The sequence below is a fragment of the Caulobacter sp. GW821-FHT09H08 genome, assembly GCF_059415885.1.
Map to the genome: position 1 here is coordinate 761629 of NZ_JBWKOC010000003.1, position 110118 is coordinate 871746.

The 110118-nt window shown below is 68.3% G+C and carries 113 protein-coding genes and 1 other RNA gene (2 of these 114 cut by a window edge); 55 read left to right on the forward strand and 59 right to left on the reverse strand.

Annotation, left to right across the window (positions count from 1 at the left end; translation table 11 throughout):
• The 3 genes from AC07NN_RS13130 to AC07NN_RS13140 form a co-directional block, all read right to left on the reverse strand.
• Positions 1-835, reverse strand: partial view of an ATP-binding protein gene (locus AC07NN_RS13130; protein WP_494641366.1) — the start only. It extends 1130 nt beyond the left edge of the window; only the first 835 of its 1965 coding nucleotides appear in the window; its start codon is at positions 833-835; its stop codon lies off the left edge, out of view.
• Complete coding sequence (locus tag AC07NN_RS13135) at positions 832-1719, reverse strand: hypothetical protein (protein ID WP_494641368.1); 888 nt, start codon at positions 1717-1719, stop codon at positions 832-834. The genes AC07NN_RS13130 and AC07NN_RS13135 overlap by 4 nt, the downstream gene beginning before the upstream one ends.
• Positions 1720-1845: 126 nt before the next feature.
• A complete protein-coding gene (locus tag AC07NN_RS13140; protein WP_494641941.1) occupies positions 1846-2505 on the reverse strand; it encodes a tRNA1(Val) (adenine(37)-N6)-methyltransferase in 660 nt (219 codons plus the stop codon).
• Between the two features lie 216 nt (positions 2506-2721).
• On the opposite strand from AC07NN_RS13140, the gene AC07NN_RS13145 reads away from it, so the two are divergent.
• The 3 genes from AC07NN_RS13145 to AC07NN_RS13155 all read left to right on the forward strand — a co-directional run bounded on the left by AC07NN_RS13145 (position 2722) and on the right by AC07NN_RS13155 (position 4727).
• Positions 2722-3732, forward strand: a complete 1011-nt coding sequence (locus AC07NN_RS13145; protein ID WP_494641370.1) for a polyprenyl synthetase family protein — start codon at positions 2722-2724, stop codon at positions 3730-3732.
• Complete coding sequence (locus tag AC07NN_RS13150; RefSeq protein ID WP_494641372.1) at positions 3732-4238, forward strand: hypothetical protein; 507 nt, start codon at positions 3732-3734, stop codon at positions 4236-4238. Before AC07NN_RS13145 ends, AC07NN_RS13150 begins: the two co-directional genes overlap by 1 nt.
• Positions 4239-4328: 90 nt before the next feature.
• On the forward strand, positions 4329-4727 hold the full coding sequence (locus AC07NN_RS13155; protein ID WP_494641374.1) for a YccF domain-containing protein: 399 nt from the start codon (positions 4329-4331) through the stop codon (positions 4725-4727).
• Between the two features lie 11 nt (positions 4728-4738).
• Here AC07NN_RS13155 and AC07NN_RS13160 read toward each other — a convergent pair whose 3' ends face one another.
• From AC07NN_RS13160 to fumC, 5 genes are all read right to left on the reverse strand, one after another.
• Complete coding sequence (locus AC07NN_RS13160; protein ID WP_494641376.1) at positions 4739-5047, reverse strand: CcdB family protein; 309 nt, start codon at positions 5045-5047, stop codon at positions 4739-4741.
• Entirely contained in the window at positions 5048-5296 is a 249-nt protein-coding gene (locus AC07NN_RS13165; RefSeq protein WP_494641378.1) for a type II toxin-antitoxin system CcdA family antitoxin, read from the reverse strand.
• Positions 5297-5390: 94 nt separating this feature from the next.
• On the reverse strand, positions 5391-6068 hold the full coding sequence (locus tag AC07NN_RS13170; protein ID WP_494641380.1) for a phytanoyl-CoA dioxygenase family protein: 678 nt from the start codon (positions 6066-6068) through the stop codon (positions 5391-5393).
• Between the two features lie 2 nt (positions 6069-6070).
• Positions 6071-6508 carry a GNAT family N-acetyltransferase gene (locus AC07NN_RS13175; protein ID WP_494641382.1) on the reverse strand — a complete coding sequence of 146 codons (438 nt, stop codon included), beginning with the start codon at positions 6506-6508 and terminating at the stop codon, positions 6071-6073.
• A gap of 7 nt (positions 6509-6515) precedes the next feature.
• Complete coding sequence (gene fumC / locus AC07NN_RS13180) at positions 6516-7907, reverse strand: class II fumarate hydratase (protein WP_494641384.1); 1392 nt, start codon at positions 7905-7907, stop codon at positions 6516-6518.
• Between the two features lie 115 nt (positions 7908-8022).
• Between fumC and AC07NN_RS13185 the strand changes: the two genes are divergently transcribed.
• Genes AC07NN_RS13185 through AC07NN_RS13200 form a run of 4 tightly spaced genes read left to right on the forward strand, consistent with a single transcriptional unit; the run spans position 8023 to position 10464 of the window.
• The gene (locus AC07NN_RS13185; RefSeq protein WP_494641386.1) at positions 8023-8343 is read left to right on the forward strand and encodes a YbjQ family protein; all 321 of its coding nucleotides are present in this window, start codon (positions 8023-8025) and stop codon (positions 8341-8343) included.
• The gene (locus tag AC07NN_RS13190) at positions 8344-8883 is read left to right on the forward strand and encodes a DUF1697 domain-containing protein (protein WP_494641388.1); all 540 of its coding nucleotides are present in this window, start codon (positions 8344-8346) and stop codon (positions 8881-8883) included. It abuts the gene before it with no gap.
• A 23-nt stretch (positions 8884-8906) separates the two neighbouring features.
• The gene (locus AC07NN_RS13195; protein WP_494641390.1) at positions 8907-10070 is read left to right on the forward strand and encodes an acyltransferase family protein; all 1164 of its coding nucleotides are present in this window, start codon (positions 8907-8909) and stop codon (positions 10068-10070) included.
• A 4-nt stretch (positions 10071-10074) separates the two neighbouring features.
• Positions 10075-10464 carry a RusA family crossover junction endodeoxyribonuclease gene (locus tag AC07NN_RS13200; RefSeq protein ID WP_494641392.1) on the forward strand — a complete coding sequence of 130 codons (390 nt, stop codon included), beginning with the start codon at positions 10075-10077 and terminating at the stop codon, positions 10462-10464.
• Here AC07NN_RS13200 and AC07NN_RS13205 read toward each other — a convergent pair.
• From AC07NN_RS13205 to AC07NN_RS13240, 8 genes are all read right to left on the reverse strand, one after another.
• Positions 10432-10818, reverse strand: coding sequence for a hypothetical protein (locus AC07NN_RS13205; protein WP_494641394.1), 387 nt, complete (start codon positions 10816-10818; stop codon positions 10432-10434). The genes AC07NN_RS13200 and AC07NN_RS13205 overlap by 33 nt on opposite strands.
• A gap of 77 nt (positions 10819-10895) precedes the next feature.
• Entirely contained in the window at positions 10896-13088 is a 2193-nt protein-coding gene (locus tag AC07NN_RS13210; RefSeq protein ID WP_494641397.1) for a serine hydrolase domain-containing protein, read from the reverse strand.
• A 77-nt stretch (positions 13089-13165) separates the two neighbouring features.
• A complete protein-coding gene (locus AC07NN_RS13215; RefSeq protein WP_494641398.1) occupies positions 13166-13939 on the reverse strand; it encodes a C13 family peptidase in 774 nt (257 codons plus the stop codon).
• Positions 13940-13951: 12 nt separating this feature from the next.
• Positions 13952-14425, reverse strand: a complete 474-nt coding sequence (locus AC07NN_RS13220; protein WP_494641399.1) for a PaaI family thioesterase — start codon at positions 14423-14425, stop codon at positions 13952-13954.
• Positions 14426-14438: 13 nt separating this feature from the next.
• Positions 14439-14924, reverse strand: coding sequence for an SspB family protein (locus AC07NN_RS13225; RefSeq protein WP_494641401.1), 486 nt, complete (start codon positions 14922-14924; stop codon positions 14439-14441).
• Between the two features lie 384 nt (positions 14925-15308).
• Positions 15309-15673, reverse strand: a transfer-messenger RNA (tmRNA) gene (ssrA, locus tag AC07NN_RS13230).
• Positions 15674-15678: 5 nt separating this feature from the next.
• Positions 15679-15918 (reverse strand): Atu4866 domain-containing protein, encoded by a 240-nt coding sequence (locus tag AC07NN_RS13235; RefSeq protein WP_494641403.1) that lies wholly within the window; start codon positions 15916-15918, stop codon positions 15679-15681.
• Positions 15915-16067, reverse strand: coding sequence for a hypothetical protein (locus tag AC07NN_RS13240; RefSeq protein ID WP_494641405.1), 153 nt, complete (start codon positions 16065-16067; stop codon positions 15915-15917). Before AC07NN_RS13240 ends, AC07NN_RS13235 begins: the two co-directional genes overlap by 4 nt.
• A gap of 186 nt (positions 16068-16253) precedes the next feature.
• On the opposite strand from AC07NN_RS13240, the gene AC07NN_RS13245 reads away from it, so the two are divergent.
• Complete coding sequence (locus AC07NN_RS13245) at positions 16254-17162, forward strand: AraC family transcriptional regulator (RefSeq protein WP_494641947.1); 909 nt, start codon at positions 16254-16256, stop codon at positions 17160-17162.
• Positions 17163-17168: 6 nt separating this feature from the next.
• On the opposite strand, the gene AC07NN_RS13250 is transcribed toward AC07NN_RS13245, so the two are convergent.
• Positions 17169-18110, reverse strand: a complete 942-nt coding sequence (locus AC07NN_RS13250; protein ID WP_494641407.1) for a hypothetical protein — start codon at positions 18108-18110, stop codon at positions 17169-17171.
• Positions 18111-18318: 208 nt separating this feature from the next.
• Here AC07NN_RS13250 and AC07NN_RS13255 point away from each other — a divergent pair, with 208 nt between their 5' ends.
• Complete coding sequence (locus tag AC07NN_RS13255) at positions 18319-18978, forward strand: aquaporin (RefSeq protein ID WP_494641409.1); 660 nt, start codon at positions 18319-18321, stop codon at positions 18976-18978.
• Here the strand turns inward: AC07NN_RS13255 and AC07NN_RS13260 are convergent.
• From AC07NN_RS13260 to AC07NN_RS13280, 5 genes are all read right to left on the reverse strand, one after another.
• Complete coding sequence (locus AC07NN_RS13260) at positions 18956-19813, reverse strand: hypothetical protein (protein ID WP_494641411.1); 858 nt, start codon at positions 19811-19813, stop codon at positions 18956-18958. The two genes, AC07NN_RS13255 and AC07NN_RS13260, sit on opposite strands and share 23 nt — an antisense overlap.
• Positions 19814-19816: 3 nt before the next feature.
• Positions 19817-20374, reverse strand: coding sequence for an acetolactate synthase small subunit (gene ilvN, locus AC07NN_RS13265; RefSeq protein WP_494641413.1), 558 nt, complete (start codon positions 20372-20374; stop codon positions 19817-19819).
• 49 nt (positions 20375-20423) lie between these two features.
• Positions 20424-22229, reverse strand: a complete 1806-nt coding sequence (locus AC07NN_RS13270; protein WP_494641415.1) for an acetolactate synthase 3 large subunit — start codon at positions 22227-22229, stop codon at positions 20424-20426.
• 103 nt (positions 22230-22332) lie between these two features.
• A complete protein-coding gene (locus AC07NN_RS13275) occupies positions 22333-22380 on the reverse strand; it encodes a hypothetical protein (protein ID WP_024265762.1) in 48 nt (15 codons plus the stop codon).
• A 243-nt stretch (positions 22381-22623) separates the two neighbouring features.
• A complete protein-coding gene (locus AC07NN_RS13280) occupies positions 22624-23109 on the reverse strand; it encodes a CinA family protein (protein WP_494641417.1) in 486 nt (161 codons plus the stop codon).
• 129 nt (positions 23110-23238) lie between these two features.
• On the opposite strand from AC07NN_RS13280, the gene AC07NN_RS13285 reads away from it, so the two are divergent.
• A complete protein-coding gene (locus AC07NN_RS13285) occupies positions 23239-23772 on the forward strand; it encodes a hypothetical protein (RefSeq protein ID WP_494641419.1) in 534 nt (177 codons plus the stop codon).
• Here AC07NN_RS13285 and miaA read toward each other — a convergent pair.
• Positions 23759-24652, reverse strand: coding sequence for a tRNA (adenosine(37)-N6)-dimethylallyltransferase MiaA (miaA, locus tag AC07NN_RS13290; protein WP_494641421.1), 894 nt, complete (start codon positions 24650-24652; stop codon positions 23759-23761). The genes AC07NN_RS13285 and miaA overlap by 14 nt on opposite strands.
• On the opposite strand from miaA, the gene serB reads away from it, so the two are divergent.
• Together serB and AC07NN_RS13300 are read left to right on the forward strand one after the other, a co-directional pair.
• Positions 24633-25511: a phosphoserine phosphatase SerB gene (gene serB, locus AC07NN_RS13295; RefSeq protein ID WP_494641423.1), complete on the forward strand. Its 879-nt coding sequence runs from the start codon at positions 24633-24635 to the stop codon at positions 25509-25511. The genes miaA and serB overlap by 20 nt on opposite strands.
• On the forward strand, positions 25508-26173 hold the full coding sequence (locus AC07NN_RS13300) for an HAD family hydrolase (RefSeq protein WP_494641425.1): 666 nt from the start codon (positions 25508-25510) through the stop codon (positions 26171-26173). Before serB ends, AC07NN_RS13300 begins: the two co-directional genes overlap by 4 nt.
• A 121-nt stretch (positions 26174-26294) precedes the next feature.
• Here AC07NN_RS13300 and AC07NN_RS13305 read toward each other — a convergent pair whose 3' ends face one another.
• Together AC07NN_RS13305 and AC07NN_RS13310 are read right to left on the reverse strand one after the other, a co-directional pair.
• Positions 26295-28631: a putative bifunctional diguanylate cyclase/phosphodiesterase gene (locus AC07NN_RS13305; protein ID WP_494641427.1), complete on the reverse strand. Its 2337-nt coding sequence runs from the start codon at positions 28629-28631 to the stop codon at positions 26295-26297.
• A 7-nt stretch (positions 28632-28638) separates the two neighbouring features.
• Positions 28639-29256, reverse strand: a complete 618-nt coding sequence (locus AC07NN_RS13310; protein WP_494641429.1) for a cupredoxin domain-containing protein — start codon at positions 29254-29256, stop codon at positions 28639-28641.
• A 192-nt stretch (positions 29257-29448) separates the two neighbouring features.
• Between AC07NN_RS13310 and AC07NN_RS13315 the strand changes: the two genes are divergently transcribed.
• The 3 genes from AC07NN_RS13315 (at position 29449) to AC07NN_RS13325 (ending at position 32012) form a co-directional block, all read left to right on the forward strand.
• Positions 29449-30327, forward strand: a complete 879-nt coding sequence (locus AC07NN_RS13315; protein WP_494641430.1) for a DUF3034 family protein — start codon at positions 29449-29451, stop codon at positions 30325-30327.
• A gap of 12 nt (positions 30328-30339) precedes the next feature.
• Complete coding sequence (locus tag AC07NN_RS13320) at positions 30340-30840, forward strand: group I truncated hemoglobin (protein WP_494641432.1); 501 nt, start codon at positions 30340-30342, stop codon at positions 30838-30840.
• 71 nt (positions 30841-30911) lie between these two features.
• The gene (locus AC07NN_RS13325; protein ID WP_494641434.1) at positions 30912-32012 is read left to right on the forward strand and encodes an Mrp/NBP35 family ATP-binding protein; all 1101 of its coding nucleotides are present in this window, start codon (positions 30912-30914) and stop codon (positions 32010-32012) included.
• 60 nt (positions 32013-32072) lie between these two features.
• Here the strand turns inward: AC07NN_RS13325 and AC07NN_RS13330 are convergent, their stop codons facing one another.
• From AC07NN_RS13330 to AC07NN_RS13350, 5 genes are all read right to left on the reverse strand, one after another.
• Positions 32073-33371, reverse strand: coding sequence for an outer membrane protein transport protein (locus tag AC07NN_RS13330; RefSeq protein ID WP_494641437.1), 1299 nt, complete (start codon positions 33369-33371; stop codon positions 32073-32075).
• 243 nt (positions 33372-33614) lie between these two features.
• The gene (locus tag AC07NN_RS13335) at positions 33615-34520 is read right to left on the reverse strand and encodes an SDR family NAD(P)-dependent oxidoreductase (protein WP_494641439.1); all 906 of its coding nucleotides are present in this window, start codon (positions 34518-34520) and stop codon (positions 33615-33617) included.
• A gap of 715 nt (positions 34521-35235) precedes the next feature.
• A complete protein-coding gene (locus tag AC07NN_RS13340; protein WP_494641441.1) occupies positions 35236-36243 on the reverse strand; it encodes an HlyD family secretion protein in 1008 nt (335 codons plus the stop codon).
• Positions 36244-36265: 22 nt separating this feature from the next.
• Positions 36266-37015, reverse strand: coding sequence for an ABC transporter ATP-binding protein (locus tag AC07NN_RS13345; RefSeq protein ID WP_494641443.1), 750 nt, complete (start codon positions 37013-37015; stop codon positions 36266-36268).
• Positions 37012-38217 carry an ABC transporter permease gene (locus AC07NN_RS13350; protein WP_494641445.1) on the reverse strand — a complete coding sequence of 402 codons (1206 nt, stop codon included), beginning with the start codon at positions 38215-38217 and terminating at the stop codon, positions 37012-37014. The genes AC07NN_RS13345 and AC07NN_RS13350 overlap by 4 nt, the downstream gene beginning before the upstream one ends.
• Positions 38218-38399: 182 nt before the next feature.
• On the opposite strand from AC07NN_RS13350, the gene AC07NN_RS13355 reads away from it, so the two are divergent.
• The 4 genes from AC07NN_RS13355 to AC07NN_RS13370 all read left to right on the forward strand — a co-directional run bounded on the left by AC07NN_RS13355 (position 38400) and on the right by AC07NN_RS13370 (position 43709).
• Entirely contained in the window at positions 38400-40463 is a 2064-nt protein-coding gene (locus AC07NN_RS13355; protein WP_494641447.1) for a S46 family peptidase, read from the forward strand.
• A 144-nt stretch (positions 40464-40607) separates the two neighbouring features.
• Complete coding sequence (locus AC07NN_RS13360) at positions 40608-41543, forward strand: EF-hand domain-containing protein (protein ID WP_494641449.1); 936 nt, start codon at positions 40608-40610, stop codon at positions 41541-41543.
• Positions 41544-41742: 199 nt separating this feature from the next.
• The gene (locus tag AC07NN_RS13365; RefSeq protein ID WP_494641451.1) at positions 41743-43023 is read left to right on the forward strand and encodes a NupC/NupG family nucleoside CNT transporter; all 1281 of its coding nucleotides are present in this window, start codon (positions 41743-41745) and stop codon (positions 43021-43023) included.
• A gap of 62 nt (positions 43024-43085) precedes the next feature.
• Entirely contained in the window at positions 43086-43709 is a 624-nt protein-coding gene (locus AC07NN_RS13370; RefSeq protein ID WP_494641453.1) for a glutathione S-transferase family protein, read from the forward strand.
• 111 nt (positions 43710-43820) lie between these two features.
• Here the strand turns inward: AC07NN_RS13370 and AC07NN_RS13375 are convergent, their stop codons facing one another.
• On the reverse strand, positions 43821-44273 hold the full coding sequence (locus AC07NN_RS13375) for a PaaI family thioesterase (protein ID WP_494641455.1): 453 nt from the start codon (positions 44271-44273) through the stop codon (positions 43821-43823).
• 107 nt (positions 44274-44380) lie between these two features.
• Here AC07NN_RS13375 and AC07NN_RS13380 point away from each other — a divergent pair, with 107 nt between their 5' ends.
• The 7 genes from AC07NN_RS13380 to AC07NN_RS13410 all read left to right on the forward strand — a co-directional run bounded on the left by AC07NN_RS13380 (position 44381) and on the right by AC07NN_RS13410 (position 49924).
• Positions 44381-44686 (forward strand): DUF3253 domain-containing protein, encoded by a 306-nt coding sequence (locus tag AC07NN_RS13380; protein WP_494641457.1) that lies wholly within the window; start codon positions 44381-44383, stop codon positions 44684-44686.
• Between the two features lie 64 nt (positions 44687-44750).
• Entirely contained in the window at positions 44751-45677 is a 927-nt protein-coding gene (locus AC07NN_RS13385) for a S1/P1 nuclease (RefSeq protein ID WP_494641459.1), read from the forward strand.
• 54 nt (positions 45678-45731) lie between these two features.
• Positions 45732-46316: a uracil-DNA glycosylase family protein gene (locus tag AC07NN_RS13390; protein WP_494641461.1), complete on the forward strand. Its 585-nt coding sequence runs from the start codon at positions 45732-45734 to the stop codon at positions 46314-46316.
• Positions 46313-47341: an alpha/beta hydrolase gene (locus tag AC07NN_RS13395; protein ID WP_494641462.1), complete on the forward strand. Its 1029-nt coding sequence runs from the start codon at positions 46313-46315 to the stop codon at positions 47339-47341. Before AC07NN_RS13390 ends, AC07NN_RS13395 begins: the two co-directional genes overlap by 4 nt.
• A gap of 92 nt (positions 47342-47433) precedes the next feature.
• A complete protein-coding gene (locus AC07NN_RS13400; RefSeq protein ID WP_494641464.1) occupies positions 47434-48495 on the forward strand; it encodes a Leu/Phe/Val dehydrogenase in 1062 nt (353 codons plus the stop codon).
• A gap of 49 nt (positions 48496-48544) precedes the next feature.
• On the forward strand, positions 48545-48724 hold the full coding sequence (locus AC07NN_RS13405) for a UvrB/UvrC motif-containing protein (RefSeq protein ID WP_494641466.1): 180 nt from the start codon (positions 48545-48547) through the stop codon (positions 48722-48724).
• A gap of 51 nt (positions 48725-48775) precedes the next feature.
• On the forward strand, positions 48776-49924 hold the full coding sequence (locus AC07NN_RS13410; protein ID WP_494641468.1) for a hypothetical protein: 1149 nt from the start codon (positions 48776-48778) through the stop codon (positions 49922-49924).
• 95 nt (positions 49925-50019) lie between these two features.
• Here the strand turns inward: AC07NN_RS13410 and AC07NN_RS13415 are convergent, their stop codons facing one another.
• From AC07NN_RS13415 to AC07NN_RS13430, 4 genes are all read right to left on the reverse strand, one after another.
• Complete coding sequence (locus AC07NN_RS13415; RefSeq protein WP_494641469.1) at positions 50020-50892, reverse strand: hypothetical protein; 873 nt, start codon at positions 50890-50892, stop codon at positions 50020-50022.
• A 128-nt stretch (positions 50893-51020) separates the two neighbouring features.
• Positions 51021-51167, reverse strand: coding sequence for a hypothetical protein (locus AC07NN_RS13420; RefSeq protein ID WP_494641471.1), 147 nt, complete (start codon positions 51165-51167; stop codon positions 51021-51023).
• A gap of 31 nt (positions 51168-51198) precedes the next feature.
• Positions 51199-52074, reverse strand: a complete 876-nt coding sequence (locus AC07NN_RS13425; RefSeq protein WP_494641473.1) for a transglutaminase family protein — start codon at positions 52072-52074, stop codon at positions 51199-51201.
• Positions 52075-52119: 45 nt separating this feature from the next.
• Positions 52120-52788: a TetR/AcrR family transcriptional regulator gene (locus AC07NN_RS13430; protein ID WP_494641475.1), complete on the reverse strand. Its 669-nt coding sequence runs from the start codon at positions 52786-52788 to the stop codon at positions 52120-52122.
• Between the two features lie 131 nt (positions 52789-52919).
• On the opposite strand from AC07NN_RS13430, the gene AC07NN_RS13435 reads away from it, so the two are divergent.
• Complete coding sequence (locus tag AC07NN_RS13435; protein ID WP_494641477.1) at positions 52920-53447, forward strand: surface-adhesin E family protein; 528 nt, start codon at positions 52920-52922, stop codon at positions 53445-53447.
• Here the strand turns inward: AC07NN_RS13435 and AC07NN_RS13440 are convergent.
• From AC07NN_RS13440 to AC07NN_RS13455, 4 genes are all read right to left on the reverse strand, one after another.
• Positions 53444-53962, reverse strand: coding sequence for a hypothetical protein (locus tag AC07NN_RS13440; protein WP_494641479.1), 519 nt, complete (start codon positions 53960-53962; stop codon positions 53444-53446). The genes AC07NN_RS13435 and AC07NN_RS13440 overlap by 4 nt on opposite strands.
• A 61-nt stretch (positions 53963-54023) precedes the next feature.
• Entirely contained in the window at positions 54024-54524 is a 501-nt protein-coding gene (locus AC07NN_RS13445) for a hypothetical protein (RefSeq protein WP_494641481.1), read from the reverse strand.
• A 59-nt stretch (positions 54525-54583) separates the two neighbouring features.
• Entirely contained in the window at positions 54584-55078 is a 495-nt protein-coding gene (locus AC07NN_RS13450; protein WP_494641482.1) for a hypothetical protein, read from the reverse strand.
• 138 nt (positions 55079-55216) lie between these two features.
• Positions 55217-56188 carry a glycosyltransferase family 2 protein gene (locus tag AC07NN_RS13455; protein ID WP_494641484.1) on the reverse strand — a complete coding sequence of 324 codons (972 nt, stop codon included), beginning with the start codon at positions 56186-56188 and terminating at the stop codon, positions 55217-55219.
• Between the two features lie 156 nt (positions 56189-56344).
• On the opposite strand from AC07NN_RS13455, the gene AC07NN_RS13460 reads away from it, so the two are divergent.
• Together AC07NN_RS13460 and AC07NN_RS13465 are read left to right on the forward strand one after the other, a co-directional pair.
• Positions 56345-56695, forward strand: coding sequence for a helix-turn-helix domain-containing protein (locus AC07NN_RS13460; RefSeq protein WP_494641486.1), 351 nt, complete (start codon positions 56345-56347; stop codon positions 56693-56695).
• Positions 56696-56706: 11 nt separating this feature from the next.
• Entirely contained in the window at positions 56707-58098 is a 1392-nt protein-coding gene (locus tag AC07NN_RS13465) for a calcium-binding protein (RefSeq protein ID WP_494641488.1), read from the forward strand.
• 4 nt (positions 58099-58102) lie between these two features.
• Here AC07NN_RS13465 and AC07NN_RS13470 read toward each other — a convergent pair whose 3' ends face one another.
• Positions 58103-59281, reverse strand: a complete 1179-nt coding sequence (locus AC07NN_RS13470) for a vWA domain-containing protein (RefSeq protein WP_494641490.1) — start codon at positions 59279-59281, stop codon at positions 58103-58105.
• A 199-nt stretch (positions 59282-59480) separates the two neighbouring features.
• A complete protein-coding gene (locus tag AC07NN_RS13475) occupies positions 59481-60017 on the reverse strand; it encodes a GNAT family N-acetyltransferase (protein WP_494641492.1) in 537 nt (178 codons plus the stop codon).
• 16 nt (positions 60018-60033) lie between these two features.
• Here AC07NN_RS13475 and AC07NN_RS13480 point away from each other — a divergent pair, with 16 nt between their 5' ends.
• The 5 genes from AC07NN_RS13480 (at position 60034) to dxs (ending at position 64913) form a co-directional block, all read left to right on the forward strand.
• Positions 60034-60954: a histone deacetylase family protein gene (locus AC07NN_RS13480; protein WP_494641494.1), complete on the forward strand. Its 921-nt coding sequence runs from the start codon at positions 60034-60036 to the stop codon at positions 60952-60954.
• Between the two features lie 42 nt (positions 60955-60996).
• Positions 60997-61611, forward strand: a complete 615-nt coding sequence (locus tag AC07NN_RS13485; protein ID WP_494641496.1) for a histidine phosphatase family protein — start codon at positions 60997-60999, stop codon at positions 61609-61611.
• A 205-nt stretch (positions 61612-61816) separates the two neighbouring features.
• Positions 61817-62071 carry an exodeoxyribonuclease VII small subunit gene (locus AC07NN_RS13490; protein WP_494641498.1) on the forward strand — a complete coding sequence of 85 codons (255 nt, stop codon included), beginning with the start codon at positions 61817-61819 and terminating at the stop codon, positions 62069-62071.
• A complete protein-coding gene (locus tag AC07NN_RS13495) occupies positions 62071-62973 on the forward strand; it encodes a polyprenyl synthetase family protein (protein WP_494641500.1) in 903 nt (300 codons plus the stop codon). Before AC07NN_RS13490 ends, AC07NN_RS13495 begins: the two co-directional genes overlap by 1 nt.
• A gap of 17 nt (positions 62974-62990) precedes the next feature.
• The gene (gene dxs, locus AC07NN_RS13500; protein ID WP_494641502.1) at positions 62991-64913 is read left to right on the forward strand and encodes a 1-deoxy-D-xylulose-5-phosphate synthase; all 1923 of its coding nucleotides are present in this window, start codon (positions 62991-62993) and stop codon (positions 64911-64913) included.
• Positions 64914-65040: 127 nt separating this feature from the next.
• Here the strand turns inward: dxs and AC07NN_RS13505 are convergent, their stop codons facing one another.
• The 5 genes from AC07NN_RS13505 to flgF form a co-directional block, all read right to left on the reverse strand.
• Positions 65041-65514, reverse strand: a complete 474-nt coding sequence (locus AC07NN_RS13505; RefSeq protein WP_494641504.1) for a hypothetical protein — start codon at positions 65512-65514, stop codon at positions 65041-65043.
• Between the two features lie 117 nt (positions 65515-65631).
• Positions 65632-66366 (reverse strand): flagellar basal body L-ring protein FlgH, encoded by a 735-nt coding sequence (flgH, locus tag AC07NN_RS13510; RefSeq protein ID WP_494641506.1) that lies wholly within the window; start codon positions 66364-66366, stop codon positions 65632-65634.
• A 12-nt stretch (positions 66367-66378) separates the two neighbouring features.
• A complete protein-coding gene (flgA, locus tag AC07NN_RS13515; RefSeq protein WP_494641508.1) occupies positions 66379-67155 on the reverse strand; it encodes a flagellar basal body P-ring formation chaperone FlgA in 777 nt (258 codons plus the stop codon).
• 4 nt (positions 67156-67159) lie between these two features.
• On the reverse strand, positions 67160-67948 hold the full coding sequence (gene flgG, locus AC07NN_RS13520) for a flagellar basal-body rod protein FlgG (protein WP_494641510.1): 789 nt from the start codon (positions 67946-67948) through the stop codon (positions 67160-67162).
• A 10-nt stretch (positions 67949-67958) separates the two neighbouring features.
• Positions 67959-68696, reverse strand: coding sequence for a flagellar basal-body rod protein FlgF (gene flgF, locus AC07NN_RS13525; RefSeq protein ID WP_494641512.1), 738 nt, complete (start codon positions 68694-68696; stop codon positions 67959-67961).
• 226 nt (positions 68697-68922) lie between these two features.
• On the opposite strand from flgF, the gene fliL reads away from it, so the two are divergent.
• From fliL to pyk, 12 genes are all read left to right on the forward strand, one after another.
• Complete coding sequence (fliL, locus tag AC07NN_RS13530; RefSeq protein WP_494641513.1) at positions 68923-69546, forward strand: flagellar basal body-associated protein FliL; 624 nt, start codon at positions 68923-68925, stop codon at positions 69544-69546.
• 27 nt (positions 69547-69573) lie between these two features.
• Positions 69574-70716 carry a flagellar motor switch protein FliM gene (gene fliM / locus AC07NN_RS13535; RefSeq protein ID WP_494641515.1) on the forward strand — a complete coding sequence of 381 codons (1143 nt, stop codon included), beginning with the start codon at positions 69574-69576 and terminating at the stop codon, positions 70714-70716.
• The gene (locus AC07NN_RS13540) at positions 70713-71318 is read left to right on the forward strand and encodes a DUF6468 domain-containing protein (protein ID WP_494641517.1); all 606 of its coding nucleotides are present in this window, start codon (positions 70713-70715) and stop codon (positions 71316-71318) included. The genes fliM and AC07NN_RS13540 overlap by 4 nt, the downstream gene beginning before the upstream one ends.
• Positions 71315-72133, forward strand: a complete 819-nt coding sequence (locus AC07NN_RS13545; RefSeq protein ID WP_494641519.1) for a MotE family protein — start codon at positions 71315-71317, stop codon at positions 72131-72133. The genes AC07NN_RS13540 and AC07NN_RS13545 overlap by 4 nt, the downstream gene beginning before the upstream one ends.
• 9 nt (positions 72134-72142) lie before the next feature.
• A complete protein-coding gene (locus tag AC07NN_RS13550) occupies positions 72143-75016 on the forward strand; it encodes a tetratricopeptide repeat protein (protein WP_494641521.1) in 2874 nt (957 codons plus the stop codon).
• A gap of 233 nt (positions 75017-75249) precedes the next feature.
• Positions 75250-76713 carry a glucose-6-phosphate dehydrogenase gene (gene zwf, locus AC07NN_RS13555; protein WP_494641523.1) on the forward strand — a complete coding sequence of 488 codons (1464 nt, stop codon included), beginning with the start codon at positions 75250-75252 and terminating at the stop codon, positions 76711-76713.
• 3 nt (positions 76714-76716) lie between these two features.
• The gene (pgl, locus tag AC07NN_RS13560) at positions 76717-77403 is read left to right on the forward strand and encodes a 6-phosphogluconolactonase (protein WP_494641525.1); all 687 of its coding nucleotides are present in this window, start codon (positions 76717-76719) and stop codon (positions 77401-77403) included.
• A gap of 5 nt (positions 77404-77408) precedes the next feature.
• Complete coding sequence (gene edd, locus AC07NN_RS13565) at positions 77409-79217, forward strand: phosphogluconate dehydratase (RefSeq protein WP_494641527.1); 1809 nt, start codon at positions 77409-77411, stop codon at positions 79215-79217.
• A gap of 13 nt (positions 79218-79230) precedes the next feature.
• Complete coding sequence (glk, locus tag AC07NN_RS13570; RefSeq protein WP_494641528.1) at positions 79231-80226, forward strand: glucokinase; 996 nt, start codon at positions 79231-79233, stop codon at positions 80224-80226.
• Positions 80227-80311: 85 nt separating this feature from the next.
• Positions 80312-81331: a LacI family DNA-binding transcriptional regulator gene (locus AC07NN_RS13575; RefSeq protein ID WP_494641530.1), complete on the forward strand. Its 1020-nt coding sequence runs from the start codon at positions 80312-80314 to the stop codon at positions 81329-81331.
• Between the two features lie 305 nt (positions 81332-81636).
• On the forward strand, positions 81637-84108 hold the full coding sequence (locus tag AC07NN_RS13580; protein WP_494641532.1) for a glycoside hydrolase family 3 protein: 2472 nt from the start codon (positions 81637-81639) through the stop codon (positions 84106-84108).
• Between the two features lie 19 nt (positions 84109-84127).
• Positions 84128-85558, forward strand: coding sequence for a pyruvate kinase (pyk, locus tag AC07NN_RS13585; RefSeq protein WP_494641533.1), 1431 nt, complete (start codon positions 84128-84130; stop codon positions 85556-85558).
• Between the two features lie 33 nt (positions 85559-85591).
• Here the strand turns inward: pyk and AC07NN_RS13590 are convergent, their stop codons facing one another.
• The 5 genes from AC07NN_RS13590 to AC07NN_RS13610 all read right to left on the reverse strand — a co-directional run bounded on the left by AC07NN_RS13590 (position 85592) and on the right by AC07NN_RS13610 (position 90596).
• The gene (locus AC07NN_RS13590) at positions 85592-86308 is read right to left on the reverse strand and encodes a Crp/Fnr family transcriptional regulator (RefSeq protein ID WP_494641535.1); all 717 of its coding nucleotides are present in this window, start codon (positions 86306-86308) and stop codon (positions 85592-85594) included.
• A gap of 486 nt (positions 86309-86794) precedes the next feature.
• Positions 86795-87466, reverse strand: a complete 672-nt coding sequence (locus tag AC07NN_RS13595; RefSeq protein WP_494641537.1) for an SH3 domain-containing protein — start codon at positions 87464-87466, stop codon at positions 86795-86797.
• 178 nt (positions 87467-87644) lie between these two features.
• Positions 87645-88772 carry an acyl-CoA dehydrogenase family protein gene (locus AC07NN_RS13600; protein ID WP_494641539.1) on the reverse strand — a complete coding sequence of 376 codons (1128 nt, stop codon included), beginning with the start codon at positions 88770-88772 and terminating at the stop codon, positions 87645-87647.
• Positions 88772-89383 carry a 2-hydroxychromene-2-carboxylate isomerase gene (locus tag AC07NN_RS13605; protein WP_494641541.1) on the reverse strand — a complete coding sequence of 204 codons (612 nt, stop codon included), beginning with the start codon at positions 89381-89383 and terminating at the stop codon, positions 88772-88774. Before AC07NN_RS13605 ends, AC07NN_RS13600 begins: the two co-directional genes overlap by 1 nt.
• A 4-nt stretch (positions 89384-89387) precedes the next feature.
• Positions 89388-90596, reverse strand: a complete 1209-nt coding sequence (locus AC07NN_RS13610) for an acyl-CoA dehydrogenase family protein (RefSeq protein ID WP_494641543.1) — start codon at positions 90594-90596, stop codon at positions 89388-89390.
• Between the two features lie 187 nt (positions 90597-90783).
• On the opposite strand from AC07NN_RS13610, the gene AC07NN_RS13615 reads away from it, so the two are divergent.
• On the forward strand, positions 90784-92448 hold the full coding sequence (locus AC07NN_RS13615) for a phosphatidylglycerol lysyltransferase domain-containing protein (protein ID WP_494641545.1): 1665 nt from the start codon (positions 90784-90786) through the stop codon (positions 92446-92448).
• On the opposite strand, the gene AC07NN_RS13620 is transcribed toward AC07NN_RS13615, so the two are convergent.
• Positions 92445-92660: a hypothetical protein gene (locus tag AC07NN_RS13620; protein ID WP_494641547.1), complete on the reverse strand. Its 216-nt coding sequence runs from the start codon at positions 92658-92660 to the stop codon at positions 92445-92447. The two genes, AC07NN_RS13615 and AC07NN_RS13620, sit on opposite strands and share 4 nt — an antisense overlap.
• A gap of 208 nt (positions 92661-92868) precedes the next feature.
• Between AC07NN_RS13620 and AC07NN_RS13625 the strand changes: the two genes are divergently transcribed.
• From AC07NN_RS13625 to AC07NN_RS13640, 4 genes are all read left to right on the forward strand, one after another.
• Positions 92869-95814 carry a peptidoglycan-binding protein gene (locus AC07NN_RS13625; protein ID WP_494641549.1) on the forward strand — a complete coding sequence of 982 codons (2946 nt, stop codon included), beginning with the start codon at positions 92869-92871 and terminating at the stop codon, positions 95812-95814.
• A gap of 196 nt (positions 95815-96010) precedes the next feature.
• Positions 96011-96934 (forward strand): sulfite exporter TauE/SafE family protein, encoded by a 924-nt coding sequence (locus tag AC07NN_RS13630; RefSeq protein ID WP_494641551.1) that lies wholly within the window; start codon positions 96011-96013, stop codon positions 96932-96934.
• The gene (locus AC07NN_RS13635; protein WP_494641553.1) at positions 96931-97707 is read left to right on the forward strand and encodes a TIGR02186 family protein; all 777 of its coding nucleotides are present in this window, start codon (positions 96931-96933) and stop codon (positions 97705-97707) included. The genes AC07NN_RS13630 and AC07NN_RS13635 overlap by 4 nt, the downstream gene beginning before the upstream one ends.
• A 3-nt stretch (positions 97708-97710) precedes the next feature.
• Positions 97711-98172 (forward strand): DUF3429 domain-containing protein, encoded by a 462-nt coding sequence (locus tag AC07NN_RS13640; protein WP_494641555.1) that lies wholly within the window; start codon positions 97711-97713, stop codon positions 98170-98172.
• Positions 98173-98342: 170 nt separating this feature from the next.
• Here AC07NN_RS13640 and pdeM read toward each other — a convergent pair whose 3' ends face one another.
• Complete coding sequence (pdeM, locus tag AC07NN_RS13645) at positions 98343-99050, reverse strand: ligase-associated DNA damage response endonuclease PdeM (RefSeq protein WP_494641557.1); 708 nt, start codon at positions 99048-99050, stop codon at positions 98343-98345.
• Complete coding sequence (locus AC07NN_RS13650; RefSeq protein ID WP_494641559.1) at positions 99047-101611, reverse strand: ligase-associated DNA damage response DEXH box helicase; 2565 nt, start codon at positions 101609-101611, stop codon at positions 99047-99049. Before AC07NN_RS13650 ends, pdeM begins: the two co-directional genes overlap by 4 nt.
• Before the next feature lie 58 nt (positions 101612-101669).
• Here AC07NN_RS13650 and AC07NN_RS13655 point away from each other — a divergent pair, with 58 nt between their 5' ends.
• The 3 genes from AC07NN_RS13655 to AC07NN_RS13665 all read left to right on the forward strand — a co-directional run bounded on the left by AC07NN_RS13655 (position 101670) and on the right by AC07NN_RS13665 (position 105319).
• Complete coding sequence (locus AC07NN_RS13655) at positions 101670-104495, forward strand: ATP-dependent DNA helicase (RefSeq protein WP_494641561.1); 2826 nt, start codon at positions 101670-101672, stop codon at positions 104493-104495.
• Positions 104496-104522: 27 nt separating this feature from the next.
• Positions 104523-104975 (forward strand): hypothetical protein, encoded by a 453-nt coding sequence (locus AC07NN_RS13660; protein ID WP_494641562.1) that lies wholly within the window; start codon positions 104523-104525, stop codon positions 104973-104975.
• 80 nt (positions 104976-105055) lie between these two features.
• Positions 105056-105319, forward strand: a complete 264-nt coding sequence (locus AC07NN_RS13665; protein WP_494641564.1) for a helix-turn-helix domain-containing protein — start codon at positions 105056-105058, stop codon at positions 105317-105319.
• 56 nt (positions 105320-105375) lie between these two features.
• On the opposite strand, the gene AC07NN_RS13670 is transcribed toward AC07NN_RS13665, so the two are convergent.
• Entirely contained in the window at positions 105376-107004 is a 1629-nt protein-coding gene (locus tag AC07NN_RS13670) for a pectate lyase (protein WP_494641566.1), read from the reverse strand.
• Positions 107005-107557: 553 nt separating this feature from the next.
• Between AC07NN_RS13670 and AC07NN_RS13675 the strand changes: the two genes are divergently transcribed.
• Positions 107558-107743 carry a hypothetical protein gene (locus AC07NN_RS13675; protein ID WP_494641568.1) on the forward strand — a complete coding sequence of 62 codons (186 nt, stop codon included), beginning with the start codon at positions 107558-107560 and terminating at the stop codon, positions 107741-107743.
• On the opposite strand, the gene cuyB is transcribed toward AC07NN_RS13675, so the two are convergent.
• The 4 genes from cuyB to AC07NN_RS13695 form a co-directional block, all read right to left on the reverse strand.
• Positions 107740-108408, reverse strand: coding sequence for a cysteate racemase (gene cuyB, locus AC07NN_RS13680; protein WP_494641570.1), 669 nt, complete (start codon positions 108406-108408; stop codon positions 107740-107742). The genes AC07NN_RS13675 and cuyB overlap by 4 nt on opposite strands.
• Positions 108408-109406: a D-cysteate sulfo-lyase gene (gene cuyA / locus AC07NN_RS13685; RefSeq protein WP_494641572.1), complete on the reverse strand. Its 999-nt coding sequence runs from the start codon at positions 109404-109406 to the stop codon at positions 108408-108410. Before cuyA ends, cuyB begins: the two co-directional genes overlap by 1 nt.
• Before the next feature lie 65 nt (positions 109407-109471).
• Positions 109472-109972, reverse strand: coding sequence for a hypothetical protein (locus tag AC07NN_RS13690; protein ID WP_494641574.1), 501 nt, complete (start codon positions 109970-109972; stop codon positions 109472-109474).
• 14 nt (positions 109973-109986) lie between these two features.
• On the reverse strand, positions 109987-110118 hold the 3' end of the coding sequence (locus AC07NN_RS13695) for a hypothetical protein (protein WP_494641576.1). The gene runs 387 nt beyond the window's last position; 132 of the gene's 519 nt are visible here — the last part of the coding sequence; the start codon falls outside the window, past its right edge; its stop codon occupies positions 109987-109989.

The window sequence follows — 110118 nt, forward strand, 5'->3', positions numbered from 1 at the left end:
TATGGGCCAGGAACTCGCCCTTGGCGTGGTTGGCGGCGTCGGCGCGGGCTCGCTCTTCCTCCAGTCGGACGCTCTCGCTCTCGGCCTGGCGCAGGCGCAAGGCGTTGTCCTTGAAGACCTGGACGGCGCGGGCCATGTCGCCGACCTCGTCGGCGCGGTCGAGGTCCGCCAGGGGCGTCTCCAACCGGCCCACGGCCAGGGCGCCCATGGCCTCAGACAGATTGTCCAGCGGCCTGGCGATGCGCCGCATCAGGACCGCCAGCAAGGCCACGATCAGGACGGTGGCGATGATCGCCACGCCGGCCACGCCCAGCGCCGCCGACCAGGCGGCGGCCTCGACCGAGGCGGTGTCGTAGACGATCACCATGTGCCCCAGGGCCTGGGTCTGATCGACCTCGGTATGGAAGAGCGGAACCACGGACACCAGGTAGCGGTCCTGGCGCAGGCGTTCGACGGTGGTGTCATTCCCGGCCTTCGCCAGGGCTTTCATGGCGATGGGCTTGAGGGCCTGGTCGCCGGATTGCAGCAGCGGCTGCTTGCGCGGGTCGAGGATCAGCACCAGGCGGGCGTCCTGGTCGTCCAGGATCGGGGCCAGGGCGGTTCGGACCGCCGTGTCGTCCAGCATCCAGACGCCGGCGGTGACATTCTCGCGCGACAGGTTGGCCGACAGGTCGACCTTGCGCAGGAACATCTCCGATGCGCCGGACGCCCGCGACCAGGCGGTGACGCCGGCCATGACCAGGAAGCTCAGCACCACCAGGATCAGGCTCGGCGCCAGCACCTGGAAGAGGATGGAGCGCCCGCGCGCGCGTCGGATCGGCGTCGTTTCACTCATGGCCGCCACCAATAGCGCTCGGGGATCGCGCGGGTTTCCGGCGACAGGAACGGATTGTCCATCTCGATGATGCGGCGATGACGCAGGTCGGTCTGGTTGAGCGCGCGCTGGACATGGGCGTCGGTGTTGAACAGCCGATCGTAGGACCCGTCCGCGAAGGCGCGCTCCAGCCCGCGATAGAGGTCGCCGTGCAGCACCTTGTTGCCCTTGGCGACGTAGAAGAAGCTGGTGAAGCGATAGTGCAGCGCCAGGCCCTTCTCGATGGTCAGGGTCGGCAGCTCGGCGCGATGCAGGTCCAGCTCGCCATAGGCCTCGATCACGCCGCGCGGATACATGTCGCCGCGCCCGGCGGCGGTCATCGAGAACAGGCGCGGATAGGCGCCGGTCCAGACGGTGACGCCGGCGTTGCGCAGGATGCGGGTGTCCGGCCAGCCCTTCCCCTGGAGCGCGGAGTAGCGGGTCAGGTCGGCACGCGTGCGGATCTTGTCGAAGTCGGGCTGGCGGGCGCGATCGATCATGAAGATGCGATAGCCGAGCAGGCCCCGATCGATCGGCAGGCGGACCGGCGCCAGCAGGGAGTCGGCGTGGTCGCTGGCGCCCAGCATGGCCAGGTCCATCCTGTCGCCGGAACGGATAGCCTCGATGGCGCGTGGTTCGGTGACACGGCCCACGGGCGAGGGGCGCAGATCGTAACGAACGCCGCTCTTGGCGAGCGCCAGCTGCAGGACCTTGAAGCCCAGGGTGCGCTCGGTGGCGAGGCCGTTACCCTGGTTGTAGTAGATGATCCGGGGAGCCGGCGTCGACGCGCGGGCGGGCGCCGCCGGCGCGAACGCCAGCAGGGCGGACGTCACCGCCAAGGCGCGCCAAACGGAACGCCGCCGCATCCAGATTACCTCCCCCCAATATTCTGACCGTACAGGGACGGCTCAGGGGCTTAATCCTGAATGAAGACGCGATCGGCCACCCTGCGGCGTGTTGGCGCATCGGCGCTCATCGAGCGCCGATATCGATCACCAGGGAAGATCGGCCTCGCCGCGGAGAATCGCTTCGGCCTCGGCGGTGTGCTTGCCGCCGTCGCGGTCGTGGAGGACCAGGGGCGGCAGCAGGACCAGCGGCGCCTTGCCGGTCTTGATCGCCCGCACGATCACCCGCTTGGCTGGCGCATCGGCGAAGGGTGCGATGGGGCGGATCCTGAACGAGCCGGCCTTGGGGGCCAGGTCGGCGAGGATGTCGGCCAGACGATCGGCGCGATGGATGATCGTGATCGTCCCGCCCTCGCGCACGGCCTTCAGGCAGAAACCGGTCCAGGCGGGCAGCCCGCCGTCGGCCATCCAGGCGCCGCTCTTGGCCGGGGCGGGCGCGCGAAGAGCGTTGGGGTCGTCGAAGAACGGCGGATTGGTCATCACCGCGTCGAAGACGGGCAGGGATAGCGCGCGGAAGCCGGCCTCGACATCGCCTTGCGCCACCGAGACGCGGTCGGAGAGACCGTTCAGCGCCGCGTTCTCGGCGGCGAGGGCGGCGGCGACGGAATCACGCTCCACGCCCTGGAAGACGGCGCCTGGCCGGCGAGTCGCGGCGGCCAGCAGGGCCCCGCCCACGCCGCAGCCGGCCTCGATGACGCGCTGGCCCGGGAGAGCGTCGCAGGCAGCCGCCAGCAGGGCCGCGTCCATGCCCGCCCGATAGCCGTCAGGGCGTTGGCGCAACCGTACGCGGCCGTCCAAAACCCGATCCTCCGTCACCCGTTGTTCGTCCAATGCTTTCTAGGCCTTGTGCTCGCCTTGACCCTGACCTATCCCGCCACCATTGTCCCTCGCAACGGTTCATCCCCAGTCGGCTTCTGTCGACCGGACCGAAGATCGAGGGGAGGCCGCAAGGAGAGTAAGGTTTTGGACGCAGCCGCAGCGACCCTCCCCCGGAAGTCGGGCTCGGTGGATCGTCTCGTGCGCCTCGCCGAGGCCGACATGGTTGGCGTCAACGCGCTGATCACCGATCGCATGCAGAGCGACGTGCCGATCATCCCGGCGCTGGCCGAGCACCTGATCGCCGCTGGCGGCAAGCGCCTGCGTCCGCTGTTGACCGTCGCCGCCGCGCGCCTGGCCGACTCCGACAACGACAACTGCCTGAAGCTGGCCGCTTCGGTCGAGTTCATCCACACCGCCACCCTGCTGCACGACGACGTCGTCGACGGCAGCCAGCTGCGTCGTGGCAAGGTCGCCGCGCACCTGATCTGGGGCGCGGCCCAGAGCGTGCTGGTCGGCGACTTCCTGTTCGCCCGCGCCTTCGAGCTGATGGTCGAGACCAACTCGATGAAGGCGCTGGAGATCCTGGCCCGCGCCAGCCGCGTCATCGCCGAGGGCGAGGTGCTGCAGCTGATGCGCAGCCACGACCTGAACCTGTCGCAGGCCATCTATCTCGAGATCATCCAGGCCAAGACCGCTGAGCTGTTCGCCGCCGCCTCGGAGGCCGGCGCGGTCTCGGCCGGCGTCGACGCGGCGAAGGCCCAGGCCTTGCGCGACTACGGCCTGAACCTAGGCTTGGCCTTCCAGTTGGCCGACGACGCCCTCGACTACGGCGGCGCGACCGAGACCCTGGGCAAGAACGCCGGCGACGACTTCCGTGAAGGCAAGGCGACCTTGCCGCTGCTGCTGGCCATCGCCCGCTCGGGCCCGCGGGAGGCCGAGTTCTGGGAGCGCGCCATCGGTCGCCGCGAACAGACCGAAGCCGACTTCCGCCGCGCCCGCGAGCTGATCATCGGCACCGGCGCCCTGGACGCCACGCTCGATCTGGCCGCCGACTATGCCGACAAAGCCAAGGCGGCGCTCTCGGTGTTCCCAGCCAATGACTGGCGCGAGGCGCTGGAAGACCTGGCCGACTTCGCGGTGAGCCGCCTGGCCTGATGCGCCCCGACCATCCCGTCGACGATCCGGACATCCAGCCTCACAAGGGCGGAGAAGCGGCGGGACGGGTGATTGGCGGCGGCGTGGGCGTGCTCCTGGCCTTCGTCCTGATCGTCTTGATGCTGGGACCGGTGCTATGGGCGCCGACCTGGGCGGGTCTGCGGGTTGCGCGCGTCGTGGTCGGCTCCTGGCAGCCCTGGGCGGCCGGCTTCGCGGCCGCGCTGGCGGTGTTCTTCGTGCAGTTCCTGCTGCTGGTGCAGAAGTCACCGGCGCTGCGCTATCCGATCGTCGCGCTGCTGTCGTTGCTGTGGGTGGGAGGCCTCTGGCTGGAGTTCACCTCGCCGCCGCACGACTGGATCACGACCGCGCCGGCCTTGCATACGCCCGGAACCTGGAGCTGGGTGCTGATCGGCGTCGGGACGGTGCTGTACGCGGGGATCTACCTCCTGTCGCTCAGCCGCTTCGGCAAGGGCCGCTGGGCCCGGCGCTGGCAGTTGATCAAGTAGCCGGGTGAATTCGCCGTAACGGTCTTCACAGCGGGGCCGGGCGGGGCCACGTCTTGGGCGTGGGACGCTTTGGTCCCTTAGGGCTGGGAAATGATCCGTTTTATCCTGAACGTGCTGTGGTTGATCTGCGGGGGCTTGGTTTCGGGCCTGGGCTGGCTGCTGGCCGGCGTGCTGCTGGCCATCACCATCGTGGGCCTGCCCTATGCCGGGGCCGCGTTCCGCATCGCCGGCTTCGCCTTCTGGCCGTTCGGCAAGGAGATCGTCCATCGCGAGGTGCTGACGGGCCGTGAGGACATCGGCACGGGTCCCATCGGCACGATCCTCAACGTGATCTGGTTCATCGTCGCCGGTTGGTGGCTGGCCTTGGGCCACGTGATGATCGCGATCGCCGAAGCTGTCACGATCATCGGCATCCCGTTCGCCATCAAGGACCTGCAACTGGCCTACATCGCGCTCGCGCCGATCGGCCGCGAGGTGGTGGAGCACTAGAACCCGGTGAACTAGAATCCAGTGAACAGGCGGTCGAGCGCGCGGCGGATGTCGTCTTCGTGCTCGACTGCCGAACCCGTCTTGCGGCGCGGATCGGTCTGTCGGATGGCCACCATCCCGGTCACGCTGATCAGTAGCGCCGCGCCGTTTCGTTCGAGCGGAATTTCAAAGGCGCTGACAGGGGTCGTTCTGCCCTTTAGGACCGGCGCGACGATTGCCTCCGTCAACCCCGTGGCGTGATGAGAAGATAGGATGACCACGAACGGCACGGCTGCCCGCATCGAAGTGATCGGGTTTTCGTAGAGATCGAACTGCCGCAATCACCAGGTCCGCAAGTGATCGGAGAGCAGGCCGTGCTCATCGACAAAGCGGTTGTGTTCCGCGATCGCCTCGGCGTTCTCCGCTGCCCATCGCCGAGCGCGTTCCTCGGCGCCGGTCGGATCGACCTTCTGGAGATGCAGGCGCAGCTGGGTCTCGCTCATCCCGACAACCGAAATGCCCAGCCGCTCGGCCTGGGCCAACAGTTCAGGATCGATTGGCGGCGCGTCCATGGGACGTGAGGCTAGCATGGTGGGCTCTCGGCTCACAGCGATGCAACCAATTTGGCGAGTTGATGCTAAAAATCAACTATAAATTGATTTAAGTCACCCGCGACTTAGGCGTTCAGTGAGCCTCAAGTCCCAGCCATTCCAACCCACCCGGCAGGTCAAAATCTCCATAGTCGACCTGGAGAACGCGCCGCCGCCTGGGCGGGTCGGCGCGATCGGAGGCGTGGAGGATTGGTGTCGAATAGGCCCAGACATCGCCTACCTCCGCCAGGCAGACGTGCTGAGGGAGGGCATCGGCTCGGCTGGCGGCCTCGTCGGCCGTCACGCGGCCCAGGCGATGCGAGCCAAGCGCCACCCGCAGCGGCGCATTGCCGGCATCGACGGCGTCCAGGTGGACACGCACGGTCACCATGCGCTGAAGGACCTCGAACGGCGGTGCGGCGTGCAGGACGCCGTCCTTGGTCGACCAGGGACCGAAGCCTTCGACTTCGCGCCGCTCGCGCACGGGGATCACGCGGTCCTGATGCCAAGCCACGATCCAGTTCGCCTCGGCGGTCTTGTCGAACATCACGGCGCGGACGGGCCGGGCGGTGTGAGACGTCAGGCGGGCGGCCAGGGCGCCGACGGGGCCTTCGGATTCCAGGATGTCCGCCAGGCGACGGTCGCCCCGAATTCGGGCGCCAGGGCGCGCGGTGATCGCTTCGTCGGCCAACTGACGAAGGGTCTCGACTTGGTCTTTCGACAGCAGGGCGGGAATCAGGACCGCGCCGTCGCGGTCGAGTGTCACGCGCATGGTCAGCCCTTCCGCATCACGTGCGTCCAAGGCCCGCTTGTCTCCGCGACGAACCCCTGCGCCTCCCAGAACGGCCCGGCCGCCTCGGAGGCCCTCGCATTGACGGTCAGCAGGCCCACGCTGTCGAAGCCCTCGTGGATCAGGGCCGAGGCCAGGGCTGTCGCCACACCCCGACGGCGCATGGCCGGGCGGACGTAGAAGCGGCGCAGGCGGCGGGCAGGCTCGGGAGACGCGGGTTCGACGCTCAGACCGCCGACGCCCGCCAACTCTCCGACCAGGAAGGCGGCGAGCAGGGCCTCGCCGTCGTCCTGGAAGCGCGCGCCGGCCTGCCAGCTGTCAACCAGCAGGGCCATGTTGCGCACGCCTTCGCCGGAGGCCTCGGCGACCAGATCGCCGAAGCCGTCCGGCAGCTCGTCGAAGATGCGGACGAGCTGGAGCATGTGAGTATCAGCCCGGCGAGACCATCTTTTCCGGACGGACGTATTCGTCGAACTCTTCGTTCGTCAGGTAGCCGCCGCCGACGGCTTCTTCACGCAGGGTCGTGCCGTTCTTGTGGGCCGTCTTGGCGATCTTGGCGCAGGCGTCGTAGCCCAGCTTGCCGTTCAGGGCCGTGACCAGCATCAGGCTGTTCTCGACGCCCTTGCGGATGTTGTCGATGCGCGGCTCGATGCCGACCACGCAGTTGTCGGTGAAGCTGATCGCCGCGTCGGCCAGCAGGCGTACCGACTGCAGGAAGTTGTAGGCCATCACCGGGTTGAAGACGTTCAGCTCGAAGTGACCTTGCGACCCGGCGAAGGTCAGGGCGGCGTGGTTGCCGAACACCTGGACGCAGACCTGGGTAAGGGCCTCGCACTGGGTCGGGTTGACCTTGCCCGGCATGATCGACGAGCCCGGCTCGTTTTCCGGCAGCGACAGCTCGCCGAGGCCGGCGCGCGGGCCCGAGCCCAGGAAGCGGATGTCGTTGGCGATCTTGAACAGGCTGGCGGCGACCGTGTTGATGGCGCCGTGGCTGAAGACCATGGCGTCGTGGGCGGCCAGGGCCTCGAACTTGTTCGGGGCGGTGGTGAACTCAAGGCCGGTGATCGCGGCGATGGCCTCGGCCACGCCCTCGGCGAAGCCGATCGGGGCGTTCAGGCCGGTGCCGACGGCGGTGCCGCCCTGGGCCAGCTGCATCAGCTTGGGCAGGGTGCTCTCGATGCGCTCGATACCGTTGGCGACCTGCTGGGTGTAGCCGCCGAACTCCTGGCCCAAGGTCAGCGGGGTGGCGTCCTGGGTGTGGGTGCGGCCGATCTTGATGATGTCGGTCCAGGCCGCCGTCTTGGCTTCCAGGGCGGCGTGCAGGTGCTTAAGGGCCGGCAGCAGGTCATGGACGATCTGTTCCGCGCAGGCCACGTGCATGGCCGTCGGATAGGTGTCGTTCGACGACTGGCTCATATTGACGTGGTCGTTCGGGTGGACGGGCTTCTTGGTGCCCATCTCGCCGCCCAGGATCTCGATGGCGCGGTTCGAGATCACCTCGTTGGCGTTCATGTTCGACTGGGTGCCCGAGCCGGTCTGCCAGACGACCAGCGGGAAGTGGTCGTTCAGCTTGCCGTCGATCACTTCGTTGGCGGCCTGGACGATGGCGTCCTTCAGGCCGGCGTCCAGCTTGCCCAGCTTGAAGTTGGTCTCGGCGGCGGCGCGCTTGACGATACCCAGGGCGCGGACGACCGGCAGAGGCTGCTTCTCCCAGCCGATCTTGAAGTTGCCCAGGCTGCGTTGGGCTTGCGCGCCCCAGTAGCGGTCGGCGGCGACTTCGATCGGGCCAAAGGTGTCGGTCTCGATGCGCGTGGCGGTCATGCGGAGATCTCCGGAAAAACGGTCGAGCGCGGTCTAGACCCTGAGGCTCGGCTTCGCAACGTGTGGCGCCGCACAACAGCGTTCGCTATATCGGAAACCTATCAGGAGGTGCTCCATGCTTGTCGCCACCACCAACGATCTCGTCGGCTACCGCGTCGTCGAACATCTGGGCCTCGTGCGAGGCGTCACGGTCCGCTCGCGCAGCGTGATCGGCAATATCGGCGGGGCGGTGCAGTCGCTGTTCGGCGGCAACATCACGATCTACACGACCCTGGCCGAGACGGCCCGGCAGGAGGCCTACGACCTGCTGGTGGCTCACGCCCGCGAGCTGGGCGCCAATGCGATCCTGGCCATGCGCTACGACGCCAACGAGATCATGGAAGGCATCACCGAGGTCCTGGCCTACGGCTCGGCCGTGCGGGTCGAGCGGCTCTAGGTGAGCGCTTTCGTCGCCCTGCCGCGCTCGATCAACACCGGCAAGCGCAAGGTGTTGAAGGAAGACCTGCTGGGGATCGCCCAGGACACGGGCTTCAAGACGGCCAAGACCTATCTGGCCAGCGGCAACCTGCTGCTGTGGGGCGACCACGCGGGCGGCGAGGCGTTGGCCTTGGCGCTTGAGGACGCCCTGGAGGCTCGCATCGGCCTGCGCACCGATTTCATGGTCCGCTCGCCGGCCCAGATACGGGCGATCATCGAGGCCAACCCGTTCAAGGCGGAGGCGCTGGACCATCCCAGCCATGTCATCGTCAACTTCCTGAAGGCTCCGCTGCCCGACGGCGACGAAGATGTCCTGCGGGCCGCGATCACCGGTCCCGAGCGGTTCGCGGTTGGGACGTGCGAGCTCTATCTCGACTTCCCCATCAGCATGGCCGACTCGGTGTTGGATAGGGACTGGAAGAAGTCCAAGCGCAATCCGGTCGGCACCACGCGCAACTGGAACACGGTGCTGAAGCTGGCCGAGATGCTCGACGCTTGACGGGCGTCCTCGGGGGAGTAGCGATGTCGAACACGTCAACGGGCGGTCAGCGGATCGTGTCGCTGGACCTGCTGCGCGGCCTGGCGGTCGCCGGCATGATCCTGGTCGACAGCCCCGGTTCCTGGTCCAAGGTCTATGCCCCGTTGGAACATGCTGCCTGGCATGGCTGGACGGCGGCGGACCTGGTGTTCCCGACTTTCCTGTTCTGCGCGGGCATGGCCGTCGGGATCATGATCCCGAGGCTGACGGCCGAGGCGCGCGCCGGTTCGGCCTTCTGGCTGAAGGTCGCCCGGCGGACGGGGCTGCTGATCCTGCTGGGCCTGGCGATCAACCTGCTGGCCGGGCATTTCGACCTGCCGAACCTGCGCTTCCCCGGCATTCTGCAGCGGATCGGCCTGTGCTACGCGCTCGGCGCCGCCATCTGCGTGCTGGCGGCGCGGCGTGGGGAAGACGGTCGGCTGATCTTCAACCTGCCGGTCACCTTCGGCGCGGCGGTCGTGCTGATGGCGATCTACTGGCTGGCGGTGGCGTTCGTTCCGGTTCCCGGCTTCGGGGCTGGGCATCTGGACTCCTACAAGTCCCTGCCGGCTTTCCTGGACCGGGCGGTGTTCACGATCCCGCACCTGTGGCGGGGGGCGACGACCGAGGGACTGGGGGTGACCTATGATCCCGAGGGGCTGCTCTCGACCCTGCCGGCCACGGTCAATGTGCTCATGGGTGCGGTCGCCGCGAGGTTCATGATGCAGGGGCGAGGCATGACGGCCGTGCTGGCTTTCGGCGTCGTGCTGGTGGCGGTCGGCTTGGCGCTGCATCCCGTCATGCCGATCAACAAGAAGATCTGGACGCCCAGCTTCGCGGTGCTGACCAGCGGTGTCTCCACCTTGGTCCTGGTCGGCTTCGAGTTCATTGCGCGGTCGGGACGCGGCCTGGGCTTCGACTTCGTGCTGAAGGTTCTGGGCGGCAACGCGATCCTGGCCTTCATCCTGTGCCAGCTGCTGGGAATTTTCAGTGATCTACGGATCGTGCCCGGCGCCCATCCCACGCCGCAGGGCTTCGGCAACGCCATGATGCTGAAGCTCACCCCCGATCCTTATCTGGCTTCCTTTGGCTGCGCGGTTCTGGTTCTTGCCTTCATCACCGCGATCCTGATCCCGCTGCACAAGCGCGGCATCCATCTGAGGCTCTGACGACTTGCTCGACGACGACTGGACCCACCACGGCAAGGTTCGCGCCCGCGAGGCCGGGGGCGAGCTGACCATCGTGGTCGACGGCCTGACCACCCAGGGCAAGTACTACAAGCCGCTGATCTACGAGTTCTTCCGCAAGTCCTGGCGCGGTTCGCGTCCGGCCTGGGGCGAGTTCAGCGTCGAGATCGGCATGGAGTATGTCGGCGAACCGCCGTGGATGGACCTGGACAACCTGGCCAAGGCCCTGCTGGACGCCATCAAGGGCTATGCCTTCCACGATGACGCCCAGGTCGCCCGGCTGCTGGTCGAGCGCCGTGCGGGCGAGCGCGAGCGGATCGTGATCCAGGTGCGCAAGCTGAACTCAAGCCTTATGCGGCGCACGCTCGAAGACTGAGGCGGCCACGGCCACGTACAACACGACCAGGAAGGCGCCATAGCGGCCGACGCTGATCGGATCGGCGGCGGGCATGACCTCGGCATAGCGCGAGATCACCAGGCAGCCGCCTACGAGGCCGGGCGTCGAGTACAGGACCATCGGGAACAGTCGGCGGCGGCGCGGCGTGTGCGTCAGCCGCGCCACCGCCTGGAAGGCGAACGTCACGGCCGCTGCGGCCGCGAAGGCGTTCAACGCATAGAACCAGAAGGTGCTTTCCAGAAGGACCCCACCGAAAGCGGCGTAGAACAGGGTGGCCGCCATCCAGGCCGCCAAGCCGGTTCCCCCGAACGCCAGACCGTCCAGTTTTGACACGTCCGTCTCCTTCATCCGTCTCCCTGGGGGCTGGGCTGCAAGGCCCACGCCGGAGGAGGCGGACGAAGTCGGGACGATCAGCTCCAGGGCAGCAGGTAGCCCCAGGCGCCCAGCAGGACGCTCAGCAGCACGAACAGCAGGGCCGTGAAGGTGAAGGCCACCTTGCGGCCGCTGCTCCAGCTGTCGACGCGACGGCCGCCGCGCCAGACCATCGGCAGGACGCCCAAGGTCAGGATGCTGAGGGCAGCGGCGACCAGGGCGCAGGCCGAGCCGCTGAGCAGCCAGCCGCTGGGCCAGCCGAAGAAGACTGCGGTTTCGTCGCTGGCCTTGGCCGCGAACACGCCCATGCAGGCGGCCGAGATCAGCCACAGCACGGACTGCATGGTCTGCATCTGGCTGGCGCGGGCCTGGACCGGCGTCTGGCGCGCCTCGCGGCGGTTGCGGAACATAACGCCCAGGACGGTGGCGACGCTCGCCAGGCCCGCCAGGATCGCGGTCCAGCTCAGCAGGCCCATCGAACGGAAGAAGCCGATCCGCTCGTAGGTCGCGGAGCCACGCGCCGCGTAGAACCGCGAGGGGCGGTCGCCATTGGCGTCGAACACCAGGGTCAGGGCGCTGTCGACCGCCTTGAACACGCCGGGCTTGTCCGTGCCGTTGAACAGGGTGCTGGCGTCGCCGTCGGTGACGGTCAGGCGGCCATCGGGCGTGGCGCGAACCATCGCGCGGCCGGTGAGGCGGCCGGTGAAGCCTTCGAGCCCGCCATAGGCGCGGCGGGTGGTCAGGTAGTCGCCCTCATAGGCGCGGGCCTGCTCGTAGGTCAGGGCGCTGGCGGCTGGAACGGCCGGGAGCGGGGCGTAGAAGTGCTCGACGATGGTCGAGGGCAGGGTCGAGGGCAGGTTGGCGCCGCTCTCGGTATTGACCGAGACGAAGATGCCCAGGCCCAGCTCCGGCACGATCACCATGTTGGAGAAGAAGTAGAGCGTCGCGCCCTGGTGGCCGAAGCCGCGGTGGCCGCCGGGCAGGGCCATGTCCTGGAAGCCGGCGTTCCAGCCGGCGGCGTCCGGGGCCGGGCGGTACATTGGCGTGCGGAAGGCCAGGGCGCTCTTGGGCGAGAACACCGTCCTGCCGTCGATAGTCCCGCCGTTCAGCAGCAGGGTCATGTAGCGGGCCATGTCGCCGGCCGTGCTGGAGGCCGAGGCGGCGGGCGCCACTTGGCCCATGAACTCGCGCGGCTGGGTCTTCCAGCCCATCGGGGTCCACGAGAAGGCGTCCGACAGGTCGGCGGCCAGGGTCTCGTTCATCGGCGCGGGCAGGCCGTCGCGCCACGGGCGGGCCTCGCGGAAGGTCGTGTGGTTCATGCCGGCGGGCAGGATGATCTGCTCGCTGACCAGCTGCTCGTAGGGCGTGCCGGTGACGTTGGCCAAGGCCGCGCCGGCCAGGGCCGCGCCGTAGTTGGAGTAGCTGGGCAGCAGGCCCGGCTCGCGCACGCGCTTGGGACGTTCCTGGCGCAGGTAGTCGGCCAGCGGACGGACGCGGTTGGGGTCGCGCTCGAACAGCTGGCCCAGGGCGCGATCCTCGAAACCGGCCGTGTGGGTCATCAGGTCGCGAACACGGACCTGGGTCTTCTTGCCCTGGTCCTTCAGTTGCAGGGGTTCCGGCAGGTAGACGTTGATCGGGCCGTCCAGGCGCATGTGGCCGGACTCGATCTCGTTCATCAGGGCGATCCAGGTGAACGTCTTGGAGATCGAGGCGACGCGGAACAGGGTCTTGTCGGGATCGACCGGCCTGCGCTGGCCGAGATTGGCGAAGCCGTAGCCCTTCTTCAGCACGACCTGGCCGTTCTGGACCACCGACAGGGTAACGCCGGCGATGTGGTCGCGGCTCATGGCGCGGCGGACGACGCCGTCGACGAAGGCTTCCAGCTCAGGGCCGGGCAGCGGACCGAGATTGGCCTGGACGGGCGCGGCGGCCGGGATCGCCGGCGCGGTGGGCGCCGGAGCCGGCGAGGGCGCGGCGGTCACGGGCTTGGGCGCCGCGGTGGCGGCCGTGGCGACGCCGGCGGCGGTGGCCGGTTTGACCGTCGGACGAACCGGTCGGGCGCGGCGCGGATACAGGCTGTTGTAGGGGCGCGGCTTCGAGTTGAGGACTGGGTCCGGCGAAGCGGCGGGCGGCGGCGAAGCGTCCTGCGCCCGCGCCTCCGATCCGACCAGGGAGCAAAGTGCGATGATGGCCGCCACAAGGGCGGCTGCGGGCGAAACGCGCGACGTCAACGATGTCCCCTGGGTGAAGGCAAACCCCTAGGGTTTGTGTAGCGCGCTGATCGTCCGGGTCAAACCCAGTTCACCGGTCAAGGTGTGGAGGGTTTTGCTTTGTTGAAGGCGTAGAGCGGAAGCATGGGGCGCAGGGCGGGTCCGATCCACACCTGCGGCTCGGAGGCGGGCTCCGCGCCGGTCTCCTTTTCCTTGCGCGCCACGCAGGCCTGGACGCCCGCGCCGAGGGCGGCGAAGTCCTTGGCGTTGGGGGCCGTGGAGAGGAAACAGTCGTCGAAATAGGGGTACTTGTCGCTCTCGCCGCAGCCGAACGAGGCGCGGTCGGGGCGGGCCGCCGTCAGGATCAGCCGGTCGCCCTTCTGCAGGGGCGGGATGAAGACGCCCGAAAAGCAGGCCGAGATCACCACCACGCTGGGCCGGTTGGGGCAGGCGTCGTCCAGCATGGCCGCCAGCAAGTGCGGGCGTAGAAGGCTCTCGCCCAGGATCGCGCCGTCGGGGCTGCCGTGGCTGCTGATGTAGAACAAGCATCCGGCCTTGGCGGTCTGGGCCTTGATGCGCAGGGCGTCGTAGATGGTGCGTGCGTCCGACTGAGCCGGTGCGTCGGCGGGATAGCGTTCGGGGCGCACCGAGAACTGCTGGATCGCCGTCTTCTCGAAGCCAAGGCTCACCAGGGTCTTGGAGACGTCGCGCCGGGCGTTGTCGAAGGCCTCGGTCGGGCCGCCGGAATGGGCGTGGAAATCGCCGGCCACCACGACCGCGCTCCAGTTCGAGAACGGGCCGCCGGCCTGGGCGGACGAAAGCGGCGCGAGAAGCAGAACCAGAAGTCCGAAAACCGCCGCCGCTGCCCGCATGGCTACCGTCCTCTATTTCTTCTTGAAGCTGGCGAAAGGGGTGGGGATCGCCGTACCGGTGGACTTGGCCAGCAACCGCCCTTCGGCGTCGTAGAGCTCGCCTTCCATGAAGCACACGGTGCGACCCCATTTGACCACGCGGCCGAGGCCGCGCAGCGACCCAGGCATGGCCGGGCGCAGGAAGCTGGTCTTCATCTCGAGGGTGGGGACGACGTGGGTCATGCCCGAGGTGATCATGCCGGCCACCGACATGCACTCGTCCAGCATGGCGCAGACATAGCCGCCCTGGATCTGCCCCATCGGGTTGCATAGCAGCTCGGCGCGCGCCGTGAAGCCGACCTCGACCTCGCGATCAGCCTGGCGCACGGCGAGGAGCTCGAAGCCCAAGGTCTGGGATCCGGTGGGCGCGTTCTTGGACGCGCGGAAGCGCGCGAGGATCGCCTCGTCCGTCAGGGTCTGCGGAGCGTCCGAGGCGACATCGCTCATTGCTTACGGGCGCTCATTTCTTCCGGAATTGGTCCAGGGAGACGATCTTGGGGCCGTCGTCGCCCGAGGGGGCGTCATCCTTGGCCTCGACCTCGGTTTCCGGCTCCGGTTCGTCCTCGACCACTTCGGGCGGGGCGAACTGCAGGGCGAACTGCACCGACGGGTCGTAGAAGCGGGTCAGGGCGGCATAGGGCACCGACAGGCGCTTGGGCTGGCCGCCGAACTTCAGCGTCACCGAGAAGAAGGTCTCGCCCGGCGCCAGGTCCCAGTACTGATGCTGCAGGACGATGGTCATCTCGTCCGGGTACTTGCCCAGCAGGTCCTGCGGGCCCGAGACGCCGGCCGCCTTGGTCTTGAAGGTGATGTACAGGTGGTGCGGCTCGGGCAGGCCGCCGGGCGCGGCAGCCTTCTTCAGCGCCGCCTTGACCACGCCGCGCAGCGCGTCCTGGGCCATGGCCTCGTATTGCATGAGGTCTTCGGGCGGTTCGGTCTGGGACATGCGGAGAGAGGTACTTCGAACTGGAAACGAGATTCCGAGCGTACCGCGTCGGGGGCGCATCGCAAAGCTTCACTGTTGCGTTCGTGGCCAAGACGTCGTTGTCGTCCCGGACGAAGCGCAGCGAAGATCCGGGATCGCAGGATGCGCAACCGTTTGCGGCCGTGCGTGCGGCGGTCCCGGCTCGGCGGCTCGCAAGCGAGCCTGGGCCGGGATGACAATTTTCACGGAAGGCAAAGTGGAGGGATTCTGTTGGCAGGCTCCCCCATGCCTTCTCGAAAGAGAGGAGGGAGCCTCGGCGATGTGGAGGAAAGTGGAGGGATTCTGTTGGCAGGCTCCCCCATGCCTTCTCGAAAGAGAGGAGGCAGCCTCGGCGATGTGGAGGAAAGTGGAGGGATTCTGTTGGCAGGCTCCCTCCGGGCCCCGCCTAGGGATCTGAACCCCTAGGACTTAAGAGGCGAATTCACCTGCACCGCATTACGCGGCGACGGCGAACTCTTCAGCGAAGTTATCGTTCGCATTTAGAAAAATGACCCGAAACGGTGGATCAAGCCGAGAGAAAGCAGACACCTTTACACGTCTGTCGATGCTGATCGGCCCCATGCAGTCCCATGATAACTTGGGAGAGATTGGTGGAGCCGCCGGGAATCGCACCCGGGTCCAGTCCGCTTATTACGTGCGCGTTTATCCCCATAGTTCGGCCGAAGCCGGACGTTTCCAATATAGGGGCTTCGTCCAGCCAATGGAAGGGAAAGGGTCAGGCTGTCCCCAGGCTTAGACGACCGTCCACCAGCGTGCCGCTGATGACCGCGCCGCGATCCTCGAACAGTTTCAGCGTCTCGCCGACCAGGATGTACGAGCCCGTGAACACGTCGGCGAAGTCGTCGCGGGTCTCGATGAAGCGGCCGTCGGCGCGCAGTTCCAGGCTGATATGGCCGTCGGGAGAGGTCCAGACGCCGGCGACCGGGATGTGGGGAACGATGGCGGACATCATCATGGGGCGATCCTCCAGGCGGTGGCGGCAGGGGCGGGGGACATCGAAGGGAGCACGGCGGTCGCGGCGGTCAGCGCGGCCGTCCCGCCCAGCAAGGCGGCGACGAACCAACGCGGAGCCGTCACGCCGCCTCGGGGCGTGTAGCGTCTCATCACGAGCTCTGATTTTGGGAGTTGCCGCGTCGGGGAGCGGAACGAGGCCACTATGGGGCGCTGGGCCGTCCAGCCGGTAGATCGATGCTCCGGCATGATTGCACGAAAATCCAGAACCGAACGCCGTCGCGTGACGGAGGATCGTGCAAGGCTTACAAATAGCCTCACCCACACAATGGAAATCCCCTGAGCACCCGCGAGGCGCTTAAGGCGCTGATTGAACGATTCACGCCGGACGAAGGTCCGCTGGAAACCTGCTGCCCCAGGGTCAACCTGTACCGGGCCAGCCAGACGACGCAGCCGGTGCACGGCGTGCACGAGCCGTCGTTCTGCGTCCTGGCCCAGGGCCGCAAGCGCGTCTTCGTCGGCGACGTCATGCACGAGTACGACGAGCGCAACTACTTCCTGTCGTCGATCGACGTGCCGGCGGCGGGCCAGGTGGTCGCCGCCTCGCCCGAGGAGCCGTACCTCAGCTTCCGCATCGTGCTGGACCCCAACCTGATCAGCGAGATGATCATGGAATGCGGCTTGGCCACGCGCCTGGACGCTGCCGCGCCGCTGGTCGGGGGCATGTCAGCGGGCGCCATGACGCCGCCGCTGTTCGACGCCGTCTGCCGGATGGTCAGCCTGACCGACTGTCCCGACGACGCGCCGGTGCTGGCCCCGCTGATCGAGCGCGAGATCCTCTATCGCCTGCTGACCGGCGAGCAGGGCCCGCGCCTGGCCCAGATCGCCCGTCGCGATGGCCGCCTGCGCCAGGTCAACCGCGCCATCGGCTGGATCAAGCGCCACTTCGACCAGCCGTTCAGCATCGAGGCCGTGGCCGAGGAGGCGCGGATGAGCACCTCGGCCCTGCACCAGCACTTCAAGGCCGTGACCTCGCTGTCGCCGCTGCAATACCAGAAGCAGATTCGCCTGCAGGAGGCGCGCCGTCTGATCATGGTCCAGCGCCTGGACGCCGCCACGGCCGGCCACACGGTCGGCTATGACAGCCCCTCGCAGTTCAGCCGCGAATACGCCCGCCTGTTCGGCGCGCCGCCGTTGAGGGACGTGGCGCGCCTGCGCGATCAGCCGGAGCAGATGGCGGGGGCCTGAACCCCGCTACTGCAGTGTTCCGGTCAGGGCGTAGGGGATGTTGATCCCCTGAACAGAGCCGGCGATGTCGCAGCGGCCGGAGTAGATCCAGCCGGCGCGCCCCATGTACGAGCACATCAGCTGATCATAGCCCGGGGTGCCCGGGCTCTGGCTGTAGGCGCGTCCCGCGTTGATGGTGTTGGCCGGTATCGGGGCGAAAAGATTGCCCTGCTGGCCCGCGACCCAGTTAGGGGCTCCCGAGACCAGGGTGAGGAACTGGATGTTCTGCGTCGCCAGCTGGGGAGCGCCGAACAGGACGCCGTTGCAGGCCGAGCCGTCCCACCACCCCGACCAAAGGCGGTTGGAAGCGTCGTTCCCTCGGCAGATCGGGACGTTGGGCGCGGTATAACTGGTCACCACGTTCGCCGGCGGCGCGGCGGCCGAGGTCCAGGTGTAGATGGCGGGCGTGGGCGTGGGCGTGGGCGTGGGCGTGGGGGTAGGCGTAGGCGTTGGTGGCGTCGGCGTCGGCACGGGCGGCGCAGCCGGCAGGTCAGCCCAGCGGATCACGGCCTTGTTGTCGGACTGACCCCAGACGGTGATGGTCTGGGCGGCTGGATCCACGGTGATCTTGTAGACATAGCGCGCGCCGGCCATCGAGACATTGCGCAGGATCGCGCCGGACGGGCCATAGGTGACGATGCCGAACGCCATGCGGTTGTCGGTGTAGCTGTAGGCCCAGGTCGTCGCGCCCTTGTATTGGATGACCCAGCAGTTGGGTGTCATGCCGCCGTTCACGGAATTGGGCGTGCAGGCCGCCCACATGCCGGCCGGTTGCGGCGGCGCGGAGCCGCGCGGCAGCTGCACCGCCTGCGGCGTGTCCTGGGCCTGGGCGGCCGAGGCGGCGCACAGGGCGCCGGCGCCGATCAGGGCGGCCTTGAAGACATGAGCGATAGTGCGTGAACGGGTCATGGCGCCTCTCCCACAGGGGTCATGGCGCTTCAGATACCGTCGTTACTCAAAATGGGCTGTGCGTTGCGTCACATCCCCGTCAACTTCGGAGGCTCGGCGCGAGGCGCATGGATCAGAGTACAAATATTCCAAGACTCAAAGAAAACCTGCATGGTTCAGCTGGCGAGCAATCAGAAGCTCGTAGCAACACGGTAGGGGAGGCGTTGGAATGTCAAAAATTGTTGCCGAATTCATCGGGACCTTCGCTCTGGTTCTATTTGGCTGTGGCGCGGCCGTGCTCGGCGGAGACCATGTTGGCCAGCTGGGCATCGCCCTGGCCTTTGGTTTCGCGATCATCGCCTTGGCTTACGGGATCGGCCCGGTCTCGGGTTGTCACGTCAATCCGGCCGTCAGCCTCGCCGCGTTTGTAGCCGGGCGGATGAGCGCCAAGGAGATGGTGCTCTACTGGCTCGCCCAGTTCGCCGGCGCCTTGGCTGGCGCGGCGGTCCTCGCCTGCATCGCCGGGATGTCGCATGGCCTGGGTCAGAACGGCTGGGGACCCGGCTATCTGGGCGCCTATTCGCTGCACGCCGCCTTCGTGTTCGAGGTGGTGATGACCGCCCTGTTCGTCATCGTCATCCTGGGCGCCACCGGCGCCGACGCCGCGCCGGGCTTCGCGGGCCTGGGCATCGGCATCGCGCTGGCGGTGATCCACATCGTCGGCATCCAGGTGACCGGCGTCTCGGTCAATCCGGCCCGCAGCTTCGGGCCGGCGGTCCTGGTGGGCGGACAGGCGCTGGCGCAGCTGTGGCTGTTCTTCGTGGCCCCGGCGATCGGCGCGATCCTCGGCGCGCTGCTCTACCGCTTCAAGGTCCTGAAGGTGGGCTGACGCTCTCGGACGGCCCTTCTGGAGGATTGTCCGGCGGTATCGGGACCGCCGGCGGCTGCGGTCGGTTGCTCTCGCCCGGGATCAACCGGCCGCCCGAGCCGATCAGCGACTGATAGGCGGCGGCCTGCCGCGAGAAGTCCGCCCCTCGGGGCAGCACGGCGTCGAAGCGCGGGTCGCGGCCCGCTGCCGCGCCTATGGCCGCCGACAGGACCCCAGCGATCGAGCCGACTTCGGCGTCGTCGCAGGCGCGGCGCAGGTGACGGGCTTGGCCGGGCGCCAGCAGGGTCACGTCCCAGGAGACGCCGTCGACGCAAAGGGCCGAGACCGCTCCGCCGCCGTAATCGACGATGACCGAGCGCGGCTGGCCCCACGCCGGATCGGCGGTCAGGGCCTTCAGCGGTGTGATCTGGGAGGCCGCTAGCTCGGCGTCGATATCGACCCGGCGGCCGATCTCGGGCGTGCAGCAGCCGAGGCCAGCGCGGGCCTGGACGAAGGCGCGGCCGTCACGGCGCAGGGTGACGCGGACCACCGCCTGGCGCACGCCGCGCGCGGGCCGAGCCCAGACCTCCAGGATCAGCTCGCCGCGCTTGAGCACCTGGCTCTGCAGCGGCTGCAGGCCCCACAGGCGGTAGAGCAGGGGCTCGACGCCGTTGTCGATGGGAATGGGGCGTTCGTCGCGGCCGAGGCGGCGATTGTAGAGTGGCTCGAGTTCGGGCGGCGGCCGGGGAACCTCCGGCGACCACCAGGTCGCTGGGTCCGAATACGGCGCTGGCGGCGCGGCCTGCTGGACGGCGGCGAGGGCTATCCCCGCGATCAGTCCGGTCAGGCCGCTCATCCGCTACATCCCTTCGACGCCCCGCTCGATGGAAAGGACGCCCGTGCGGGAAAGTTCCACCAGGCCCAGCGGGCGCATCAGGTCGAGGAACTTGTCGATCTTGGACGGCGCGCCCGAGATCTCGAACACGAAGCTTTCCAGCGTGGTGTCGACGGGCTTGGCGCGGAAGATCTCGGCGATGCGCAGGGCCTCGACGCGGTCGGGACCCGAGCCGCGCACCTTGACCAAGGCCAGTTCACGCTCGACGCCGTTCGGGTCGCGGGTCACGTCGTGCACGCGGCGGACGTTGACCACCTTGTTGAGCTGAGCCTCGATCTGCTCCAGCACCTGGCGCGTGCCGCGGGTCACCACGGTGATGCGGCTGGTGTGGGCCTTGCGGTCGGTCTCGGCGACCGTGAGGCTCTCGATATTGTAGCCCCGCGCGGCGAACAGGCCGACGACGCGGTGCAGGACGCCCGGCTCGTTGTCGACGAGGAGGGCGAAGGTGGCGGTCTGCTCGGCCTGATCCTTGGGGCTAAGGTCATAGGCCGAGGCGGGGGCGGGTTGGACGTTGGCGGTCATGGATCGCTTCTATGCCAAAGGGTAGGGAAGGGCGAGGGCGTGGCGCGCCTTACACCAACCCCGCGCCGTCCTCGCCGATGACGTTCCCGATGTCCTCGACCTCGCCCATGATCATCTCGTTGTGGGCCTTGCCCGAGGGGATCATCGGCAGGCAATTCTCGTGCTTCTCGACGCGGCAGTCGAAGATCACCGGCTTGTCGCTGTTGATCATCTCCAGGATCTTGCCGTCCAGCTCGGCCGGGTCCGAGCAGCGGATGCCGACCGCGCCATAGGCCTCGGCCAGCTTCACGAAGTCGGGCAGGCTGTCCGAATACGAGTGGCTGTAGCGCTCGCCGTGCAGCAGCTGCTGCCACTGGCGGACCATGCCCATCCATTCGTTGTTCAGGATGAAGATCTTGACCGGCAGATCGAACTGGATCGCGGTCGACAGTTCCTGGATGCACATCTGGATCGAGGCTTCGCCGGCGATGTCGACGACCAGCGAACCGGGGTGGGCCAGCTGCACGCCCAGGGCAGCGGGCAGGCCGTAGCCCATGGTGCCCAGGCCGCCCGAGGTCATCCAGCGGTTCGGCTCCTCGAAGCGGAAGAACTGCGCGGCCCACATCTGGTGCTGGCCAACTTCGGTCGTGATGTAGACGTCCTTGTCCTTGGTCAGCTCGTACAGGCGCTCGATGGCGTACTGCGGCTTGATGACCGTCTCGGAGCGCCGGTAGTTCAGGCACTGGCGGGCGCGCCACTGGTCGATCTGGGCCCACCAGTCGGTCAGGGCGGCCTTGTTGGGCTGCATGTTCGCGGCCTTCCAGGCGGCGATCAGGTCTTCCAGCACCGAGCCGGCGTCGCCGACGATCGGCAGGTCGACGCGGACATTCTTGTTGATCGACGAGGCGTCGATATCGATGTGGATCTTCTTGCTGCCCGGCGAGAAGGCGTCCAGGCGGCCGGTGACGCGGTCGTCGAAGCGGGCGCCGACGCAGATCATCACGTCGCAGTCGTGCATGGCGTTGTTGGCTTCGAACGTGCCGTGCATGCCCAGCATGCCCAGCCACGCCGGATCGGCGGCCGGGAAGGCGCCCAGACCCATCAGGGTCGAGGTGACCGGCGCGCCGGTCAGGGCCTGGAACTCGCGCAGGGCTTCGCTGGCCTTTGGACCCGCGTTGATGACGCCGCCACCGGTGTAGAAGATCGGCCGGCGAGCGCCCGCGATCATCTTCACCGCCTCGGCGATGCGGTTGGCGTCGCCCTTGGTCTTCGGCGCGTAGGCGTGGCTCGAGGCCACTTCCGTCGGGCCGTAGTATTCGCCCTTGGCGAACTGGACGTCCTTGGGGATGTCGATCAGCACCGGGCCCGGACGGCCGGTGGTGGCGATCTTGAAAGCCTCGTGGATGATCTGCGGCAGGTCGCGGACGTCTTTGACCAGGTAGTTGTGCTTGGTGCACGACCGGGTCATGCCGACCGTGTCGGCTTCCTGGAAGGCGTCGGTGCCGATCAGGTGGGTCGGGACCTGGCCGGTGATGACGACCATCGGGATCGAGTCCATCAGGGCGTCCATGATGCCGGTGATGGCGTTGGTCGCGCCGGGGCCCGAGGTGACCAGGACGACACCCGGCTTGCCCGAGCTGCGGGCATAGCCCTCGGCGGCGTGGGTCGCGCCCTGCTCGTGGCGGACCAGGATGTGCTGCAGGCGCGGCTCGTGGAACAGCGCGTCATAGATTGGCAGGACCGCGCCGCCCGGATAGCCGAACAGGACTTCGACGCCCTGGTCCACGAGGCCGCGAACCACGATCTCGGCGCCGGTCATGGCGCGATCTGCGGTGTCTGCGGGAGCGGTGCTCTCGATGGTCTGATGGGCGGTCATGGGACGGATCCGATGGGGGAAAGGCGGGAAAGGCGAAGCTGAAAAGAAAAAAGGTCCCGAAGGACCTTTGCGCGCGCGACCGAGCTACGACGTGACTTCTAGGTCACCCCGCGAACGGCCGCTCCATAAGTACGATCATGGTTTTGCGCACGAGTCTTGCTCCAAAGCTACGGAACGGGTCATGACATGCGCCAGATAGGGCGTCAAGGCGCTCTTTGCCGCAAGGATGTGCCTTTGCGGCGTGGTGTGACATCACCGGCGCCGTGCCCTGAAGAGGCAGTTTTGCCCCGTGAAGGTCACGCGCCTGAAAGGTCAGACGCGTCGAGGGGCGATGGCGCGCGCATTTCTCACCGCATTGGCCGGCGGGCCTGGGCGAAACCCTGCGGCGAAAGGCCTAGACTTCCAGGGTCTTGGCCAGCAATTCCAGCGCTGCGACGGCGAAGGCCTGCATGTTGGCGGCGCGCTGGGCGCTGCCGGTCTCGAGCGTGGCGCTGACCGAGGTCTCCTCGCCGACGACCGCCATGCAGCAGTGGCCGGGCGCGTCGCCGTAGCGGTTGCCGTCGGGCCCGGCCGCGCCAGTTTCGGACAGAGCCCAGGTCGCCTTCAGGTTCTTGCGGGCCACTCGGGCCAGCATGACGGCGTAGGGTTCGCTGGCCGAGCGTAGGCCGTCCATGGCCTTCTGCGGGATGTCCATCAGCGTCAGGCGGGCCCGCGCCGTGTAGACGACCGCGCCGCCGACATAGAACTTCGACGCGCCCGGCACGGCCAGCAGCGCCGCCGAGATCAGGCCGCCGGCCGAGGACTCGGCGATGGCGACGGTCTCGCCGCGGGCGATCAAGCTGGCGGCGACGCGTTCGGCGAGGGCGTTGAGGTCGGACATGCGGAGTCTCTCGGATTGAGCCTTCTCCCATAGGGGCAAGAGGCCGGCGCGCAAACCCGATCCATCCAGGCTATCGCCAAGATTGAGCGAACATGCTCACCATGGCCAAGCTCAACCTTGGAGACCTTCGTGCTGGACCAAGCCGCCCCACCGCCGACTACGCCGCCCGCTGCGACAGCGCCCGCGCCAGCGGCGCCCCAGCCGCCGACCCTGCAACGGCTGGCCCCGATCGCGCAGAAGGCCCGGCCACTGACGCTGGCCAAGGGCGGCCGCACCGAGAACGCGGTGGTCCGCTACCAGATGTTCCTACGCACGGTGGCCAAGCCGGGACCAGTCGCGACGGTCGAGGGCGTCGCCGTCAGCGCCATCCCGTGCGCGTGGAGCGTCGACTCCTACCTGCAGAAGGAGATCTGCTTCTATTCGATGACCGGCATGCTGGCCTGCGCCGACGAGGTCACCACGATCCTGCGGGCCACAGACACCGGCCAGACCGAGCTACCCGCAGGCGCGGTGTGCGAGGTTCTGGCCAAGCCGGTCATGGAAGCCGAGGAACGGGTGATCGCCGCCTTGGACCGCACCAAGGAGCAGGTGTTCGACGAGGACTACACCCTGATCGTCAAGCCGCAGCTGCTGAAGAGCGGTGTCACCCTCACGGAACGCTGATGCGCTCCCAGTCCGGCGTCTGGTTCCGGAACCAGGTCAGCTGGCGCTTGGCGTAGCGGCGGGTCTCCTGGCGCGCGGCGTCCAGAGCCTGGTCCAGGGTGGTCTCGCCGCGCAGGTGGGCGGCGAACTCGCGATAGCCGACGGCCTTGAGGGCGGGGAGGGACGGGTCCAGGCCCCGCGTCTCCATGGCCCGCACCTCGTCCAGGGCGCCTTGCTCGACCATCACCGACAGGCGCGCGTCGCAGCGGGCGTAGAGGTCGGAGCGCGGCGGATCGAGCACGACACCTTTCCAGCTGCCGGGCTGCAGCGCCGGCTTTGTGTCGGTCTGCCATGAGGTCAGCGACTTGCCGGTGGCGACCGCCACGGCGTGGGCGCGGACCAGACGCTGGCGGTCGCCGACCTCGATCCGGGCCTCGGCCTGCGGGTCGAGCGGCTTGAGGGTCTCGCGAAACGCTTGCTCGCCGCGGGCGGCGTAGAGCAGGCCGGAGATCTCGCGCTGGGTCTCGGGCACGGGCGGCACGTCGGCCAGGCCGTGGGTCAGGGCGCGGAAATAGAGGCCGGTGCCGCCGACGATGATGGCCGGATTGCCGCGCGCCGCGATTTCGGAGAGCGCCTTGGTCGCCGCCTCCAGCCAGCGGCCGACCGACCAGCCGACAGCGGCGTCGACGACTTCGAACAGATGATGCGGGGCGCGGACGACCTCTTCCGGCGACGGTCCGGCGGTCAGGACGCGCAGGCCTGCGTAAATCTGCATGGAGTCGGCGTTGACGATCTCGCCACCGGTCTTCTCGGCCAATTGCAGCGCATAGGCTGACTTGCCGCTTGCGGTCGGGCCCGCGATCAGCCAGATGCGGGGCGCGATGTCCGAACTCTCCAACATTCCGACCGTCCTCACCGTCGTTGGGGCGAACCCCGACGCATACGCACAAGCCGTTTCGCGCGTCGAAGCCAGGCTGTCCAGCCGTCGCGAGGAGCTCGGGCCGCTGGCTTGCGACTTCTTCGTCGAAGGCGGGGACATCGAAGGGGCCAAGGCCGATCTCGCCGACCTGGCGGTCGACTTCGCCGTGCAGCCGGCAGCCAACCGCAAGAAGCGCCTGCTGATCGCCGACATGGATTCGACGATCATCAACGTCGAATGCCTCGACGAACTGGCCGACTTCGCGGGCGTCAAGGAGCAGGTCTCCGAGATCACCGAACGCGCCATGCGTGGCGAGCTGGCTTTCGAAGGCGCCCTTCGCGAGCGGGTCGGCATGCTGAAGGGCCTGGGCGTCGAGGCTCTGCAGACCTGCTACGACCAGCGTGTCCAGCTGAACCCGGGCGCCGAGATCCTGGTCCGCACCATGGCCCAGCACGGCGCGCGCTGCGCCCTGGTCTCGGGCGGCTTCACCTTCTTCACCAGCCGGGTGGCCGAAGCGGCGGGCTTCCACCTGAACCGCGCCAACACCCTGATCGAGCTGGACGGGGCTCTTACGGGGCAGGTCGGCGATCCGATCCTGGGCAAGGAAGCCAAGCTGGCCGCGCTCAACGAAGAGACGGCGGACCTGGGCGTGACCCCGGCCGACGCTTTGGCCGTCGGCGACGGGGCCAACGACCTGGCGATGATCGAGGCCGCCGGCCTGGGCGTGGCCTATCGCGCCAAGCCGATCGTGGCGGCGCAGGCCGACGCCAAGGTCGATCACACCGACCTGACGACCTTGCTCTACTTCCAGGGCTACAGGACCGAGGAGTTCTACAAGTGAGCTTTCCCCGCCGCGTAGAGGCCGTCGTGTTCGACATGGACGGCCTGCTGCTGGACACCGAGATCGTCTATCGGGCGGCGATGATCGAGGCGGGGACCGTGTTCGGCGTCCATTTCACCGGCGAGACCTATGCCGCCATGGTGGGCAAGACGACGCCCGAATGCGGCGTGATGCTGCGCGAGATCTACGGCGACGACTTCCCGGTCCAGGCCTATTTCGAGCGCGTCTGGGCCGACGTCGAGGACCTGCTGGAAGCCGAGACCAAGCTGAAGGCCGGGGTGATCGAGATCCTCGACTATCTGGACGACCTGGGCCTGCCGCGCGGCATCGCCACCTCGAACGGCATCGTCGCGGTCGAGAAGTATCTGGGCCGCTTCGACCTGCTGCGCCGCTTCAACGCGGTGGTGGCCAATCACGACGTCACCAGGCACAAGCCCAACCCGGACCCGTATCTGGAAGCGGCGCGCCGCCTCGGCGTCGACCCGGCCCACTGCCTGGCGCTGGAAGACAGTCACCCCGGCGTCCGCGCCGCCCACGCGGCCGGCATGATGACGGTGATGGTGCCCGACATCCTCGATCCCAACGAGGAGATGCACGACAAGTGCGTCCACATCGCCGACAGCCTGCACCATGTGCTGGACCTGCTGAAGGCGTCGATTTGAATAGGTCTGCTCCCTCTCTGGGGGAGCTGTTGCGGAGCGACTGAGGGGGCCATCTCGGCATGGGCTGTGTTGCCCCCTCCGGCCCTTCGGGCCACCTCCCCCGAAAGGGGAGGAGATCAAATCACGCGCTCTTGCGTGTCTCGTCCTCGACCGGCAGGTCGATCGACCATTCGCCCAGGAATTCGACCAGCTTGTCCAGGCTCATGGGCTTGGCGATGTGGTAGCCCTGGGCCAGGTCGCAGCCCATCAGTTGCAGGGCGGCCAGGGCCTCGCGGGTCTCGACGCCCTCGGCGGTGACCTTCATGCCCAGGCTGTGGGCCAGGTCGACCGTCGACTTCACCAGCAGCGCGTCCTTGCCGCCCGACTGCAGGGTCATGACGAAGGCCTTGTCGATCTTCAGCTCGTCGGCGCGGATCTGCTTCAGATAGGCCAGGGACGACAGGCCCGAGCCATAGTCGTCGATCGAGACCTGGATACCGGCCTCGGCCCAGCGCGCCAGCACGGCCAGGGCGGCCTCGGGGTTGCCGATGACGGCGGTCTCGGTGATCTCGAAGCACAGGCGCGCTCCGGCGGCCCGGATCTGGGCGATGGCGTGTTCGGCGAACTCGGCGTCGTCGACCAGGCGGCCGGAAATATTGACCGACATGACGACGTCGTGGCCCGCCTGGCGCAGGCAGGCCTGATCCTCGATGGCCTGGGTCAGGACGTAGTCGGTGAGGGCGCGGATGTGGCCGGTCTCCTCGGCCATGCCGACGAACAGATCGGGGGCCAGGAAGCCGCGCGTCGGGTGGTTCCAGCGGGCCAGGGCCTCGACGCCCGTGATCTGGCCGTTGCGCAGGTCCAGCTTGGGCTGGTGGTTGAGGAAGAGGTCGCCGTCGCGGACCGCGGCCAGCATCTCGCTCATCAGGGATAGGTTCGCGGCCGGATCGCCATAGGCGACGGGGTCGAAGGCCATGATCTTGCGATGGGCGGCCCGGGCCTGGTCCAGCGCGATCAGGGCGCGCTCGATCAGGCGGCCGGCGTCCAGTTCGTCCGCCGAGATCGCGGCGATGCCCTGGGTGATATGGACATCGACGGGCTCGCCGCCGATCAGGATCGGGGCCTCCATCCGCGGCAGCACCTCTTCGATGACGCCGAGCAATTGCTCGATGTTCTCGGTCGCCGAGACCACGCAGAGGATCGAGGTCGTCAGGCGGCCGACCATCACGCCCGGCGCGATCTCGAAGATGCGCTCGCCCAGCTTGGCGACCAGCTCGGTGGCCTGCTCGTAGCCGATGGCGGCACGCACCTGCGGGAAGCGGTCGAAGCCGACGGCGCCGATCACGACCTGTTCGCCGGGTCCGATCTCGGCCAGACGCATGTCGATCGCGCGCTCCAGGGCGCGGCGGTTGGGTAGGCCGGTTTCACCGTCGTGCAGCGCCTGGCGGATCATGTCCGCCTCGCGCTCGCGGATCTCGCTGGCCATCAGGTTGAAGCTTTCGGCCAGGCGGCCGATCTCGTCGCGGGTGGTGACCTCGACACGGACGTCCTCGCCGCGCTGCAGGCGCCGCGCGGCCACGTCCAAGGCGGTGATCGGCTTGGCCAGGCCCCGCGACAGCGCCCAGCTGGCGGCGGCGACCAGGGCCGCGCCGATGAGGCCGGCCACGATCACGGCGGCCATCAGGGGCTGATAGGGCGCCATGGCCTGGGCCATCGGATAGCGCAGCACCAGGGCCGCGCCGTTGGCTTTGTCCAAGGCCTTGATCGGCTTGACCAGCACCAGACTGTCGGCGCCGCCGCGCAGCATCGTCGGGGCCAGCATCTTGTCGCGCATGGCCTTGCCGACGAAGACGGCGAGGGCGGTGTTGGCCGGGCCCTTGTCGGCCGAAATCCATTGCTCGCCGCGCTGGTCGAAGACCTGGGCGTCCAGGCCGATGGCCGAGAGCTTTTCCAGGGCCTGCATCTCGTGCTCGTCCAGCTTGGCGGCGAAGACGATCCAGCCCGTCAGGGTCGGCGACATGATCGGCGCGGAGATCAGCTGGTAGGGCTTGCCGTCGATGGCGAACACGCCCTGGGCGCCGTCCTCGGCGTCGAGCGCGCTCCACAGCTTCTCGACATCGAGGCGCGCCGGATCGAAACCCACGACATCGCCGTCGACGCCGACGGTGAAGGCCAGGTCTAGGCCCATGCGCTCGCGCAGGTTGGTGATGGCCGACTCCACGGTCGGGCGATCGTGGGTGGCGACGGCGGCGCGGAAGCCGAAGTCGCGCGACAGCAGCTCGGCGCCGTCATGCAGGCGTTGGGTGCGCAGCGCCCAGACGCGATCGAACACCGTGCCGGACGCGGCCAGTTCCTGGCGCACGGCGCGCTGGGCGTTGCTGGTGATCGCCACATAGACCGTCACCGCGACAAGGCTCAGCGCCAGGGCGAAGAGCCCGGCGTAGAGGACTGTCAGCTTGGTCTGGAGGCGTTGGAACATCGGCGGGTCAGTGTCCCGCCGGGGCGCGAAGATCGACCGACACCTGCTCGCGAACCGCGCCGGCGCCGACGCTGGTGGTCGAGAGGGTCTTCTCGTTCTTCATCGCGCGCATGTACGGATGCCAGACCCGAGCCACGACCGCGCCGGCCGGGACGTCCTGGATCGTGACCACGCCGTTGGCGTCGGTCTTGCCGGCGTACTGGGTGTCGACCACGCGGATGAAGCCGACCATCTGGTCGTGGATGTTGCAGCCGATCGCCGCCGCGCCGACCGCGTTCATCTTGGCGGTGCGGTTCTCTTCGTGGCCGTACAGCTTGATCTCGAACTTGTTACCCGGCGAGAACGAATAGACGTGGTGGCGAACCTTATCGAGGTTCGGGAAGGCCACGTCCGCGCCGACCGGGACGATCAGCATGAACGGCGTGAACTGGATGTTCTGCTGGGCCACGCGATAGGGCCAGGGGAACTTGATCGGGCCCTTGCTGGGCTGACCGTTCGGATAGACCGTCACCACCGCGTCCGGCACGGGCTTGCCGTCGGCGCCGCGCACGGTGACGGTGAAATCACCGGCCCACGCGTGTCCGCCCCAGAGCGCAACCATCAGAAGTAGTGCGACGTATCTCATCAGATTTCTCCTAACGCGACCCGAGTGAAATGCGCGTTAACGTAGCGGTCCGGGTGCGGCGCGCGGTGCGACACCTGTTCCGGGTTTCCAGATCTACTTGGAAACAGTCTGTAAAACCTTTGCATACCAAGTTCCGCGCATCCGATGCGGGAAGTAAGGGGCTCGTCATCGGCTCTCTAGAAGGGGGCTACGATGCGAACTTCACGCGCGGCGATCGCCGTGTTCCTGCTGGCGCTGAGCGGCGCGGCCAGCGCCCACGCGGGCGAACTCGAAACCGGCGGCAAGCTGCTTCTCACCCATGGCGTCAGCGCGGTCGAAGGCGGCGCGGGCGGGGGTCTCTCGACCTGGGCGGTGATCGCCGGCAACGAGACCGACCACGGCATCGGCGGCGAGGTCCATGGGACCTATGTCGACGTCAAGAATTACAAGCTGCGGGCGTTCGGCGGGGCGGTGGGTTTCCACGACCGCGTCGAACTGTCGGCCACGCGCCAGGAATTCGACACCGGCGCGACCGGCGCGAAGCTGGGCCTGGGCAAGGGTTTCACGTTCAAGCAGACGGTGCTGGGCGCCAAGGTCCGCGTCCTGGGCGACGCGATCTACACCCAGGACAGCTGGATCCCGCAGGTCAGCGTCGGGGCCCAGTACAAGGACAACAACCAGGACGCCATCGTCCGCGCCGTCGGCGCCAGGAAGGATAGCGGCGTCGACTTCTATGCGGCGGCCACCAAGGTGCTGCTGGACAAGTCGCTGGTCCTGAACGGCACGGTCCGTATGACCAAGGCCAACCAGACGGGCCTGCTGGGCTTCGGCTCGGCCAAGGACGGCGGCTACAAGCCCCAGTTCGAGGGCTCGGCCGGCTGGCTGATCAGCAAGCGCCTGGTGGTCGGGGCCGAGTACCGCACCAAGCCCAGCAACCTGGCCTTCGCCAAGGAAGACGACTGGAAGGACTTGTTCGCCGCCTACGCCGTGAACAAGCACCTGTCGGTCACCGCCGCCTATGTCGACCTGGGCGACATCGCCACCTTCAAGAACCAGCGCGGGGTCTATCTCTCGCTGCAAGCCGGCTTCTAGGAGCGCGCACCGATGAAAAAGACCTTCGTGCTCGCCGCCTGCGCGGCTCTGACCCTGACCGGCTCGGCCTTCGCCCAGGACGCCGTTCCGCCCGGGGAGAAGCCGGTGGACGCCTACAAGCAGTCGAACGCCAACGCCGGTGCGACGCCAATCACCGATCCGGCGGTGTGGAAGGCGTTCCACGGCAAGGACGGTGTGGACCGCATCGTCGAGACCATGGTCGAGCGCAATTTCGCCGACCCCCGGATCAAGGACTTCTTCGCCGCCGCCGACAAAGTGCGCCTAAAGCGAACCCTGAAGGAGCAGTTCTGCTACGTCCTGGGCGGCGGCTGCGACTACACCGGCAAGGACATGAAGAGCTCGCACAAGGACCAGGGCACGACCAATCGCGACATGAACGCCCTGATCGAGAACCTGCAGTTCGCCATGGACAAGGAAGGCGTGCCGTTCGCCGCCCAGAACAAGCTGCTGGCCAAGCTGGCCCCGCAGCAGAAGGACATCGTCGAGCGCTAGGCGGCCCCGCGGACTTGTAAAACCCGACGGTCACGCGGATATGAGGCGCTCCTGAACGGAGGCCTATGCCCGTGACCGCTACCCTCGACGACGCTCGCGTGGCGCTGGACCGTATCGCCGACCCGGCGAGCGGGCAGGGGCTGGTGGCGGCCGGCCTGGTGCAGGGCCTCGTCGTCCGCAATGGCCGCGCCGGTTTCGTGCTGGAGGTCCCGGCCAGCCAGGCGGCGACCTATGCCCCCGTCCGCGAGCTGGCCGAGCGCGCCCTGGCCGCGCTGCCGGGGATCGAGGTCGCCCAGGTCGTGCTGACCGCCCAGGCCGCCGAGGGCGCGACCCGGGTGCGCAAGGGCGCCAAGGTCACCGAGGACCCGCAGGCCCGCATGGTCCCGCCGCCCGAAGCCGAGAAGCCCGCCCACGTCCGCCACGTGATCGCCGTGGCCTCGGGCAAGGGCGGGGTGGGCAAGTCCACCGTCTCGACCAATCTCGCCGTCGCCTTCGCGAAGATGGGCCTGCGCGTCGGCCTGCTGGACGCCGACATCTACGGTCCTTCGGCCCCCAAGATGATGGGCGTCGATGGCGACCCGCTGTTCGTGGACAACAAGCTCCAGCCCCTGGAAGCCCATGGCGTGAAGCTGATGTCGATCGGCTTCATCGTCGACGAGGGCAAGGCGATGATCTGGCGCGGGCCGATGGCCTCGTCGGCCGTCCGCCAGATGATCCATGACGTGGCCTGGGCCTCGGAAATCGCGCCGTTGGACGTGCTGGTCGTCGACCTGCCGCCGGGCACGGGCGACGTCCAGCTGACCCTGGTGCAGAAGCTGCGCATCGACGGCGCCGTGCTGGTCACGACGCCCCAGGAGATCGCCCTGATCGACGCCCGCCGGGCGGCGGCGCTGTTCGAGAAGACCGCCACGCCGATCCTGGGCCTGATCGAGAACATGGCCTTCTTCGCCGATCCCTCGACCGGCGCCCCGATCCCGATCTTCGGCGAGGGCGGCGGCGTGGCCGAGGCCGAGCGCCTGGGCGTGCCGCTCTTGGGCCGCGTGCCGCTCGAGATCGCCGTCCGTATCGGCGGCGACCAGGGCGTGCCGGCGGTGATCTCCGAGCCGAAGGGCCAGGCGGCCGAGGTGTTCGCGGGGGCGGCCAGGGCCCTCTGGAAGACCATCGGCGACTAGATGCAAAAAGCCCGCCCGGATCGCTCCGGGCGGGCTTCTCGTTTCAGTGATGCGCCAGGCTTAGAAGCCGAAGCGGGCGCCCACGGCCAGGACCACGGCCGAGCCCGTCACGTCGCCGCTGAGGCGGGTGGTCGAGCTGGTGGCCGTCGTGTCGGTGCGGGTGATCTTGGTCTCGTCGAAGCTGATGTAGCTGATCGCCGCGTCGAGGTTGATGCTGTCCGTCGCGGCCCAGGTGGCGCCGGCGGCGTACATCATGCGGTCGCCGTCCGGAACGCGGGCGGTGCGGCCGACGTCCGGGGTCGGGGTCGGGTCGTACTGGACGCCCGTACGCAGCGTCAGGCGGGGCGAGACCTGGTAGTCCACGCCGGCGGCATAGGTGGTGACGTCCTTGTAGTTCTGGACGCTGGTCGAGCCGCCGCCCGGGAAGCTGACGCGGATGGCGTCGAACTCGCCCCAGCCGACGCGGCTGACCGAGGCGTTCAGGGTCCACTGATCGTTCACCGCCCAGCGGGCGCCGACATTGGCGATCCAGGGCAGGGTGATCTTGGCCTGGCCGGCGACCGAGAAGTTGTTGGCGGCCGGGATCGGGGCCAGCAGGCCGGCGACCGTGACCTGGCCCTTCAGGGTCTGGTCGATCTTCGAACGATAGCTGGCGCCGATGGTCAGGGCCTTGGACGGATGGATCTGGGCGCCGACCGTGTAGCCATAGGCCCAGCCGTCGCCCTTCAGGGCCTGCGAGCCGTCGGCCTGCAGCGGCGAGATGTTGGGCAGGGCGTTGGTCAGCTTGGCGTCGGCGTAGAGGGCCGTGACGCCCACGCCCAGGTCGATCATGTCGTTGACGCGATAGGCGACGACACCGTCGACATTGACCGTGCGCAGCTGCGACTTCAGGGCGTCGTAGCGGGTCCAGCTGTCGGCGTTGTACTCGGTGGTGAAGTTGTATGGGGCGGCGATCGAGACGCCGACCGACAGGCGGTCGTTGATCTTGAAGGCGGCGCCCGCGTTCGGCACGACGCCGTCGTTGATCGGGTCATAGGCCGTGGCCGCGCCGCCGATCGGAGTGGTCAGGCCGGCCGGCGGAACCGGGCGGGTGATGGTCGAGCCGGTGTTGGCGACCTTGGAGTTCACCTGGACGGCGTTGAGGCCGAAATAGCCTTCGCTGCGCGCGATGCCGGCGATCGAGGCCGGGTTCCACCACAGGCTGCCGACGCCCTTGTCGGCGACTTCGCCGGAATAGGCGCGGCCCGTGCCGCGCACCGACTGTTCCTGGAGGTAGAAGGCCGAAGCGGAGGCCTGGGAAGCGGCGGCGAGCGCCAGCAGAGCGACGCCGGCGGCGAGGCTGGTACGCGAGAGGGACATGATGACTTAGCGACCTTCTGGGGGAGGAGAAGTCCGCCGAGCGCCCGAGGTTGTTCCTTCTTGGCGCTCGAGGAGCGCCGCCTTTAACGCATCCACTCAGATAGCGTTGCTATTAATTGATCGACCGGTGAATTTTGTCATCGATGTAAAAGAAACGGGGGCGCAAGGCCCCCGTATCAATCGTCGTTATGTCAAATCTTGCTCGAACAAAGATATTCGAGGCGATCTGTTCTTTCCGTAAGGTCAGCCGCCGGCCATCTTGCGGAAGAACTTCTGGCCCTGTTCGCCGCCGTTGAAGTAGGCCTTCTGTCCCGGCTCGGCCGTGATCTGGTCCCAGCTGTCGCGGACTTCCTCGGCGGAGAGGCCGCCTTCGCCCAGATAGACACCTTCGGTCTCGAAGATCCGCGACAGGGCGAAGGCGCCCGCGCCGGCGGTCAGGATCGCGCCGGTCGGCGCTTCCTCCGAGCACAGATAGACGACGCCCGGGGTGACGTATTCCGGGGCGAGCTTGGCCAGCACTTCCGGCGGCATCAGGCCTTCGGTCATGCGGGTCGCCGCGACCGGGCTGATGGCGTTGATCTTCACGTCGTTCTTGGCGCCCTCGAGCTTGAGGGTGTTCATCAGGCCCAGCACCGCCATCTTGGCCGCGCCGTAGTTGCTCTGGCCGAAGTTGCCGTACATGCCCGACGACGAGGTCGTCACGACGATGCGGCCGTAGTTCTGGGCCTTCATGATGTCCCAGACCGCCTTGATCGGCTTGAAGGTGCCGAACACGTGCACCTGCATGACCAGCTCGAAGTCGGCGAGCTCCATCTTGGTCAGGGTCTTGTCGCGCAGGATGCCGGCGTTGGCGACCAGGATGTCGATGCGGCCCCACTTGTCCATGGCCGTCTGGACCATGTTCGCCACGCCCGCGTCATCCGTCACCGAGGCGCCGTGGGCGATGGCTTCGCCGCCGAAAGCTTCGATTTCCGCGACGACCTTCAGGGCCGCGTCGGACGAGCCGCCCGAGCCGTCGACGCTGCCGCCCAGGTCGTTGACCACGACCTTGGCGCCGCGACGCGCCAGCTCCAGCGCGTGCTGTCGGCCGAGGCCCCCGCCGGCGCCCGTCACGATCGCCACCTTGCCGTCGAAGCGGATGTCCGCCATGCCGAAGTCTCCCTCAAACGCGTGTTTGGTTTTGCCGTGTTGTGCGGCGCGGGAGAGGGGAGGTCAAGGCTTGCCGCTCGCGCACGGGTTTTCGACTTCACGCGGTCGGCCGCTGAAGCAAGGAAAGGGAAGCGGAGCGCCCGGGCGACGCCCGGAGTGTGAGTTTGTGATTACCGTTTCGACGAAGCCGAGCGCCCCGCGTAGCCGTTATCCGATGAGCCCTCGACGCGCGGGGTCTTAACCCGCTTCCGAAGGAGGCCCCCGACAGGCGGGCCGAGGCGACGAACCCCGGTCCCGGAACGCCCGGGCGATTTCAGCCCGGGCCTGCTGCGCCGCTGAACCTTCGCCGCCAGGGCTTTGTCCTGTGTTTCAAGGAACCCGCCGCTGGAGCCGTCGCGAAGGGACTTCCGAAGAAGCCCAGCGAGCGCTTCCCGCTCGACCACCCCTGACAGCCGTCACGATCGCCGGCCGGACGTCCCTTTCGTGCTGTCAGGTGGAATTAGTATGGGGCGGGGGAGGTGGCCCAGAGGGCCGGAGGGGCAGCTCGGTCCAAGCCGCATTAGCCCCCTCAGTCGCTCCGCGACAGCTCCCCCACAGGGGGAGCAGAGTCCGCAACGGGTCGAAGGCGGACCTAGCTGTCCGCTGCTCTCCAAAATGAAAACGCCGCGCGAAGACCGCGCGGCGTTCCAATAAGCTTCAGGCTGAGAAGAGGCCGTTACGCCTTCTTCTTCGTCATCCCACCGGCCACCGGCGGCGTCGGCTTATCCCGCTTCACGCCGGCCTTTTGGCCAGGCTTCATGAACTTCACCAGGACGCGCTGGCCGACCAGGAACGGCGTGCCGTCGGCGCTGGCGACGACTTCGACGACGCGTTCGTCGCTGCGTTGGCTGGGGTCGTCCGAGGCCAGCTTGCGGGCGCCGAAGACGGCGGCGCGGCGCAGGACCTTGCCGACGAAGGTCTGGTCCGGATTGCCTTCCGGCTGGATCTCGACCTCCTGGCCGATCTTCACGTTCGGGATGTCGGCCTCGACGATCTCGGCGCGGACGATGCGCTGGGTGTTCGGCTCGAGGTCGAACATGGCGGTCACGTTCAGGGTCGAGGCGCCGGCGCCCGGATTGGCCTGGCGGCGGGCGATGCGGCCGTCGGCCGGGGCGCGGATCACCGTCAGTTCCTGGTTGTAGTTGGCCTGGGCCAGCTGGGCCGTGGCGACGCTGATCTGGGCCTGCTGCGAGCCGATATTGGCCTGGGCCGAGGCGATCTGGTCGCGGGCGGCGTCAAGCTTCTGGGCGGCGACGTAGTTGGAGGCGGCCAGGCCTTGCAGGCGGTTGAACTCGCGCTGGGCCGTGCGCAGCTGCACCTGGTAGAGCGCCAACTGGGCCTTGGCCGAGGCCAGGTTCGCCGTGGCGGTCTGGGCGGCCAGGCGGACGTCGTCGTCCTCCTGCTTGGCCAGCGGCTGGCCCTTGTGGACGATGTCGCCTTCCTGGACGAAGACCTCGCGGACGATGCCCTGGCGGCGCGCGGCCACCTGGATCACGCCGCCCTCGACGTCGGCCTTGCCCTGGGCGATGGCCGCGTAGGGGGAAGGCTCTTCCTGGGCGGCGGCCACTTCGAGCTGCTTCTTCTTCTCGGCGGATTGCTTCTTGGCATAGACGAAACCGCCGCCGAGCAGCGCGATGACGACGATGACGATCCAGAAGGCGGGGCGGCGCAGAAACGCGGGCATGGTCTAGAATTCCCCCAGAAAATCAGTGGCTGAGCGGCTTCGGATTGGCGTCGGGCGTGCGGCGCACGTCGTCCAGGATCCGGCCGTCTTCGATGTGGATGACGCGGTCGGCATAGGCCTCGAGCCGCGGGTCGTGGGTGACGCAGATCACCGCCGCGCCGCGGACCGAAGCGGCCTCGCGCAGCAGACGGATGACGATCTGGCCGTTCTCGCCGTCGAGGGCCGAGGTCGGCTCGTCGGCGAAGATCAGGTTCGGGTTCTTGGCCAGCGCTCGGGCGATGGCCACGCGCTGCTTCTCGCCGCCGGACAGTTCCGACGGGCGCTGGTTGACGCGCGGGCCCAGGCCCACCGACTCCAGCGCGGCCTGGGCGCGGCGCGCCTGCTCGCCCTTGCCGGCGCCCTGGTACTTCAGCGCGGTCATCACCTGCTGCTTGGCCGTGAGGGCCGGGAACAGGTTGAAGCCCTGGAAGATGAAGCCGCAGTGGTCGAGGCGGAACTTGTCGATCCGGCTCTGCGAGAGGCCCCACAGGTCGTTGGCCTCCAGGGCCGAGACCTTGCCCTCGTCGGGCTTCAGCAGGCCGGAGAGGGCGGCGACCAGGGTCGACTTGCCCGAGCCGGACGGGCCCATGACCATGGTCACGTCGCCGTGCTTGGCGTCGAAGTCCACGCCCTTGAGCACCTCGACGAAGGTGCGGCCGGTCTTGAACCGCTTGACGATGCCGTGGGCCTCGAGGGCGGTCTCGCCGCGCTTGTGAGCATTGTCACCGGTCATCGCAGCAGGTCCGCGGGTTGGCTGTTCTTGAGGATGCCGAGCGACAGGAAGCCCGACAGCATGGCGATCACGACCAGGAAGACGGCCACGATGATGATCAGGGTCGGCGGGAAGTACATCGGCACGCCGCCGGCCACGGCCAGCAGGCTGACCAGCCAGGTCAGCAGGCCCGCGGCCCCGACGCCGACGATGCCGACCCAGAAGCTGAGCTCCATGACGATGTTGCGCAGGTCGCCCATCGACACGCCCAGGGCGCGCAGGGAGGCGAACTCCTTGATGTTGGCCATGATGGCGCCGCGCAGGGTCTGCCAGGTGATGGCCACGCCGATCAGCAGGCCCAGGAACGCCGAGAAGCCCAGCATGATGCCGATGATCTGGTCGTCCAGCATGGCGTTGGAGTTGGCGTCGGCCAGCTCCTGGCGGGTCCAGGCGCGGAACTTGCCGTCGGCCTTCTTGTTGAGCTGGGCCGCGACGATCTCGGCGCGGGCCGGGTCGCGGATCTCGACCATCAGCGGGCCGACGCGCTGGCCGGTGTCGGCCTCGCCCAGCATCCGCAGGGTGTCGCGCGACATCACCAGGGTGGGCTGGATGATGTTCGGATAGCCGTGGGTGATGACGGCGATGGTGATGGTCTTGCCGTTGTAGAGGGCGCGGTCGCCCTTCTTGACGCCCAGGCGTTTGACGGCCGTTTCGTCGATCGCCACGGCGTAGGGACGGCGCAGGGCCTCGATCATCGACTGGGTGTAGTCGGTGGGCACGGTCACGTAGCCGGGGATCGCGTCGATCACCGTGACGTTGACGAATTCACTCTTGCGCGACGAACCGCCGGGCGGGCCGCCCTTGCCCTTGCCGGCCTTCTTGGCGCGGGCCTCTTCCTTGGCCTGCTGCTCGGGCGTCAGGATGTTCTGGAAGCGGCCGCCGGAGCCGTCCAGCGGGGCCACCTGGGTGACTTCCGGATGGCTGTAAACCAGCGGGATCATGCGGCGCGGCAGGCCCGAGGGGCCGCCGAACAGCGCCTTGGCGCCTGGGCCCAGCACCATGACGTCGGCGCGGGCGCGGTCGATCTGGGCGGTGAAGCCCTTGCCGATGCCGACGAACATGCCGACCTGCGCCAGGACGAGAAGGCCCGAAAAGGCCAAGGCGACAACGGCCGCCATGTAACGACGCCACTCGTAAAGCAGAGTGGCCAAGGCCAACGACATCCGGACTCGTGCTCCCCCAAACCGACGGTTGCAGCAATGAACGGCGATCGTCGAACGTCCAAGTTAAATCGGGGTAAGGCGGATTTCTGTAGTGAAATATTCGCAAGGTGGGCGGAAGTGGGTTGGTTCTGTCCCCATCTGGGAGATATGCGCCTTTTGACGTGCAGCGATCAGAAGCATCCATGACGGTTCTTCGCACCGCCTCCGCCCTGGCCGTCGCGCTCGCCGCGACCGGCTCGGCGCGCGCCGACGAGGGCATGTGGACGCTGGACAAGCTGCCGCTGGACCAGATCAAGGCCGCCTATGGCGTGACCCTGGACGCGGCCTGGCTGGACACGGTGCAGGCCTCGGCCGTGCGGCTCAGCAGCGGCTGCTCGGCGGCGATCGTCAGCCGCGAGGGGCTGGCCGTCACCAACAACCACTGCGTCTCCGATTGCGCCCAGGCGCTGTCCAGCGAGGGCCAGGACTATGTCCGCGAGGGCTTCCTGACCGACGGCCGCGAGGAGGAGAAGAAGTGCGCCGGCCTGCAGGCCGAGGTGCTGCTGACCATCGTCGACGTCACCGACCAGGTGCGGATGGCGGTCAAGGACCAGACCGGTCGCGACTTCGTGCGGGCCCGCGAAGGCGCGATGGCGATCGCCGAGCTGGCGGCCTGCGGCCAGGACCAGACCCTGCGCTGCCAGGCGATCAGCTTTTTCCGGGGCGGCCAGTACAAGGTCTACAAGTACCGCCGCTACAGCGACGTGCGGCTGGTGTTCGCGCCCGAGATCGCGACCTCGGCCTTCGGCGGCGATCCCGACAATTTCAACTTCCCGCGCTACGCCCTGGATGTGGCCTTCGTCCGGCTCTATGCCGACGACGCGCCGGCCAAGACGCCGACGTTCCTGAAGTGGCGGGCCAAGGCGCCGGAAGAGGGCGAGCCGAGCTTCGTCGTCGGCAATCCCGGCTCGACCGAGCGGCAGCTGACGGTGGCCCAGCTGGAAACCCAGCGCGACCTCATCCTGCCGATGCTGCAGCTGCAGCGCGCCGAGCTGCGAGGACGCCTGATCCAGTTCGGCCAGGAGAACGCCGAGCACATGCGGATCGCCGGCTCGGAGCTGGCCTGGGTCGAGAACAGCTACAAGGCCGGCCTCGGCAGGCAGGCGACCCTGAGCGACAAGGCCTTCCTCGACGCCAAGCGCGTCGCCGAGGCGGATCTGCGGGCCAAGGTGGCGGCCGATCCTACGCTGGCGGCCGAGGTCGGCGACGCCTGGGCGCGGATCGCGACGGCCCAGAAAGCCGCGACCGAACGCTTCCCGACCGCGCGGATGCTGGAGAGCGGCGGGGGCGGGGGCTCCGAGCTCTACTATTACGCCCGGCTGCTGGTGCGGGCCGCCCAGGAGCGCGAGAAGCCTAACGCCGAGCGGCTGCCGGAGTATGTCGACACCCGCATGCCGCTGATCGAGCGCAAGCTGGCCGATGCGCCGGCCGCCGAGGCGGCGCTGGAGCGGCTGTGCCTGGAACATTGGCTGCTGAAGACCCGCGAGGTCCTCACCGTCAATGCGCCGGAGGTTCGGGCGCTGCTGGGCGCGGAGAGCCCTGAGCAGGTCGCCGAGCATCTGTCCGAAAGTCGATTGTCCGATCCCGAGGTCCGCATGGCGCTTTGGAAAGGCGGGCTGGAGGCGATCCAGGCCTCGGACGATCCGCTGATCCAGTTCGTGCTGCGCACCGACCCGGTTACGCGCGAGGCTCGTGCGGCCTACGAAGCCGAGGTTTCGGGTCCCACCGACATCGCCGCCGAGAAGATCGCCCAGGCCCGCTTCGCGGTGTTGGGCGACAGCGTCTATCCGGACGCGACCTACTCGCTGCGCCTGTCGTACGGCAAGGTCGCTGGCTGGGAGGAGCGAGGCAGGGCGGTGCCGGCCACCACGGACTTCGCCGGCTACTACGCGCGCGCCACCGGCGTGGAGCCATTCGCCGCCGCGCCGCGCTGGGTCGAGGCCAAGGACCGGCTGAAACCGGACACCGTCTTCGACTTTGTCAGCACCAACGACATCATCGGCGGCAACTCCGGCTCGGCGGTGATCGACGCCAAGGGACGGCTGATGGGCGTGGCGTTCGATGGCAACATCCACTCGCTGGGCGGCGCATACGGCTATGACGGCTCCAAGAACCGGACCGTCTCGGTCTCGGCGCCAGCGGTCATCGAGGCGCTGGACAAGGTCTATGGCCGCGCCGACCTAGTGGGCGAGCTGAAGCCCCGCTGACACCCCTTCCTCGAACGTCTCATTTCATCGGCGCAACACGCTGAAAGGTGGAATGTTTTTCGCCTGTCTCACCGCGCGCCGATTTCCCGGCGTGGAGAAGGAGCCGCGCCAGACAAGGCGGCTCCCCAACAGAGGGTGAGCGATATGAGCATAACCAGCGCCGGCTCCTCGACGAGTCTGGCCCAGCTGCGCCAGCTCCAGCAGGCGGCTTTCAAGACGGCGGACGCGGATGGCGACGGGCAACTGTCGCTCAGCGAGTTCCAGTCGGTCGGGCAAAATGTGCAGGGCTCGGGCGAGCAGCGCGGTCCGCCGCCGATGCGTGGCGGCGGCGGACCGGGCGGACATTTCAGCGGAGATACCTTGTCGGCGCTGCTCTCGACCCAGTCGGTCGACGATGTGGCGAGCTCGGTGATGGAGGCCGGCGACGCCGACGGCGACGGCAAGCTGACGACCAGCGAGCTCTCCACGGCCCTGTCCGCCAAGAAGACCGACGAGACCGAAGGCCAGGACGAACTGGCCTCGAAGATCGTCGAAGCCCTGGACAGCGACGGCGATGGCAGCCTGTCGTCGTCCGAAATCTCGACGGCGATCAGCGACGCCGCTTCGCGTCAATCGGAGGCGCAAGGAACGCGCCGACCCCGTGGTCACCACGGCCCGCCGCCCGGTGGTCCGCCGCCGTCCGGGGAAGCCGAGAGCGCGAGCAGTTCCAGCAGCGCGAGCGGCTCCAGCGGTGTGTTCGAGAGCCTGGACACCAACCAGGACGGCACGGTCTCCGCCGAGGAGCTGGCCGCCGCCAACAGCAGCGACAGCACGGATGGAACGAGCGCCGCCTCCGACCTGATCAAGACCGCCGACCAGGACGGCGACGGTTCGCTGAGCGGCGAGGAGTTCTATGCTCTGCTCGACCACGGCAAGGAGACGAGCGCCGATACGTCCACCAGCCTGGCGAGCCTGCTGTCCAGTTCCTCCAACGCGGCCGACATGATGCAGAAGCTGCTGGCGCAATTGGACACCGCCCTGACCTCGTCGTCCTCGACGAAGAGCGGCGCGACCAGCGCCGGAACCGGCGTCACAGCCTGACGATACCGCCGTGTCATCCCGGAGCGGGGGCTTCCGGGATGACAGGTTTCGGTTGGTAAGTCGCTTCTGACTTAGGCGCCGGGCGCCTTCCTTAACCATTCCTTACGCAAGCCGCTTGCGTGCGACCGCTGACTTGGTGTCATTCTTCGCCCTTGGTCGGCGTCGCGGGGGCGGCGCCTCATCGTAAGGTTTCGTCTTGATGTTCCGTCCCGAGAACTTTCAGGCCCTCGCTGGCCTGGTAGTCACTTTGGGCCTTTGCTGGCTCGTTTCCGAGAATCGCAAGCGATTCCCGTGGGTTCTGGCGATCGCCGCTATCGTCGTCCAGGTGCTGCTGGTGCTGGTGCTGTTCGGCCTGCCGCAGGCGCGGCAACTGCTGCAAGGCGTCAACGGCGCGGTCGAAGGCCTGGCCAGCTCGACTCAAGCCGGCACCGCCTTCGTGTTCGGCTTCCTGGCCGGTGGCGACCAGCCCTATCCGGTGAGCAATCCGGGCGCGGGTTTCATCTTCGCGTTCCGCGTCATGCCCGTGATCCTGGTGGTCTGCGCCCTGTCGGCGCTGCTCTGGCACTGGAAGATCCTCAAGTGGGCCGCTCAGGGCTTCGGCTTCGTGTTCCAGAAGACGCTGGGCCTGCGTGGTCCGCCGGCTCTGGCCACCGCCGCCACCATCTTCATGGGCCAGATCGAAGGCCCGATCTTCATCCGCGCCTATCTCGACAAGCTGTCGCGTTCGGAACTCTTCATGCTGATCACGGTCGGCATGGCCTGCGTCTCGGGCTCGACCATGGTCGCCTACGCCACCATCCTGGCTGGCGTGTTGCCGAACGCGGCCGCCCACGTGCTGACCGCCTCGATCATCTCGGCCCCGGCCGGGGTGCTGCTGGCCCGCATCATCGTGCCGTCCGACCCGATGGAGAAGGGCGGGGACCTCGATCTGGCCGGCGAGGACAAGACCTATGGCAGTTCGATCGACGCCGTCATGAAGGGCACGACCGACGGCCTGCAGATCGCGCTGAACGTCGGCGCAACCCTGATCGTCTTCGTGGCCCTGGCCACCATGGTCGACAAGGTCCTGGGCGCCATGCCGATGGTCGGCGGTCAGCCGCTGAGCATCGCGCGCGGTCTGGGCGTGGTCTTCGCGCCGCTGGCCTGGTCGATGGGCGTCCCCTGGAAGGAAGCCGGCACGGCCGGCGGCCTGCTAGGCGTGAAGCTGATCCTCACCGAGTTCACCGCCTTCATCCAGATGTCGAAGATCGCAGTGGGCACGCTGGACGAGCGCAGCCGCATGATCCTGACCTACGCCCTGTGCGGCTTCGCCAATATCGGCTCGGTCGGCATGAACGTGGCCGGCTTCTCGGTGCTGGTGCCCCAGCGTCGTCAGGAAGTGCTGAGCCTGGTCTGGAAGGCCATGATGGCCGGCTTCCTCGCCACCTGCTTGACTGGCTCGCTGGTCGGCCTGATGCCCCGGGCGCTATTTGGGCTGTAAGGCCCTTTCATTCCGCAACGGAAAACAAGCATCCTCCCGGTCAAAAGCCGGGAGGATTTCTTTTGAAACTCTACGACTGCCTGCGCGCCCCCAATCCAAGGCGCGTCCGCTGGTTCATGGCGGAGAAGGGGATCGACGACGTCGAGATCGTCACGCTGTCGATCATGGGCGGCGAGCACAGGTCGCCGGAGTATCGCGGCAAGGCCGGGCTCGCGCACATGCCGGCGCTGGAGCTGGACGACGGGACGGTGATCACCGAGTCGGTCGCCATCTGCCGCTACCTGGAGAGCGTCTATCCCGAGCCGAACATGTTCGGCCGCGACCCCAGGGAGACGGCGATCATCGAGATGTGGCTGCGCCGGGCCGAGCTGATGGTCGCCACGCCGATCATGCAGGGCGTGCGCCACAGCCATCCGGGCATGGCGGCGCTGGAGGCCCAGGTTCCCGAGGTCGCCGCCTACAATCTGGAGGGAGCCAAGCGCAGCTTGAAGATCCTGGACCGTCGTCTGGCGGAGAGCCCGTTCATCGCCGCCGATCGCGTGACCATCGCCGACGTGGTGACGGCGGCCAGCCTCGACTTCGGCCGCATGATCAAGTGGCGGCCTGATCCGGAGCTGGTTCACGTGAACCGCTGGTTCGATGGGATGTTGGCTAGGCCGGCGGCACAGGCGGGGATGACGGCTTAGTCAGCGGACCCGTCCTCGCCCTTCGACGAGCTCAGGGTGAGGACTACTTTTGACGCTGATGCAGTAGAAAACCTCATCCTGAGCTTGTCGAAGGACGAGGTTTTCGATCCCTCAACGGCTGCGGATCTTCTTGATCACGCCCGAGAAGTTCAGCATCGGCCCGCTGCCGGTCGAGATCAGGCCGCGCACGAACAACAGCGAACCGCCGGCCTTGATCACCTCGCCGGTCGAGGTGACGAGGTCGCCGGGCTGGGCGGGGCCGATGAACTCGCCGTTCAGGCTGACGGTCACGGCGCGGCTGTCGGCCAGCGCCTTCCAGCCGATGGCGAACAGGGAATAGTCGGCGAAGGTCATCATGCAGCCGCCGTGCATGAAGCCGCCGCCGTTCATGTGCTTCTTCTCGGCGCGGAAGGCGGCGGTGACGCGGCCCTCGTCGTCCTCCTTGAAATAGAAGGGGCCGGACTGGTCCTCGAACGGGTCCATGCCTTGCCAGGTGCGCCAGCCGGCCCATTCGCCGGCTTCCACCAGTCGCGGGCCGCTCCAGATGTCGTTGCCGCCGTCCATCCTCGATCCCCTCCGCTTGTTCTTATCGGTGTTCAGTTAGAAGGGGCGACCACAAGGCGCAAGCCGTCGGTCTCGCCTCTGCTGACAATCCGTGGCAAGGGAGCGCGATGACCACCCCGATCCAAGACACCATCCTGTCCCAGTTGGCCGCGCTGCCGGCGGGCAAGTCGATCGACCCGATGAACGTCGCCAAGGCGATCCAGCCCGAACGCTGGCAGCAGATCCTGGGCCACGTGCGCACCAACGCCATCGAGCTGGCGCGCGAGGGCAAGATCGTCGTCCTGCGCCACAACAAGCCGGTCAATCCGGAGAAATTCCGCGGCGTCTATCGCCTGCGCCTGCGCATGGAAGGCGACCCGACCTCGTTCGAGGACGTGGTCCAGGACGAAGACGGCGGCGACGACGACGCGTAGAGCTTGACCGCGAGGCGGTTGGGCCTGTGTTCTCCTGTCCAAGAACAAAGGGGTAGGGAACACCATGCGCAAAGCCGCGATCGCGATTGCCGTGTCGGCCGCCACGGCCTTTAGCGCCCTGGCGCCCGCGCCGGCTCTGGCCTGGAACGACCAGGGCCACATGGCCACCGGCGACATCGCCTATGACACGCTCGTCGCCCGTGACCCCAAGGCCGTCGCCGCCATCGTGGCGATCATGCGCGAGCATCCCGACCACGCCCTGTTCGACAAGCGCCTGGCGGGGCTGACCGGCAAGGCGCGCGAGCGGCGGCTGTTCGCCCTGATGGCCGTGTGGCCTGATGATACGCGCGGCAGCTCGCACGACCGGCCCGACTGGCACTACGCCCTGAAGCTGGTCTCGCCCACGCGGTTCGTGCTGCCGTTCACGGTCGGCAAGGCCGAGACGGCCTTCCGCGAGCAACTGGCCATCGCCCGCGATCCCAAGGCGCCGAAAGCCCAGCGAGCCATCGCCCTGTGCTGGCTGATGCATATCGTCGGCGACCAGCATCAGCCGCTGCATGCAGGACACTGGCTGTCGTGGGCCTATCCCAAGAGCGACCGGGCCGGCTCCCTGGCCTTTGTCCGCCGCCAGGCGGGCGGGCCGCCGACCGACATGCACGACCTGTGGGACGCCGCACCGAACCGCCCGATCGCCGACCGCGCGGCGGGCGCCGAGGCGGTCGCGGCCGCCGTCGAGGCCGCCCATCCGCGTCCGGCGCCCAGCGATGTGCGCTCCAACCCCTCGGCCGCGCTGAGCGCCTGGGAGCGCGAGAGCTGGGACCTGGCCAAGACCGTCGCCTATCGCGACGGCAAGCTGGCCAATTCGCCGGACAAGGCCAAGGCGCCGGTGCTGCCGCCGGGCTACGTCGCCCAGATGAACAAGATCGCCGACCGGCGGGTGGCGCAGGCGGGCTATCGCCTCGCCGATGTCCTGGCGCTGGTGAAGGGCTGACGGACATCTAGGGCTACGCTTGCTTTCGCGTGGCCCGGGCTTAAGTGGCGGACCATGTCTCTCGACGCGATCCTGGCCGACATCGCCGCCTGCCGAGCCTGCGCGCCCTATCTGCCGCACGTTCCCCGGCCCGTGACGCGGGTGCGCGAGGAGACCCGCATCCTGATCGCCGGCCAGGCGCCGGGCCGGCTGGTTCATGAGACCGGCCTGCCGTTCAACGACCCGTCCGGCAATCGCCTGCGCCAGTGGATGGGGATCGATCGCGAGACCTTCTACGGCCGGCCCGAGATCGGCGTCGCCGCCATGGCCTTCTGCTTTCCGGGCACGAACCCGAAGGGCGGCGACTACCCGCCGCCGCCGCGCTGCGCGGCGATGTGGCGGCCTCGGCTGCTGGCCGAACTGCCCAATGTGAAACTCACTTTGCTGGTCGGCAGCTATGCCCAGGACTGGGCGCTGCCGGGCCGGACCAGCAAGACCATGACCGACACCATCGCCCGCTGGCGCGAGTTCGGACCCAAAGTCCTGCCCATGCCGCACCCGTCGTGGCGCAACACCGGCTGGCTGAAACGCAATCCGTGGTTCGAGGCGGACGTCGTGCCCTTCCTTCGCGGGCGCGTCGCGGACATTCTGGGGCGATGAACCGCCGCGCCCTGATCCTGACCGCCTCCGCCGCCGCGCTGTCGGCCTGCGCGCCGTTGCGGCAGAGGCCGGAACTGGCGGCCCTGGGCTTTCGCGGGCCGCGCCTGACGGACGACGCCTTCGTCAGCTTCGACGGGGCGAAGCTGGGTTTGATGCGCTGGCTGCCGGCCGCTGAACCCGAGTGGGTCGTGGTCGGGCTGCACGGCATGAACGACTATTCGAACGCCTATCGCCTGGCGGCCGAATGGTGGGCGGGCCGGGGGATCGCGACCTACGCCCTGGACGTACGGGGCTTTGGCCGCTCGCCCGAGCGCGGGGTCTGGGCGCCGACCGATTTGGTCATCGAGGACGTCCGCGACCTAGTCGAAGCCGTCCGCGAGCGGCATCCGAACGCCAAGGTCGCCCTGGCCGGGATCAGCATGGGCGGCGGCCTGGCGATCAGCGCCATGGCCGCGCCCAATCCGCCGCGCGTCGACAAGCTGATGCTGTTCGCCCCGGCCGTCTGGGGATGGTCGAACCAGCCCCTGCCCAACCGCCTCAGCCTGTGGATCACCGCCCACACGACCGGCAGCTGGGTGGTCAAGCCGCCGGAGTGGCTGGTCCGCAACGTCATGCCGTCCGACAACATGGACGAGCTGCGCCGCATGGGTCGCGACCCGCTGATGATCTGGGGGGCGCGCTCCGACACCATCTACGGCCTGGTCGGGCTCATGGAGCGAGGCTGGAGGTCGCCGGGCGCGATCCGGGTCCCCACCGCGTGGTTCTACGGCGCCAACGACCACATCATCCCGCGCGAGCCGACGGTCGAGGCGACGGCGCGCCTCAAGCCGGGCGCCAAGACGGCCTATTACGCCCAGGGCTACCACCTGCTGCTGATCGACAAGCAGGCCCAGACGGTGTGGACCGACGCCGAGGCGTTCCTGCGCGACGCACCCGGACCTTGGCCGCCGTCGGGCGTTCCGGCCATTCCGTCCAGCGTGGCGGCGATGACAGCGTTGGACCCGCCAAAACCCAAGAAACGCTAGTTGTCGCAGCGTCAGCACTAGGGCTTGTGACCCAGGAGAAGGGGGCGTACACCGCACGCCAACTTCATTCTGGCTGAGGCGAGACCGGCAGCATGACCTTGTTCGATTCCCCCGATTTCGAGGGACACGAAGGCGTTCACGCTTTCTTCGATGAAAAAACTGGTCTGAAGTCGATTATCGCGATCCACTCGACCGCGCGCGGCCCGGCGGCCGGCGGTTGCCGCATGTGGGACTATTCCAGCAGCGACGCGGCCCTGACCGACGCCCTGCGCCTATCGCGCGGCATGTCTTACAAGAACGCCATGGCCGACCTGGACTTCGGCGGCGGCAAGGCCGTGATCATCGGCGACAGCCGCAGCCAGAAGACACCGGAACTGTTCGAGGCCTTCGGTCGCGCCGTCGACAGCCTGGGCGGCAAGTACTGGACCGCCGAGGATGTGGGCGTCTCGCCTTCGGACCTGGAAAGCACCCGCAAGACCACCCGCTTCGTCGCCGGCCTGGAGGGCCACGCGGCCGCCTCGGGCGACCCGTCGCCGGTGACCGCCGAGGGCGTGTTCCGGGGCGTGCGCCTCTGCGTCGAGCGCGCGCTGAAGCGCGACCTGAAGGGCGTTCGCGTCGCCATCCAGGGCGTCGGCCACGTCGGCGCCTATCTGGCCGAGAAGCTGCACGCCGCCGGCGCCGAGCTGATCATCGCCGACGTCAACCAGGTCGCCCTGGCCGAGGTGGCCGCCAAGACCGGCGCCAAGATCGTCCCGACCGATGCCATCTTCGACGTCGAGGCCGATGTCTTCGCGCCTTGTGCGCTCGGTGGCGCGATCTCGAACGCGACCCTGCCGCGCCTGAAGGTCAAGGTGATCGCCGGCGGGGCCAACAACCAGCTGGCCGACGCCATGATCGGCCAGACCGTGTTCGACCGCGGCATCCTCTACGCCCCCGACTACGTCATCAACGGCGGCGGCATCATCAATGTGGCCGCCGAGATCCGCGCCCTGGAAGCGGGCGGCGCCTTCGACGGCGACTGGGTCGCGACCAAGCTGGATCGCCTGGCCCAGACCCTGGGCGAGGTCATCGACCAGTCGATCAGCGAGAAGCGTCCGGCCAACCTGGTCGCCGACGAGATCGCTCGCGCCCGCATCGCGGCCGCCCGGGGCTAAAGCCTGACTTCGCGCGTTCTCCATGGGAGCCCATCCCGTGGAGGCGCGCATGTCCCATCTCGACGACCTGGAAGAGCAGCTGGAAGCGGCTGTGGCCGCCCAGGATTTCGACACCGCCGCCAGGCTGCGGGGCGAGATCGAGTCCATCCGGCACAGCGCCAAGGTGCGAGGCGTCGAGGACGCGCCGCGGGCCGCCTATTACCAGCGGCAGGTCGGCGACGGGCGCTAGGCGCCACATCCTTTCAAGACGATCCGACGGCTGCGCCCGCAAGCTGGCGGCATGAACCGACGCCAGCTCTTCCTATCCGCCGCCGCGCTCGCGACCGCTTCCACCGCGCCCGCCTTCGCCGCGCCGATCCGCACGCAGTGGAAGGTCAGCCTGTCCGAAGGCTTCGACGCCCTCTGCTTCCTGGGGCCGTTGTCGGGCAAGGACTTCTACGCCCGCTACTACAAGGACGAGCTGGCCGACATCCTGCCGCGCATGCCCAAGCCGGCGATGGAGGCCATGGCCAGCTTGCAGGCCGAGGCGGACAAGCTGAACCAGCTGCTGGGCCCGGGTCTCTGCACCCTGATGTCCGGCGCGCCGATCGACACGCTGGACGCGGTGATCGCCGCCCTGGACGCGGCCGAGACGGCGATCCTGCCGACCTACAAGGCCAGCGCCTATTGGGACCAGGAGAGCTGGGACCAGTTCATCGCCCGGCGTCCGCGCCTGCGGCTGGTGCTGGATGGCCTGAGGCAGGCCGGGTTCGTCGATCTGCGCAAGCGGATGCTGGCCCCGACCGCCGAGACGCGCCTGCCGGCCCTGCGGCAGAAGCTGGCCGGCTACGACGTCATCGCCGAGCAGGAGCGGTTGCTGGGGCGGCCGCTGGACGCTTCGCTGGAGATCGTCCTGCTATGGTTCAACAAGCCGCACGGCATCCGCATCCAGGGCCAGCGCTTCATCACCGGCATCACCTGGCCGGACGAGATCGTGCTGCGCAACGCCGCCCACGAGGTGCTGCACCCGCCGTTCCCGATGGACGGCCCGGCCGCCAGGGCCGCGCTGGCGGTGCTGGAGAAGGACGCGCTGCTGAAGCGCATCGTCGCCGAGCACAATCCGGCCTTCGGCTACAACACCCTGGAGGGGCTGCTGAACGAGGACATGGTCGAGGCGCTGGAGCAGGTCGTCAGCGAACGCCTGGGCTTCGCCGTCGAGCCGCACAAGCGCTGGGAGCAGGCCGATGACGGCATGCACGTGCTGGCGGCGGGGCTTTACGGCCTGCTGAAGGCGGATGGCTATGACCGGACGGGCGGCAATCTCGAGGCCTGGACGACGGCGGCGGCCAAGAGCGGCAAGCTCTCGCCGGCCAGCCTGCACGCCAAGGCGGCCGAGGTGACGGGGCGGCCGGTCGATGGGCTGTGGCCGTTGAAGAAGGTTGGTGCGTGATCCTCGCCCTTCGACAAGCTCAGGGTGAGGATCAGAGACGGCTCAGTAGAACCTCATCCTGAGCGTGTCGAAGGACGAGGTTCGGATCCTCGGCGCTACTTCGCCCGCACCGACACCGTGACGCCGACGACCGTGTCCTTGTCGGAATAGTCGATCGAGTTGAGCTTGCGGCGCGTCGCCGTCAGCGAGACCTGGCGGTTGTCCTTGCGCCAGCCCAGGCCGATCTGCCGGCTGCCGAAGCGGGCCAGGCGTTCTTCGCTGACGCCGGCGTTGCGCCAGCCGCCGAAGGTGTCGCGGATCAGGTTCAGGCCGTACGCCTTGCCCGAGCCGGCGATGTACAGCAGCCAGCGGCCGCGACGCATGTCTTCCGTCGAGGCGCGGGCCTTGGACATCAGGTTCGAGGCGTTCAGCGTCAGGCGCTTCACCGAGGTCGACTGCAGGCCCATCGGGGTGAAGGGCAGGGGCTGGTCGTTGATCTCCATCCGCACGACCTTGCCCAGCGGGCGCACCGTGGGAGCCTGGTTCAGGGCCAGGATTGGGCGGCGCTGGACCGTCGCTTCGGCCAGGAGGCGCGCGGCGGGGCGGGGCGCTTCGGTCTGGGCGGGCGGCGGCTGCGGCGGCGTCACCGCTGTTGCCACCTGGCGGACTTCGCTGGGATCGGTCACGGCGCTGGCGGCGGCCGACAGCGCCGCCGCGCCGGCCAGGGCCACGGTGGCGCCGGCCGGCGCGGCGTAGGTCTCGGCCGTCGGGGCAGCGCGGGAGCGCTCGCCGCCATAGCGGGCGGTGGCGATCGGCGCGTCGGGATCGTCGATATAGGCGGGGACGGCAACGGTCGGCGCGGCCGGCTGAACCGGCGCGCTGGCGGCGGCGGGACCGCCGGCCAGGGTCAGGGTCTGGTTGAATTGCTCGGGGACGTGAGTCGACAGGGCCGTCGCGGTCCCTACCACCGCGAGCCCGGCCGTAACCAACAGACATCCGAGCGCGACGCGTCGCATGCTCGTACGTTCCCCTTTCCCCTAACGACAAGTTAAAGCCGTGGCCGTCGGCTGTACAGTCGTCTCGCGTAGGGACGTACCCGCGAGGGGCGGCTTCCCGATCAGTGCCCGGGTTTAGGTTCGAAGGTGCGTTTTTCCTTCAGCTTCACGCAGGCCTCGTCAGGCTTCTGGCCGTGCTGGGCCTTGGGCTCGGACTTGGGGAAGCAGAGGTTCTGCATCGGGTTCTGATTTTGAAAGCCGCTGGTCATGGGCTTTTCCTCCCGTACGCCACTGAAATTATCACACCGAGCGGTCGATTTCGTCGACCAAACGCACATCCACGGAGACGTGAAGACGCGATGAGCCGGGGTTGCCGATGATCGCGCCCGACACAGGTAACGCTTGAGACGGCGTTCGGGTGGCTGCCACGCGGATCAAATCCGGGGACTCGGCGAGACCGTTGGTCGGGTCGAATTCCAGCCAGCCCAGGTCGGGCAGGAAGACCTCGCACCAGGCGTGGGTCGCCCCCGCGCCGCGGATCTCCGTCCCCGGCGAGTGGATGTAGCCGGTGGCGAACAGGGCCGCGTAGCCGAGGCGGCGCAGGCCCTCGACCATCAGCCAGGCCAGGTCGCGGCAGGCCCCGCTGCGCTTTTGCAGGGTCTCGACCGGTGTCTGGACGCCTTCCTCGTAGCGCGTGCAGTAGCTGAACTGGCTATGGATCAGCTCGTTGACCCGCAGCAGGAAGGCCAGGGCCGGCTCGTCCCGGTGGCCGTGTAGGCCGCGCAGCCAGCGCAGCAGCACAGCGTCGGGGTCGTCGGTGACCGGGGCGATGAACGGTTCCAGCGTCATCCGGTCTTCGCGGGAATAGACGATGGGCGTCAGGGTGTCGGGGTTCTCGATCCGCTGGGGCACAAGGGGGGCCGGGTAGCGGTCGATGATCAGCTCGCTGGCGACCCGCATGGCGTCGGACTGGCCGTCGGGATCGAAGAAGCAGACGCAGTTGCCGTTGGCGTCGTAGCTCCAGCGGGTGCCGCCGGGCGGGAACAGGCGCAGCGAGGCCTGGACGATGCGCAGGGCGTGGCTGTCGCGCGGGCGCAGCATCAGCCGTTGCGGACCAAACCGCACCGGCCGTTCATAGTAGTACCGCGTCTCGTGAAGAATGCGCAGCCGTCCCATGCCACAGCGACAATGCGCCGGAACGGCCTAGGTTCCAAGGTCGAGCTAGCCCCGGAAACCCGCCTCGGCGAAGCCCAGCATGCGGTCCAGCAGGGCCACGACGTCGGCTTCGCTAGTCTGGCCTTCGGACAGCACGTTCAGGCGGTCGAACTCGGCGAAGCGGTTGTTGTGCAGCATGCCGAGCGTGAAGTGCAGCCGCCAGTAGACCTCTTCCGGCGACAGGTCCGGACGGGCGCGCAGCAGGGCGTCGGAGAAGCGGCGCAGGTGCGAGACGTCGGTCTTCAGCACGGTGCGGATCTCGTCGGTGCCCTCGCTGCGGGCGCGGATCAGGAACTGCAGCGAGATGCGGCGCTCGTGGTCGGGCGCCAGCCAGCGCAGGGGCGGGGTCAGCAGGGCGGCCAGGATCTCGCGCAGCGGCGGGCTGCCGCCGTTCCGGTCGTTGGCCTCGTGCAGCATCTTGGCCCGCTCGCGATTGAGCTCGGCCGTGCGCCGCTTGAAGATCTCGAACAGCAACGCGTCCTTGGAGCCGAAGTGATAGTTCACCGAGGCCAGGTTGACGCCGGCGGCGGCGGTGATGTCGCGCACCGAGACGTTCTGGAAACCGTGCAGGGCGAACAGGCGCTCGGCGGCGACGAAGACCAGGTTCTTGGTGGCGGCTTCGGTCTCGCCCGCGTCGACCTCAGGCGGGACGGCGGCGTCGGTGGTCGGACTCACTACATATTCCCCTTTACCCGTAGGGAAGTCTTACGGGCGTTCGAATTTGGCGCAAGCGTCAAGATCGTCCCAGTAGCGCGTAACCGTGTTCGCGTTTAGGCTTTTCCCGCGAAACGCGTGGGGAGTGACTTATGATCGGCATGCTGACGGCCCTTTTGCTGCTGAGCGGGCAAGCCGCCTCGCCGGCGCCGGCCGCCCCACAGGCGGGCGCGAAGGACGATGCGGCCAAGGTCGATTCCGTCACGGTCACCGCCACCGGCAAGAAACTGGCCCCCATGCCGCCGTGGTCGCGCAAGATCGAGGGGATCGGCTGGCCGTTCCTGGGTGTGGGCGAGGACAAGACGGTCATGATGTTCGCCAAGACCGGCAAGACGCCGACCGGCGAGCCGTTCCAGCGCGTCTGGGTCCGCCACGAGTTCCGCCTGCCGCAGAGCGAGGCCGGCCTGACCTTCCGCTCCGAGCGCCTGGCGCAGGACGTCGACTGCAAGGCCAAGACCTTCCGCAGCCTGGCGGTCTATCGCTATCCCGAGAACAATCTCGCGGGCGAGGCGGTGGCCTTCAAGTTCGACGAGAACGGCTGGGTGAAGCCCGAAGCCGGCGCCTTCGACGAGACGGTGGTCGAGGCCGCCTGCATGCACCCCGAGGTCCTGGCGGGTTAGCGCGAGGCCCTGACGGATATCGCCTGTTGTTTCTGGATCTCGGGATCAACCGCGAGGTTCCAGAGGTAGGCGTGGCGCGCCTTGCTCCCGGCAGGCAAGGCTTTGAGGTGTTCGGCCTGGTCCTTGGTCAGGCGGAAGCGCTGGTAGCCGCGCTCCATCAGGCATCGCGCCAGGGCGGGGAAGATCTGGGCTGTCACCTTGCGAAACTCGGGCGACATCCGGGCTTTCTCCGCGTCGAAGGCGTTCATCACGCTCAAGACGTAGGCGCTGTCGTCCATGCCCGCCGCGCCTGGATTAGGCAGGTCTATGGGAAACGCCAGATCCACGAGCGGCAGGGCCACGGGCGCTTCCTGTCCGACATTGTAGGCGCATTCCACGGCGTCGGTGCGGTACTGCAGATACGACACGCCCGGCTTGCCCCAACTCTCGTCGGCCTTCTGGCGCGGGGCGTCGGCGAAGGCGGGCGTGGTCAGCGCGACGTATGCGAGGCCGGCAAGCACGAGGCGTTGGCGCATGGCGGATCAACCTCCGGATGATTCGATTGAGCGCCGGGTCCGGCGGTTCGTCAAGCGCAGGCTAGCGACGGGGCGTGGTCCGGCTGACCGCCAGGTTCCACAGGTAGATCTGTCGCGCCTTGGAGCCCGGGGCGAAGGCCTTGAGCTCGCGGGTCTCGTCCTTGGTCATCCGGAAGCGGCGGTAGCCCCGGTCGGAGAGGCACTTGGCGAGGGCCGGGTGCAACTGTCGGGAGATCTCGCGCCAGGGACGGCTCATGCGGCCGGGACCGGGATCGGCGGCCTCGATCGTGTAGCGCAGCGAGATGTCGTCGCCCCCGGCGACCCCTCCCGGCATGTTGCTGGGAAAGACCAGGTCGACCAGCGCATATTCCACCGGCGCCTCCTGGCCGATGGCGTAGGCGCACTCGACCGCGTCGGTGCGGTACTGGAGGAACGAGATGCCCGGCTTGCCCCAGCTTTCGTTGGCGCGCTGGCGTTGGGCGGAGGCGGGCAGGGGCGCGGCCAGCAGCGCGAAAGCCAGGCCTAGAAAGACGAGGCTTGGGGAAACGTGGCTTGGACGCATGACGGATCGACCTCCCTACGGAGGAATTGAGCGCTCGTCGGCGATGTCCGTCAATCGGCCTATCGGCGCGTTGCGGAGGCGCCGTTCAGCGACAGGTTCCACAGGTAGACCTGCCGAGCGCGCGAGCCGGTCGGCAGGCGCTTGAGCTGATCGGCCTGGTCCTTGTTCAACCGGAACGGGCGATAGCCGCGCGTGCGCAGGCAGGTCTCCAGGGCCGGCGCCAGCTGGCGGGCGACCTCGCGCCAGGTCTTGTTCATGTGCATCTGCGACTGGGCCGCGTAGTCGACTAGGACGTTCACGTCCATGTTCGGCTGCAGCGGGTCCTGCTGCGGCTGGGCGTCCGGCTGCGGCGCGTCGGTCATGTAGGCCAGGTCGACCACGGGGATCGCCACCGGCGCCTTGGTCTGGGCCTCATAGGCGCACTCCACCGCGTCCGTGCGGTACTGCAGGTACGAGGTGCCGGACTTGCCCCAGCTGTCCTTGGTCGCGGCCAGGGCGGGCTGGGCGGCAAGCGTTGCGATCACACCGAGGATAAGGACGCTTTGACGGAGCATGGACACGCTTCTGGCTGCTTCGCGTCCATTGATAGCGGTAACGTAGTTCGTCGAAAAGCCGTCAGCTGACGACAGGGGCCAGAGCCTTTCCGGTTCGGAAAGGCTCCGTCTTCCTAGAGTTGGAGCACGCCGAGCGGGTTAACCGCGTACACTTAACCCTGCGTGCTCCAGGCGCCGGGCGGGCGTCTCCGTCCGCTTGCGGCGCGCCTGGCGCAGCAGCGGACGGGCGATGGCCGCGCCCAGGATCAGCGGCGCGAGCAGCAGCGCCAGGGCTTTGCGCGGCTTACTCTCCGCGCGCTTCAGGAAGTAACGCACCAGGCCCTTGCCCTTGTGCCACTCGATGACCAGCGCGCTTTCTCGGCTGGTCGAGCCGACATGAACGATGCGCGCGTTCGGCTGGAACAGCACGCACCCGCCCGCGCGGCGGGCTCGCCAGCAGAGGTCGATATCCTCGACGTGCAGGAAGTAGCCCTCGTCGAACCCGCCGAGAACGTGGAAGTCGGCCGCCGTCATATAGAAGCAGGCGCCCGAGATCGTAGGGGTGTCCACCGGGTGCGAAGGGGGGGCTTCGCTCTCCCGGTGGATCTCGAAGCGGCGCAGCGGGGGCAGGGTGGCGCTAAGCTTCGAGAGGGTAAGCAGGGTCGTGACGGGCGTAACTTCGCCGCGTCGCGCGCCCCGCTGTTCTGTGCCGTCGGTGTTGAGCACCCGCGCCCCGATCACGCAGGGCGAGGGACGGTCGCGGGCGGCGTCGGACAGGGCCGCGATCGCGCCGGGCGTCAGGAAGGCGTCGGGATTGAGGAAGACCAGTTCCTCGCCCTTGGCCGTGGCCGCGCCCAGGTTGGCGGCGCGGGCGAAGCCGATATTGCCCAGGCCCTGCAGCAGCCGCACGCGCGGCTCGCGGCGGGCCAGCTCGCGCAGCCAGGCGGCGTCAGCCAGGGACGAGCCGTTGTCGACGATGATGAACTCCTCGACCCGAGGCTCGGCCAGGACGTGGCGCACGCTCTCCATCAGGGCCGGGCCCGTCATGTAGACGACCATCACCAGCGACAGCTGCGGCGTGACGGCCAGGGCTGCGGCGCGGGAATGGGCGGGGTCGATCGAGACGAACATGCGTTTGCTTCGTTCAAAATAGTTGCTTTAAAACTGTATGTGCGGAAATGATGATCCGCAAGACCATTCGAACGACCCGCAACAGATTGTTGCGTTTTTATGCAATGTGTAACAACTAGGGGAGCGCCCACGTACGGGCGTGGAAGCGGCTTAGCAATGTCACGAACGGCGATGAATCCCGCCAAGGCGGCCCTGACCAAGTCCCTCCGTCGCGAGGCGGGGCGGTGGTTGAAGACCGCCCGCGAGGCCGCGGGCCTCACCCAGGCCGAACTGGCCGAGAAGACGGGCCTGCGCTACTACACCTTCGTTTCCCAGGTGGAGAACGGTCTCGGCCGCGTGCCGATCGAGGCCCAGGCCGTCTGGGCCGAAAGCCTGGGGCTGGATCCGACGCAATTCGCCCGGACCCTGCTGCGCTACTACGAACCGGAACTATTTAGGCTGTTGTTCGACGGCGCGGCCGAGGACGACTCCGACCTGATCGAGACCGATCGGGCGGCCCAGGCCTGACGAGAGAGACGATGGGTGAGGTTGTAACATTCAGCCCCAGGCCGCTTGGCGGCGACTGGTCCGCCAATGAGCGGGGCCTGCTGGTGCTGCTCACCCAGCAGCTGTCCAGCAGCTATGGTCCCGTCGACGGGATCTTCGGCCAGACCGATTCCGGCGATCCCTGGTACGTGGTCACCGACCTCAATCAGGACGTGATCGTCCATATCGCCCGCATCGACGGCCAGTTCGTCGTGCATGACGCCGCCATCGACGTGTTCCACCAGGTCGGCAGCCTGTGGGGGGCGCTGCGCCATGTGATGTCGTCCGGCGCCCAGGAGCAGGGCGGGGTCGTGGTGGCCTTCAATCCGTCCAGCCGCGAGGCCCAGTCGTTCCTGTCGTTGGTCATCGCCTTCGGCCTGTACCTGGAACTGCGCGGCGTGGAGCTGGGCGAGGGCGGCCGCCTGAACTTCGAAACCCTGCCGCGCGCCGACGATGCGGGGCTCGAGGCCATCGCGGCCAAGCTGGTCGCGGCGCTCAATTTCGAAGCCGCGCGTAGCCAGGGCCATGCCGCGCCGGCCGTTGCGGGCGCCGCCGCGCCGGAAGGCGTGATCAAGCCGGAAGGCGGCAAGGCCATCGTGGTCGAGGGGCCGTCGGACGGCCTGCCCGGCCTGGACGGCTTCAAGGTCGCGCATGTGGACGCGCCGGTCCCGTCGGAGCACCGCGGTTCAGCGGCTCCGGACGCCGAGGACGCTCCGCCTTCGGCCAACGACCTGAGCGGCCAGGGCTTCGCGGGAGCGAAGTACGTCATGGCCGGCACGTCCGGCGCCGATACGCTGTTCGGCACGCCGTATGGCGACGTGATCCGGGGCGGCGACGGCGACGACTATATCGACGGCGCCGGCGCGGCCGCCGGCCAGATCGATCGCATCGACGGCGGCGCGGGCGCGGACCATATCGTCATGAGCGCCCGGACGGTCGCCACCGGCGGCGCCGGGGCCGATACCTTCCTGATCTCCGCCGAGCCGCCGACCGAGAAGGGCGAGGCCCTGCTGGGCGTGGTGCTCGACTTCTCGACCGCCAAGGGCGACCAGCTGTCCGTCGTGGGCAAGGGGCAGGTCACCGTGGTCAGCACAGCGGCCGTCAGCGACGTCCTGGTCGCTCAGGGCGAAGCGCTGGGCGAGAACACCGCCGCCCTGGTGACGGACGTGGCCAAGGCCGTGGCCGGCGCCCGCGTCGGCTTCGACTTGGACGGCGATGGGCGCGAGGACGTGTTCATCCTGCTGGGCGGCGCGGGCGCGGCGAGCTTCAAGGTCGGCACGCTGATCGCCCATGACCCGATGGGCGAGCCGGATCCGTCCGTGCCGCTGATCGGTCAGCCGGCCTCCGACAGCGGCCACGCCAGCGACCCCGGCGCGCCGCGCTAGGTCGTCAACCTCGGACCAGTTCCCGCATCGCCTTGTCCAGACCCTCGATGGTCAGCGGATACATGCGGTCGGACACGATCTGCTTCATCACGCCGATCGACTGGGTGTAGTCCCAATGCCGCTCGGGCGTGGGGTTCAGCCAGATGCAGCTCTGGTAGATGTCGACGACGCGCTGCATCCAGATCGCGCCGGGCTCCTCGTTCCAGTGCTCGACGCTGCCGCCCGGATAGGTGATCTCGTACGGGCTCATGGTCGCGTCGCCGACGAAGATCACCTTGTAGTCGGCGGGGAACTTGTGGAGCACGTCGAAGGTCGGGATCTTCTCGGCGTGGCGGCGCTTGTTGTCCTTCCAGACGGCCTCGTAGAGGCAGTTGTGGAAGTAGTAGAATTCCAGGTGCTTGAACTCGGTCTTGGCGGCGCTGAACAGCTCCTCGCAGAGCTTGATGTGGCCGTCCATCGAGCCGCCGATGTCGAAGAAGATCAGCACCTTGATGGCGTTGCGACGCTCAGGCCGCAGCTGGATGTCCAGATAGCCCTTCTCGGCCGTGCCCTTGATGGTGCCGTTCAGGTCGAGCTCGTCGGCCGCGCCCGTGCGGGCGAACTTGCGGAGGCGCCGTAGGGCGACCTTGATGTTGCGGGTGCCAAGCTCGACCGAGTCATCGAGGTTCTTGTACTCGCGCTTGTCCCAGACCTTCACCGCGCGGCCGTGGCGGCTCTTGTCCTGGCCGATGCGCACGCCTTCGGGATTGTAGCCGTTGTTGCCGAACGGCGAGGTGCCGCCCGAGCCGATCATCTTGTTGCCGCCCTCGTGGCGCTTCTTCTGCTCGCGCAGGCGCTCCTGCAGGGTCTCCATCAGCTTCTCGAAGCCGCCCAGGGCCTCGATCTGGGCCTTTTCCTCGTCGGTAAGGAAGCGCTCGGTCAGCGCCTTCAGCCACTCCTCGGGGATATCGGCGGCGAGGCCTTCGTTGACGGTCTCCAGGCCCTTGAAGACGTGGCCGAAGACGCGGTCGAACTTGTCGAGGTTCTTCTCGTCCTTCACCAGGCTGGCGCGCGACAGGAAGTAGAAGTCCTCGACCGTGCGATCGATGACGTCCTTGTCGAGGGCCTCCATCAGGAGAAGGTATTCGCGCAGCGTCACCGGCACCTTGGCCTGGCGAAGCTCGGAGAAGAAGCGGAGGAACATCGGCGCGGCTTTCGAACAGATGTTCGGATTGTGGGGCCTAATGTCGAACCGCGCAACGCCCCCTCCGTCACGATGCTATCCGCATCGCGCCACCTCCCCCGCAAGCGGGGCGGGAGGAAGCTGCTTCTCCTCACCCGTGAAACGGGGGAGGTGGATCGGCGCCGATAGGCGACGAGACGGTGGGGGCGCTAAGCCGCCGTCACCCCCGCCGCAGGATGAACTCCAGGTCGTTGGTCTCGCCGACCTTGAAGAAATACTCCCCGACCTTCTCGAACCCCATGCGGCCGTAGAGCTTCTGAGCTCCGAAATTCTCGGACCACACCCCGATCCACAGGCGGCGCGAACCGTCCCGCTCCAGCCAGTCCAGCGCGGTCTTCAGCAGCGCCGAACCCCGGCCACCGCCCTGATGGCTCTTGAGCACATAGATGCGCTTCAGCTCGCCATCTCCGGCGGAGACCTCGTCATGGGGCAGGTCGCACGGGCCGGCCAGGGCGTAGCCGATGGCTTCGCCGTCCTCGTCCTCCAGGATCCAGGTCGCCTTGTCGGGATGCGCGAGATCATTGCGCGTCCGCTCCAGGCCATAGGCGTAGGCCAGGAAAGTCTCCAGGTCCTCGGGCGGATAGAGGTAGGCAAAGGTTTCCGTGAAGGTCCGCGCGCCCAGGCTGGACACGGTGTCGGCGTCTTCGACGGTCGCCCTACGAATGGAAGGTGCGCGGATGGTCGGAGCGGCGTTCACAGTCTAAGGTTCTCCCATGCCCTTGGCGCTTTATACCCATTTGGACATGCTCGACCACCGGCCCGGCGACGGGCACGTGGAGAGCCCCGAGCGGCTGCGCGCGGTGGTCGATGCGCTGAGCGACGACCCCAATCTGGAGCTGGAAGCGCTGGACGCGCCGCTGGTCGATGTCGAGGACCTGCTGCGGGTGCATCCCAAGGCCTTCGTCGACGCCGTGTTCGAGGCCGCGCCCCGGTCCGGCCGTCTGGCGCTGGACCCTGACACCGTCATGTCGACCGGCAGCCTGGCCGCCGCGCGTCGCGCCGCCGGGGCCAATGCGGCTGCCGTCCGGGCCATCGCGGCGGGGGAGGCGGAGCGGGCGTTCTGCGCCGTGCGGCCGCCTGGGCACCACGCTGAGCCCGGCGTGGCCATGGGCTTCTGCGTCTTCTCCAACGTCGCGGTCGCGGCCCGCGCGGCCCAGGCTGCGGGACTCAAGCGGGTGGCGATCGTCGACTTCGACGTCCACCACGGCAACGGCACCCAGGCGGTGTTCGAGCACGACCCGACGGTGTTCTTCGCCTCGATCCACCAGTCGCCGCTCTATCCCGGCACGGGCGATCCGTCCGAAACGGGCCTGGGCAACATCGTCAACGCCACCGTCGCGCCGCATGCCGCCCGCGAAACCTGGCGGGCCAAGTTCGAAGGCCTGATGGACAAGGTCGACGCCTTCGCGCCGGAACTGCTGATCGTCTCGGCCGGCTTCGACGCCCATGTCCGCGATCCGCTGTCGGCCCAGAGCCTGGACGAGGACGATTTCGCCTGGGCGACCCGGGCGATCGTCTCGGTCGCCAACGCCCGGGCCAAGGGCCGGGTTGTGTCCTCGCTCGAGGGCGGTTACGACCTGCAGGCGCTGGGGCGTTCCGCCGCCGCGCATGTGCGCGCTCTTCAGGAGGGATGAGAGGGACGGAACGGTAGAGCTGCCGACCGACTTCTCTTCAACATGGCCGACGTCACCATCGCCGACCAAGCGTCCCCGCCCGAGAAATCGGGGACCATCACCCTGGCCCGCCACGGCGAACCCGCCCTGTCGCGCAAGGTGCGCCTCAACGCGCCTGAGTACGGCGAATGGTGGGCGCGCTACGAAGTAGGTGGCCTGAAGGAAGGCCAGACCCCGCCGGCGCAGCTGGTCGAGATCGCCCGCGAGGCGGACGTGCTGATCGTCTCCACCCGTCGTCGCGCCATCGAGACCGCCCAGGCGGTGGTCGGCGAGCGGGCCTTCGCTACCGACGAGACCTTTATCGAGGCGCCGCTGCCGCCGCCGCCCTGGCCGCGCTGGCTGCGGATGTCGCCCAGTCGCCTGGGCTTCTTCGCCCGCTTCTGGTGGTGGTTCTTCAACAACCACGGCGGCCAGGAAACGCGGAAGCAGGCCGAGGCCCGCGCCGGCCATGCCGCCGACCTGCTGGTCGAGCTTTCCGACCAGGGGCAGAACGTCCTGGTGTTGGCCCACGGCTTCTTCAACTGGATGATCGCCGACGCGCTGAAGCAGCGTGGGCTGACCAAACTGGTGGATGAAGGTCACGCCTATTGGAGCATCAAGCGCTTCCGCCGCGCTTGAACAGGAGCGTGATAGCCGAAAGTGTGGGCGGTTTCGGCGGCCATCACGCTCCCATGCAAGAAATCGAGCCTGTTTATCCGTTTCGGATGAATCATCCGAAACGGACAGGCTCGAAATCCCTCTTTCCTTGACCGCGCCTTGGCTCTACGCCGTTGTCCGCGCCGCTTGTCGCCATTAGTCTGGCGCTGTTCACCTGAGAGTTGAAATGACCGACGCCACGAGCAATCCCGCCGACATCTCCGCCCTGAGCTTCGAGGAAGCCCTGGCGCAGTTGGAGCGGATCGTGGGCGAACTGGAGTCGGGTCAGGCGCCGCTGGAGCGTTCGATCGACATCTATGAGCGCGGCGCGGCCCTGAAGGCCCACTGCGAAAAGAAGCTGGAAGCCGCGCGGCTGAAGGTCGAGAAGATCGTCCTGGGTCAGGGCGGCGCGGTCGCCGCCGAAGCGGCCGAGTTCAACTGATGCCCGCCCCCCGTCCGGACAATGATCTTGCCAGGCGGATCGTGCAGGCCGCCGACATCGTCACCGTGGCGCTCGACGAGCTGCTGCCGCGCGCCGAGGGGCCGGAAACGCGCCTGACCGAGGCCATGCGCTATGCGGCCCTGGGCCCGGGCAAGCGACTGCGCCCGTTCTTCGCGCTCGAGACCGGCAAGATGTTCGACCTGCCCGAGCGGCCGGTGCTCCGCGCGGCCTGCGCGCTGGAGTGCATCCACGCCTACAGCCTGGTCCACGACGACCTGCCAGCCATGGACGACGACGACGTCCGTCGCGGCCGTCCGACCGTGCACAAGCAGTATGACGAGGCCACCGCCATCCTCGCGGGCGACGCCCTGCAGACGGCGGCCTTCGAGATCATGGCCCATCCCGACACCCACGACGACGGCCATGTCCGCTCGGAGTTGGTGCGGAAGCTCGCCATCGCTTCGGGCGCGCGCGGCATGGCCGGCGGGCAGATGATCGACATTCTCGGGGTTCGCGACGACCTGGGCGCGGTGGCGCGCATGCAGCGCCTGAAAACCGGCGCGCTGATCGCCTTCGCCTTCGAGATCCCGCTGATCATCGCCCGCGCCAAGGACGCCGAGCGCTCGGCCCTGATGGCCTTCGCCCAGGACCTGGGCCTGGCCTACCAGATCGTCGACGACATCCTGGACGCCGAGGGCGACCCCGAAGCCATGGGCAAGGCCACGGGCGGCAAGGACGCCGCCAAGGGCAAGGCCAACTACGTCACCCTGCTGGGCCTGGACGCCGCCAAGGAGCGCGTGAACCTTTTGGCCGAACAGACGCGTTCCCATCTCGAAATCTTTGGCGAACGGGCCGAACATCTGCGCGAAAGCGTCGATTTCGTGCTGGACCGCCGTAACTGACCGCGCTTTCTTCAAACATGTCCATCAAAACGCCTTTGCTCGACTCCATCGCTTCGCCGGCTGACACGCGCGGGCTATCCGTCGCGGACCTGAAACAGCTGGCCGCCGAGGTGCGGGCCGAGACGATCGACGCCGTGTCCGTGACCGGCGGCCACCTGGGCGCGGGCCTGGGCGTGGTCGAGCTGACCGTCGCGCTGCACCACGTGTTCGAGACGCCCAAGGACATCGTCATCTGGGACGTCGGCCACCAGGCCTATCCGCACAAGATCCTCACCGGCCGCCGCGACCGCATCAAGACGCTGCGCCAGGGTGGCGGCCTGTCGGGCTTCACCAAGCGCGCCGAGAGCGAATACGACCCGTTCGGGGCGGCCCACGCGGCCACCTCGATCTCGGCGGCGCTGGGCTTCTGCGCCGCGCGCGACGCCAAGGGTGACAACAACCACGTCATCGCCGTGATCGGCGACGGCTCGCTGGGCGCGGGCATGGCCTATGAGGCGATGAACGCGGCGACGGACACCACCAAGCGCCTGATCGTCATCCTCAACGACAACGACATGTCGATCGCCCCGCCGGTGGGCGGCATGAGCGCGTACCTGGCCAACCTGGTCTCGGGCGGCGCCTACCGCTCGGTGCGCAAGCTGGGCAAGACGGTGGTCGAGAAGCTGCCGACCCCGATGCGCGAAGCCGCCCGCAAGGCGGAAGAATATGCCCGGGGCATGGTCACCGGCGGCACCTTCTTCGAGGAGCTGGGCTTTTACTACATCGGCCCGATCGACGGCCACGACATGGACGCCCTGGTCAGCGTGTTGAAGAACGCCAAGGCGTTCGGCGACAAGCCGGTGCTGGTCCACTGCGTCACCCAGAAGGGCAAGGGCTATGCCCCGGCCGAGGGCGCGGACGACAAGCTGCACGCCGTGGCCAAGTTCGACGTGGTCACCGGCCAGCAGCAGAAGGCGGCCGCTGGCCCGCCCAGCTACACCAAGGTCTTCGCCCAGCAGTTGGTGAAGCAGGCGGAAAAGGACGACAAGATCGTCGCCATCACCGCCGCCATGCCCTCGGGCACGGGCCTAGACATCTTCCAGAAGGCCTATCCCGACCGCACCTTCGACGTCGGGATCGCCGAGCAGCACGCGGTGACCTTCGCCGCCGGCCTCGCCGCCGACGGCATGAAGCCGTTCACGGCGATCTATTCGACCTTCCTGCAGCGTGGCTACGACCAGGTGGTGCACGACGTGGCCATCCAGGGCCTGCCCGTGCGCTTCGCCATGGACCGCGCCGGCCTAGTCGGCGCCGACGGCCCGACCCACGCTGGCAGCTTCGACATCGGCTTCATGGGGGCGCTGCCCGGCATGGTGCTGATGGCCGCCGCCGACGAGGTGGAGTTGGCCCGCATGGTCGCCACGGCCGCCGAGATCGACGACCGCCCCAGCGCGTTCCGCTATCCGCGCGGCGAGGGGCTGGGCCTGGAGATGCCGGCCACGATCGATCCGCTGGAGATCGGCAAGGGCCGTATCGTCCGCGAAGGGACCAGCGTCGCCATCGTCTCGTTCGGCACGCGCCTTTCGGAGAGCCTGAAGGCCGCCGACCTGCTGGCGGCGCGGGGTCTGTCGGCCACGGTCTGCGACGCCCGCTTCGCCAAGCCGCTGGATTTGGACCTGCTGCTGCGCCTGGCGCGCGAGCACGAGGCGATCGTCACGGTGGAGGAGGGCTCCATGGGCGGCTTCGGCGCCTTCGTGCTGCAGGCTCTGGCCCAGCACGGCGCCCTGGATCGCGGCCTGAAGATCCGCACCCTGTGCCTGCCGGACGTCTTCCAGGACCAGGACAAGCCGGACGTCATGTACGCCCAGGCGGGTCTCGACGCCGAGGGCATCCTGCGTGGGGCGCTGTCGGCCCTGGGCATGGACAATGTCAGCGCGGCCGGGGCGGGGCGTAGGGCTTAGGCCCACCTCCGTATCCGCTCTTCCCCGCGAAAGCGGGGATCCACGCTAAGTCTGCGGATTTTGCTCATACGACCCCAACGGCCAATGCCGCTTGGGTCCCCGCTTTCGCGGGGAAGAGCGGTTTCTATTAAGCCCCGCAGGCCTTGAAGAACGCTTTCACGTGACCGCGGTCGGCGTCGCCGGCCGCCAGGTTGTGGCGTTCGCCCTTGGTCAGCAGCGCCAGGTCGCCTGACTTGCGGAAGCCTTCCAGAGCTGGGGCGCTGGCGCTGCCGCGGGCTTCCAGCAGGTCGCCGCCGGTCATGGCGTCCTTGACGCCGGCCGCCTGGAAGCGGCTTTCGGCGCGGCCCGAGGCCAGCACCAGTTGGCCGCCGGTCAGGCCCAGGGCGGACAGGTCGACCTGATCCTGGCCGGGGCGGCAGCTGATCATGAGGACCACGTCATCGCTATTGGGACGGCCATAGGCGAGGCGCGGGGAGGCGGCGTCATCCGCCAGGTAGGCCCATTGATACCCGTTGTTCACCGCAACCTTCTCGTGCGCGCAGCCCGCGAGGGCGGCGGCCAGAAGGCCGAAAGCAACGATGGTCGTGGCGCGGGGCGTCATGGCGGTGTTCCTCCACGTCCGATGAACGCGGAAGCGACATGAATGGCTCCTGAAACGCATCGGGCGCGGAAGCCTTGCGGCCGCCGCGCCCGATAATCTTGTCTGGAAGGGTCTCGCTTAGAACGGCGAGAACTTCTCGACCAGCGACTGGCCGGCCGGCGTCTTCTGGACGCGGCTGATGTCGCCGCGGCCGCCGTAGCTGATGCGGGCTTCGGCGATCTGGGTGTGGCGGATGGTGTTGGCCGAGGAGATGTCCTCCGGACGCACGATGCCGGCCACGGTCAGCTGGCGCAGCTCGGCGTTGGTGCGGACTTCCTGGGTGCCCTGGATGACCATGTTGCCGTTCGGCAGGACCTGGCTGACCACGGCGGCGATCGTCAGGCTGATCTTTTCCGACCGGCTGATACCGCCCGAACCGGCGTTGGTGCTGGTCGAACCGGTTTCCAGCGCGTTGGCCGGATCGAAACCGCCCGGCAGGATCTTGCCCAGGCTCGATTCCATGCCCAGCAGGTGCGGCACGCCGGCCTTGGTGCTGGCGGTGCGCGAGCTGTTCGAGGCGTTCTTGGTGCTGGCGCTGTCGTCGATGTCGATCATCACGGTGACGATGTCGCCCACGCGGCTGGCGCGCTGGTCGTTGAAGAAGGCGCGGGCGCCGACGCGCCACAGCGAGTTGGCCGAGGCCGACTGCGGGGCGGGCTCACGGGCCGAGACGAATTGCTGCTGCATCGGAGCCAGCTGGGCCGGATAGCCGACCGGAGCCAGGTCAGGACCCTTCACGGCTTCCTTGACGGTCGAGCAAGCGGCCAGCGGGGCCAGGAGCAGGGCGGCGGCGATGATGGCGGGGCGGCGCATGGGTCAGACCTCTCAGCGAGCGGCGAAACGGACGGGTTGCGAACGAGCTTGCAAGCTCTGGGCCTGCGGACCGACCGCGGCGGCGCCAGGACCCGTCGCGACGGCCTGGATGATTTTCTTCGACAGCGTGTTCTGGACGGCGAAGACGTCGCCGGTCGCGGCGGCCGCCATGGCTTTCCCTTGAAGCGAAAGGGAAATTCCGCCGTCGTCGTAGGTGATGGTGATCAGGTCGCCGCTCTTGATGACCTGGGCGGCGCCCACGTCGCGGGTCTGGACTGCGGCGCCTTCACGCAGGGGGCGCTTGGTGGCCAGGCCGATGACGGCGTCCGCATCGCGGGGGGCGTCCAGCGGGGCGCCGGCCATTTTCACGTAGACGAGGTCCTGAGGCTGGACGATTTCGCCGGCCGCCAGGCTGCGGGCGTAGGCAAGAACTTCCACGTTGGCGCGGGCGGCGCTGGCGACGGCGCGATTTGCCGTCGTGCCGCCGTTGTCGAGGCCCTCGCGAACGATCACGCGGCGGATGCCGTTGGTGTTGGTCCAGTCGAAGCCCGCGCGACGGGCCGACATCTGCACCTGGCCGGCGTCGAGCACGGCGGTGGGGCCCATGCGGGCGGCGACGACCATGTTGGCGGCGGGGCCGGTCACGCCGTCGAACAGGTCGCCCAGCGTGATGCGCCCGTCGGCGTCGGTGGTGTCCATCCGCAGGGTCACCGGCGTGCCGGCGAAGGCCGGGGCCGAGAGGGCGGTGATGACGATCGTGGCCGCGGCGGCGAGCAGGAAGGCTTTCATGAGCTTACGACCGCAGTTGCGAGGTGGCTTGCAGCATCTGATCGGCCGTCGTGATGACCTTCGAGTTCATCTCGTAGGCGCGCTGGGCGGTGATCAGGGCGGTGATTTCCGAGACGGCGTCGACGTTCGACGATTCCGTGTAGTGCTGCAGCAGGACGCCAAAGCCCGGCTCGCCAGGGGCGGCGAGGGTGGCCGCGCCCGAGGCGGCAGTTTCCAGGAACAGGTTGTCGCCGATGGCTTCCAGGCCGCCTTCGTTCAGGAAGTTGGCGAGCTGGATCTGGCCCACGGTCTGCGGGGCGGTCTGGCCGTCCAGCTTCACCTGCACCAGGCCGGTCTTGCTGATCGTGATGTCGGTCGAGTTCTGCGGGATCGTGATGCCCGGCTGGACGATGTAGCCGTCCTCGGTCACCACCTGGCCCTGGTCGTTGGTCGAGAAGTTGCCCGCACGGGTGTACGCTGTCTCGCCCGAAGGCATCAGGATCGGCATATAGCCCTTGCCCTGGATCGCGATGTCCAGGGGACCGTCGGTCAGGGTCGGGGTGCCTTGCCCGGTGACGCGATAGACCGAGCCGGCCTTCACACCGCCACCCACCTGTACGCCGGTCGGGACGATGTTGCCGTCGCTCGACGACTGCGAGCCCGCGCGCTCGATCGTCTGGTACAGCAAGTCCTGGAACTCGGCCCGTTGGCGTTTGAAGCCAATGGTGTTCATGTTGGCGATGTTGTTCGAGATGACTTCGACGTTCAGCTGCTGAGCAGCCATACCCGAAGCGGCGGTGCGGAGAGCTTGCATCGGCTTACCCTTAGTTCAGCTTGCCCAGACGCTCGACGGCGCTGCGCGAGAGTTCGGCGGTGTTGTCCATCATCTTGGCGACGCCCTCGTAGGCGCGCTGAATCTCGATCAGCTTGGTGATCTCGATGACGGGTTTGACGTTCGAGGATTCCAGCATGCCCTGATGGATCTGAGCGTCCGTCACGGGTTGCAGGGTGGAATTGGCGGTGTTGCGGTAGAGGTTGTCGCCGTCCTTGGACATGGCGGACATGTCGTCCGGGCGGACCAGGCCGATCTTGCCGACCCGGATCGCGCCCTGGCTGACGATGCCGTCCTTGCCGATCGTGACCGGGCCCAGCTTGTAGTCGATGGTGATGTTGCCGCCGCCCTCGTCCAGCACCGGCTGGCCGGCTTGCGTGACCAGCATGCCCTCGGGGTTGGTCGAGAAGCGGCCGTCACGGGTGTAGCGCTCGCCGCCGGCGGCCTGGATCTTGAAGAAGCCCTGGCCCTCGATGGCGAGGTCGAAGTCGCCGTCGGTCTTGGTCATCGCGCCTTGCGTGAAGTCGCGGGCCACGCCGGTGTCCATGACGAACTTCACGGGGGACGCGCCGTCCAGCGTCTTGGCCGGCTTGGCTTGCTCGGTGCGGACCATCAGGTCCTCGACCTTGAAGCCCGTCGTGTTCGCGTTGGCGATGTTGTTGGCCACGATGTCCAGCTCGCGGCGAAGCGTCATCTGGCGCGAAAGGCCGACGTAAAGCGCGTTGTCCATGACGAGTTAACTCGGGCGGCTGGCGCGACAAATGCGCCGCATCCCTAGAAGCAACCTTCGTGCCAACGGGAAAACGTTATACAAATCAACAAATAGGAAGGTTAACGGCGTCGGGTTGGTCGGAGTCTGCCGGGCAGATTCAGCCTGCGACAGAATGGCTTCCAAAACACATCGTTAACCATGTCCCCCGCATGTGTACGGGTGTAGATTCCAAGGAACCGCGCGCGTGGCCAAGAAACCCGAAAAGGAAGCTCCCGCCCCCGAAGGCGAAGAGGGCGCCGAGGGCGAAGCTCCTGCCAAGAAGAAACCGCCGATCCTGATCATTGCGATCGCGGCGGGCGTTCTTGTGCTGGGCGGTGGCGGAGCCGCGGCCTTCTTCCTCCTGAAGCCGAAGCCCGAGGCTCACGGCGAAAAGGGCGCCGAGGAGCACGGCAAGGAAAAGAAGGAAAAGAAGAAGGAAAAGAAGGAAGGCGGCGAGGGCGGCGAAGGCGGCAAGGAAGGCGCGGCCGCTGGTCCGGCGCCCGTGATCAAGGAAGGCCCCGACGGCGTGGTCTTCTACACGCTGCCCGACATCGTCGTGAACATGCAGACGGCCGACGGCAAGTCGACCTTCCTGAAGCTGAAGCTGACGTTCGAGCTGCCCGACGAGGAGACGGCCGAGGCGCTGACGCCGAATCTGCCCAGGTTGCAGGACATGTTCCAGACGTTCCTGCGCGAGCTGCGCCCCGAGGACCTGAACGGTTCGCAGGGCACCTTCCAACTGCGGGTCGAACTGCTGCGCCGGGTGAACCTGGTCGCCGCGCCGGCCAAGGTGAACGCGGTCCTCATCGAGGAGATGCTGATCAACTAAGCCTTCGGGCTGGTTGGGCGAACGAACATGGCGGACGAACTCGACGATCAGGCGGCGATGGCCCAATGGGCCTCGCAAAATCCCCCCGGCGCCTTCGGTGAAGGTGGCGGCGATGGCGGCACGAACGAATTCGGCGACTTCTCCGGCGGCATGGGCGGCTGGGATGATGGTGGCGGCGAAGGCGGTTCCGAGCGCATCCTGAACCAGGATGAAATCGACAGCCTGCTGGGCTTCGATCTCTCCGGCGACGGTTCGGAAGACCGCACGGGCATCCGCGCCATCATCAACTCGGCGCTGGTCTCGTACGAGCGCCTGCCGATGCTGGAAATCGTCTTCGACCGCCTGGTGCGGTTGATGACGACATCCTTGCGGAACTTCACCTCGGACAACGTCGAAGTCAGCCTCGACAACATCAGCTCGATCCGCTTCGGCGACTATCTGAACTCGATCCCGCTGCCGGCCATCCTGGCGGTGTTCCGGGCCGAGGAGCTGGACAACTACGGCCTGCTGACGGTCGACTCGAACCTGATCTACTCGATCGTCGACGTGCTGCTGGGCGGCCGTCGCGGCACGGCCGCGATGCGCATCGAAGGCCGTCCCTACACCACCATCGAACGGGTGCTGGTGCAGCGGATGATCGAGGTGGTGCTGGCCGACCTGAAGAGCGCCTTCGAGCCCCTGCATCCGGTCGGCTTCTCGCTGGACCGCCTGGAAACCAACCCGCGCTTCGCCGCCATCGCTCGCCCGGCCAACGCGGCCATCCTGGTGAAGCTGCGCATCGACATGGAAGACCGCGGCGGTCGCATCGAGCTGCTGCTGCCCTACGCCACGCTGGAACCCATCCGGAAGATGCTGCTGCAGCAGTTCATGGGTGAGAAGTTCGGTCGCGACAACATCTGGGAAGGCCACTTGGCCACCGAACTCTGGACCACCCAGACGGAGGTCCGCGCGGTTCTGGACGAGCAGCAGGTGCCTCTGTCGCGCGTGCTGAACATGCAGGTTGGCGACACCCTGATGCTGAACGCTACGCCCGACAGCCTGGTCGAGCTGCGCGCCGGGGCCATCCCGCTGACGCGCGGCCGCATGGGCCGTCGCAACCACTCGATCGCCGTGCGAGCCGAAGCGCCGCTGACGCCCGCCGCCAAGAAGGCCGTGCAGAAGCTGAAATGAGCCTCGTCGCCTTCGCCATGAACGGGTTCCTCGCGGTGCTGCTGATCGCGGCGCTGGGCTTCGGCTGGCGCCTCGAGCGCCGCCTCAAGGCCCTGCGCGACAGCCACGAGGGCTTCGCCAAGGCGGTGGCCGACCTGGACGTTGCGGCGGCGCGCGCCGAGCAAGGCCTCGCCGACCTGCGCGCGGCCACCGACGAAGCCGCCGAGACCCTGGCCGTGCGCATCGAGCGCGCCCAGCTCCTGGCCGCGCAACTGGACGAGCGGGTCAACCGCCCGCTGCCGAACCCGACGCCGGCCCCCGCGCCGCAGTCGCAAGCCCAGCCTCAGGCCGAGCGGCTCACGCCGCGCCTGGGTCGCGAAGCGTCGCCGACGGGCGTCCCGCCGGTCGATCGCCGCCTTTCGGCCGCCGATTTCGAGCGCCTGCTGGATCGCGAGGACCGCGCCGATCGCGTGGCGCGCGGCGAGCAAATCCCGCGCCCGGCCTCGCGTCCGGGCCTGACCCATGAAGCCCCGCGCCCCCGCGCGCGGATGGACGATGACCTCTTTGACGGGCCGGGCGACAGCGCCGGTTCCGGCCTCAACCCCAGGGCTCCCCGCCGATGAAGAACGTTCCGCGCATCCTCCCTCTGGTCGGCGTCGCCGTCGGCGGCGTGCTGGCGATCAACGCCATGGCCGGCGCCAAGTCGCTGCCGGACCTGCTGAGCGGGGCCAAGGCCTTCGCCGAGGGCGTCGCCAAGCCGGCGGCCAAGGAAGGCCATGACGCCAAGGGCGAGGAAGCCGCTTCCGCCGAGGGCGCGGCCCAGCCGGCCGCCGCCAACGCCCCGCCGCCGCGCGTCTGCGCCCCTTCGGCCGACGCCCTGGCCAAGGAAGCCGGCCTCTCGCCCGCCGAACTGCGCGTCCTGCAAAGCCTGGGCGCCCGTCGCGGCCAGCTGGACCAGCGCGAGCAGGACATCGACGTCCAGCTGAAGCTGCTGGCCGCCGCCGAGGCCAAGCTCGACGCCAAGATGAAGTCGCTGACCGGTTTGAAGGGCGACATCCAGGGCCTGCTGGGCCAGGTCGACAACCAGAAGCAGGCCGAGGTCGATCGTCTGGTCGTGGTCTATCAGGGCATGAAGCCCAAGGACGCCGCCGCCCGCATGACCTTGCTGTCGGACGAGGTCCGCCTGCCGATCGCCGCCAAGATGAAGGAACGCGCGCTGTCGATGGTGCTGGCCAACATGGCCCCCGGCGACGCCAAGATCCTGACCGAGCGCCTGGCCTCGCGCATGGCCAATCCGGCCGTCGAGAAGGGCAAGGCCGCTGTCGCCGACAACGCCGCCGCTGCTCAGGGCGCCGCCACGGCGCCGGGCCAGCAGGCCGCCGCTGCTCCGCTGGCCGGCGCCTCGCCCGCCAAGGCCGCTCCCAAGAAAGCCGGCTAAGGGAGGCCCATGACGCTTCGCCAGCTCCTGCGCTCCAGCGTCGCCGCCGCGTGCATCGCGGGGACGCTGGCGCCGTCCGGCTACGCCGCGCCGCCGCCCGTCGCGGCGCGCGGCTCGCTGGACGTGCGCGTGGCGCAGGCGGCGGACTTCTCGCGGATCGAGTTCCACTGGGCCGGTGGCGCCCGTATGGTCTCGCACCGCGAAGGCCAGACCCTGGTGCTGCGGTTCAGCCGCGACGCCAATCCCGACCTCTCGACCCTGAAGATCGCGCCGCCGCGCTGGCTGAAGGCTTCGGAAGCCCGCCACGTCAACGGCGTGCTCGAGCTCGTCCTGACCCTGACCGACGACGCCGACGCGCGTCTGGGCAATGGCGACGGCGTCGACTTCGTCAACATCTTCGCTCGCCCCGGCGCGGCGCCGGCGGCCCAGACCCCGGCGGCGGCCGCGCCTGTCGGCCGTCCAAACCCGATGCCGGCCAACGGCGTGGTCAAGGTCGGCTTCGAGCGCGAGGACCAGCAGGTCACCCTGTCGTTCGAATGGGCCGCCGCGGCCGGCGCCGCTGTGTTCCGGCGCGGCGAGGCGGTCTGGGTGGTGTTCGACACGCCCGCGCGGCTCGATACCTCCAAGGTGCCGTCGTCCAGCGTCCGCTATTCGAAGTTCCAGGCCTTCAAGGGCCCCGACTACACAGCCCTGCGGATCGTCACCCAGTCGGGCACGCCCTATGTCGCCGAAGGGCAGGGCGGTCTCTGGAAAATCAGTCTCGGCCCCGGCACGCAGCAGACTCCCGACGTCATCAAGGTGGCGCGCGACGAGAGCGTTCAGCCGGCCAGCCTGTCGGCCACGGTCTCGGGCGTGACCAAGGCGGTCTGGGTCACCGACCCCGCCGTCGGCGACAAGATGATCGTCGCCCCCGCGCTCGCGCCCTCCAAGGGCCTGCCGTCGCGTCGCGACTATGTCGAGATGGCGCTGCTGCAATCGGCGCAAGGCCTGGCGATCGAGACCTACGCTCAGGACCTGCTGGTGCAGGCCAATGGCGACCTGCTGCGGATCGGCCGTCCCAAGGGCCTGGTGCTGTCGCCGGTCTCGGCCTCGACGCCGCCAGAGCAGGCCTCGGCCGGCGCGCCGCAGCCGATGTCGATGCCGGCCCTGATCGACCTCGACAACTGGCCCAAGACCGGCTCGGGCGGGTTCCTGGCCCGCTACAACGCCCTGCAGATGGCGATCCCGAACGCGCCGGAAGGCGAGGGCAAGGACAGCGACACCGGCGCCCGCATGGCGCTGGCCCGCTTCCTGGTCGGCTCGCAGATGTCGTTCGAGGCGATCGGCGTCCTGAACGCGGCCGCCCGTAAGCACCAGACCCTGATGGGCGACGCGGAGTTCCGTGGCCTGCGCGGCATGGCCAAGGTGATGGCCGGCCGCCTGACCGAGGCCGACGCCGACTTCTCCTCGCCGGTCCTCAGCGACGATCCGTCCAGCGCCCTGTGGCGCGGCTATATCTCGACCAAGCAGGGCCAGTACGCCGACGCCCGGACCAAGTTCGCCGGCGGCGGTCGCGCCCTGGATCTCTTCCCGCCGATCTGGCGCGCGCGCTTCCTGCACGCCCAGGCCCAGGCGGCGCTCGGGGTCGGTGACGTGACGGGCGCCATGCAACTGGTGACCAAGGCCCTGGCCCAGCCCAAGATCCCGGTCGAGGACCAGCTGGACACCCGCCTGACCCAGGCCAAGATCTTCGAGGCCAAGGGCGAGAAGGCCCGCGCCCAGCGCATGTTCCTGGCCATCGCCAAGGCTCCGATCGACCGCCTCGCCACGCCGGCCTTGCTGCACGCGACCCAGCTGCAATACGCCCGAGGACAGATCAACGCGGCCAAGACCGCCGACACCCTGAACCAGCTGCGCTATCGCTGGCGCGGCGACGGCGTCGAGCTGGAAGTCATCCGGGCCTTGGGCAAGCTCTATATCGACCAGGGCCGTTATCGCGAGGCGCTGGAAGTGCTGCGCTCGGCCGGCCGCCAGCTTCCGGACCGTCCCGAAGCTCTGGCGCTGCAGAACGACCTGTCGAACACCTTCCGCCAACTGTTCCTGCAAGGCCTGGCCGACGGCATGCAGCCGGTCCAGGCGGTGGGCCTGTTCTACGACTTCCAGGACCTGACCCCGATCGGCGCCGACGGCGACCAGATGGTCCGCAACCTGGTGCGTCGCCTGGTCGATGTCGACCTGCTGGATGACGCCGGCAAGCTGCTCAAGTACCAGGTCGACAACCGCCTGAACGGCGTGCCCAAGGCCCAGGTCGCCACCGATCTGGCCTGGATCTACCTGATGAACAAGCAGCCGGAGAACGCGCTCAACGCGATCAACGAAACGCGTTCGACGATCCTGCCGCCGGCCCTGAACGTCGAACGCCGCCTGGCCACGGCCCGCGCCCTGATGGGCCTGGGCCGCTTCGACGACGCCCTAGAGCTGATCGAGAAGGACAACAGCCGCGACGGCCAGGAGATCCGCGCCGAGATCGCCTGGAAGCAACACACCTGGCCGACCGCCGGGGCGCTGTACGAACGGGCGCTGGGCGATCGCTGGAAGACCCCCGGGGCGCTGGCGCCGGGCGACGAGGCCCGCCTGCTGCGCAGCGCCGTGGCCTACAGCCTGGCCGACGACGACGCCTCGCTGGGCCGCCTGCGCCAGCGCTGGACCGGCTTCATCGACACGGCCGGCAATCCCGACGGCCTGCGCGTGGCCCTGCAGGGCATGAACGTCGAATCGCTGTCGGCTTCGGACTTCGGTCGCGTCACCGCCGACAACGAGGCCTTCAACGGCTGGATCGGTCGGATGAAGGACAAGTTCCGCACCGGCCAGCCCGCCGGCTCTCCCGCTCGCGCGGGCAAGTAGGGCAGGGCCTACCTCAAACCCGCAAATCCTGCCGCTATTCGAGGCAAGTCCGCCCTCGAAGCGCTTCCATGCGGCCGAAAATCGCCCATGAAAACCTGATTGGTCTTATGGCGGGCTCCGGGCGTTTAGCCTAGTTAGAGCCCGCCCGAGGCCCCATATCGGCCGACGCGGCGCGAGCGCTTGCCTTTCTGCCGCAGGCATGTCATGACAACGTTGTCATAGGGTGGACGACATTGGCTAAGAAAAACGAAGACGGCGATAATGGCCGCGAGGTCCTGGTTCTGCTTGGCGGGGCGGGGGATCTGGCCCTGCGAATGCTTCTGCCTTCGCTCTATTTCCTCGAACTGGACCGCCTTCTGCCGCACGACCTGCGGATCATCGGCGTGGCCCGCGCGGAGCACGACGCCGCCAGCTACAAGGCCCTGGTCCGCGAGCAACTGGGCAAGCGCGCGACGGTGGAGGACGCGGTGTGGAACCGCTTGGCCGCCCGTCTCGACTACGTGCCCGCCAACATCACCAGCGAGGACGACACCAAGAAGCTGGCCCAGCGCATCGGCGCGCATGGCAGCCTGGTGATCTTCTTCTCGCTGTCGCCCAGCCTGTACGGCCCGGCCTGCCAGGCGCTGCAGTCGGCGGGCCTGACGGGCCCGAACACTCGCCTGATCCTGGAAAAGCCGCTCGGCCGCGACCTGGAGAGCTCCAAGGCGACCAACGCCGCTGTCGCCGCCGTGGTCGACGAAAGCCAGGTCTTCCGGATCGACCACTATCTGGGCAAGGAGACTGTCCAGAACCTGACCGCCCTGCGCTTCGCCAACGTGCTGTTCGAGCCGCTGTGGGACCGCAACACGATCGACCACGTGCAGATCACCATCGCCGAGACCGAGAAGGTCGGCGACCGCTGGCCCTATTACGACGAATACGGCGCGCTGCGGGATATGGTGCAGAACCACATGCTGCAGCTCTTGTGCCTCGTGGCCATGGAGGCGCCGTCGGGCTTCGACCCCGACGCGGTCCGTGACGAGAAGGTCAAGGTTCTCCGCAGCTTGCGGCCCTTCACGAAGGAGACCGTGGCCCACGACACCGTGCGCGGTCAGTACGTGGCGGGCGTCGTCGAGGGCGGCGCCCGCGCCGGCTATGTCGAGGAAGTCGGCAAGCCCACCAAGACCGAGACCTTCGTGGCCATGAAGGTGGCGATCGACAACTGGCGTTGGGACGGCGTGCCGTTCTTCCTGCGCACCGGCAAGAACCTGCCGGACCGCCGCACCCAGATCGTCGTCCAGTTCAAGCCGCTGCCGCATAACATCTTCGGTCCGGCGACCGACGGCGAGCTGTGCGCCAACCGCCTGGTCATCGATTTGCAGCCGGACGAAGACATCTCGCTGACGATCATGAACAAGCGTCCGGGTCTCTCGGAAGAGGGCATGCGCCTGCAGTCGCTGCCGCTGTCGCTGTCGTTCGGCCAGAGCGGCGGCCGTCGTCGCATCGCCTACGAGAAGCTGTTCGTCGACGCCTTCCGCGGCGACCGCACCCTGTTCGTGCGTCGCGACGAGGTCGAGCAGGCCTGGAAGTTCATCGACGCCGTCTCGGCCGCCTGGGCCGATGCGGGGGTCGAGCCGGCCCACTACGCCGCCGGCACCTGGGGGCCGCAGTCGGCGCAGGGCCTGATCTCGCCCGGCGGCCGGTCCTGGAAGGCCTGAGGCATGGCCAAGTTCGAAGAGTTCGGCTCGCGCGAAGCCCTCTATGACGCCGCCGCCTCGATCCTGGTCGGGGCGCTGACCACGGCCGTGGCCACCCACGGCAAGGCGGGTTTCGCGGCCACGGGCGGCTCGACGCCGGCGCCGGTCTACGACCGCATGTCCGGCATGACCGCGCCCTGGGACAAGATCACGGTCACCCTGACCGACGAGCGCTTCGTGCCGCCGACCGATCCCAGCAGCAACGAGGGCCTGGTCCGTCGTCACCTGCTGACCGGCGAGGCCGCCAAGGCCGAGTTCGCGCCGCTATTCATCGAGGGCGTCAGCCACGAGGAAAGCGCCTATCTAGCCCAGGAAGGCGTCGACGCGGCTTCGCCGTTCGGCGTGGTGCTGCTGGGCGTGGGTCCCGATGGCCACTTCGCGTCGCTGTTTCCGGGCAATCCGGTGTTGGCGCGGGGCCTTGATCCGCACTCGGAGCGTTCGGTCCTGGCCGTGCCGCCCGGCGATCCTGCGCCGGATATCCCGCGCTTGTCACTGACCCTGGCCGCCCTGGCTCGCACCGATTTGATCGTGCTGCTGGTCACCGGCGCGGCGAAGAAAGTGTTGTTGGAAGGTGATGTCGATCCGGCCCTGCCGGTCGCCGCCATCCTGAAGCAGGACCGCGCCAAGGTCCGCATCCTTTGGGCGGAGTAGTCGCCATGAGCCTGAACCCGGTCATCGCCGAAGTCACCGCCCGCATCGTGGCGCGCAGCAAGGACAGCCGCGCCGCCTACCTGGCGAACATGGAGCACGCGATCGAGAGCCAGCCGGGCCGGGCCAAGCTCAGCTGCGCCAACTGGGCCCACGCCTTCGCCGCCTCGCCGGGTGTCGACAAGGTCCGGGCGCTGGATCCGAACGCGCCAAACATCGGCATCGTCTCGGCCTATAACGACATGCTGTCGGCCCACCAGCCGCTGGAGGAGTATCCGGCGCTGATCAAGGCCGCCGCGCGCGAGGCCGGGGCCACCGCCCAGTTCGCCGGCGGCGTGCCGGCCATGTGCGATGGCGTGACCCAGGGCCGTCCGGGCATGGAGCTGTCGCTGTTCTCGCGCGACGTCATCGCCATGGCCACGGCCGTCGCCCTGACCCACGACGCCTTCGACTCGGCGCTGTATCTGGGCGTCTGCGACAAGATCGTGCCGGGCCTGGTGATCGGCGCCCTGACCTTCAGCCACCTGCCGGCCCTGTTCGTGCCCGCCGGTCCGATGACCTCGGGCCTGCCCAACAGCGAGAAGGCCCGCATCCGCGCCCTCTACGCCGAGGGCAAGGTCGGTCGCGCCGAACTGCTGGAAGCCGAGAGCGCCAGCTATCACGGCCCGGGCACCTGCACCTTCTACGGCACCGCCAACACCAACCAGATGCTGATGGAGCTGATGGGTTTCCATCTGCCCGGCTCGGCCTTCGTTCACCCCAACACCCCGCTGCGCGAGGCTCTGGTCAAGGAAGCCGCTCGCCGCGCCGCCTCGGTGACCAACAAGGGCAACGAATTCATTCCGGTCGGCCGGATGATCGACGAGAAGTCGATCGTCAACGGGGTGGTCGGCCTGATGGCCACCGGCGGCTCGACGAACCTGGCCTTGCACATCATCGCCATGGCCCACGCGGCCGGCGTCCTGCTGACGCTGGAAGACCTGGACGACATCTCCAAGGCCACGCCGCTCTTGGCGCGCGTCTATCCGAACGGCTCGGCCGACGTGAACCATTTCCAGGCCGCCGGCGGCATGGCGTTCGTGATCCGCGAGCTCTTGAAGGCCGGTCTCGTCCATGAGGACGTCCAGACCATCGCCGGCCCCGGCCTGTCGCTCTACGCCCAGGAGCCGCACCTCGAGGATGGCGTCCTGACCTGGCGCGAGGGCGCGACCGAGAGCCTAGACACCGCCATCGTCCGTCCGGTCTCCGATCCGTTCAGCCCCGAAGGCGGGCTGCGTCTGCTGGCCGGCAACCTGGGTCGTGGCGTCATGAAGATCTCGGCCGTGAAGCCCGAGCACCACGTGATCGAAGCCCCGTGCGCCGTGTTCCAGGAGCAGGAAGACTTCATCGCCGCCTTCAAGCGCGGCGAACTGGACCGCGACGTCGTGGTCGTGATGCGCTTCCAGGGCCCGTCGGCCAACGGCATGCCGGAGCTGCACAACCTGTCGCCGTCGATCTCGGTGCTGCTGGATCGCGGCTACAAGGTCGCCTTGGTCACCGACGGTCGGATGTCGGGCGCTTCGGGCAAGACCCCGGCCGCCATCCACGTGACGCCGGAAGCCGCTAAGGGCGGGCCCCTGGCCTATGTCCAGGACGGCGATGTGATCAGCGTCAACGCCGAGACCGGCGAACTGAAGATCCTGGTGGACGAGGCGGCTCTGCTGGCCCGCGCGCCGGCGAACGTCCCGGCGTCCAAGCCGGGCTTTGGTAGGGAACTGTTCGGATGGATGCGCAGCGGGGTCGGCGCCGCCGACGCCGGCGCGTCCGTCTTTGCTTGAGGAAGCGCTAGGTATGGACGGCAATCACAGCGGCGGGCTCGGCCTCGTCGGCGACATCGGCGGCACCAATGCGCGCTTCGCCCTGGTCGAATTCGACGGTCAGGAACCCCGCCTGATCGAGCCGACCGCCTACAAGGGCGAGGACTACAGCACGGCAGAGGACGCCATCGAGGAATACCTGCGCAAGGTCGGCGTTCGCCATCCCGACCAGGCCGTGGTCGCCGTGGCGGGGCCCATCGACCATGGCCAGGTCCACATGACCAACCTGGACTGGCGGATCTCGGAAGACGGCCTGCGTCGCGCCGGCGGTTTCCGGAACGCCAAGCTGATCAATGACTTCACGGCGCAAGCTCTGGCCGCGCCGCGCCTGGCGCCCAAGGACCTGCGCCAGATCGGCCACCTGCCGACCTCGGGTGAGGGCGATCTCGCGATCCTCGGCCCGGGCACCGGCTTCGGCGTCGCCGGCCTGGTGCGCCGTCACGGCCAGGAGCTGCCGCTGGCCACCGAGGGCGGCCACGTCGCCTTCGCCCCGGTCGACGAGATCGAGATCGAGGTGCTCCGTGCACTGACCAAGCAGCTGGACGGCGGCCGGGTCTCGGTCGAGCGCATCCTGTCGGGCCCCGGCATGGAAGACCTGCACGTGATCCTGGCCGCCGCCGAAGGCCGCAAGGTCGAGGCCCTGGAAGCCAAGCAGATCACCGAACGCGCCGTCGAGGGCTGCGCCGACAGCCTGGCCACGGTGAACCGCTTCTGTGCGGTGCTGGGCTCGACGGCCGGCGACATCGCCCTGACCCTGGGCTCGCGCGGCGGGGTCTTCATCGCCGGTGGGATCGCGCCCCGGATTATCGACATCCTGGAGAAGAGCCCGTTCCGCGAGCGCTTCGACGCCAAGGGCCGCCTGTCGGGCTTCACCCAGGCGATCCCGACCCACGTGATCATGCACCCGCACACCGCCCTGATCGGCGCGGCGGTGGCCCTGACGCCGGAGGGCCGGGCGGCCGTTTCGTAGTCATTTTCTTGGGGCTCGCCATGACAGCCTTGTCATGGCTTAGTATTCGCCAAACCGAAACGAATCGGGGCGGCGAGGGACGGAATTGAGCGCCAAGATCACGATCCACGACGTGGCCCGCGAAAGCGGAGTCTCGATCAAGACCGTTTCGCGGGTCCTCAACCGTGAGCCCAACGTCAAGGCCGACACCCGGGACCGGGTGCAGGCCGCCGTGGCCGCGCTGAACTACCGCCCGAACATTTCGGCCCGCAGCCTGGCGGGTTCGAAGGCCTATCTGATCGGCGTCTTCTTCGACAACCCCAGCCCCGGCTACGTCACCGACGTGCAACTGGGCGCGATCGCGCGGTGCCGTCAGGAGGGCTATCACCTGATCGTCGAGCCGATCGACTCGACGGGTGACGTCGAGGACCAGGTCGCGCCGATGCTGGCGACCCTGCGCATGGACGGGGTGATCCTGACCCCGCCGCTCAGCGACCATCCGACGGTGCTGGCGGCGCTCGAGCGGGAAGGCGTGCCCTATGTCCGCATCGCGCCCGGCGGTGATCTGGACCGCGCCGCCTGGGTCAGCATGGACGACCGCCTGGCCGCCTACGAGATGACCAAGCACCTGATCGGCCTGGGTCACAGGGACATCGGCTTCATCATCGGCCACCCCGACCACGGCGCCGCGCGCCAGCGTCACCAGGGTTTTGTCGACGCCATGCGCGATGCTGGCCTGGCCGTGCGTGACGACCGGGTGGAGCAGGGCTGGTTCTCGTTCCGCTCGGGCTTCGAGGCGGCCGAGAAGCTGCTGGGCGGGGCCGATCGTCCAACCGCGATCTTCGCTTCGAACGACGATATGGCCCTGGGCGTGATGGCCGTGGCCAACCGCATGCGGCTCGACTTGCCGTCGCAACTGTCCGTCGCCGGTTTCGACGACACCCCCGGCGCCAAGATCACCTGGCCGCAGCTGACCACGGTGCGCCAGCCGATCGCCGCCATGGCCGGCGCCGCCGCCGACATGCTGATGCAAGGCGTCGAGCGGGAGGAGGGCGCGCCGCCGCCCTCGCAGGTCCTCGACTTCGAACTGGTGGTCCGGGAATCCACCGGATCCGCGCCCAGCTAGGATGATCTGACCGCATCGCACACATGGTACCGCAATCATATTGTCCTTGACAGCGCTGTCCAATCGAAGTGAGATCGCCACGATCAAGACGGTCGCCCCACGAAAGGGCGGCTCAGGAGGAAACACCATGAAGCCGCCTGGCCCGACCAGCGCCCGTCGCCCCCTGTGGGCACGATCACTCCCCTCCAAGCGGACCTGAACCGCTTTCCTTTCGCTCGGCGCGGTTCCCCGCAAGCATCGCGCCGAGCGCCTTTCTCGACCTTTCACATGATCCGCCAGGGGGCGGGCGTATTCTGGGAAGTCCTATGTCCGTATCTCGCCGCCTCGTGCGCGCTTCCGCCCTGGCTCTTGTTCTCGCCGGCGGACTGGCTGCGACGACCCTGGCCCAGACGTCCCCGAACGCCACGGCGCATCCCGAGGCCTGGCCCAAGGCGGCGAGCCCATCGATGATCACCGACGCCAAGACCGAAGCCTTCATCACCCAGCTGATGGGACAGATGACCGTCGAGGAGAAGGTCGCCCAGACCATTCAGGCCGACGGGGCCTCGATCACGCCCGAGGAACTGAAGAAGTATCGCCTCGGCTCCGTTCTCGTGGGCGGCAACAGCGCGCCGGACGGCAACGACCGCGCCACGCCCCAGCGCTGGGTGGAATGGATCAAGGCCTTCCGCGCCGCGGCGCTGGACAAGCGCGGCGGTCACCAGGAAATCCCGATCATCTTCGGCGTCGACGCCGTGCATGGTCACAACAATGTCGTCGGCGCGACGATTTTCCCGCACAATATCGGCCTGGGCGCGGCGCGCGATCCGGACCTGATCCGCCGCATCGGCGAGGCCACGGCCGAGGAGATGGTGGCGACCGGCGCCGACTGGACCTTCGGTCCCACCGTGGCCGTGCCGCGCGACGAGCGCTGGGGCCGCGCCTATGAGGGCTATGCCGAGGACCCGGAGGTCGTGAAGTCGTATTCCGGTCCGATGACGCTGGGCCTGCAGGGCGCGCTGGTCGCCGGCAAGCCGCTGGGCGCTAGCCATGTTGCGGGCTCGGCCAAGCACTTCCTGGCCGACGGCGGCACCGAGGGCGGTCGCGACCAGGGCGACGCCAAGATCTCCGAGGCCGACCTCGTCCGCCTGCACGCCGCCGGCTATCCGCCCGCCATCGACGCCGGCATCCTGTCGGTGATGGTCTCGTTCTCCAGCTGGAACGGCGTCAAGCACACTGGCAACAAGAGCCTGCTGACCGACGTGCTGAAGGGCAAGCTGGGCTTCGAGGGCTTCGTGGTCGGCGACTGGAACGCCCACGGCCAGGTCGAGGGCTGCACCAACACCAACTGCGCCCAGGCCTATCTGGCGGGCATGGACATGATGATGGCCCCCGACAGCTGGAAGGGGCTCTACGACAACACCCTGGCGCAGGTGAAGGCCGGCCAGATTCCGATGGCGCGCATCGACGACGCGGTCCGCCGCATCCTGCGGGTCAAGGTCAAGGCGGGCCTGTTCGAGAACAAGCGTCCGCTGGAAGGCAAGTATGAGCTGCTGGGTTCGCCCGCTCACCGAGCGGTCGCGCGCGAGGCGGTCCGCAAGTCGCTGGTCCTGCTGAAGAACGAGGGCGTCCTGCCGCTGAAGAGCTCGGCCCACGTGCTGGTGGCGGGCGACGGCGCCGACGACATCGGCAAGGCCGCCGGCGGCTGGACCCTGACCTGGCAGGGCACGGGCAACAAGAACAGCGACTTCCCGCACGGCCAGTCGGTCTATGGCGGCGTCGCCGAGGCAGTGAAGGCGGGCGGCGGCAGCGCCGAGCTGTCGGTGTCTGGCGACTTCAAGCAGAAGCCCGACGTGGCCATCGTGGTGTTCGGCGAGAACCCCTATGCCGAGTTCCAGGGCGACATCACCAATGTCGAATACCAGGCGGGCGACAAGCGCGACCTGGCGCTGCTGAAGAAGCTGAAGGCCGCCGGCATCCCGGTCGTCGCCGTTTTCCTGAGCGGTCGTCCGCTATGGACCAATCCCGAGATCAACGCCTCGGACGCCTTCGTCGCCGCCTGGCTGCCGGGCTCGGAAGGCGGCGGCGTGGCCGATGTGCTGGTGGGCGATGTGGCCGGCAAGCCGCGCTTCGATTTCCAGGGCAAGCTCTCGTTCTCGTGGCCCAAGCGCGCCGACCAGGAGCCGATCAATGTCGGCGACGCCAACTACGACCCGCTGTTCGCCTACGGCTACGGCCTGAGCTACGCCAAGCCCGCGAAGGTGGCGAAGCTGTCGGAGGACCCGGGCATCGCGTCGACGGCCGTCAATGTCGACCGCTACTTCGTCGATGGTCGCACGCCCGCGCCGTGGATGATGAATGTGGCCGGCGCCGTGTCGGTGAAGACCATCGACGCGGGCGCGCAGGAGAACGCGCGCCAGGCGACGTGGACGGGCGAAGGCGCCGGAACCCTGGGTGTCCTGGGCCAGCCGGTCGACCTGTCGCGCCAGACGACGGGGGACATGGCGGTGATGATCCGCTACAGGGTGGATGCATCCCCAAGGAAACCGGTTTCCTTGAACCTAGCCTGTGGCGAATCCTGCGGGGCGGCGGTAGACGTAACGTCAACGTTGTCAGGTGCGAAAATAGGCGAATGGCGTACGGCGAAGATCAAACTTTCCTGCTTCCTCGCCAAGGGAGCGGACGTGACGCACGTTTCGTCCCCGTTCGCACTGACGACTTCGGGACCGCTGACGCTGTCCTTCACCGAAATCCGGCTCGCCTCCAACGAGGGCGACGCCTTCTGTCCACCGACCTGATCCGCCAAGGAGCGGCAGCATGATCCGAGCTCGCCGCTCCCGCATTGTCGCCACTCTCGGCCCGGCCTCCAGTTCGCTGGACATGATCGTCACCCTGGCCAAGGCCGGGGCGGACGTCTTCCGCCTGAACTTCAGCCACGGGGCCCACGAAACCCACGCGGCCGTCTATGCGGCGATCCGCGAGGCGGAGAAGATCGTCGATCGTCCGCTGGGCATCCTGGCCGACCTGCAAGGCCCCAAGCTGCGCGTCGGCAAGTTCGCCAATGGCCCGGTCATGCTGAAGGCCGGCCAGGCCTTCCGGTTCGACAACGACCCGACGCCGGGCGACGAGACCCGGGTGCACCTGCCGCACCCCGAGATCCTGACCGCCATGCGTCCGGGCGCGACCCTGCTGCTGGACGACGGCAAGCTGCGCATGACCGTGACCGAGGCCGGTCCGGGCTATGCCAACACCACCGTGGTCAACGGCGGCAAGCTGTCGGAGCGCAAGGGCGTGGCCGTGCCGGACGTCGTCCTGCCGATGTCGCCCCTGACCGCCAAGGACCGCGAGGACCTGGCCTTCGCCTTGCGACTGGGCGTCGACTGGGTGGCCCTGTCGTTCGTGCAGGCCCCGGAAGACATGGCCGAACTGCGCCGCATCGTCGAAGGCCGCGCCGCCGTGCTGGCCAAGATCGAAAAGCCCCAGGCCCTGAAGGTGCTGGGTCCGATCCTCGACCTCTGCGACGGCGTCATGGTCGCGCGCGGCGACCTCGGCGTCGAAATGGCGCCGGAAGAAGTGCCGGTGGCGCAGAAGGAAATCCTGCGGGCGGCGCGCGAGCGCGGCATCCCGGTGATCGTGGCGACCCAGATGCTGGAGTCGATGATCAGCTCGCCCACGCCCACCCGCGCCGAAGCCTCTGACGTCGCCAACGCCGTCTACGAAGGCGCGGACGCGGTCATGCTGTCGGCGGAGTCGGCGGCCGGTGAATATCCGGAAGAGTCGGTCTCGATGATGAACCGCATCATCGAGCGCGTCGAACGCGACCCGCGCTGGCCGGAACTGATGCAGGCCGAGCAGACCCACGACGACGTCGACGCCGACGTGCTGGTGGTCGCCGCCGCCGGCGCGGCCAAGGCCGGCTCGACCAAGTGCCTGGTGGCCTTCACCACCACCGGCTCGACCGCCCGCCGCCTGGCGCGCGAGCGGCCGCTGCAACCGGTGCTGGCCCTGTCGCCGGACATTAACGCCGTGCGTCGCATGGCCCTGTGCTGGGGTGTCGAGCCGCGGGTCAGCGCCCAGCCCGACAGCCTGGAAGTCGTGACCACCGACGCTTCGAGCAAGGCTCTGGAGCTGGGTCTCGTCGCGCCGGGCGAGCGCCTGCTGGTCGTGGCCGGCACGCCGTTCGGGGCTCCGGGCGCGGCCAACCTGCTGCGCCTGGCTCATGCGCCCGCGCCGGCGCGTCGTCGGTAGGTTACGGAGGCGCCGGCTTGCCGGCGCCGATCCTCAGCTAAACGAAGCCGGCAGCAGCCGCTGATAGCCTCTGCGCACCGCGCCGTAGCACTCGCAGGTCATGGCCTCGAGACCAGCGCGGTCCAGAATCTCGACGACCCCGCGACGATAACTGATCAGGCCCTTGGCCTGCATCGAGCCGGCGACGGCGGTGACGGTCGTGCGCTGGACGCCCAGCATGTCGGCCAGGAACTCCTGGGTCAGGTGCACCGTGTTGTGGTCGATGCGGTCGTGGCACGACAGCAGCCAGCGGCAGAACCGCGCCTCGACCGCGTGCAGGGCGTTACAGGCCACTGACTGGATGGCGTGACCGAACAGGGCTTCGTTGTGGCGATCGACCAGGTCGCGCAGGGCGGCGCTACGCTTCCAGATATCATGCAGCGGGCCGCTGGCGATGCGCAGAGCCGAGCCCGGCGACTGGACGATCGCGCGCGACAGCGACTGGCGCGGCGCCACGGCGGCCATCAGGCCCAACGCGCCTTCGCGGCCGATCGTGGCGGATTCGATGGCCGCGCCGCTTTCCATCAACGTCATCAGCGAGATGACGCAGTCGTTCGGGAAGTACACCTGATCGATCAGGTCGCCCGGATCGTAGAGCAGGCGGCCCTTCTCGAGATCGACCGTGGAAAGATGAGGCGTGAGCAGGGCCTTGTCTTCGTACGGCAATGCGGAAAGCAGTCGGTTCTTCAAGGTCGCTAACGGCCCAGTCATGGCGAATCGAACGCCGTCTCACGGCAAGGGTTGCAAGCTATAGGTTGACCGGATGCTGGGCGCCGTCGCTTAGCCGACACAATCCAGGCAGGAGCCCCTCAAAAACAAGGGAGTCCGCGAACGTGTCTGCTTTTGTCCATCATTTGATGTGGTGCAAGTTTGTCGGGTATCCGACATATCTACTCAATGAAAATCGGTCGCAACTTGCATTGAACTGCACGTGACAAAGAAAAAGCCGCCCTGACGGCGGCTTGAAGGTCGAGGTTTCCAGGAAGCGCGGGAGGCCTTCCTTGCGATCGGGGAACCGCAAGGAAGAGCCGATGACGCGGGTGGCGGTACCCCCGTCTCAGGCGCCGGCCCAACCCTTGGGAACGGAGGGAGCCTAAGCGTCTGGTCCCACGCGCACGCCTTCGTCGGTCATGCCAGGCGAAGGCGTGGGCGCTCTTCGGCGGTCGGGCCGCCCGTGAGGACGGCCCGCGCCCTGACTCACTTGGGCTTGGCGAAGGCCGAGGACATCCAGCCCCGAGCGCCGTTTTCGTCGTCGACTTCCATCCAGACGCCGTTGCGCTGGCCGGTGGGATAGACGAAGCCGCCCGACTTGACGACGCCGACCGCGGCGCCCGACGGCGAGGCGGAGGCGCGCAGGGTGACGTCCTGGGTGGTGGCCAGCAGGTTCGGCGCGGTGGCCGAGGCGGCGGAGGTGGTCATGGTCGCCGACACGGCCGTCGCGGTGGCCCCGGCACCGCACTTGCCCTGATAGAGCCCGCCCATGATAGCGCGGCGCTGTTGGGCGATCTGGATGTTCTGGGCTTCGCGCTGCGCCTTGGCGGCGGCGGAGGCCTTGGCCTGGGCTGCGGCGGCGTTGGCGAACATGCCAAGGCCCGGGACCCGGCCCAGGGCGCCGCTGTAGAGCGCGGCGTTGACGCCCAGGCTGGCGGCGGTCTCGGCGCCGCGGGCCGCGCCTTCGGCGCTGGCGATGGCGCTGTTGGAGACGCCCATCATCTGGTCCATGCGAACCATCTCGGCGTTGATCTGGTCGCAGCTCATCGACGCGTCGGCCGGATAGCTGACCTGCAGCTGGGCGTGCGCGGTGGTGGCGGCCAGGGCAAGGCCGAGGGCGGCGCCAAAGGCGGTGAAGTTGGCGATGGTCTTGTTCATAGGTCTGCTCCCCGAGGATCGGGCCGGCGACCGTCCGCTCCCTGCGGGCTGCCGGTCCGTCATTTCGAGAACGACGGTATCCGGCGCCGGCGGAGGCGGCCTATCCCCAGACCTGGGGGTAGCAAGCGCGCCAGGCGAGCGGTTCGCCGCCTGGACGCGCGTAGAGAGCAGGTGGGGGCTAGAAGCCCATCAGGCGGGCGTAGCGGTCGCGGTGGAAGCTTGCCCCGCCGAACAGGGCCTCGGTGACGCGAGCCCGCTTCATGAAGAGGCCCGCGTCGTGGGCGTCGGTCATGCCGATGCCGCCGTGCATCTGGACCATCTCGTTGGAGGCCAGGTGAACCAGCTCCGACGCCTTGGCCTTGGCCAGGGAGGCCAGGGCGCGGGTGTCGCCACCGGCGTCCAGGGCTTCGAGAGCCGCCTCGACGCACGAGCGCGTGGTCTCGATGTCGGTGAACCACTTGGCGGCGCGATGCTGCAGCGCCTGGAAGGTGCCGATGACCTGGCCGAACTGGGTGCGGGTCTTGATGTACTCGAGGGTGATGTCGAAGGCGGCGCTGGCGCTGCCCAGCATCTCGGCCGCGAGACCGGCATAGGCGCGGTCCAAGGTCGGTTCGAGGATCGCCCAGCCCTTGTCGACCTCGCCCAGCACCGCGTCCGCGCCGACCTCGACACCGTCGAAGGCGATCTGGGCCGCGCCGCGCGAGTCCATCAGCGCCAGGTGCTTGCGGGTGACGCCGGGGGCGTCGCCGGCAACCAGGAACAGGGTCAGGCCGTCCGTCCCCGCGCCGCCGGTGCGGGCCGCGACGATCAGCAGGTCGGCGGCCTCGCCGTCCAGCACCAGGGTCTTGGTCCCGTTGAGGACATAGCCCGCGCCGCTCTTGGTCGCCGTCAGCGCCGTACGGCCCGGATTGTGGTGCGAGCCTTCGTCGATCGCGAGCGTAGCGACGGCCTCGCCGGTGGCGATCTTCGGCAGCCAGGCCTGCTTCTGCGCGTCCGAGCCGCCCAGCTGCAGCGCCGAGGCGGCGATCATGGCGGTGGAGAGCAGGGGAGAGGCGGTCAGGGTGCGGCCGGTCTCTTCCAGGATCAGGCCCAGGCCCAGATAGCCGAACGCCGAGCCGTCATAGTCCTCCGGCACGATCACTCCGGCCCAACCCATCTCGCCCATCTCCGCCCAGGCGGCGGGATCGAAGCTCTGGCCGGACTTGCCGTCGCGCAGCTTGCGCAGGGCGCCGACGGGCGCGCTTTCGCTGGCCCAGCCCTTGGCGGCGTCGCGCAGCATGGTCTGTTCTTCGGTCAGGACGGCCATCAGGCGTGCTCCCTGGATTGATGACGGACGGCCCAGTCGAGGGCCTGTTCCAGACGGTCGTTGCCCCAGAAGAGCTCGCCGTCGGCGGTGAGAAAGCTGGGCGCGCCGAACAGGCCGCGCGCCTTGGCCATGCCCACGTGGTCTTTGAGCCTGGCCTTGATCGGGTCGGATTGGGCGGCGGCCAGGACGTGCTCAGGCCCCGCGCCCACTTCCGCGATCAGCGGCGCGAGGACTTCGGGGCTGGAGATGTCGAGGTCGTCGACGAAATTGGCCTGGTAGACGGCTCGGCTGAAGGCGGGTGTCCAGCCGTCCTCGATCCCGACGATCGCCACGCGAGCGGCCAGCAGGCTGTTGCGCGGGAACTGGCTGGGGTGATGCAGGGGCAGGCCCTGCTGATCACAGACCCGCTCCAGGTCGCGCCACATGTAGTCGCCCTTCACGGGGACCACGTTGAACGGACTGTCGTTCATGCCCTGCTGCTCATGGAACAGCGGACCCAGCAGGAAGGGCCGCCAGGCCACGGCCACGCCCCTCTCGTCGGCCAGTCGCTCGATGCGCATGGCCGCCGGATAGGAGTAGGTCGAGGCGAACTCGTACCAGAACTCGATCATCGGACTATTGGTGATCCAGCAGCCCGAGGACGCGCTTGGCGACGACGTTGAGGTTCACCTCGCTGGTGCCGCCCTCGATCGAGTTGCCCTTGGCGCGGAGCATGGCGCGCGGCGCGGCCAGCTCCTCGGGGGCGAAGCCTTCGCCGGCCCAGCCGAGGCCCTGGAGACCGAGCGCCTCGACGAGGAGTTCGGTGCGCTCCTGGTTCATCTTGGCGGCGGCGTACTTGATGATCGAGACGGCGGCGCTGGGGCCGGAGCCCTGCTTGGACTCGGCCTCGGCGCGGCGCACGGTCAGCATGAAGGCGTGGGCGTCCATGGAGTGGGCGGCGAGGCGGGCGCGGAAGTCGCCGTCGGCGATGCGGCCTTCGCTATCGACGCCGATCTCCTTCTTGGCCGCCTCGACGGGGCTCAGCCCGCCGCCGCCGCCAAAGCCCGAGGCGCTGATGTTCTGGCGCTCGTACTGCAGCAGGCGCTTGGCGATGTCCCAGCCGCCGTTGACCTTGCCGACCAGCTGTTCCTTCGGGACCTGCACATTGTCGAAGAAGGTCTCGCAGAAGGGCGAGGAGCCGCTGATCAGCTTGATCGGGCGGGCCTCGACGCCGGGCGAGGTCATGTCGAACAGCACGAACGAGATGCCCTCGTGCTTCTTGGTCGTGTCGGTGCGCACCAGGCAGAAGATCCAGTCGGCCTGGTCGGCATAGCTGGTCCAGACCTTCTGGCCGTTGATCAACCAGTGGTCGCCCTTGTCCTCGCACTTGGTCTGGAGGCTGGCGAGGTCGGAGCCCGCGCCCGGTTCGCTATAGCCCTGGCACCAGCGGATCTCGCCACGCACGATCTGGGGCAGGAAGCGCTGCTTCTGCTCCTCGGTGGCGTATTCCAGCAGCACCGGACCCAGCATCCAGATGCCGAAGCTCATCAGGGCCGGGCGCGCCTTCAGTCGGCGCAGCTCCTGCTCCAGCACCTTGTTCTGGGCCTTGGACAGGCCGCCGCCGCCGTATTCCTTGGGCCACATCGGGGCGGTCCAGCCCTTCTCGGCCATGCGGTCCAGCCACAGCTTGGCGTCAGGGTTCTTCCAGGCCATCTTCCGGCCGCCCCACGGCGCCTCGTCCTCGCTGCTCATCGGCGCGTTCAGGGACGAAGGATAGTTGGCCTCCAGCCAGGCGCGGGTCTCGGCGCGGAAGGCGTCGAGTTCGGTTCCCCCGAAGTCGGCCATCGTCTCATCTCCCTAAGCGGACGTTTTGCCCAATGGGCTTATCGGCGGACACAGTACGCCTGGAATTAGCGCGGGCAAGTCGATTCAAACAGTCGTTCGCATCATCGCCCGCGACCGTGTCATGGTTTGCGAGTTATAGGAGAACCGCTGCTGGATCCCGCGAGGGATTCGTCCTTCCGGGATCTGGATGTCCTCGACAGTTTTCAGGCCCGCGGCTCTGGCGATCGCCCCGACCTTGGCGGCGATCCTGACCGCGTCGGCCGGGGTCATGCTGCTGGCCTCGGGCGCGACGCCCTCCGAGCCGACCCGGTTCCTGCTGCTGCTGGCCTTCGCGCCGGACCTGCTGATCGAGATCAGCCACTTCTTCTCCTCGATCCTGGGTCTTGTCCTGCTGCTGCTGGCGTTCGGCCTGCGCGCGCGGCTGGGCGCGGCCTGGTGGGCGGCGCTGATCGTGCTGGCCGCCTCGGCGGTGCTGGCGATCTTCAAGGGCCTTAACTGGGAGGAGACGGCGCTGCTGTCGATCTGCTTCCTGGCCATCCTGCCGTTCCACGACGCGTTCCCGCGCAAGGCGGCCCTGACCAAGATGGAGATCACGCCCGGCTGGCTGCTGTCGGCGGCGGCGGCGATCGTCGGGGCCAGCGTGCTGGGCTGGTGGTCGTTCCACCACACCGAATTCGCCGACAAGTCCTGGATCCGCGTCCTGCAGGACCATGACGAGGCCGCCCGCGCCATCCGCTCGTCGGTGGCCGCCGCCATCGTGCTGCTGGCCGTCGGCGTCTGGCGCCTGATCGCCACCGCCGCCACGCCGGCCGTGGTCGACGACACCGACCCGGAGTTCGACCGCGTCCGCGCCATCCTGGCCAAGGCCGAGGACGCCGAGCCCAGCTCGAACCTGGCCCTGCTGGGCGACAAGCGCTTTCTGTTCTCGGCCTCGGGCGAGAGCTTCCTGATGTTCGGCGTGCGGGGGCGGTCCTGGATCGCCCTCGGCCCGCCGGTCGGCAAGGTCGAGGAGCGGATGGAGCTCTTCTGGCGCTTCCGCGAACTGGCCGACGCCCACGCCGCGCGCGCGGGCTTCTACAGCCTGGGTCCGGAAGACCTGCCCGACACCGTGGACTTGGGATTGGCCATCCAGAAGACCGGCGAAAGCGCCGCCGTGCCGCTGGAGGCCTTCAGCCTGGTCGGTCGCCGTCGTGAGGTCCTGCGCCGCAACTGGCGCAAGGCCGGGGAGGGCGGCGCGGCCTTCGAGGTCCTGCCCGTCGGCGCGGCTGTCGCGATCATGGGCGAGTTGAAAGCCATCTCCGACGCCTGGCTGGGCCACCACGCCGGCGGCGAGAAGAGCTTCTCGATGGGCGGCTTCGACCCGCGCTACGTCGCTGAGTTCCCGGTGGCGGTGGTGCGCGGCGAGGAGGGCAAGATCGTCGCCTTCGCCACCCTGTGGCTGACGGCTGGCAAGACCTCGTTCTCGATGGACCTGATGCGCTACTCCGACGAGGCGCCCAAGAACGTCATGGACTACCTGTTCGTCGAGCTCCTGCAGTGGGGCAAGGACGAGGGCTACCAAGCGTTCGAGTTCGGCGTAGCGCCCTTGGCCGGCCTGCAGGATCGCCGACTGGCCCCGATCATGTCCCGCGTCGGGCGGCTGCTCTACGAGCGTGGCGAGGAGATCTACAATTTCCAGGGCGTGCGCCGGTACAAGGACAAGTACGACCCCGTCTGGCAGCCGCGCTACATTGCCGCGCCCCAGAAGTGGGCCATCCCTTTTCTGCTCGCCGACATCGGTTTGCTGTCGTCCGGAGGCATGTCCGGCCTGACGAAACGGCCCAAGAAGGCGCCTGCGACGTCCGCGACCTAGTAGCGCGGCTGGTTCCCGGTCTCGACCCCCAGCAGGTTGACCAGATGCACCATCATCAGCATCAGGCCGACGACGCAGACCATCATCAGCGGGCGCCACGGAATCATGCGCGGACCCTTGATTACATTGATGGGGCGGGCGCCGAACCAACCGCAGACGACGGCGAGGACAAGGAACGTGGCCGCGGCGGCGATGGTGAAGGGCAGGTCCATGGCCGCTTCTAGGCCTGCGACAATCTGCCTGGCAAATAGTTAACGCGCGTTAACCCTCTTGCTTTTCAAGCGCGCTACAGAACGTTAAGACTCTGTCCCGATTCCTCCACAGTGATCCGCGCGGGCACTACATCTGGCGTTTTCGTCGCGTTTACTATCTAGGAATCGATGACTAGCGTTTCCCCTAGATGCGGGGAGATCGATTCGCATGACGGCGGCTTCGCCATGGAGCGTAAAGGGGATCGACCCCAAGGCACGAGAGGTCGCTAAGGACCTCGCGCGTCGCTCCGGCATGACTTTGGGCGAATGGCTCAATCGGATGATCATCGAAGGCGATGGTCAGGCTCCGGACCTCGGTTCCGAGAGCGCGCCTAACCGCGCCTATCTGGAAATCGTCAAGGAAGACGCGCCCCCGCGTATCGAGATGGCCGAGCATCCGGCCGATGAAGTCGGTCGCGTGGCCATCGCCCTGGATCGTCTGACCCAGCGCATCGAGGCGGCCGAGGGCCGCAGCGCCGCCGCCATCTCGGGCATCGACCATTCCGTCCGCGACGCGCTCACGCGCTTGGGACAATCCGAACGTGAACAGATCTCCGTCGCCGCCCGTTTCGAAGGGGCTGTGGACGAGCTGAAGACCGAACAGGCGCGCGCCGGTGAGCGTGTGCGCCGCATGGAAGCCGAGGCGGCGGGCCCGCGTTCGGCCGAGGCTCTTCGTGCGCTCGAGGGCGCGCTCGGCAAGGTCGCCGGTCACCTCTATGAGGGCGAGGCCCGCACCCGCGAGGCGATCGCTGCGCTGGAAGCCCGCCTGAACGAACAGGCCGCGCCGGTCCAGCAGGATCCGACCGCCCTGGTCGACGCCGTCGTGGCCCGCCTGGGCGAACGCCTGGAAGCCGCCGAAGTCCGCACCAGCGAGGCCCTGCGCGAGATGAGCTCGTCGTTCGCCGCCCTGGACCAGCGCATGGGCACGGTCGAGGGCGCCAATCCCGCCGCCGGCGTGCAGGAGCGCCTGGACAGCCTGGCCGCCAACCTCGCCCAGAAGATGGAAGCCGCGCGTCTGGAGATGGCCGCCAAGCTGCGCGAGAGCGCCGATGGCCGCTTCGATCGCATGGAGCGCAAGCTGGGCGAAATGGCCGCCCACGTTCAGGCCGCCGAGCAGCGCTCGGCCCAGGCCATCGAACGCATGGGCCGCGAGGTCGTCGGCGTCGCCGACGCCTTCAACCGCCGCGTCCAGGCCGCGGAGCAACGCAACGCCACGGCCATCGAGCAGGTCGGCGGCGAGGTGGCGCGGATCGCCGCCACCGTCGAGCACAAGCTGAACCGCGCCGACAGCGTCCAGGCTCAAGCCCTGGAAAAGCTGGGCGGCGAGATCGCCCGCATCACCGAGAAGCTGGCGGAGCGCATCGGCGCCGCCGAGCGTCGCAACGCCTTGGCCATCGACGACGTCGGCGAGCAGGTCGCCCGCGTCACCGAGCGCCTGAACCAACGCCACGAGCGCTCCAGCCAGGAGTTGGTCGACCGCATCCGCCAGAGCGAAGAGCGTACGCTCAAGATGCTGGAAGAAGCGCGCGACAAGATCGACACGCGCCTGCACGACGCCCAGCGCAAGCTGGAGGTCGCGCCGCCGGTTGCTCCGGCCCCGGCCCGCGCCGCGCCGGCAGCCCAAGCGCCGGCCCACTCGCCGTTCGACGAGAGCTATTTCAGCCAGGCCGCCTCGTTCAGCCATGGCGCCCAGGACCATCACGCGGTCCATGACGACGAGGAAGACGAGTTCGTGGCTCCGGCCGCGCCGACCCGCGCCTCGGCCTTCGAGGTCGCCGAGTTCCCGGCCGCCGAGCCCGAAGAGCGCAGCTTCGGTCACGACGACTACGCCATGGCCGACGGCTTCGAGCCGGAAGCGCCTGCCTACGAAGTCGAGCCCGAGGTTTCCGACTTCGCGCCGGCCGAACCGGCTCGCCCCATGTCGACCCGCGACATCATCGAGCAGGCCCGCGCGGCCGCCCGCGCCGCGGCCGCGTCGGACGCCAAGCCGGCCGGCAAGGCCAAGCCCGACAAGAAGGCCAAGGCCGGCAAGTCGGGCGGCTCGTCGCTGTTCGGCGGCTTCGGCTTCGCCAGCAAGAAATCCAAGACGCGCCTCGGCGCGACCGTGGCCACCGCCGTCACCGTCTTTGGCGCCGCCGGCGCCCTGGGCGCGGGCGTGGGCGGCCTGCTGCTGCTCAACACCGACGGTTCGGGCGCCGCCCCGACCCGCGTCGCCAACGCCATCGCCGGCCGCCAGGCCGACGTCGTGGTCAATGGCCCGGAAGCCGACACCACCCCCAACGCGCCGCGCGCCGCCATCGCCCTGACCGCCGGTCAGCCGACGCCGGTCCAGGCCGATGCGCCGGTCTCGCCGGCCGCCCTCGACAACGGCAAGGCGCTGTTCGAGGAGGCTGTCCGCAAGATCGAGACCGACGACCGCTCGGGCGTCGAGGTGCTCAAGCGCGCCGCCAACGGCGGCTATCCGGCCGCCCAGTTCTACCTCTCGAAGATGTACGAGAGCGGTAAGGGCGGCGTGAAGCTGGACATGCCGGAAGCCCGCCGCTGGAGCGAACGCGCCGCGGCCGGCGGTGACCCGCGCGCCATGCACAATCTGGCGCTCTACTATTTCAAGGGCCAGGGCGGCCCGAGCAACATGACCTCGGCCGCGACCTGGTTCCGCAAGGCCGCCGACTCCGGTCTGGTCGACAGCCAGTTCAACCTGGCCCAACTCTACGAGCGCGGCCTGGGTGTCAGCACGAACCCGGCCGAAGCCTACAAGTGGTATGTGATCGCCGGCCGCGCCGGTGACGCCACCGCCCGTGGTCGGGCCACGGCCCTGCGCTCGCAACTGACCGCCGAAGCCCAGCAGACCGCCGACCGCTCGGCCATGGCGTTCCGTCCGCAAACCCAGACCCAGACGGCCAGCATCGCTCCGGCCGCTCAAGCCGCCAACGCCAACCTGGGCATGGCCCAGCGCGTGCTGTCGCAACTGGGCTACTATCAAGGTCCGCGCGATGGCGTGGCTTCGCCGGCCCTGCGCATGGCGATCCAGGCCTACCAACGCGACCAGGGCCTGCCGGCCTCGGGGGCGATGGACGCCGACACGCTGAACCGCCTGTCGGTCTACGCGCGGTAGGCCAAAAGCCGCTCATCCCCGCGAAAGCGGGGACCCAAGCTGATTTCGGGGTCGGGTTCGCTCGGCCCCGTTTTCATGCCTGCTTACCGCCGAATGGGTCCCCGCTTTCGCGAGGATGAGCGGTGGTTGCGATTGACCCTCCCGCGTGACACCGGCAATCAGGGACCTCCCTGACGCCGCAAAGGCCGCGCGAGCTTTGCATTTCTACCTCCCCATCGCCGAAGTCTCGGTGAATGCGCTGCTGCTGGTGGTGCTGGGCGGGCTCGTGGGCTTCATTTCCGGCATGTTCGGCATCGGCGGCGGTTTCCTGATGACGCCGGTGCTGGTGTTCATGGGCATCCCGCCGGTCGTGGCCGTGGCCAGCGAGGCCAACCACGTCGCCGCCTCGTCGGTCTCCAGCGTCATCGCCTACAGCAAGAAGCGCGTGGTCGACTTCCGCATGGGCGGCGTCCTGGCCAGCGGCGGGGCGATCGGCTCGTTCATCGGGGTCGAGGTGTTCCGATGGCTGCGCCTGATCGGCCAGGCGGACCTGGCGGTGTCGGTCTCGTACCTGCTGTTCCTGGGCGTGATTGGCGGGCTGATGCTGACCGAGTCCGTCGGCGCGATCCTGCGTCGCCGCAGCGGCCAGCCGCCCAAGCCGCGTGGCGATCGCCGGCCGGCGCTGCTGTACGCCCTGCCGTTCAAGGTCCGATTCCCGCGCTCGCGGCTCTATATCAGCGTCATTCCGCCGATCCTGCTGGGCGTCTTCGTCGGCATCCTGTCGGCGGTGATGGGCGTCGGCGGCGGCTTCATCCTGGTGCCGGCCATGATCTATCTGCTGCGCATGCCCGCGCCGGTCGTGGTGGGCACCAGCCTGTTCCAGATCGTCATCACCACCTCGCTGACCAGCGTACTGCAGGCCGGCCGCAACCAGACGGTCGACATCGTGCTGGCGACGCTGCTGCTGATCGGCGGGGTGATCGGAGCCCAGCTGGGCGCGCGCGCCTCCGGCCGCTTCCGCGCCGAGGAGCTGCGGGCGCTGCTGGCCCTGCTGGTGCTGCTGGTCGGCCTGCGCATGGGCGCGGACCTGTTCCTCAAGCCCGACGAGGCCTTCATCCTGATGACGGGGACGGCGCGATGACCCCGCCCGTCGAGGTCCCCCTGGTCCAGGCGCCGCCGGCTCCTGTCGTTTCGGCCGCCCTGACCGACACCGAGATCCGGGTCAGCTCCGGCTTCCGGGGCGCGCGGATCGTGCTCTACGGCGCCGTCTTCGATCCGACGGACAAGCCCAGCGACATCGTCGTCATCGTGCGCGGCCCGGACACGCCTCTGCGCATCGCCCGCAAGACCCAGGTCGCCGGCCTGTGGCTGAACAGCCGCCCGGTGGTGTTCCGAGGCGCGCCGGGCTTCTATCGCGTGGCCTCGACCCGGCCGCTGCAGGACATCGCCGGCTTCGCGCCGCTGCGCCACCTGGGGGCGGGCCTCGAGCACCTGGCCATCGCCGCGCCGCTGGAGCAGCGGGTCGAGACGACCTACGGCGTCCGCGACGTCGTGGTCAGCCGCCTGGGCGCCGACTATCTCGACTGGCGGCGCGCGGTGATCCGCCTGAAGGAGAAAGCTGGGCTCTACGCGGCCGATCCGCGAGGGGTCCGCTTCGTCGACAAGGGCCTGTTCCGCGCTCAGCTGGACCTGCCGGCCGAGGCCCCGATCGGCCAGTACACCGCCCGTATCGTGCTGTTCCAGGACGGCAAGCCGGTGTCGATCCGCGACCGCGCCCTGGTCGTCGAGAAGGCCGGAGCGGAGCGCGCGCTCTATGTGTTCGCGAAAGATCGTCCGTGGACCTATGGGCTCGTGTCGGTAATAGTCGCGCTCGGGGCAGGGTGGGCGGCTTCGGTCGCCTTCCGAAGGAGTTGAGTCATGAATGAGTCCGTGGGCGGGCGGACGCCGGTTCCTCCGGCTGTATGGGTATTTGGTCTTTCGACCATCATGCCCTTCTTCGTCGCGTCGGTGCTGTTCTGCTACGGCCCGGCCGCGATCCAGAAATCTTCTCTGGTGGCTCTGCTGGCCTACTCGGCGGCCATGGTCTCGTACTTCGGCGGCGTGCGGACCGGCCTGGAGATCGAGAACCCCAGCCCGCGCTGGTCGGTCCTGGGCATCTCGCTGCTGTTCCCCTTGGCCGCTTTCGGCCTCCTGCTGGGCGAGCTGAAGTTCGAGCCGGCCTGGCAGCTATCGGGCTTCCTGCTGGTCTTCCTGCTGCAATGGGTCTGGGACGTGACCGACCACGACGGCCCCAGCTGGCGTCCTCGGATGCGCACCCTGCTGACCGCCGGCGCGGCGATCTCGCTGGCCTTCGCCCTGGAGCAGGCGCTGCATATGTGAGGATTTCCCTCTCCCCATGCGGGAGAGGGTGGCCGCCGAAGGCGGTCGGGTGAGGGGTTGAAGAACGATACCGCCGCGAATGGCCTTTCGGCCGCCGCGGCGTTTCTGTCTGTGCGACCCCTCATCCGTCGGCTTCGCCGACACCTTCTCCCGCAAGGGGAGAAGGAAACTCAGTCCGGCCGTAGCGACTTCATCCCCACCGCATGGACCCGCTTGGGACCCAGCGCGCCGGCCATCATCGGGCCCGCGAACAGGCTCGAGAACGCCGCGTCCAGAATGTTCAGCCCGCCCGTGAACGCGCCGAAGGCCGGCAGCACCAGCCTCTGACCATCGGTGACGAAGCAGCGGCGGCGGGTCGTGGCGCGACCGCTGGAGACCTTGGCCGCCGGGTGCAGGTGCCCCGCGACCTCGCCGGGCTGAGCGCCGGGCAGCGGCTCGTGCCGCAGGATCAGGCCGGAGATCGCGGCCTCGTCGATGATCTCGCCGGGCAGAACCTTGGGGCCGTCGGCGTCGTGATTGCCCACCGCCCAGACGAGCTCGCGCCCCATGGCCAGCCCCTCGAGCCGCCGATAGTCGTCGGCCGCCAGCCGCGCCTCGCCGTCGCCGTCATGGAAGCTGTCGCCCAGGAAGATCAGCCGCTTGGGCGAGAGCAGGGCGATCTCGCGGTCCAGCCGGTCCAGGGTCTCGCGAGTGTCATAGGGCGGCAGCATCTGGCCGAAGCGCGCGGCGTAGCTGCTGCCCTTCTCGAAGTGCAGGTCGGCGACGACGAGGGCGCCGTCGCGCTCCAGCCACAGGGCGCCGGACCAGCGGAGCATGACCTCGACGTTCGACAGGCCGACGCGCAGGCCGCCGCAGATGGAGGGGGAAAATCGCATCACGACATGGCCTCGGCGATCAGGTCTTCTTCGGCTTCGGCCAGGATCATCTCGCCGGCGGCGTCGCCCGGCGCGCGCTCGCGGCCGATTTCCAGCATGATCGGCACAGCGAACGGCGAGACGCGGTCCAGCGGCATATGGCGGATATGGCCCTTCACGCGGGCCAGCATGTCGCCCAGGCGGGCGATGTCGAGCATGCCCGTCGCCGCGTCGTGGCGCGCGCAGCGGAGCATCAGGTGGTCGGGTTGGTGTTTGCGCAGCACGTCGTAGATCAGGTCGGTCGAGAAGGTCACCTGCCGTCCGGACTTCTCGGCGCCGGGGTGGCGGCGCTCGATCAGGCCGGAGATCAGGGCGGCATGCTTGAACGCCCGCTTCATCATGAAGCTCTCGTCGAGCCAGGCCTCGAGGTCGTCGCCTAGCATGTCCTGGGCGAACAGTTCGTCGAGATCCAGACCGTCCATCGGCCGCAGCGACCACAAATTCAGGGCGTAGTCGTTGCAGACGAAGCCCAGCGGTCCCACGCCCAGGCGGTCCAGCCGGCGGGTCAGCAGCATGGCCAGGGTGGTGTGGGCCAGGCGGCCGTCGAACGGGTAGCAGACCATGTGGAAGCGCTTGCCGCTCTGGAAGGTCTCCAGCAGCATCTCGCCTTCTTCCGGAATGGCCGAGCGGATCTTCTGCCAGGACAGCCACTCCTGGACGTCCGGGGGCAGGGCCGTCCATTCGCGTTCGTCGTGCATCATCTGGCGCACGCGGCCGGCCAGATAGGTCGACAGCGGGAACTTCGATCCGCCCCAGCTGGGCATCTTCGGATCGTCGTTCGGCGCGGGCGAGACGAAGGCGTCAGCCCCGACCAGGCTGTTGTAGCGCCAGACCTGCCCCGCGAAGATGAAGGTGTCGCCGGGCGTCAGCTGCTCGAAATAGCCTTCTTCCGCCTCGCCGATCTTGCGCCCGCCCATCGGTCTTTTGCCGCCGCCGATGCGGATATTGATCATGCCCGGAGAGACGATGGCCCCGACGTTCATCCGGTGCTGCTGGCGGGCCTGGGCGTTGCGGGCGGTCCATAGACCGTCCTCGTTCTTCACGATGCGGCGGAACTTGTCATAGGTGCGCAGCGCGTAGCCGCCGGTCGAGACGAAGTCGACGACGGTCTCGAAGTCTTCCCAGGTAAGCTCGGCATAGGGACCGGCCGAGCGGACCTCGTGATAGAGCGCGGTCAGCTCGAAGGGCTCGGAGCACGCGCAGCCCATGATGTGCTGGGCCAGGACGTCCAGCGCGCCGACACGCGGCGGGTCGCCGTCCAGGTGGTTCTCCAGGATGGCGTCGGCGGCGGCGCGGCACTCCAGCATCTCGAAGCGGCTGGCGGGCACGAACAGGGCGCGGCTGGGCTCGTCCAGGCGGTGGTTGGCGCGGCCGATCCGCTGGACCATCCGCGAGGCGCCTTTGGGCGCGGCCAGCTGGATGACGAGATCGACGTCGCCCCAGTCGATACCCATGTCCAGGGTCGAGGTGCAGACCACGGCCCGTAGCGCGCCCTTGGCCATGGCGGCCTCGACCTTGCGGCGCTGTTCGGCCGAGAGGCTGCCATGGTGCAGGGCGATCGGCAGGTCCGCCTCGTTCAGCTCCCACAGGCGCTGGAACGCGAACTCGGCCTGGAAGCGGGTGTTGACGAAGATCAGCGCCGTCTGGGACTGCTTGATGATCTCGTAGACCTCGGCCATGGCGTGCTCGGCCGTATGGCCGGCCCAGGGGACGCGGCCGCCGGAGACGAGGACCTCGACGACGGGCTGGGCGCCGCCGGAGCCGAGGACGAGGTCGATGGAGTAATCTCTCCTCCCCTCTTGGGGGAGGTGGCCCGGAGGGCCGGAGGGGGCTAGCTCTGAGACGGCGGTGCTGTCCCCTCCGTCGCTCCGCGACACCTCCCCCGGAGGGGGAGGAGAGGCGTAGTTCACCCCCAACCACTTCCGCACCAGGTCAGGATCGTCGACCGTCGCCGACAGGCCAACCCGCCGCATCTCGGGCGCGAACGTCTGCAGGCGCGAAAGGCCCAGGGCCAGCAAGTCGCCTCGCTTGCTCGGCCAGATCGCGTGGGCCTCATCGATGATCACGCAGCGCAAGTCGGAGAAGTATTCGCGCGCGCCTTCCCAGGCGCAGAACAGGGCCAACTGCTCGGGTGTCGTCAGCAGGATGTCCGGCGGCTTGATCCGCTGGCGCGCCTTGCGGCTCTCGCCCGTGTCGCCGGTGCGGCTCTCGGCCACGATCGGCAGGTTCATCTCGCGGATGGGCGTCAGGAGGTTACGCTCGACATCTACGGCGAGGGCCTTCAGCGGCGAGATGTAGAGGGTGTGGACTCCGGCCGGCGTATTGCGCGGCGGGCGTTCGGAAAGCTCGATCAGGCTGGGCAGGAAGCCGGCCAGGGTCTTGCCGCCGCCGGTCGGGGCGATCAGCAGGGTCCCGCGACCGGCCCGGGCTTTCTCCAGCATGGCCAGCTGATGCTCGCGGGGGCTCCAGCCGCGCTTGGCGAACCAGTCTTGGAACTTGGCGGGAAGGGCGGACGCCGCGGACATTGTCCGCGATATAGCATGTTCTCTTTCTGTTTCACGGGGGTTTTGCTAACAGACTCGCGTGACCGCTTCCCCGCCGACTCTGGATCTGGCTCCGGCCCTGGTTGTCCTGCCTGGGCCGCGCGCCGGCATGGCCGATGGCGGCGGCGAAGGCCGGATGCTGCGCGCGCCGGACGCTCGCGATCTGTTCGAGCACGGCCCGGTGCTGGTGGCCCACGCGGCCATGGCCGCCCGCCGCCTGAACCTGTCGCCCCCCTCGCGCCATCCGCGCCTGTTCGACGTGCTGGAGCTCTACGCCTTCGTCCGTCCGGCGACCTTCTGCGCGCCGTCGGCGGTGGGCCTGGCCATGGCGCTGGGGCTCGCCGAACCGCACGGCGCGGCCGAACAGGCCCAGAGCCTGCGCGAGAGCGCCGACGCCCTGCTGCGTGACCTGGCCCTGACGCCGGTTCCGTCCCGCGAGGAGGCCCTGGCCGTCGCCGAGACCCTGGCCAAGGCCGGATGGTCGTGGGGGCCCGCCGTGATCGGCGCGCTGCGCTCGGTCCAGGCCGGCAACCAGTTCCGGGGCTCGGGCCTCGACGTCTGGGCCCGCATCGCCGAGTGGGAAGACCAGGCCCCGCCCGGCGAGTCCGGCTCGCGTCCCATCGATCCCGAACGCGCCGGCGAGCGCTTGGCCGAACTTCTGCAACGCTCGGGCCTGGAGGAAATCCGCGAGGCCCAGGTGACCTTCGCCAAGGAGGCCGCCTTCGCCTTCCAGCCCCGCGAACGCGAAGGCGAGCCGCGCATGATGCTGGCCGAGGCCGGCACCGGCGTCGGCAAGACCCTGGGCTATCTGGCGCCGGCGTCCTTGTGGGCCGAGGCCAACGGTCCGTCGGTCTGGGTCAGCACCTATACCCGCGCCCTGCAGCGCCAGATCGAGCGCGAGAGCCGGTCGATCTATCCCGACCCCAAGGAGCGGGCCAAGAAGGCCGTCGTGCGCAAAGGGCGTGAGAACTATCTCTGCCTGCTGAATTTCCAGGAGCAGATGAACGGCGCCCAGCTGGGCAATGGCGACCTGATCGGGCTGGCGCTGACGGCGCGATGGGCGCGGGCGACCCGCGACGGCGACATGACTGGCGGCGACTTCCCGGCCTGGCTGCCGACGCTGTCCGCTGTGCCGCCCTCGGCCCAGGCCAGTCCGTCGAACCTCGTGGATCGGCGGGGCGAGTGCATCCATGCCGGCTGCCAGCACTATCGCATCTGCTACATCGAGAAGGCCGTGCGGGCGTCCAAACGCGCCGACCTGGTGATCGCCAATCACGCCCTGGTCCTCACGCAAGCCGCCTTCGATGGCGCGCGGACGGCGCGAGGCCTGAAGGGCGACAACGAGACCACCAGTCTGAAACGCATCGTCTTCGACGAGGGTCACCACCTGTTCGAGGCCGCCGACAGCGCTTTTTCCGCTGCCCTATCGGGCGCTGAAGCGGCGGAACTGCGCCGCTGGATCCGAGGACCCGAGGGGCGTGGCCGTCGTGGCCGGGGCCTGGAGGCGCGCCTGCTCGACATCCTCGGTGACCGCGAGGGCGCGCGGGGGGCGATGAACCAGGTCATCCAGGCCGCCGCCGCCTTGCCGGGCGAGGGCTGGTCGGGCCGGGTGGCGCCGCCGGACGGCCAGATCAATCCGATCGGCCCGATCGAGAACTTCCTGGTCGCGGTGATCGAGCAGCTTCGGGCCCGCACCAGCGAGCGCGGCGGGCAGGACCTGGGCCTGCAATGCGACGCCCGGCCGGCCACCGATCTGGTCCGCGAGCGCGCCCCGGAGGCGGCCAAGGCCCTGGCCGCCATTGAGGCCCCGCTGCTGGCCCTGGCCCGCGCCCTGGAAGACGTGCTGGACGAGGACGCCGAGCACCTCGGGACCTCCGAGCGCGCGCGCATCGAAGGCGCGCTGCGGGGCCTGGACCGCCGCGCCCGCATGACCCTGCCGGCCTGGCGCTCGATCCTGAAGGCGGTCGAGGACGACGAGGTCGATCCGGCCGCGACCGATCCGGACTTCGTCGACTGGTTTGAGGCGACCTTCCTCTATGGCCGGGTCGTCGACGCCGCCTGCCGCCGCCACTGGGTGGACCCGACCGAGCCGCTGCGCGCGGCGGTGCTGTCGCCGGCACACGGGGTGCTGGTGACCAGCGCCACCCTGGTCGATCCGGCGTTGGAGGACCCGTTCGCCCTGGCCGAGATGCGCACCGGCGCAGCGCGCCTGCCGTCCGCGCCCAAGGTGCTGCGGCTGGTCTCGCCGTTCGACTACGAGAACCACGCCAAGGCCTATGTCGTCACCGACGTGAACAAGGAAGACCCGCGCCAGGTCTCGGCCGCCATGCGCGAGCTGTTCCTGGCCGCCGGGGGCGGGGGCCTTGGCCTCTTCACCGCCATCCGCCGCTTGAAGGCCGTGCACGAGCGCATCGCCGCGCCGCTGGCCGACAACGGCCTGGCCCTGTACGCGCAGCACGTGGACCCCCTGGAAGTGGGCGCGCTGGTCGATATCTTCCGGGCCGAGGAGGACGCGTGCCTGCTGGGCACAGACGCCATCCGCGACGGCGTGGACGTGCCGGGCCGGTCTCTGCGCCTGCTGGTCTTCGACCGGGTGCCGTGGCCGCGTCCGGATGTGCTGCACAAGGCCCGCCGCCTGCGCTTCGGCGGCAAGGGTTATGACGACGCCGTGGCCCGCGCCCGCATCAGCCAGGCCTTCGGCCGCCTGATCCGCCGCGCCGACGACCGGGGCGTGTTCGTGATGCTGGACGCTGCCGCGCCGACGCGCCTGTTCTCAAGCTTGCCGGAAGGCGTCACGATCGAGCGGGTGGGGCTGGTCGACGCGATCGAGGCCACCGCCGCATTCCTATCGAAGACACGGACCTAGCAGCACCCTTAGTCGCCGGAGACATCCTTGGTCCGTATCGCTGGTCCCATCGTCGCCGTTGTGTTGCTGGCCGCCAATGTCGCCCAGGCGGACGAGTTCGTGCGCGCCGATTGCCGGAGCGTGATCGCGCCCAGCGCCGACCTTCGCTACGACACGCCCCAGCATGTCCGCTGGTACAAGCGCTTCTGGACAGGGAGCTGCGACGACCTGCCGACCTGCTTCCCGGGCCCGCCGAACTGGAACGACTATGTCGACAAGCTGCTGGCCAGGGGCGGCCCCAAGGCGCGGCCGATCCTGCTGCCCAAGGCCTGCCGTCTGGGTCAGCTGATCGGCCTGGAATGGTCACGAAGCAAGAAGATCAAGCGCATCACCAACGGCGATCTGAGGGCGTTCGACCGGCTGATCGAGACGTCCGGCGATCCCGTGCGCGGGGTGGACCTGGTCGAGGCCAAGGCGCGCACGATGACGACGCCGCGCTGACTCAAAGCCGTCGAATTTCTGCAACGGACGCGTCCTAGAACCGCTCCCACCCCCGGGGGAGCCAGTTCAGGAGCGTACCGATGACCCGACCCGCCGACCCCGCCATCGACGAAGCCGCCACGCCGGCGCGGGCTCGATCCGCTCGCGCCCTGGTCCAGGCGGTGCGCTGGCGCACTGGCCTGTCCCAGGCCGAGTTCGCCCATGTCTTCCACATCGACCTGACCCTGCTCGAGGACCTGGAGCACGGCGACGCCCGCCCTGACGCGGCCCTGACCGCCTATCTGCGGGTCATCGACCATGCGCCCGACGTCGTGCGTGAGGCGCTGGAGCGTTTCGACGCTTAGGCATGGTGTGCGTTCGGCCGGTCGCGATAGCGCCGGCCGAGACGCCTCCGGCCAGGCTAGGCCGTGACGAACTTGATCAGGGCCGACATGTTCTCGATGTAGGTCCCAGTCGAGATGCCGATCTTCGGCGTGTCGGTGATGTACGGCGAGGTGTCGGTGGCGTCGCCGACCCGGGTCTGGCTGAAGTCGCCCGGCGCCGGGGTGGGCGAGCCGTCGCCGATATACGGGTTGCTGGTCGCCTTCAGCTCGGTCGGCCACCAGCCTTCGCCGTTCAGGGCGGCGATCAGGCCGGCGGCCTTGTCGGGCGCAGCCTGGCCGGCGTCGGCCTTCAGCGTGCCGACATTCAGGTCCGAGACCGAGATGTCGCCGGTGGTGAAGTACTTGGGCAGCGCCTTGCGGCCGCCCTTCAGCGGCGAGGCCTTGCTGGCGACGTCCGGCGCGGTGGCCTTCAGCTTGGCCAGGCGCTTGCGCAAGCCCTCGACATTGACGGCTCGGAACGACGAGTAGTGGATCACCGTCTTCTCGGGGTTCTGGTCGTTGTAGTACTCGCCGTTGACGACGTTGCTGCCCTTGCGGTGGATGTACAGCGGCTTGCCCGTGCCGATCTGGATGAAGGTCGGGTAGGGGCGGCCCTTCTGAATTTCGGGCGTGACCTTGATGCTGTCCAGCCAGTCCAGCGCTTCGCCCAGGCGGGCCAGGAACTTCGGATCGCCCGTCAGCTCGTAGAAGTCCATGCAGGCGGCGATGTTGGCGCCGGTGGTGTGCGAGGCGAAGGCTTCCGGCTCGTAGGTGCGGGCGCCGGCCGGCTTCAGCGTGTCGACATGGTGCTGCAGGCCCCAGGCGGGCTGCGGCTGGGGCTGCTGGCAGAGCACGAAGCAGTCCATGGCCTTGCGGACCGCCGGCACGACGCGCGGGTCGCCCAGGGCCTGCCAGACCATGATCAGGAACTTGATGTTCTCACCGGCGACGTCGTCGTTGAAGGTGATGAAGCCAGTGTAGTCTTCCTTGCCGTGGTGGTGGAACTCGTTCTTCAGCGGGAAGCGCTGCGGCCAGCCGCCGACCGGGTACTGGCTGTCGAGGACGAACTGCAGGGCCTTGTCGAGCGACGGCTTGAAGCGCTTGTCCTTCTTCTCGACGTAGAGGCGCAGCATGAACTGCGAGCTCTCGGCCGTGCCGGCGTCGTCGAAGGTGGCGTTGCCGTAGTAGTGCTGGAATTCCTCGAGCCGCCAGCCGTTCTTGCCGATGGTGTCGTACCACTTCTTGATCGAGGCCTCGCCGGCCAGGTCGCCCAGATAGTTCCAGCCGCCGGCCGGATGCTGGATGGCGATCAGCGCCTCGCCGGCCTTGCAGGCGGCTTCGTAGTAATATTCGTCACCGGTGGCGTGATAGGCGTCCAGGAACAGGTGGCCCATGGTTGCCGTGCCGGGCGGCTGCACCCAGATCATCGTCGGGAAGGCTTCCATCTCGCCCCAGCGGCGCGAGAAGTCGGGCAGGTAGCTCCAGACATAGCCGCCGTTATAGGCGGCCTTCTCGACCATGAAGCGGGTGGCCTTCTTCATGGTGTCCAGCGCCGTGGCCTTGTCGGCAGCGGCCATGGCCTTCAGCGGCGTGAGCGCGCCGGCCGCGGCGAAGGCGGCGGCGGTGGTCGCCATCAGGCGGCGGCGGGAGATCGGGCTGAGCGGCATGGGGGTACTCCGGCTGGCGGAGGCTCGGATCGCCGGGCGGGAAAGGCAAGCCACAGGGGCGTTGCTTTGGCTTCCTCCCGGACCGGCAAGCGGCCCCGCCGTCTTGTGGCGACGACTTTCATGCACTTTGCTACCGGTGTCATGTCTTGACCATCCACTTTTTGCGACCGGTCACATGGAATTGGCGGGGCGCGACAGCCGGTCGCGGCAGGCCGTGCAATCCCTTGTGTGCAAGGAATTTGGGCGTGACGGGCATACCCAAATCGGGGCCTGCGACAGGCGGACGCGTTGCCTGAGGATCCGTGTTCGGCGAAACAGGCGCATCAGTTTTGAGGCGACGCCGCTGCGCTCGAAGTTAGCGCTGCCGACGCCGTCCTGTTGGGGAACAGGACGACGCCCCCGGATCCCAAGGGTCCGGGGGCGTTTTCATTTGGGCCTAGTCTTTGAATTTAACATTCTGTGACAATCGGGCGCACGCTATTCCTCGAACGACGTGCTCTGTGCGTCCAGCGGTCGCATGGTCTTCATGGTTAATCGCTGTAAACGTTTGCACATGGGGAATCGAAACGACCATCTGAGCGAAGCCGAGCGTCTCGAGCGTCAGGCCGAGATCGCCGATAGCGCACATGCCCGCGCGGCCTTGCTGCGCATGGCCCAGGCCTCGCGCGGTGCGGCGGCCGTCTTGGGCATGTTCGAGGCGTCGAACGACGACCTGCCGCTGAAGGCGCTGAACAGCTAGGCTTCGAGGCAGACGGCTACGCAGCGCCGCGCCAGTTCTTCTGTCGCATCCAGGAACGGGACCGACAGGTCCGACGCCGACAGCACCAGGGGCACCTCGGTGCAGCCGGCCACCACGCTCTGCGCGCCCTTGCCGACCAGACGATGGGCGAGGGCGGCCATGGTTTCGCGCGAGGCCTCGCCCAGATCGCCCTGCTTGATGCGATAGAGCAGAGCCATGAACTCGACCTGCTCGTGGTCGTCCAGCATCACCACTTCCAGCCCCATGTGCGAGAAGCGATCGCGGTAGAGGCCGAGCGCCAGGCTGGTGCCCAGCACGCCGACGATGCTCGCGCCCTTGGCCTGGGCGGCCAAGCCGGCGGTCTCCAACATGTCGACCAGCGGCAGACCCGACGCGCGGACCTCCTCGGCATAGGCGTGGGCGGTGTTGCAGGCGATGGCCAGCACCTGCGCCCCGCCGTCACGAAGTCCGGCGGCCATGGCCGCCAGCACCGGACCGGGATCAGAGGCGCCAACGTTGCGATCCGGAACGTGCGGATTGATGTCGACCAGCACCCTCAGGTGATCCTGCTCGCGCTTGACCGGCGTGGCGGCCTGCAGCTTGGCCAGGAAGTCCAGGGTGGCGGCCGGACCCATGCCGCCGAGGACGCCCAAAACCTTGCTCATCAGAGGGCGGGCTCCAGCACCGATTGATAGCCGAACAGGCCCTGGGCACCGCCGGTGTGCAGGAACACGACCCGCTCGCCCTTGAACGCTCCCTTGCCGGCCTGGTCGATCAGACCCTTCAGCGCCTTGCCGGAATAGACGGGGTCGAACAGCAGGCCCTCGGTGCGGGCCGCCAGGGCCAGGGCGTCGATCACGCCCTGGTCGACCAGGCCATAGCCTTCGCCGACATAGTCGCAGTCGGCCACGACCATCTCGCGCGTCACGCGGCCGGCCGCGCCGATCTTCTCAGCCGTGGCGACGGCCAGGTTGAAGACGTTCTCCTCCTGCTTGGCCTTGGGCGCGCGGACGCCGAAGCCCAGGATCGGGATGTCGACCGACAAGGCCGCGAAGCCGGCGACGAGGCCGGCGTGGGTGCCGGCGCTGCCGGTGGCGGTGACGAAGCGGTCGAACTTCAGGTCCATCTGGTCGGCCTGGACGACGAACTCGCGAGCGCAGTCGACATAGCCCAGGGCTCCGACCGTGTTCGAGCCACCGCCGGGAATGACATAGGGCTTGCCGCCGCGCTGGCGGACGCTGTCGGCGGTGGCTTCCAACTCGGCGACCATGTCCGTGCCGCCGGGGACGTAGCGGATCGCCGCGCCCATCAGCTTGTCGAGCAGGACGTTGCCGTTGCCCATGTAGTCGCTGGCCTTGGAGCCGGTGCGCTCCTCCAGAATCACTTCGGTCTTCAGGCCGAAGCGGGCGCCGGCGGCGATGGTCTGGCGGACGTGGTTGGACTGCACCGCGCCCTGGGTCACCAGGGTGTCGGCGCCTTGCTCCAGGGCTTCGCCGAGCAGGAACTCAAGCTTGCGGGTCTTGTTGCCGCCGCCGGCCAGGCCCGTGCAGTCGTCGCGCTTGACCCAGAGGTCGATGCCGAGCGCCGCGCCCAGGCGGGGCAGGGGCTCCAGCGGTGTCGGCAGGTGGGCGAAGCGGGCGCGGGGAAAGCGGGCGAGATGCATGACGCGACGGTTCCTGAGGGAGTCGTCGCCTCTGTTAGCACGACCAGCGTTCGGCGCGACGCCCTCTAGGGGTTGGAGGTGGGCGGATCGGCCGGAGGCCGCGCCGGGTTCAGGCGGGTCCTGGCGCGCTCCACCGCCCGGGCCCGAGCAGAGGGGCTCTGGTAGCGGTCCTTGACCAGCTCGATCAGCTCGTGAGGCGGCCGCGCGAGTCTGCCGCCGACCTCGTCACCGCCCAGGGGCATGTCGTCCAGCATGGCGACGATGTCCCGTGTGTGGCCTCTTGTGTCGCGGTCGGACTCGAAATCGTACCAGCCGCGCAGGGTTCGGCAGGTTTCATGCGGCAGGCGTGAACCGGTCCGCGCGATGCGAAGACAGACCACCTTGTCCGGCTGCGCCTTCAGGGCTTCGCCGAGCTGGGCCTCGATTTCCAGATCCGTGGGCACGACGCCGGGCCAGCGACGCGGCGCTTCGATGATGGCCGGATCGACGGTGTTGTCCTGTGGCGCGACTTGAGGCGCCTGGCCCGTCATGGCGAGGGCGACAGCCAGGGTGGCGAGCAGGGTCATGTCGTCCTCCGGGCCTAGACCGGCGGATCGATGGGCGCGGGCTTGCGGGCGGCGGCTTCGGCCTCAAGGCGGGCCTTGGCGCGGGCCTCGGCCATAGCGCGGTACTTCGGGCTCTGCAGTCGGGCGCGGATCAGCTGGACCAGCTC

Bases quoted from the DNA above. Each gene is read 5' to 3' on its own strand.
- AC07NN_RS13640 (WP_494641555.1), top strand. From the start codon at position 97,711: ATGAATGAGTCCGTGGGCGGGCGGACGCCGGTTCCTCCGGCTGTATGG.
- AC07NN_RS13320 (WP_494641432.1), top strand. From the start codon at position 30,340: ATGAAAAAGACCTTCGTGCTCGCCGCCTGCGCGGCTCTGACCCTGACC.
- dxs (WP_494641502.1), top strand. From the start codon at position 62,991: ATGTCCATCAAAACGCCTTTGCTCGACTCCATCGCTTCGCCGGCTGAC.
- AC07NN_RS13460 (WP_494641486.1), top strand. From the start codon at position 56,345: ATGTCACGAACGGCGATGAATCCCGCCAAGGCGGCCCTGACCAAGTCC.
- AC07NN_RS13400 (WP_494641464.1), top strand. From the start codon at position 47,434: ATGACCTTGTTCGATTCCCCCGATTTCGAGGGACACGAAGGCGTTCAC.
- AC07NN_RS13490 (WP_494641498.1), top strand. From the start codon at position 61,817: ATGACCGACGCCACGAGCAATCCCGCCGACATCTCCGCCCTGAGCTTC.
- AC07NN_RS13600 (WP_494641539.1), bottom strand. From the start codon at position 88,772: ATGGCCGTCCTGACCGAAGAACAGACCATGCTGCGCGACGCCGCCAAG.
- AC07NN_RS13255 (WP_494641409.1), top strand. From the start codon at position 18,319: ATGTCAAAAATTGTTGCCGAATTCATCGGGACCTTCGCTCTGGTTCTA.
- AC07NN_RS13405 (WP_494641466.1), top strand. From the start codon at position 48,545: ATGTCCCATCTCGACGACCTGGAAGAGCAGCTGGAAGCGGCTGTGGCC.
- AC07NN_RS13425 (WP_494641473.1), bottom strand. From the start codon at position 52,074: ATGGGACGGCTGCGCATTCTTCACGAGACGCGGTACTACTATGAACGG.
- AC07NN_RS13505 (WP_494641504.1), bottom strand. From the start codon at position 65,514: ATGACGCCCCGCGCCACGACCATCGTTGCTTTCGGCCTTCTGGCCGCC.
- AC07NN_RS13310 (WP_494641429.1), bottom strand. From the start codon at position 29,256: ATGAGATACGTCGCACTACTTCTGATGGTTGCGCTCTGGGGCGGACAC.
- AC07NN_RS13495 (WP_494641500.1), top strand. From the start codon at position 62,071: ATGCCCGCCCCCCGTCCGGACAATGATCTTGCCAGGCGGATCGTGCAG.
- AC07NN_RS13170 (WP_494641380.1), bottom strand. From the start codon at position 6,068: ATGCGCGTGACACTCGACCGCGACGGCGCGGTCCTGATTCCCGCCCTG.
- AC07NN_RS13355 (WP_494641447.1), top strand. From the start codon at position 38,400: ATGACGGTTCTTCGCACCGCCTCCGCCCTGGCCGTCGCGCTCGCCGCG.
- AC07NN_RS13220 (WP_494641399.1), bottom strand. From the start codon at position 14,425: ATGAGCGATGTCGCCTCGGACGCTCCGCAGACCCTGACGGACGAGGCG.
- AC07NN_RS13540 (WP_494641517.1), top strand. From the start codon at position 70,713: ATGAGCCTCGTCGCCTTCGCCATGAACGGGTTCCTCGCGGTGCTGCTG.
- AC07NN_RS13185 (WP_494641386.1), top strand. From the start codon at position 8,023: ATGCTTGTCGCCACCACCAACGATCTCGTCGGCTACCGCGTCGTCGAA.
- AC07NN_RS13380 (WP_494641457.1), top strand. From the start codon at position 44,381: ATGACCACCCCGATCCAAGACACCATCCTGTCCCAGTTGGCCGCGCTG.
- AC07NN_RS13455 (WP_494641484.1), bottom strand. From the start codon at position 56,188: ATGTTCGTCTCGATCGACCCCGCCCATTCCCGCGCCGCAGCCCTGGCC.
- AC07NN_RS13620 (WP_494641547.1), bottom strand. From the start codon at position 92,660: ATGGACCTGCCCTTCACCATCGCCGCCGCGGCCACGTTCCTTGTCCTC.
- AC07NN_RS13610 (WP_494641543.1), bottom strand. From the start codon at position 90,596: ATGGCCGACTTCGGGGGAACCGAACTCGACGCCTTCCGCGCCGAGACC.
- serB (WP_494641423.1), top strand. From the start codon at position 24,633: ATGTCCGAACTCTCCAACATTCCGACCGTCCTCACCGTCGTTGGGGCG.
- AC07NN_RS13315 (WP_494641430.1), top strand. From the start codon at position 29,449: ATGCGAACTTCACGCGCGGCGATCGCCGTGTTCCTGCTGGCGCTGAGC.
- AC07NN_RS13450 (WP_494641482.1), bottom strand. From the start codon at position 55,078: ATGCTCCGTCAAAGCGTCCTTATCCTCGGTGTGATCGCAACGCTTGCC.
- AC07NN_RS13625 (WP_494641549.1), top strand. From the start codon at position 92,869: ATGACGGCGGCTTCGCCATGGAGCGTAAAGGGGATCGACCCCAAGGCA.
- flgG (WP_494641510.1), bottom strand. From the start codon at position 67,948: ATGCAAGCTCTCCGCACCGCCGCTTCGGGTATGGCTGCTCAGCAGCTG.
- AC07NN_RS13195 (WP_494641390.1), top strand. From the start codon at position 8,907: ATGTCGAACACGTCAACGGGCGGTCAGCGGATCGTGTCGCTGGACCTG.
- AC07NN_RS13155 (WP_494641374.1), top strand. From the start codon at position 4,329: ATGATCCGTTTTATCCTGAACGTGCTGTGGTTGATCTGCGGGGGCTTG.
- AC07NN_RS13440 (WP_494641479.1), bottom strand. From the start codon at position 53,962: ATGCGCCAACGCCTCGTGCTTGCCGGCCTCGCATACGTCGCGCTGACC.
- AC07NN_RS13420 (WP_494641471.1), bottom strand. From the start codon at position 51,167: ATGACCAGCGGCTTTCAAAATCAGAACCCGATGCAGAACCTCTGCTTC.
- cuyB (WP_494641570.1), bottom strand. From the start codon at position 108,408: ATGAGCAAGGTTTTGGGCGTCCTCGGCGGCATGGGTCCGGCCGCCACC.
- AC07NN_RS13435 (WP_494641477.1), top strand. From the start codon at position 52,920: ATGATCGGCATGCTGACGGCCCTTTTGCTGCTGAGCGGGCAAGCCGCC.
- AC07NN_RS13270 (WP_494641415.1), bottom strand. From the start codon at position 22,229: ATGACCGCCCATCAGACCATCGAGAGCACCGCTCCCGCAGACACCGCA.
- AC07NN_RS13135 (WP_494641368.1), bottom strand. From the start codon at position 1,719: ATGCGGCGGCGTTCCGTTTGGCGCGCCTTGGCGGTGACGTCCGCCCTG.
- AC07NN_RS13470 (WP_494641490.1), bottom strand. From the start codon at position 59,281: ATGTTCCTCCGCTTCTTCTCCGAGCTTCGCCAGGCCAAGGTGCCGGTG.
- AC07NN_RS13670 (WP_494641566.1), bottom strand. From the start codon at position 107,004: ATGCCGCTCAGCCCGATCTCCCGCCGCCGCCTGATGGCGACCACCGCC.
- AC07NN_RS13665 (WP_494641564.1), top strand. From the start codon at position 105,056: ATGACCCGACCCGCCGACCCCGCCATCGACGAAGCCGCCACGCCGGCG.
- fliM (WP_494641515.1), top strand. From the start codon at position 69,574: ATGGCGGACGAACTCGACGATCAGGCGGCGATGGCCCAATGGGCCTCG.
- AC07NN_RS13165 (WP_494641378.1), bottom strand. From the start codon at position 5,296: ATGCTAGCCTCACGTCCCATGGACGCGCCGCCAATCGATCCTGAACTG.
- AC07NN_RS13615 (WP_494641545.1), top strand. From the start codon at position 90,784: ATGTCCTCGACAGTTTTCAGGCCCGCGGCTCTGGCGATCGCCCCGACC.
- AC07NN_RS13590 (WP_494641535.1), bottom strand. From the start codon at position 86,308: ATGACTGGGCCGTTAGCGACCTTGAAGAACCGACTGCTTTCCGCATTG.
- AC07NN_RS13335 (WP_494641439.1), bottom strand. From the start codon at position 34,520: ATGGCGGACATCCGCTTCGACGGCAAGGTGGCGATCGTGACGGGCGCC.
- AC07NN_RS13395 (WP_494641462.1), top strand. From the start codon at position 46,313: ATGAACCGCCGCGCCCTGATCCTGACCGCCTCCGCCGCCGCGCTGTCG.
- AC07NN_RS13690 (WP_494641574.1), bottom strand. From the start codon at position 109,972: ATGACCCTGCTCGCCACCCTGGCTGTCGCCCTCGCCATGACGGGCCAG.
- AC07NN_RS13635 (WP_494641553.1), top strand. From the start codon at position 96,931: ATGACCCCGCCCGTCGAGGTCCCCCTGGTCCAGGCGCCGCCGGCTCCT.
- AC07NN_RS13250 (WP_494641407.1), bottom strand. From the start codon at position 18,110: ATGACCCGTTCACGCACTATCGCTCATGTCTTCAAGGCCGCCCTGATC.
- cuyA (WP_494641572.1), bottom strand. From the start codon at position 109,406: ATGCATCTCGCCCGCTTTCCCCGCGCCCGCTTCGCCCACCTGCCGACA.
- AC07NN_RS13545 (WP_494641519.1), top strand. From the start codon at position 71,315: ATGAAGAACGTTCCGCGCATCCTCCCTCTGGTCGGCGTCGCCGTCGGC.
- AC07NN_RS13650 (WP_494641559.1), bottom strand. From the start codon at position 101,611: ATGTCCGCGGCGTCCGCCCTTCCCGCCAAGTTCCAAGACTGGTTCGCC.
- AC07NN_RS13225 (WP_494641401.1), bottom strand. From the start codon at position 14,924: ATGTCCCAGACCGAACCGCCCGAAGACCTCATGCAATACGAGGCCATG.
- AC07NN_RS13675 (WP_494641568.1), top strand. From the start codon at position 107,558: ATGGGGAATCGAAACGACCATCTGAGCGAAGCCGAGCGTCTCGAGCGT.
- AC07NN_RS13360 (WP_494641449.1), top strand. From the start codon at position 40,608: ATGAGCATAACCAGCGCCGGCTCCTCGACGAGTCTGGCCCAGCTGCGC.
- AC07NN_RS13150 (WP_494641372.1), top strand. From the start codon at position 3,732: ATGCGCCCCGACCATCCCGTCGACGATCCGGACATCCAGCCTCACAAG.
- ilvN (WP_494641413.1), bottom strand. From the start codon at position 20,374: ATGACCGCCAACGTCCAACCCGCCCCCGCCTCGGCCTATGACCTTAGC.
- AC07NN_RS13305 (WP_494641427.1), bottom strand. From the start codon at position 28,631: ATGTTCCAACGCCTCCAGACCAAGCTGACAGTCCTCTACGCCGGGCTC.
- AC07NN_RS13215 (WP_494641398.1), bottom strand. From the start codon at position 13,939: ATGCGGGCAGCGGCGGCGGTTTTCGGACTTCTGGTTCTGCTTCTCGCG.
- AC07NN_RS13445 (WP_494641481.1), bottom strand. From the start codon at position 54,524: ATGCGTCCAAGCCACGTTTCCCCAAGCCTCGTCTTTCTAGGCCTGGCT.
- AC07NN_RS13550 (WP_494641521.1), top strand. From the start codon at position 72,143: ATGACGCTTCGCCAGCTCCTGCGCTCCAGCGTCGCCGCCGCGTGCATC.
- AC07NN_RS13390 (WP_494641461.1), top strand. From the start codon at position 45,732: ATGTCTCTCGACGCGATCCTGGCCGACATCGCCGCCTGCCGAGCCTGC.
- AC07NN_RS13480 (WP_494641494.1), top strand. From the start codon at position 60,034: ATGCCCTTGGCGCTTTATACCCATTTGGACATGCTCGACCACCGGCCC.
- miaA (WP_494641421.1), bottom strand. From the start codon at position 24,652: ATGTTGGAGAGTTCGGACATCGCGCCCCGCATCTGGCTGATCGCGGGC.
- AC07NN_RS13365 (WP_494641451.1), top strand. From the start codon at position 41,743: ATGTTCCGTCCCGAGAACTTTCAGGCCCTCGCTGGCCTGGTAGTCACT.
- fumC (WP_494641384.1), bottom strand. From the start codon at position 7,907: ATGACCGCCACGCGCATCGAGACCGACACCTTTGGCCCGATCGAAGTC.
- AC07NN_RS13375 (WP_494641455.1), bottom strand. From the start codon at position 44,273: ATGGACGGCGGCAACGACATCTGGAGCGGCCCGCGACTGGTGGAAGCC.
- flgF (WP_494641512.1), bottom strand. From the start codon at position 68,696: ATGGACAACGCGCTTTACGTCGGCCTTTCGCGCCAGATGACGCTTCGC.
- pyk (WP_494641533.1), top strand. From the start codon at position 84,128: ATGATCCGAGCTCGCCGCTCCCGCATTGTCGCCACTCTCGGCCCGGCC.
- AC07NN_RS13175 (WP_494641382.1), bottom strand. From the start codon at position 6,508: ATGCTCCAGCTCGTCCGCATCTTCGACGAGCTGCCGGACGGCTTCGGC.
- AC07NN_RS13345 (WP_494641443.1), bottom strand. From the start codon at position 37,015: ATGACCGGTGACAATGCTCACAAGCGCGGCGAGACCGCCCTCGAGGCC.
- AC07NN_RS13280 (WP_494641417.1), bottom strand. From the start codon at position 23,109: ATGTCCGACCTCAACGCCCTCGCCGAACGCGTCGCCGCCAGCTTGATC.
- AC07NN_RS13605 (WP_494641541.1), bottom strand. From the start codon at position 89,383: ATGATCGAGTTCTGGTACGAGTTCGCCTCGACCTACTCCTATCCGGCG.
- AC07NN_RS13465 (WP_494641488.1), top strand. From the start codon at position 56,707: ATGGGTGAGGTTGTAACATTCAGCCCCAGGCCGCTTGGCGGCGACTGG.
- pgl (WP_494641525.1), top strand. From the start codon at position 76,717: ATGGCCAAGTTCGAAGAGTTCGGCTCGCGCGAAGCCCTCTATGACGCC.
- AC07NN_RS13385 (WP_494641459.1), top strand. From the start codon at position 44,751: ATGCGCAAAGCCGCGATCGCGATTGCCGTGTCGGCCGCCACGGCCTTT.
- AC07NN_RS13340 (WP_494641441.1), bottom strand. From the start codon at position 36,243: ATGCCCGCGTTTCTGCGCCGCCCCGCCTTCTGGATCGTCATCGTCGTC.
- flgH (WP_494641506.1), bottom strand. From the start codon at position 66,366: ATGCGCCGCCCCGCCATCATCGCCGCCGCCCTGCTCCTGGCCCCGCTG.
- AC07NN_RS13260 (WP_494641411.1), bottom strand. From the start codon at position 19,813: ATGAGCGGCCTGACCGGACTGATCGCGGGGATAGCCCTCGCCGCCGTC.
- glk (WP_494641528.1), top strand. From the start codon at position 79,231: ATGGACGGCAATCACAGCGGCGGGCTCGGCCTCGTCGGCGACATCGGC.
- AC07NN_RS13140 (WP_494641941.1), bottom strand. From the start codon at position 2,505: ATGGACGCGGCCCTGCTGGCGGCTGCCTGCGACGCTCTCCCGGGCCAG.
- edd (WP_494641527.1), top strand. From the start codon at position 77,409: ATGAGCCTGAACCCGGTCATCGCCGAAGTCACCGCCCGCATCGTGGCG.
- AC07NN_RS13580 (WP_494641532.1), top strand. From the start codon at position 81,637: ATGTCCGTATCTCGCCGCCTCGTGCGCGCTTCCGCCCTGGCTCTTGTT.
- AC07NN_RS13240 (WP_494641405.1), bottom strand. From the start codon at position 16,067: ATGAGACGCTACACGCCCCGAGGCGGCGTGACGGCTCCGCGTTGGTTC.
- AC07NN_RS13350 (WP_494641445.1), bottom strand. From the start codon at position 38,217: ATGTCGTTGGCCTTGGCCACTCTGCTTTACGAGTGGCGTCGTTACATG.
- AC07NN_RS13485 (WP_494641496.1), top strand. From the start codon at position 60,997: ATGGCCGACGTCACCATCGCCGACCAAGCGTCCCCGCCCGAGAAATCG.
- flgA (WP_494641508.1), bottom strand. From the start codon at position 67,155: ATGAAAGCCTTCCTGCTCGCCGCCGCGGCCACGATCGTCATCACCGCC.
- AC07NN_RS13410 (WP_494641468.1), top strand. From the start codon at position 48,776: ATGAACCGACGCCAGCTCTTCCTATCCGCCGCCGCGCTCGCGACCGCT.
- AC07NN_RS13595 (WP_494641537.1), bottom strand. From the start codon at position 87,466: ATGAACAAGACCATCGCCAACTTCACCGCCTTTGGCGCCGCCCTCGGC.
- AC07NN_RS13235 (WP_494641403.1), bottom strand. From the start codon at position 15,918: ATGATGATGTCCGCCATCGTTCCCCACATCCCGGTCGCCGGCGTCTGG.
- AC07NN_RS13330 (WP_494641437.1), bottom strand. From the start codon at position 33,371: ATGTCCCTCTCGCGTACCAGCCTCGCCGCCGGCGTCGCTCTGCTGGCG.